This window comes from Paenibacillus sp. lzh-N1 (assembly GCF_002872435.1).
Taxonomy (GTDB): domain Bacteria; phylum Bacillota; class Bacilli; order Paenibacillales; family Paenibacillaceae; genus Paenibacillus; species Paenibacillus polymyxa_C.
Genome location: NZ_CP025696.1, coordinates 4210757 through 4326099 on the forward strand (window position 1 = coordinate 4210757; position 115343 = coordinate 4326099).

Here is a 115343-nt window from a genome sequence, read left to right on the forward strand (position 1 = left end):
TAATCTCGCCACAGCTGGCGAAAGGTGTGATTGGGATGGCGTTTCTGATTGCTTCCCAATACTCACGTTTGCAGCGTAGGCCGCTGGGAGAAGAAGAGGCTCACAGAGCTTTTTATGAAGGGAATCAGGTTGTACTTAGAGAGTATATGGAGCCACTTATTTTAGATATGATTTCATTAGAGATCTTTTCTCAATATGAAGCTTATATAGCGCCACTGCTGGATAGCCTTCGCAAGGGAAAACAATGGGATGAAACACGGGATTTGCGCCCGTACTGGAAGCTTTCGTAAAATCTAGTGTCAACACCCGAGAGGGTTTCATGTTATCGACTGTCATTTTTGATATAATGAAAGGTAATTGTAAGTTTAAACGGAACAAAGTGTGGGGGTTAGGTAACGGTATGTCTAAATATACACCGATGATCGAGCAATATTTATCTATAAAAGAGCAGGCTAAAGACGCATTTTTGTTTTTCCGCCTGGGCGATTTTTACGAGATGTTTTTTGATGATGCGATTCTTGCATCCAAGGAGCTGGAAATTACACTGACTGGTCGTGAGGGTGGCGTCGCGGAGAAAATTCCGATGTGCGGCGTGCCTTATCATTCAGCAGAAAATTACATACAACGCCTTATTGAGAAGGGTTATAAGGTGGCCATCTGTGAACAAATGGAGGAAGCCTCAGCTACCAAGGGAATGGTACGGCGGGATATTGTCCGTGTTGTGACCCCGGGTACAGTTATGGAGGGCAAGGTGTTGGGTGATAAATCCAACAATTACATGGTATGTGTCACAGAGACGGACGGGATGCTGGCGCTGGCGGCATGCGACTTGTCGACAGGTGAACTCTATGTGACTTCCGTACCTGATTCGAAAGAATGGCTATTAGATGAAATTAACATTTATGAGCCGTCCGAAATGTTGGGGGATGGTCATTTGCTTGATTTCGTGACCTCCCGTATGTCCCCTGTTGGAAGGCGGGTTGTGTATACGGCGTGGGACAAATCCAAGGATGATCTGGTACGGGATCAATTTGGTGAAGCCACGTGGGCAAGGCTTACGGAGGAACGCAGACGGTGCGTATCGCGCCTGATTTCCTATTTAAATGAAACGCAAAAAAGATCGTTAGGTCAACTGACCCAAATCTCGGTCTATGAGCCTAATCATTTTATGATTCTGGATCCATTTACCCGCCGGAATCTGGAACTGGTGGAGACGGTGCGTGAGCGCTCCAAGAAAGGCTCGTTGCTGTGGTTGCTGGATCGGACAGAGACATCCATGGGCGCACGTTTGTTACGTCGTTGGATCGACAAGCCGCTGTTGAGTAGCAATATAATTGAGGAACGGTTAGAAGCGGTAGACAAGCTATACCACCAGTTTATTTTCCGCGAGGATGTACGTGCTCAGCTTAAAGAGATTTACGACCTGGAGCGTTTGGTAGGACGGATCGCTTTTGGTAGTGCTAATGCACGAGATTTGATCGCCCTCAAGCTGTCTCTGGCCCAAATTCCGTCTTTACGCGAGCTGTGCGCTGAATCTCCGTCGAATACGCTGAGACGGATTGCACAAACATTGGACAGCTGTGCAGACCTGTGTACGCTGATTGAGGAAGCAGTGGCTGATGAACCCCCGATTTCCGTAAGAGATGGAGGGCTTATAAAGGAAGGCTATCATCAGCGTCTAGACGAACTGCGTGAGGCGAGTGTGAACGGTAAGCGTTGGATTGCTGAGCTGGAGGCCAAAGAACGAGTAGCAACCGGCATTCGGTCACTCAAAATCGGATACAACAAAGTGTTTGGTTATTACATCGAGGTGACCAAATCCAATTTGGCATCATTACCGGAAGGTCGATATGAACGCAAACAGACATTGGCGAATGCAGAACGGTATATCACACCGGAATTGAAGGAAAAGGAATCGCTGATTTTGGAAGCTGAGGATAAGATGGTGGATCTGGAGTACACGCTTTTCTCAGAGCTACGCAGTAAACTGAACGCTGAAATTCCCCGTCTGCAAAAGCTGGCAGAGCAAGTTGCTGAAATTGACGTGTATCAGTCGCTGGCAACGGTTAGCGCGGAACGTGGATTCGTGAAGCCTGAGCTGACAACAGGATATGATTTTGTAGTGGAACAGGGACGGCACCCCGTTGTGGAAGCCGTCATGAAAGATGGCGGCTTTATCGCCAACAACACAGTGTTGGAAGAATCCGATGCGCATATTCTACTCATCACCGGTCCGAATATGGCTGGGAAAAGTACGTATATGCGTCAGGTTGCACTCATTGCGATTATGGCTCAAATTGGCTGCTTTGTCCCGGCTGCACGTGCTAAAGTGCCGATGCTGGATCGCATTTTCACACGGATCGGCGCAGCGGATGATCTCATTGGTGGACAGAGTACGTTTATGGTCGAAATGGCAGATATTCAAGTCATGACGGACAAGGCAACTCCACGAAGTCTGATTATAATTGATGAACTGGGACGAGGAACGTCCACCAGCGAAGGGATGGCAATTGCACAAGCGGTCATCGAATTTGTGCATGATACGATTGGCTGTAAGGCGCTGGTATCTACGCACTTCCATGAGCTGGCCCATTTGGAGCAAGGTCTATCTTCGCTGCGAAATTATTCCATGGCCGTGCAGGAAAGCGGCGATAAGGTGAATTTTCTACGCAAGCTCATACCGGGCGCGGCTAGTAGTAGCTATGGTATTTATTGTGCCCGACTTGCAGGTTTGCCTAATAACATTATTGAGCGAGCAAATGGTCTACTGTATGGTTTTGAACAGGCGGCAGCTCAAATAACGGCAGGCACCGAGACAGCAAGAGTAGCGAAGGAAGGGACTGATCTTCGTACAGTGCCAGGGACAGAAGAGATTTCTCCAATGTCCGCAAAATATGCGGACCAGACATTGCAAGCAAACGGAGAAACTGCACCACCAGTCCAGTCTGGATCACAGCAAGCTACCCTGGTAAAAGAAGATACACTACAGAATGTGGAAGATTCAGGTGAGTTGGAGCATGCAGCTTCTGACGTGGTACAGCTGTCCATTTTCGGAGAGCAGGACCTTGCTCCCTCCAAGCCACACTCAGAGACGGTAGAAGCTAATCCGATCGTGCGCCAAATTTTGCGGAAGGTGAAAAATGCTGATGTCATGAATATGACACCCTTACAGGCGATGCAACTGTTAAATGAATTAAAGAACAAGGCCAATGGTCTGTAATTAAGAATATTAGATATTATTATTTTGCTTATTTTTCATCACACTTTGAAGTCAGGAGGAGGTTAAAAGGATGTCTAAAATTCGAGTGCTAGATGAGCATATTGCGAATCAGATTGCTGCCGGTGAGGTCGTGGAACGTCCAGCCTCCGTCGTGAAGGAGCTGGTGGAAAATGCGATTGATGCGGGCGGTACACGAGTGGACGTATGGGTAGAAGAGGGCGGCCTGCAAAGTATTCGGGTGACGGATAATGGCAGTGGGATAGAGCCTGAGGACGTGGAAACGGCATTTTATCGACATGCGACAAGCAAAATCGGACATGGCCGAGACTTGTTCCAGATCACAAGTCTCGGCTTCCGGGGAGAGGCATTGCCAAGTATAGCGGCTGTCTCAAAAGTAGAGCTACTCACAGCAGCAGGAGATGACGGCCGTGCCCGTAAATTGGTGATTGAGGGCGGTAAACTGATGCTTCACGAGGATGCTGCTGGAAGGCAGGGGACGGATTTTACCGTACGCGATCTGTTTTATAATACACCTGCACGGCTAAAATATATGAAAACGATCCAGACGGAATTGGGACACATTTCGGATGTATTGTACCGAATGGCGCTTTCGCACCCAGAAGTGGCCTTTACATTGCGGCATAATGGTAATACATTGTTGCAAACGCTGGGCAATGGTGATTTGCTCCAAGTGATTGCTGCTATTTACGGAACTTCTGCGGCGAAATCAATGTTGATGGTGGAAGGAGAGAGCCTTGATTACCGAATTAGCGGCTATGTCAGTCGCCCAGAGTGGACCAGATCGAATCGAAATGCAATCTCGACAGTAGTGAATGGACGATTTGTGCGGAGCTATGGGCTCAATCAGGCACTGCTCAAGGCGTATCATACTTTGTTGCCGATTAATCGTTATCCGCTGGCTGTGATCCAACTGGACATGCATCCTTCTTTGGTGGATGTTAATGTCCATCCAGCCAAGCTGGAGGTGAGGTTCAGTAAAGAAGCTGAACTGTTTCAGCTGGTTGAAGATTCGGTAAAAGCTGTTTTAGGGCAGCAAGTGCTGATTCCAAAGGCAGTCAAACGTGAAATTGGCGGCAAGGATAGCAGCTCATTTGTGCAGGAGCAGTTTCATTTCTCGAAAGGAAATAGTGCAAAAGTAGATACTTCTGCAGATAATATAAGCAGTAATGAAAGTAATGAAAGTAATGAAAGTAATGAAAGTAATGAAGAGAGTAAGAAGTTTAGCCATGAACATGAGCAACTTCCGAATAGGGGGAGCCATTCCGTCATTGGACAGGCCAACACTCTCGCTCGTCAAAGTATCAGTGATGATGAGCTGGATGCAGATTTTGTGGAAGAAAACAACGAGGGTGATGTTAGAGGAGGCGTGTCGCTTCCTGATGGGACGACTACTCGGATATCCACAGGAGATCATGCCGAAACAGATGTCTCTTCCTCGTACAGCGAAGGGATACAGGAAACGGCTGCTTCTGCTACTTACCGTCCTGCTGTTTCACCAATTGCAGACAACACTACTAAATTCACGGATCAGAAGCCGCGCCAGGAGCATCTAAATACAGAGCAATTGACAGCGTTGTCGGGGGCAGCCCCTGAGGTGCCTACTTTTCCTGAGCTGAATTTAATCGGTCAGCACCATGGGACCTATCTGATTGCGCAGAATGACCAGGGCTTGTATTTAATTGATCAGCATGCCGCCCATGAGCGGGTCAATTACGAATTTTATTACGAAAAATTTGGCAACCCTGAATCAGTATCACAGGAGTTGTTACTGCCAATTACATTGGAATTTACGCCTTCCGAGACGGAAAAATTGAAAACGAGGTTGCACTGGTTTGAACAGGCGGGGGTGTATTTGGAACATTTTGGCGGGCAAACCTTCCGTGTCAGCTCATATCCGTACTGGCTCCCCAAAGGAGAAGAAGCGGATGTCATTGAGGAAATGGCCGGATGGGTACTGGAGGAAAAAGCCATTGATCTTGCTAAACTGCGGGAAGCTGCCTCAATCATGTGCTCCTGCCGGGCTTCGATTAAAGCAAATCAGAAGCTGACTGACCGACAGGCTTCCGTGCTGCTAGAGCGTTTGGCAGCCTGCAAACAACCCTATACCTGCCCCCATGGGCGCCCCATCGTTGTTTCCTTTTCCACATATGATCTGGAGAAGCTATTTAAAAGAGTAATGTAAGGGAGTATAAATATGTTGCAGGATTGGGAAAACCGTGAAGAAGAAAAGCAGATGATGCTTCGTGAGAAGCAAGCTGAATTACTGGTCACGACAGGAGATTCTCCCTCGGACGAGGTTGTGGAGCGCGCAAAGTTGCTTGCAGCCGAGCTTGGGGTGCTGTACGCTCCACGTCGCGGCATATCAGTAGCTAAGCTAATCGCTGCTCACAGAGTCCGTCAGGCTCTGGTGCTGGTGCAGGGCGGGGTGAGGCTGATTGGCCCGGAACAATCACCGATGATTTTTCATCCAAGCATGGGATTCATTCGAGCTAAAAGGGTATTAAAGGGCGAGGCTGATCCGATGTTGACGGCTGCCCGACTTGCCCCGGGTGATACCGTGCTCGATTGCACGGCAGGGCTCGGTACGGATTCTCTTCTATTCTCGATTGGAACGGGAAGCTCTGGACAAGTTACAGCTGTGGAGAGTTCCTTCCCTGTCTATGCATTAATCAAGGATGGGATGAGGCATTACCGTTCCGGTAACGCTGCAGTGGATAGAGCCTTTTCAGACATTGACGTTCGTTATGGTCATCATCTGGACTATTTGCGTAGCTTGCCGAATCGAAGTGTCGATATTATTTATTTTGACCCCATGTTCCGTGATCCGTTGCTTGATTCCAGTGCAATCGGTCCATTGAGAGGATTGGCTAATCCAGATGCGTTGAATGAAGAAAGTATTGCTCATGCGAAAAGGGTTGCACGAAAAACAATTGTATTGAAAGAAAAAAGGGGTAGCGGAGAGTTTGCCCGCCTCGGCTTCCGTGTGGAGCAACGGGGCACAACGAAAACAGTGTACGGAGTGATTGATATTGACAGTGGCATCTAAGCCTAAACTACTTGTTCTTGTTGGCCCGACTGCGGTTGGCAAGACGAAACTAAGCATCGAAATGGCTCGACAATTTGACGCGGAAATTATTTCCGGGGATTCCATGCAGGTATACCGTCATATGGACATTGGAACTGCCAAAATTTCCGAACAGGAAATGAAAGGAATCAAGCACCATTTAATCGATATTCATGAGCCTGAATACCCATATTCAGTAGCCCGATTTCAGGAAGACTGTCGTCGTCTCATACCTGATATTCAATCTAGGGGAAAGCTACCTTTCATCGTAGGCGGAACGGGTTTGTACGTAGAATCGGTTTGCTATGAATACCAATTTTCTGAGGTAGGGGCTGATGAAGCTTTTCGCCAGGAACAGCTTGACTATGCCGATCAGTTTGGAGCCGAAGCGCTTCATGCGCGACTACAGGCAGTTGATCCCGAAAGTGCACTTCGTTTGCATCCTAATGATCGTCGTCGAGTCGTGAGAGCGCTGGAAATTTACCATGTTAGCGGAACAACACTTAGCTCTCAACTTGCCAGTCAAAAAAAGGAATCTCCCTACCAGCTCTGCATCGTAGGTTTGACAATGGATAGGCAAATGCTATATAAACGTATTGAAGACCGAATTGACGGGATGCTCGATCAAGGGCTTGTTGCTGAGGTAACCTCCTTAATGGAACGGGGAGTGCGAAGCGATGCCATCTCCATGCAAGGTCTAGGCTATAAAGAGATATCCTCCTACCTGCGGGGAGAGGTGTCTTTGGAGGAGGCGGTGACTTGGCTAAAACGGGATACGCGTCATTTTGCGAAGCGACAGCTCTCGTGGTTTCGCCATATGAAGGATATCCAGTGGGTAGATGTCACTGATTTCGAAAATTTTTCTGCTCATGTAGCCCGAATACACGAAATTATAGCAGGAAAGTTCCGGACAGACCTTGAATATACTTCAAAACAATCCAAATGATTATTGGGGGTACGGCTAAAATGAACAAGTCTATTAATATCCAAGATACGTTTCTGAACCAATTGCGCAAGGATTCTATACCTGTAACGGTATACCTCATCAATGGATTCCAGGTGCGAGGAACGATTAAAGCATTTGACAATTTTACAATTGTTATCGATTCGGATGGAAAGCAACAGCTGATCTACAAGCATGCCATCTCCACCTTTACACCGCAACGCAACGTATCGCTTGTACAACAAGATAACGCTAGCGATAACTGATTACGGCTGGGCGGACGCCCGGGTAATGAAACTTTTCAGGCGTCCGTCTCGTCTAACTGTATAGGAATGTGACCGGGAGCAACCTGATCAGGGTTGTTCTTTTCATTCCGTTTACTTTCATGCTGCCGACAGCTAGCTCTAAGCTTAGGCTCGGTGACATAATGATTATTCGCGAAAGGGAGTCAGGGGAATGCCAAACGATTCATTGTCCAGATCCGGCAATCGCAATAGAAACACATCTAAAGAGAAGCCGAAGGGCAAGAAAAAGAAAATAACAGGTAAGCGAGTTGGGTGGACGCTGTTTATTACAGCAGCATTAGCCATATTTTGCGCACTTGGTGGTTATTTATTTGTCATGGTTAATGGCGAAAAAATCTACAAAGCCAACAAGGACAAAATTACAGTGAACGAGACATCAAAGGTTTATGACCGCAACGGTGTGCTCATGGGTGAGCTGTCTGTGCAAAAAAGTGACCCAGTGAAAAGTGAAGAAATTCCACCGTTGCTCAAAAAAGCTTTTATCGCAACTGAGGATAAGCGTTTTATGGAGCATCAAGGAGTTGATATTTGGTCTATCGGTCGGGCGGCAGTGAAGGATATCGTTGCTCGTTCTGCGGTGGAGGGCGGCAGTACGCTGACTCAGCAGTTGGCCAAAAACTTGTTTTTGACACGTGACAAAACCTTTTTCCGTAAAGCGACAGAGGTATCCATCGCAATGGCGCTGGAGCGGAATTTGACTAAAGATGAAATTATTACGTTATATCTGAATCGGATTTGGTTTGGACGCTCATATTCTGGAATTAAGGCAGCGTCGGAAGGCTATTTTGGGCAATCGAACTTAAAAGAACTAAAATTGTGGCAGATTGCTACACTGGCAGCTATTCCAAAAGGGCCTTCCAAGTATAACCCGATCAGTAACCCGGAAAACTCAAAGGCCCGACGTGCTGTGGTTCTCCAGCTGATGTTTGAGCAGGGAATGATTGGCAAGCAGGAAATGGAAGAAGCCAAGGCTATAAATTACGATTACAAACAACCGGAAAAAGTGCAAAAGTATCAAAATTTTATGGAATATGTCATGGATGAGGCAGAGGATGCCTTGCCAGGAGTCAGCGGCAATGATCTGATTATTGGTGGTTATAAAATTCATACGACAATGGATGCTCAGGCTCAAAATGCGCTGGACCAAGCGATGGCAGATGATGATATGTTCGAAAAGAGTCCAGACGATCAGCCTGTTCAAGCCTCTATGGTTATTATTAACAACCAAACAGGTGGTATTGCCGCGATGGCACCCGGACGGGATTACAAAAAGGGAACCTTCAATCGTGCGACACAGAGCCGCAGACAGCCAGGATCGGCCTTTAAGCCGATTGTAGCCTATGCGCCAGCTCTTGAATCCGGTAAATTTACGATAGATACTCCTTTGAGTAACGAACGGCAGAGCTTTAACGGATACAGTCCGAAAAACTTGCATGGTTACTCTTCGACCATCAGCATGATTGATGCCATTACGAAATCTGAAAATATACCACCTGTATGGTTGTTGAACCAAATCGGTGTGGAAAAAGGGGTTCAATTCGCCGAGAGCGTAGGCATACCGATGGACAAAAATGATCACTCGCTTGCTATCGCATTAGGGGGATTAAGCAAAGGAACAAATACCCTCGAAATGGCGCAGGCCTATAGCGCTTTTGCCAATAAGGGACAATTTCAAAAAGCTTACTCTATTAAGCAAATTAACAATAGTGATGATCAAGTAGTTTATACTCATAATGAGGAATCCAAATCTGTTATGAGTGAGAAAACGGCTTATGAAATGACAAAAATGATGCAAAATGTGGTCAATAGCGGTACAGGTCGCAAAGCACGTATTGACTGGCCAGTAGCTGGTAAAACGGGTACGACCCAAAGTGGAATCAGCGGCAACAGTGGTAACCGGGACATTTGGTTTGTCGGTTATACGCCGGAATATACCGGAGCGGTATGGATGGGGTATGACAAGCCGGACAGTAAGCATATGTTGAGAAACTACAGTGGACAGTCGGCTGCCTTTTTCGGTAGGGTCATGGGTGAAGCTCTCAAGGGGCATCCGGTTACGCAATTTAGCGAGCCGAAGGGATATGAACCACCGGTTGAGGAGAAGCCAGAAGAGCCGGTTCAGGCCACTGCTCCAAGCGGACTGAGCGGGTCTTATAGTCAGGATACCCAAATTGTATCGTTGTCTTGGAATGCGGCAGAGGGAGACAATGTACAATACCGTGTTTATCGTAAAGAGTCTTCCGAAGGAAGCTTCCGGACGATTATGGAGGCGATGAGAGGCACGAGTGGTGAAGATACGTCTCCTGTAGCTGGAAAAACGTATCAATACTATGTCGTAGCTTATGGAGCGGATGGTAAAGAATCCGCAGCTTCCAATACGATTAGTGTAGAAATTCCGGCAGAGACTACTCCGATAGATCCGCAGCCAGGAAACGATCCTAATCAGGATGGAACCGTACCGGATAATGGCGAGAATATAGACGGTCAGAATGGTACGGACCAGGGGAATACGATTCCTGGAGGTACTGATAACGGTACTGGTTCTGAGCAAGTTCCAACGTCTCCTGGAGGTAACAATGGAAATGGTACTGGAGGCACAGGCAACAGTAACGACAATTTTGGGAACGGAAACGATACAAATACAGGGAATGGTCAGACGACTACACCGGATTCAGGTATAACTGATGAAAATACTATGACCAATCCAGAAAATACAGATGCATCTACCACAGGTGCTATTATGGATGGAAGTCAGGAAAGCACATCCAACGGTCATTCAAACTCCAATCGTGGACGTCACAACCGGGATTAGCAAATATGTTTTATGTAAGATGATAGTGGCTTCAAATCAAAGGTATTTTCGGACTGTTTTGACAGTCTGAAAATACCTTTTTTGCTGTAATACAGGGGTTATTTTTGAGTGTACAGTTTAAATATGGTAAGCTGGTTTTACCAATGTTGGAGAGGAACATCATTTATGAAGCGCAAATTCGGAGACCGGGCCAACTGGCGCAGAATCACCAATCGCAAGTTTGCTTGCCGGTATGTAGAAAGTGATGCGTTTACAGGATATGTGACCCTGTATACTATTTTGAGTCTCAAGGAGCCATTATGGAAAAGTTATGGTGGTCATACGTTTTGCATAGCCGATAAAGGTTATTCCTGGTTACAATATTATCCCAAAGGTAAGCATTATGTGGTGACTGCTATGTTTGACAATCGAGAGCAAATCGTTGAATGGTACATTGACACCTGCCGAAATCAAGGAGTAACCGATCAAGGAGTTCCTTGGTTTGATGATTTGTATTTGGATGTGGTCGTGCTTAAAAACGGTGAAATCTTTCTGGTGGATGAGGATGAACTGGAGGAGGCGCTACAACGGGGACATATTTCTACGCAAGAAGCAGAATTGGCTAACCGAACGGCGGCTGACTTGTTACATCAGATCGATGCTCATATGTTCCCCTATTTTAAAATGTCGCTGAAACACCGGGCTGAATGGTTTCACAACGGTGATTTTAAGAGAGAACGGTGAAATTTTTGCAGTGGATTAAAAGCACTGGGCCCCAACGCCATGAGCCAAAAAGCAGGCAAAGTCGCAATGGGAAAATATTTATGGTATCGAAGCGTTTCATACTTGGTTTGATGATTTTTATTTTGGTCGGATTCGTATGGACAGGTATCCGAGTATGGAATATGAATACAGCTACCTCTACCACTCCACTCCAGCATGCACAAATTGGTATCGTACTAGGTGCCTCTATGTGGGGAGCTGAGCCCAGTCCTGGTTTAAAAGAAAGGTTAGAAGAAGCCTTGCGATTATATCGCAACGGGACGGTGCAACGGCTAATTGTAAGTGGAGGACTGGATCAACCTGATTTTCCGTATACGGAGGCCGAGGGGATGCAACGCTACTTGGTAGATAGGGGAGTCCCTGTACAGCATATTGTGTTAGAAAACCAGGCGACCAGTACTTACGAAAATCTGCTCTACAGCCAGCGTATCATGAAGGAATATGACTGGAACTCCACCGTAATCATCACACATAGCTATCATGGACCTCGGGCGATGGAGATTGCTCAATTTTTGAATTTTGATCATCCTCAGATGGCTCTGACCGAATCCAAAGTGCTAAATATGCCAATCCATCAATCAAGAGAAGTGTTGGCTTACGCTAAATGGACGCTGCAACGGTGGTGGATCAGTGCTCAAACGTGGATTGCCTGAATTGAGGGAAGGCTTAGTGCACGTTCTCGTTGCTTTTATGCTAATAAGGACATGCTGGACCGAATACATTAATAGGGTAAGCTGTGCCTGAAGAAATGTTGAGGTGATGGATGCATGAACGGACGGGGAATCGCCGCGGGCAAGCGGTCGGAGGAGAGACCTTCCAGACAAATCAATGTCGTGCTGCGTAGCCCGGAGCCGATCGCTTCGGTGACTGTGGACGAGACGGAAGCAGTGGCTTCGACCAAGTCGCAGGCGCTACCGCAGTATCTCAGTCTTTATCAGGAAATTCAGAAAGAACTCGATCATCTCGTCGGCTTGGATAACATCAAAGAGCTGGTATTTGAGGTATATGCCTTTTTACAAATCGCCCACATGCGCACTGATGCAGGTCTGTTGAGCAACGCACACGTATATCACATGATTTTCAAAGGAAATCCAGGTACGGGGAAAACGACAGTAGCCCGCATTATCGCTAAAATGCTGCAAAAAATGGGGGTGCTGAGTAAGGGCCATCTGATTGAGGTGGAAAGGGCTGATTTGGTAGGTGAGTATATCGGCCACACCGCACAAAAAACGCGGGACCTGGTAAAGAAATCTCTTGGCGGCGTGCTGTTCATTGATGAGGCTTACAGTTTAGCACGCGGAGGGGAAAAGGATTTTGGAAAAGAAGCGATTGATACCCTGGTAAAGGCCATGGAAGACCAAAAAAATCAATTTATTTTGATCCTCGCAGGGTATTCGGGAGAAATGGACTTTTTTTTACGGACAAATCCTGGTCTTCCTTCTCGTTTTCCAATCCAGTTGGATTTTCCTGACTACACTGTGGATCAGCTCATTCAAATTTCGGAGATGATGGCTAAGGAAAGGGATTATATTCTCATGCCTCAGTCTATACTCAAAATGAAGGAGCATTTGCTAAATGAGCGAAATGACAGTCTCCATGCATTTAGTAATGCACGTTATGTTCGTAATGTGATTGAAAAAGCGATTCGACACCAAGCTGTCAGGCTGCTTAATCAGTACAGGAGCGGGCAACCCGGTAAGCAGGAGTTGATGACGTTGCGACCAGAGGATTTGAAAATGGACAAAAGATAGGCGATAATAGGAATCTGAATCATATCGAATTGTATGACATCGAACGAGGGCCGGCCTGACATCAGGTCGGTTTCTGTTCGAGAGTTGACATGAAAATAAAGGAGCAAACAATATGGCGAACTCCACTCATGATACACAAACCGAAATGCAGGATAAGGCGGTACTGGTCAGTTTAATTACGGATGAAGTCAAACGATCTGGCATCAATACGGAATATTCGCTGGAAGAACTGGTGAAGCTGGCTGAAACAGCGGGAGTTGAAGTCCTGAGCGTCCTCACACAAAATAGGGAATCCAAAGACTCGAAATGGTTTATTGGCAAAGGAAAAGTAGATGAATTGCGTGCAGTTGCTGAAGAATTGGGAGCGAATACAGCTATTTTTGATCAGGAGCTCTCGGGAGCTCAAGTACGAAATCTGGAAGAGAGCCTGGATCTCAAAATAATTGACCGAACACAGTTAATTCTGGACATATTTGCTCAGCGTGCAAAAACACGGGAAGGTATTATCCAGGTTGAACTGGCGCAGTTGTCATACTTACTGCCTCGACTGTCTGGACACGGTAAAAACCTTTCACGGCTCGGTGGCGGAATCGGAACACGTGGTCCTGGTGAAAGCAAGCTCGAGACGGACCGTCGTCACATTCGTGACCGAATTAGTGATCTGAAACGCCAACTTGAGGAAGTGACGCGTCATCGGTATTTACACAGGGAGCGCAGACAAAAGGCTGGCATCGTTCAGGTGGCACTTGTTGGCTATACGAATGCCGGGAAATCAACACTGTTGAAGCAACTGACAGCTGCCGATGTATATATTGAGAACCAACTGTTTGCAACGCTCGATCCTACCTCCAGAACAATGGAATTACCGAGTGGCAAAGAAGTTATTCTCACAGATACAGTAGGATTTATTCAAAATCTGCCTCATGATTTGGTAGCCTCTTTCCGGGCCACTTTGGAGGAGGCCAATGAGGCCCACCTCATTTTACATGTCGTGGACGCCTCTTCAGACATGCGTGACGAACAAATGAAAGTTGTAGAGTCAATCCTGCAACAGCTTGGGGCTGCGGACAAGCCTCAGATTGTACTGTTTAACAAAAAAGATGCTTGCACTCCTGAGCAATTGGAAATGCTTCCTTCCGGGGAAGGCTATTTGAAAATCAGTGCTTTTGATGAAGCGGATTTGCTACGCATTCGTGAACTGGTTCAGGAGCATCTGAGCGGTGACACACTGAGATTCCGTATTCCTGCGGAACGTGGGGATTTAACATCTGTGCTTTATCGAATTGGAGATGTACTGCTGACAGAGTATGATGGCAATGATGTCATTTATGAGGTAGAAATTCAAAGGGGCGAATACGAAAAGTATGGTCATGCTCTCAGTGAGTTCACAGAAAGTTAACATCTAATGACGTTTTTGGGTTAATAAGATGATAATGCTTATCGTTCAAAATTGAACAACAATATAACATGATTAGCCTAAGGCTGCGGAAGAGAGAGGGTCAAGAAGGTAAATGGTAGTTTTTAGTCCGGAAATTCAGCAAATTCAGGAAACGGTAGAACATAAAATACAAGAACGTATAAAGCACATAGATCATATTGTAGATGCAAATCAGTGGAAGGTCATTCAGGCCTTCCAGCGCAAGCAAGTGAGCGATTTTCATTTTGCAGGTTCAACGGGATATGCTTACAATGACCGGGGGCGTGAAGTGCTGGAAGAAGTCTATGCAGATGTGTTCGGTGCGGAGGCAGCGTTGGTGCGTCCGCATTTTGCCTCGGGAACGCATACCATCGCCACGGCTTTATTTGGTGTGCTGCGACCAGGGGATGAGTTGTTATACATTACAGGGCGACCTTATGATACCTTACACAAAGTGATTGGTAAGCCCGGCGACGGAACAGGATCATTGCAGGACTTTGGTGTTACTTACGGAGAGATAGCCCTGACAGCAGAAGGTAAAGTGGACTGGAAAGCGGTGGAGTCCGCAATCCATGACAATACCAAAGTGATTGGTATCCAGCGCTCACGCGGCTATGATTGGAGAGCTTCCTTTAGTGTGGCAGATATTGAAGAAATGACGGCACGAGTGAAAAAGATAAAGCCTGACGTTATTGTCTTTGTAGACAATTGCTACGGGGAATTTACTGAGAAGCTGGAACCTACTCAGGTCGGTGTTGATTTGATGGCAGGTTCGTTGATTAAAAATCCCGGTGGTGGCATTGCAGAAACGGGTGGATATATCTGCGGCAAACATCAATATGTAGAGCTGGCATCTTACCGATTAACAGCACCCGGTATCGGGGGAGAAGTAGGAGCAATGCTAGGTACTACACGAGGCATATACCAGGGACTATTCCTTGCTCCTACATTGGTGGGGCAAGCGGTTAAAGGAAGCATATTCGCAGCTGCGGTCTTTGAGGAAATGGGTTTTGAGACTAAACCTGCCTGGCATGAAGAGCGTACGGATTTGATTCAGGCCATTTCTTTTAGCGGAGCAGAACATCTAATTGCTTTTGTACAGGGCATTCAGCGCGCAGCCGCCGTGGATAGCCATGTGGTGCCAGAGCCGTGGGATATGCCGGGTTATGAGCATCCGGTTATTATGGCAGCAGGTACGTTCATACAAGGTGGAAGTTTGGAATTATCGGCAGATGCTCCGATTCGGGAGCCTTATATTGGTTACATGCAAGGGGGCTTAACCTACTCTCATGTCAAATATGGAGTACTTATGGCTCTGCAAACGATGAAAGAACGTAAATTATTGTGAGTTTTTCTAACATATCATTGACACTTTGCATCAGCTAAATGTACAATAAGGTGAATAATAGATCACTGGAAGGTTGATGACAAATGGGCGACGAAATTCGCAGAAATATGGCCTTGTTTCCAATAGGTATTGTCATGAAGCTAACGGACTTGTCAGCACGTCAGATTCGTTATTATGAGCAGCATAATTTGATAGTTCCTGCCCGTACATCAGGTAACCAACGACTTTTTTCATTTAATGATGTAGAGCGTCTGCTCGAAATTAAGGCGTTGATCGAGAAGGGTGTAAACATTGCAGGAATTAAACAAGTCATGAATCCGGTTACCAAGGAATCGGAGGAAGCTACAGTTATTACTGCAGATACGGAAGTCAAACGCCGTGAAATGTCCGACACTCAGCTTCATCGTTTGTTGAAGCAACAACTTGTTGCAGGCAAAAGACCAGGACAGGTATCTTTGATCCAAGGCGAATTATCACGGTTTTTCAACAAAAGATAATGCTGTGGCTTACCTTTTGGCATAAGTTTATTCTACTTAAAAACGGTCTCATCATTTAAGTCATTTATGATACAGTCGATTTGCATATAGTCGTTACAGAAAGGGAGAGGTTAGTGTGAGTTATACCAGAGAAGATATCATTAGGATTGCGAAAGAAGAAAATGTTCGTTTTATTCGTTTGCAGTTTACCGATTTGCTGGGCACCATTAAGAACGTTGAAATTCCTGTTAGCCAGCTGGAAAAAGCATTGGATAACAAAATGATGTTTGACGGTTCTTCCATAGAAGGCTATGTACGTATCGAAGAATCTGACATGTACTTATATCCAGATTTGGACACTTGGGTTGTATTCCCATGGGTAACCTCAGATCGTGTAGCTCGTTTGATCTGCGATATTTACAAGCCAGACGGCTCTCCATTTGCAGGTGACCCGCGGGGGATCTTGAAACGTGTACTTAAGGAAGCCGAAGAAATGGGATACACTTCGATGAATGTCGGACCAGAACCTGAATTCTTCTTGTTCAAAACCGATGAAAAAGGCGATCCAACCACAGAACTGAATGACCAAGGCGGATATTTTGACCTGGCTCCAATGGATCTGGGTGAGAACTGCCGTCGTGAAATTGTTCTTAAGCTTGAAGAGATGGGCTTCGAAATTGAAGCATCCCACCATGAGGTCGCACCTGGTCAGCATGAGATTGACTTTAAATATGCAGATGCAGTTAAAGCTGCCGATCAGATTCAAACGTTCAAGCTCGTTGTTAAGACCATTGCTCGTCAGCATGGTTTGCATGCAACCTTTATGCCAAAACCTTTGTTCGGCGTGAATGGTTCCGGTATGCACTGCAACCAATCGTTGTTTAAGGACAATGAAAACGTATTTTATGATGAGACGGATGAACTCGGATTAAGCCAGACAGCTCGCCACTATATGGCAGGTATTCTTAAACATGCACGTGCAATGGCAGCGATCACGAATCCAACAGTAAATTCCTACAAACGTCTCGTACCAGGTTATGAAGCGCCTTGTTATGTTGCTTGGTCTGCAAGCAATCGGAGTCCGATGATTCGGATCCCCGCATCTCGTGGCCTGAGCACTCGCGTCGAAGTTCGGAACCCTGACCCGGCAGCGAATCCTTATCTAGCCTTGGCTGTAATGCTGAGAGCAGGTTTGGATGGTATCAAACGTCAGATGGCTTTGCCAGCCCCAATCGATCGCAACATCTACGTGATGTCCGAGGAAGAGCGAATTGAAGAAGGTATTCCAAGTCTGCCTGCAGACCTGAAAGAAGCTCTGTCTGAGCTTATTCGGAGCGAGGTGATCTCTGACGCACTGGGTGATCATGCTCTGGCTTACTTCTATGAGCTTAAGGAAATTGAATGGGATATGTATCGCACCCAAGTACATCAATGGGAACGTGATCAATATCTGACGCTTTATTAAAATGTGGAATCCCTTGGCGCTCTAAGCGTTGAGGGATTTTTATTTCGGGGGTAGGTAAAGAATTTTATTAAGTTGGTTTATAATTGCCCCCAAAATTTTTTTATCGAAATAAATTTTCAGTAAAAGACTCATATTTCTCCATGTTATTCATCTCTATTTTTTTAGAAATGTGTGCATAGATGTCAGAAGTTATTTGGATGCTACCATGTCCCAAACGTTCCTGCACATATTTCATTTCAGCCCCAGCTTCTAATTGCAATACTGCGTGCGTATGTCGAAGAGAATGGATAGGTAAGGGGGGGAGGCCCGCTCGTTTTATTATCCTAGAAAATGAATTGAACAAAGACGATTTTGGGATCGGAGTCCCATCAACATTGGATTTTGTGATGATCGACTATGGTCGGGGGCGAAACCAAGAAGGAGAAATTGGACTTAGAATGCCAGAAGCAAAGGGCTTAAGCCTTTGCGGTCTTTATTATAGCTGTCAGAAGAAAATAATGTTCTAGACTGAAAAATAAAGTAATATTCTGACGATGCCTCATTAAGCTAACGGGCAGGATAGTTTAATAACAAATCGAATTTTTTAAGAGTGGAAGGGTATACCAGATGAGGCGTTGCTTAACTGAAGCGTGAAGTAGAGATAATCAAAAAAAGGAGATACCCAGATGGAAACAAATCAAAATATTCGTTTAGCAATCGAAGAATCTATACAGTTCCTTGAATCTACTTCGCATTTGGGGATGACGCACGGCGAGTGCAGCCGTCGAAAATGGGATGGAGCTTGGTGGCATATGGCTGCTCTTTATGAAATGGGAGAGGTGAAACTAATTCCCGAGTCTGCTATTACTGGAGCAAAATATTTACTCGAAACTCAGGTTTGGCCGACCTTCATCATATCCACCGATGACCATCCAACAAATGAAAGTGATAAGATGAAGATGGATTGCTGCCATTGTGAACTTGCCGTATACTATATGATTCTAATGGCGTATGGCTGTGATTTGGACAAGGAACTGCCTTGGATTCGTGAATGGCTCTTAAAGCATCAGTTACCTGATGGCGGGCTGAACTGCGACCCTGAAGCTTATATTCATTCAAAAAAGAGCTCTATTGTTTCAACACTTCCTCCGCTTGAAGCTATCTTATGGCATACTGACCGTGAATTTACTGAACAGGAAGCCGTTTTCTTAGATGAAGGCGCACGTTATTTAATTGAGCATCGTCTTGTATGTTCTAAACAAAATAGAAGCGTCATCGATATGGAATGGCTGAAGCCTTGTTTTCCGAGGTTTTTTGAATATGATATATTACGTGGCATGTCCTTCTTGGTAGAATGGTCCCGACGTAGGAACAAAACGCTGCCGGTCAAGCTGCTTATTGAAGGATTGGAACGATTGAACATCTTCAGGGAAACAGAAGGTTTGCGAATCGGTAGACAAGTCTTTGATCCACAAGGCCCGTGGGGTGGGCAATCCTTTCCCTTGTTAGAAGCAGTGTCTGGCATTGGTGACGTTTCGCCTTATCTAACCAGACAGTTAGATCGAGTTATCGAACGATTGGGACCGGAGTATACCTATGCATAAAGACTTCCTTTAGAAGGGAGCTCATAGTGGAAGAGGAAGGGACCAGGATGAGGAAGGTTTAGAGGGGAAAGTTGCAAATTTCAAATATGTAAAATGATTGTCTAAACACTGATTGAAGGCGTAAAACGGGAAGGATAGTTATAAATATGTTAAAATAAGGGCGAATAAATTTAGAGGTGATTTAATGTTCAATCCGAAGATCTTCTTCTATTAGTTGTGTCTAAGGTCATGGCTTCAAATGCCAAAATCTAACCCGGCACAACGGGGATGAAGATGTTTACACAGGAAGAGATTCAATCCTGGGAAGATGAGAAACAGCGTAGTCTGGAGATCAATAATAAGCCCAAAGATCCAAGAAAAGAGAAGCTTAAGGATTTCCGTAAAGGAATCAAGAGTGTTCATTACAACAAAGAATGTAAAGTAGCAAGAAAAGATGATTATCGGCTGTATAGAACAAAAATGAAACGACTGATGCGTAGTGAGGAATACGAGATCCTACACAGTTACAAACGAACGAGCGGTTGGATTACTTGGTAAATGGGGTAGCCCTTGAATGAACTCATCCTATTGTTGAAGTGACTAGCAGTAGGGCAGTTCATGAGGGGCTGCTTTTTTTCATTGAAGTAACGGGCAGGTTAGTTTAACTCCGAAAACAAGAATAGGGAACAAGTGTTCTTTACATATATTATATATGCGTATATAATCAAAACGAAACGGAAAGGAGATCTGGTTTGCTTGATAAAACATGTAGATTCTTCTTTAGTGTAAGAATATTATAATAATAACTCAATTTTGGAGGAGTCTGTATGCCATATTGTAAAGTCAAGAATGCCAATATATATTACGAGGAAATTGGTAAAGGCAAACCAATTATAATGATCCATGGTTTTACACCAGATCATCGGTTAATGAGTGGGTGCATGGAACCGATATTTGAAGATAATTCCAATTGGCGTCGTATCTATCTTGACCTGCCTGGAATGGGACAAACAAAGGATTACGATCAAATATGTAATTCAGATGATATGCTAGAAACAGTTATAAATTTTATTGAAACTCTTGTCCCAAACCAAGATTATCTCATAGCAGGCGAATCATACGGTGGATATATTACAAGAGGAATAATTAATAGACATAAAGATCGTATTGGTGGGGCTGCACTGATTTGTCCATTAATTATTCCTGAACACAAAAGAAGAATACTTCCCGAGCATTTTGTTGTTCATTGTGATGGCGAGTTTATGGACACCTTAAGTGAAGAGCAAATAAGCGATTTTAGCGCAAATCAAGTCGTCCTCAATGAATATAATTGGAAAAGGTATTCAGAAGAGATCGTGTCAGGTTGTAAGATCGCTGACTTTGATTTTCTTAACAAGATTCAAAGAAACTATGGATTTTCCACCAATATAGATGAATTAGTTTTCGATAAACCAACAGTATTTACTCTTGGGCGACAAGATGCAGTTGTTGGTTACATAGATGCTTTTAGAATTTTAGACAATTATCCTAGAGCAACCTTTGCCGTTCTAGATCGAGCAGGCCATAATCTTCAGATTGAACAGACTCTATTATTTGAGTCACTTATGCGTGAGTGGCTTGAAAGAGTAACAGAGTTTGGATTTTAGTTGTATATTAATCCATTGAACTAACGGGATACGTTAGTTCAATGAAATAGCGACAATCAAGGACCCTATTTCCTCGTCTTAGTTGTCGCTGTTTCAATTTCTAAGGTCAGTCTAATACTTTGGCTTCTTCTGACATTAGGAACTATGATTTTTTATCCTGAAATTTGTTACTTTATTCATAGTGTTGAGGCATCCTTTTCAATGGGGGTGTCGTTTTCCACACGGTGAGTTACGGAAATTGCCGGGGCTGTTTCGCGACTGGACCTGCATGGCAAGCGCAACGTTTTTGCGGATTATTCTAAAGTAATCATGAATTGTACAGAGGGGAATGTGCTTAATGAAAATAGGATATGAGCGATGGACGGTGATTTAAAGAAAGCTCTGGATGAGCTTGAAGCCTTACGTGGTACAGTTTCAGGGTCTTGTCTCTTTGAGAGTGATCTGATATAGGCTGCATCAAAACACAAGCGTAATTGCTTGTGTTTTTTTATTGTTTCTTATCTGTTGGGAGGAGGATGAGCAATATTAAGAAAGTGAGCAAAAGCAGCATTAAAGAGAGTTCTGCCCACCTAATACGAATAACGAAATTTTCTTAGCTATTTCTTCTTTGTTTAATTTTACTTTTCCGGAAGCCCATAAATAACCAGCCTCATAGATTACGTTCGAATAAATAGATACGAATAAATCTTTCTCCATATCTGTATATAAGTTTTCTACACTCTTAAGCAAATACAAATTCAACTCACTCAATATTTTTTCTTTCAATTGAGGGATTACCAAACTTATATTACTTTGGCGACATTGTAATCTCGGTTGCTGGTAAAAGTCACAAACAGCTAAAACAAGTTGGCTTATACTTTCTTGATCAAATTTTATTGATCCAATTGTCCGTTTTGCAATAGCATTTGAAGCGGAATTTCCCAAAATGGACAGTGAGAGTAGAGTAGAAGAAGCAAAACCCACTGTAAAATAATATAAGCTTCTTAGTCTTAGTGAGATAACTATTAAACTGTCTTCAATAAAAACATCGGCAGCCATAGACGAAAAAATAAAATCCTAGACTGCCGATGTTCGATTGAACTATCGTGTGCCTTTAGTTCAATCTTTTTCCTTTTCATAAAAGTTGTTGAACAAAGCTTTCTATCGTTGAAATCATGTCTTAATCCAATTCAATTTGTAAAATTCTAATCCCCACCGAGTTCAATCGTTTTCGTGGCGACCCGGTCATGAAATTCCCGATCATGCTCTACGAATACAATGGTGGGCGTGTATTCAAGCAGCAGCTCCTCAATTTGCATCCGGGAAATCACGTCAACAAAGTTGAGCGGTTCGTCCCAAATATGCAGATGAGCCTCCTCACATAGGCTTCTCGCGATCAGAACTTTCTTCTTCTGCCCGCCGCTAAACGCCGATATATCCTTCTCAAACTGGATGCGGGCGAAATCTAGCTTACGCAACACGGCTTTAAATAAGCTTTCGTCAATTCTGTGCTCTGCTGCATAATCGGAAAGCGTACCTCGCAAATCAGAAGTATTCTGGGATACATAGGAAACGCGAAGCTGCGGATCCCGTTGAAACGTACCTGTATAGTATAGCTCCTCAGCGTTGAGCAGGTGAAGCAAGCTAGACTTACCTGAACCATTTGGACCTGAAATTGCAATCCGATCTCCTGGTTCAATCGTCAGACTAACGTTCTTGCATACTGCTCTTTCCCCGTAGTAAATCGTAACATGATCCAGTATCGCCAATTCCGATTTGGGATACACGAGCTGAGAGATCGCAAGGCTTTCTGACTGTTCGATATTTCGGAGCAGTTTCGATTTTTCCTCTAAAGCAGTGTGTTGCCGCTGTTCGATGGATTTTGAGCGTTTCATCATTTTGGCTGCCTTATGTCCGACGTACCCCTTGTCAAGTTTGGAACCGGAATTTCGTGTGCCGTTTTTCGATTTTTCGGTCTCGAAAGACCAGCTACTAGTACGTTTAGCGGAAGCTGATAAACGCTGTATGTCTTTGTACAGCTTTTCGTTTTGTGCCATTTCGAATGTATCCTGGCGAGTTTTGTTCGTCCACCAGCTGGAGAAGTTGCCTTTTTGGATTTCAATATTCGTTTTGTTGATCGACAGAATATGATCCACGCAGCGGTCGAGAAAAGCACGGTCGTGTGAAACAAGAATAAAACCACGCTTCGTATTCAGATAATCGGCGACAAGCTTGCGTGCGTGCAAATCGAGATGATTGGTCGGCTCGTCGATGAGCAGAAATCGATTGTCTTGGATGAATAGCACAGCCAGCAATACCTTCGTCTGTTCTCCTTGGGACAGCGATTCGAATGGTCGGTACAACACGTCTTCTGAAACCTTAAGCAGGTTCAGTTCACGCATCAGCTTCCAGTTCTCATAGCTTGGCACGATCTCTTCGACGACATCTAAAGTCAAATACTCCGGATGTTCGACGGGAAACGGAAAATAATCAAAGGCGACTGGTGTGGAGATCGTACCGCTGTATTCGTACTTCCCCTGCAGCAGGTTTAAGAACGTCGTTTTACCCCGACCGTTTCGTCCTGTAAAGCCCAACTTCCAGTCTGTATCAATTTGAAAATGAACATTTTCGAATATAGGGTCATAGCTGCCTGGATAGGCAAAAGTAAGATTGGTTACCTGAATGGCGGGCATGGCAATCATCCTTTCGTTTGGAAATAAAAAAGAGCCGCAAGAAAGGTGCTTTCTTGCGGCTCTAATCCATACGAGGAAATAAGACCCCATTACAAGGGGGCCATATGACTGTCCGGAGAGGGAGCGCAAACGAAACGCAGACCTTTCTTGCAGAGACGAAATAAAACGACCCTAGCCAATCGCTGAGTCCGTTCTTTTCGTGATCTCGAAGCAAGAAAGTTCTACATGTATCCGTTCAACTCCCATCATCAAATTACATCCAGTTTATCACAATAGTAATTTAACTACAACCTGCGTTAGTTTCATTTAGGATGAAGCCTCGCGTAGGTCGACATGCTCCTTAGATTGATTACTGTTATTCAACTATCTTCTGCTATCATTGCTTCGCAACCAGCACGCCGGAAAGAAATACTTAAGGTTTGGATATAGGATAGGAAATGCATTAGCAGCGATACGGGCCCAAGATGATTATTAGAGCCAGTAAGTTAATTGGTAATGAGATAGAGGGCGGTATTATTACAGGTGCCTTATTCTGTACAGCAAAAGAGGGTAGGCGCATAGAAATAAATTCTAATGGTCTTACTGCTTATAATTCACGTGGCGGAGAAGCTGTTTCATTAGGTCAGTATAATGATGGTGGCGGCTTATTGTTTATGAATGATGGTTCGCCAAGAGGAAGCGTCTACGGAGATAGAGACGGTTTCATTTAGGCAACATGGGACCTGTTATCATCCGATCAGTTGATGATGCTACTTATTTAAAAGGACCTGTGGATTTTTCTGAAGCGTTTGTGAGCGGACTTGCTTTAGAGGTAGGGAGCATTAATGGTCTCGAAAATAAACTTAGAGATTTACGTAACGATATTGACAAAATACATGGAGATTTGTTTAATGGTTTGATCGTTAATGCAACATTCGACCCTGGTTCCAGGAATCTAAAATTGTTCAGCCAAGGCAAAACCGTGGCTACAGTTAATATTCCTGCTGGTGGAAGCTCTAGCAGTTCGACAAAATAATGTTTACTGCACCTCCTACCAATCGAAATATTAGGACATATATACTATGTAGGAGGAACGTTTCATGAAAAAATGGTCTTATTTGCTGGTTTTACTTAGCGGGATGCTAATCGGTACGGTTATTACCACAGCTGGTAGCGCTTTTGCGGATCAAATTAAGTCAATGATTGGGCAGACAGTAGCAGGGGAATATACAGTCAAGGTCAATGGCAACTCATTATCAGAAAACGCAATTGTTGTTGACGGAAAGGCGCATGTTCCGCTTCGCGCTGTCACCGACTCTTTGGGGGCGAATTTAAAAGTGGACGGAAAAACGATTCAAATTGAATCATCGGATAACTTTTCTTCAAAACAAACTGCTGATGTGATACAGTCTGTTTCGAATAAATACCAAGGATGGCCTGTTTCTAAACTGGAAGTTAGAAAGTCGGAGCTTGAGAAATTTGTAATTGATACAGAAAAAGATAAAGAAAACTTGCAAAAAACTCTTGAAAAATACAGCAAATTTAGAGAAGAATACGCAGGAAATAAAAAGGCGATGAACACTCTGGACTCCAAGACAGAAGGCACGGAAGAAGTATTACAAGAAGCTGAAACTAATATAGCTAAATATAAGACTGAACTAGAAGAAATAAATAAAGCTATAGCGGCATTGAAATAAAATCAGTATTACCAAGGTATTAAATAAAATACAACAGACATATATAGAAAGAGCTCTCCGTACTGGAGAGCTCTTTACTCTTATTTATACACATACTTAGATCCCAAGCCCCAATAATCATAATTATAATCCCTTGGATGTTGTATAAGGTGTTTTGAGCGTTCAATCCAGACATTAAGCTCCTCAGTCTTAGCGAAGGTGCTCACCTTTTCTAATAGTACGGATAATTCTTTTATACCTTCCTCTTCTCCAGATTCAACAACATCACCAGTGAAAACATAAAGACTACTTAGAAAAAAAGGAATGTGTTTGCATTTTTCGTCATCGATAAAGTTGCATATCATGGGTATGTTTTCAAAGCTATTCACAGCTAGTTCCCAATCCTGGTCGGGTATTTTCATATCGCTGTATGCCCATACTCTAATTTCCTTTTGGTTTGGGTTCCAAGCATGTTGGGCATCTCTCCACATTCTTATCCACCCTTTTCAATTGAGTTCTCATTCTCCGAAAGTGCAATAATGATTGCCACCTTAAAAGGAATAGGTAAATTCACTGCCTTAAATAAATAAGAATATTGTAGACACTATGTGCAATCGTTGGAGCCCATATCGAAGAAGTCTTTTTATATATAAATCCAAGAATGTATCCTACGAGAAATATGGTCACATAGTTAAGAAGTGAATATCCTGAAATAATACCTATTGGAAAGTGTATTCCCATAAAAAGTATTGCTTGTACAAAGTTATATCCCTTTACCCGATGGTCTCTTAGTTTATTCATAACGAATCCCCGGAACACCACTTCCTCAGAAAACGCCGCTAACGGTGTAATGATCCATCTGATTCCTATGTCAAAATTAAAACCTTTAAAGATGGCTAGCTCAATAACTACCAATACGAATCCAATAATTCCGCCTGTAAATACTCCCTTGATAACATTGTGTTTTAATTTCAAGTAGCTGACGATTTGTTGCAACCTTACTCGATCGATATATACGAAATAAATAACCACCAACCCAATCCAAAAAATCAGCTTTATCAAAACGGATATCAAATAAAGCCTTAAATCAGATATTTTGGGATGGAATGTTAGCTCCTTAATTGTCCAGCCTATGTAAAAAAACAATATAAAGAGAATAAGTTTACTTTTAGTCATTTTGTTGTTTCCTTTAATAAATTTCAGCTGATAGTTTAATATTACCATAAATTGTTCTGTAACTCTAATATCTGTAGTGATTTTAGATTGGCGTTTATTGGGGATAAATAGAACAATGTTTCCCTTTAAAATCCGCAGCGTTATAGTAACAAAACCAATTTAAGATATAAGTATGAAAGCCTCTGATAACTCAGGGGCTTATTTTGCGTTCAAAGAAAGGTGAGAACAGGTATGGATATACATGCAATTCACGGAGTACGAGGTTTTATTGATGGAAACGGAACGGCACAATTGAGTTTAGAGGATGCTTCCCGTGGTCTTGGGCTTGTTCGTTCAGTAGCCAGTGGCAATAAAGTTGTAAGGTGGGAGCGAGTGAGAGGGTACCTGCAAGATTTTGGCGTACCCACAAGTGGGCACAGTGATGAAGTTGGGAAAGTTAGCCTGCCTGAATTTATTACTGAAAACATCTTTTATCGCTTAGCAATGAAAGCAAAAAATGAAGTAGCAGAAGCCTTTCAGATTAAGGTAGCTGATGAAATACTGCCGTCGATCAGGAAGCATGGAATATATGCTACGGATAATGTGATTGATAATATCCTCAATAATCCTGACTTTGGAATTGAACTACTGACTAAGCTCAAGGAAGAACGTGCTGCCAGAGTACAGGCGGAAAGAACAAATGCAATCCTAATGTATGTTAACAAAACCTATACTGCCACAGAGATTGCCAAAGAACTCGGATTTAAGTCAGCAATTGCTCTTAACCATGATTTAGGCAATCGAAAGATTCAATTCAGGCAGAATGACACATGGTTGTTGTATAGCAGATATGCGGATTGCGGCTATGTTGAAATCAAACAAGAAGTTCTTGATAACGGTAAAGTGATCTATCACCGTAGATTTACTCAGTTGGGTCGTGAATGGCTTTTGAAAATTTATAATAAGGAGCAATTAAAGGCATCTGTAAACTAAAGGTGTCTTTTTTTGTGTAAGAGGGAGGTGATGAAACCCATGGCAAAGATAAAATCCACATTGGACATACAACTGGATCTAACCAGACCTGTTGAGGATTTAACTGAGATCATTTCTGCTGTAATTGCTTCACAGCCACATAAACGTAAAGAAATACTTGAGGGGTTGGATATAGCAGTAGGAAATGCATTAGCAGAGATACAGGCCCAGGAAGAAAAGGAACAGAAAGTAGACGATGATAGCTCAGGAAAAGTTTCCTGAACGGAGAGACGGGGGAAGCAAGGTGGACAAGTGGGAGGTTTTTAAGTTCAGTACTGCTTTAGGAAGCAGCGCTGTGACGTATTTTTACGGTGGGTGGTCGGGAGTATTGGGGGTGTTACTTGCTCTGGTCATTATTGATTATGTGACTGGATTATTTGCCGCTGGCGTAGAAGGTAAGAAGGGAACCGGGCCCGGTTTAAAAAGCAAGATTGGTCTTATCGGTATCGCTCGAAAGGTATTTATTTTTGCAATGGTATCAGTATCCCATCTGATTGATGGAGTCTTAGGCGATTCGCACCTATTCCGGGATGCGGTCGCCTATTTTTATATGGCAAATGAGCTGCTTTCGATTCTGGAAAACGGGGGCAGGCTTGGAGCGCCAATACCACCAGTGATCCGACAAGCGGTTGAGGTTTCTAAAAAGTAAAAGCGGAAGTCAGGAAGGGGATAGGGAAGATGCAAGCAAGGAAAAAGGTAATGCCTAAGGAATAGACGTATCCCGTTATCAAGGAAAGATTGATTGGAAGGCGGTCAAGGCAAGCGGCATTTCCTTTGCCTTTCTTAAGGCCAGTCAGGGTAAGTCATACCGCGACAAAACATTCATCGGTAATGCACAGGCTGCACGAGCTGTCGGAGTCCTGGTCGGGGCCTATCACTATTTAGACGATTCTGCGAAAACGCCAGAGGATGCCCGAAAGGAAGCTGCAAACTTTGTGAGCGCCATTAATTCAGCCGAAGGCATCGCGGCTTTCGATCTGCCGCCGGTTATGGATTATGAGTCCAACAAGTCCGGATTAAGCAAAGCGGAGCTTACAGCCGTAGCTAGGACATTTAGGTTTCACGCCAACGATGTACTTTTTTTGTAAAACAGAGGTGTTAGTTTCGTGAATAATCCAGTCACTATGGGCGGCGTACATACCAGCAAGGATGATGATCTTTGATGCTGGTTTAATCTGATTGTCTAATATTTCTTGAAGTTTTTTCTTCCCGACTGTAGTATTAGGGTCGATTGCTGGGTCATGTTCGGGAACAGAATAGTTTTTCCAAGTCAATTGCCCATCAGCTTGGGCCTCGTTGATCCACTGAACTACTTTATTATTAAATAGACTAAACTAATGCCAATATTATATTGATTTCTCAAAGATACCTACTACCATTCGTGAGCAAGTCAAAAAGTATTTTAAGCAACGATTACTTAGTAAAAATAAATTCGCATGGGGTACGGTATTAAATTATATAACGTTTTTACCATCTTTTTTTACATTTGTATTTACACTAGAACCAAAATGGAAAGATTTAAAAGCTTTAAAGCGAAAGCACATAGAAAAATACATCGAATTTCTACATGAATATTCAAATTCAACTGAAACAAAAGAATGCACATCCTGAAGCATATATATCAATAGCATTAGGCACTATACAAAAATTTCTTGAAGTTATTCAACGATATGAGTATGAAATAGCTCCTGAAAAACATGTAAGATTGTTGATTTTTCCTGAAGATAAGCCTAAACCACGAGAGAAATCTGTTGACCAAATATATTACATTCCGGATTTTGTCTTAAAGCAGCTTTTTTCTCCCTAGATGAATTACATAAAGATATTGTTCCGATAGTTTGGGCGGCATTTAAAACAGGGCTTAGAATATCCGATGCATTAGAACTAACCTTTGACTGCTTAGTTCAACTAAACGGGTAATACTCTATAGTAACAGATATAAGAAAAACCTATGTGAAAGAACATCGTATTCCAATTGATGAAGAGTTAGCAGGAATCCTTGCCGTTCTAATCGATAAATCAAAAAAAATAGTAACAAGATAATAATTCAAAGGATTATATTTTTGTGCGATATCGTGGAAAACGAAAAGGACAACCATATGGGCAAAATTAGGTTAATAGCGCACTAAATATATTAGCAAAAAAAGTGAATATCACTGACGAAAACGGCAATCTTTTTCATTTCGCGATGCTTCAGTTTCGACATACTTATGGAGTGAAAATGATAAATAGTGGTGCAGATATTCTAACTGTTCAAGAGCTTTTAGCTCATGCTTCTCCAGAAATGACAATGCGATACGCTAAACTATTAGATGAAACCAAAAGAGAAGCCTTTGAATCCGCTGTGAAGCAAGGAGTATTCAGTTTCGATTTAAATGGTGAAATTCAAGAAATTAAGGAAGGAGAAGATATACCAACAGATATTTTGGATGCTTTATGGCAAGACCATAAACTAAATGCGATGGATAACCCCTATGGAACGTGCCACGCTCGTTTGAATGGTAATTGCACCCATATGGAAGCTCCCCCATGCCTCACTTGTGGTGACAATCAAACCCCATGTAAAGACTTAGCTGTTGGTTTTTCGGAGTTAGATAAGCAAAAATATGAGCTTCATATTAAAACAACCACGAAGGCAATGCTGAATATAACCGTTCTGCCCACTTGAAAGCCATTCATACTAATCGTAAGGCTACTACTTCTCAAAAGGTAGATGAAGCCATTAAAAGGCTCATAAGAGCCAATGAGAAAATAAACTTTAACAGTGTAGCAAGTGAAGCTGATGTTTCAAAAGCAACCTTATATAACAATAAGGACTTCCGTTCGAGAATTGAAACATTACGAAATCAGCAATCACAAGTACCTACACCAAAACAAGTGAAGCGAGAAATGAACGAAAACAATAAAGATGCCCTCATTGTATCTCTAAAAAGAAAAAATCAAAAGTTAGAAGAAGAAAACAAGCAATTAAGGGAACAACTGAAAGTTGCTTACGCAGAAGTTTATAAGAAGTTATGAGGGAGAACTTTATTCTCCCTCATAACTTCTTATTCAACTAACGGGGCAGTTTAGCGGAAGTAGGATTTTTATATTTTATGGAGAATTTACTGAATATAAATAAAAGAATCGTAAGGAAAAAATGGTGTATGAATATAATTACTATGGGAGTGAAAAAATATGCTATAATTCATTTAAATATTAATCAATGATACAAAATTTGTGATAAATCTATATCCCCAGATTTATCCCATATATGATAGGAGTCAAATTTTAATGAATAGTCCAATCTAATATACCCCTATTAAGCCAAATTCGAATGAAATAATAGGGGATATATAATGAAATTGAATAAAAATTTTTCTTTATTACTTTTGGGTCAATCACTCGCTAATATAGGCGATGTATTATATATAGTCGGTGTTATAAGTACAATTTTTGTATTAACAGGTTCTGCAATTGCAGCATCGTTTGTTCCATTTACGATTGCTTCTTCTATGTTTATATCCAGTCTGCTGACTCCTCTTTTGGTTGAGAAATTAAATCTTAAATGGTTACTTGCTGGGTCACAAATTGTAAAGACGATTTTACTCTTTATTCTAGGGTTTATGTTAATTGGTTTAACAGCAGCTAATTATTATTTTATCTTTTTAATAATAGGATTGATTGCTTTTTTTGACGGATGTGCAAATCCAATAAGACAGACATTAACTCCATACTATGTTAAACCTGAACATCTAATTCAAGCTAATGGAATTGCAGAAACAATTACGCAGACCATACAAGCAGGTATGTGGTTCGTAGGAAGTTCATTGCTAATTATTATGAGTTCTCAACAACTTATTTGGTTAGTTGGATGTTTATTTGTAATTGCAAGCATATTACTTTGCCTTTTAGAAAGTGTAAACTATAAAACAACCGAGCAAAAAGGGAAACTAGAAAAAATTAAAGAAGGTTGGAAAACTTTATCTAACACTCCAGTATTAAGAAGGATTGCTTGGATAGAATTTTTGGAAACAATTGCAGCAACGGTTTGGATAGCTGCTATTTTATATGTGTTTGTCAACGAGGCTTTGAACGTTGATGAAAAATGGTGGGGATTTATCAATGGAGCTAACTTTCTAGGTCTGATTTTAGGAAGTGCTTTTTGTATTAAATTTTCTTCTTTTGTTGAAAAGAAAATAGGAACCTTTATTTTTGTCGGTTCATTTGCAAGTTTCTTATTCACAATATTATTTAGCATAAACAGCATTCCAATGATTTCCTTACTTTTATCGCTCTGTGTAGGGCTTTTTGGACAAATTAAAAAATTCCTCAACAAACGGTTATACAAACTAGTGTGTCAAAAGAACAGTTATCAACTGTTTATACCTCATTAGGTGCTATCGGAACTGGGATTTTTGGCGTTGGCTCTCTTGTTATGGGAGTATTAGCAGATTTGTTAGGAATTAGAATTGTATTCGTTATTTCGGGGCTATTACTTGCGATAGTAAGTACAATTGCTCATAAAAACAAGCAATTGTTTGTTAGAAATGTTATGGAACAATAAAATTAAAGTTGAAGGATTTTATTAGCTTTAATGTCTTTGTTTTTTTAATGACTGTGTAATAGTTTGTGAAGTAGGGCCATCATTTTTGATGGTCTTTTTTATTGAACTTATTGTACTAACGGGTGCTTTAGTAAAAGAAGAAAGGGTTCTACATATTAGTCATATCTAATTATGTAGAACCCTTTAAATTTTCTATCTTTTTTAAAATTAGGTCTTGATAATCCTCATAATGTTCAGTATATTTCCAAGCGTGGCTGATGAAAATATTGTATAATGCCATATAAATGAAGCTCCTTTTCCATATGATAATATAATGCAGAGGTGAGATTGTATGAATAAATTCAGAGCAGGCGCTTGCTGCTGATGGCTCTCTTTTTTTTGTTCATTTGCATGCAAATTAGCCCAATTGACATTTTCTTTTGAAATAACACTTTCCACACGCTCTACTAGCAAATTAAATGCCCCGTCTGCGATCTTGTAAATTCCTGTTCTCGTAAGATACATATACTTTTCTTGCCTCAGAGTTTCGCAAATTCCCCTGTATTCAATCCAATTTTCATGGTATTTGTGTAGACTAAGTATGCTTTCGAATAATGCTATACATGCTCCTAGAGCGCCGATAACAATGGCGATCCATCTTAATCCGGAGGAAAAGCTTGTTAAAACAGGAATCAGAGCAGCGGCAACTATCTCCGCTCTTTTCCACCGTTTGTAGTATTTTTGACACTCTATACTCTTTTTATCATACAATTAATCTGATCATCAAGTCTCTCGGCAAGATATTCTCTTTCAGATATATCCATTGATCATCTCCCCCACATAGTAGAAATGTCTTAGGTAATTCGCACTTGATAATTCTACATCATTTGACCTTCTTTGACGATAGTTGGAATAATTATTTACAAAATAATCCAAACGTACTATAATCGTAACAGCACATACGGAAGCACCGTTGTGCAATCCGAAAGCATCGGTGATACCCTGCTAGCATACGCTGGTGGGGTTTTTTTGTTTACCTAGAAGTCCATTCCCTAAACAATGTCTCACATAACCTGTGGAGTAAACAAGGGAGGCGTTATGTGTGAGTGGAGCTGAAAGAGGTGGCGGGAATACTGACAGGAAAGTTTGGATGTCGATAACTGTTATCCTGGCACTGTTTATTTTGTTGGTAGTTATCTTAACATTAACCCTTTTATAAAAGTTTTTAGGCTCTGCCGGTTTATCTGGTGTGAGCCTTTGTTTTGTTTACCTGCATACCCTGTCACTATACGAATTGATACATATATTAAGGTGTACAACAAGTAAAGGAGGTTAAAGCTATGAGTGGATGTGACAACACAACTCCAGCTCCAGTTGGTGGTATGTGGACTTCTACAGGAGCAATATTAGTGCTCTTTATCTTGTTGGTTATCATCACTAAATCACTTTGGATTTAATTTTTGTGAAGAAAAGGCTGTTGGACCACACACACTTTTTTTACTTCACTCAGTACAACTCCAAAAAACGTGCACTGACCCTGCTAGCTGTGCTGGCGGGGTATCTTTTTGTATTAGAGGGAGGCATTCAGTTGGGGGAAATTAAGTCCAAAGGATAATCGTGTAGCTGGGCTTTTGCTAGACACTAAGTATGGCAACATTGTATTCATAAAGTGTCTCGGATATAACTCCAAGATACTCCCCTGCTTGAGGTTGGTTAGTTAATGTCTGAAGGGTACTGACCAGTAGTACCCCAAGCTTCGCCTTCAACTTTGTTACCGCCAGCTCGGAATTGAATTACGTATTCCCCTGATGGCATCCCGTTAGGGTATGAATTAAGACTAGTCCACGTTAATGTATCACCTTTGCCAACAGTTTTATTAAGGCATTCTCTCCCGTTACCCTGCAAGCTCCACGAAATTGTGTTGCTTCCTGTATTCTTCACTTTAATCTTTACATGTCCATAACCTTTTTTGACAGTAAACTCCATCGTCGGACTTGTCCCGCCAAGAACCTCATGTACTTCTTGACCAGTTGACTGGATAACTATACCTCCATGCCCCTTTGGTAATTCAACCCCCATAAATGGTGTGGCGGAAGCAGCCAGTGTAGCTACTGCCGTAAGAGCCAATAGACCTGTAAGAATGATTAATGTGTTTTTAAACTTCATCAAAATCCGTCCTCCCGAATGGTATAATTTGTACTACTGACCAATCATAGCACATAAAAAGGAATAAAATGTACATTTATATTAACAAAATGGTAAAAAAATATTAAATATTCGAAAATGCATATTTCATTTGAATATTGCATGACAAATATTTCAAAACTTATTGACAACTGTTAAATTATGAACAACAATAGAATGCAATAATATATAAAGTTTGGAATTTCTGTATGAAGGGTGGATATGATATGAAGCATACACCTACGATCCGAGCAGAATTAGATAGATACATACAACAAAAAGGGTTGAGCTTAGCGCAATTCGGACAACTTGCAGGCATGAATAGGGGAATAATAAGTGCTATTGTGACAGGGAATAAGTCAATGTCTGTTAACCAGCTTGACCGAATCACTGAGGCTATGTGTTTGCCAGAGGGAGAGTTTTACGATCTGTTTATAGAAAACTTCATCATCGACCATCCCCCGAATATGAGGCGAATCGAGCCGTTTTTGTTTCGCTGTGCGGAGTTGGACAGGTTGGATGCGATCCGTCGAGTAGTGGGAGCCATCATGGACAATCTACTGTATTCACCCAAGCTATTTGAAATTGCAGAAGGATTGTTGGCGCAGGGAAAAAATGCGGCTGCATTGGTGCTCTATGAGGGGGTGGCTGAAACAGAGAGATATCAACATTCTGAACGTTTGGCAGTCTGCCAATACCGTATATTCACCATTCAAATCGGAGACGATCAAAGCCGAAATGTTAGGGTAGCAGCCGTTTTTGAGGCTTTTGTCGAACGCCTAGATGAAATAGATCAGCTTGATGCATTGAAGGATTTAGCTAACGTGTACAGGTCTTTGCGTAAATGGGACAAGGTAGACGAAATGGCAAGGCAAATGAGGGCTAAAGCTGAAATCCAATATTCGTTTGTCCATAACGAGAAACACAAAGTTGGAACGCCAGAAAAGAAAACAAGAGGACCGTTATTTGGATACATTGCTTATGCTGACCTGTTGTGTGCCAGTGTTTGTGAAGCCCGGGGCGATTATCAGCAAGCTTTACAATATACATACACCTATGCGGATTTAGACTGGGTTAAAGAGGACGACGAGGATACTAAGTACTGGATGAACTTGTTCAGTCAGTGGGCAGAAGGTAATACTTACGTATATAAGCTTTTATCTGGAGATATAAATGTGCTGCATGATTATGTTGAATATATTGTAGCGACATCAGAGACTAACGAAAATGAAAAGATATCAAAACTGCTTAATGTTTTAATTGCCGCAAACCAATATAGCATAGATGTAGACGATATACTTAAACGATTTGAAACTCTTATTGGGACTTTTTCGCAACAACCATCATCAGATGATATGTATACCCGACAAGTGATACCGGATTATATCGCGTGGTTTGGTTACGAGTTAGGTTTTTATTATTTACATCGAGGGAAGTACATTGATGGCTTTAAATATTTGATGAATGCAATGGTAAAGTCACATATAATAAATAATGAAACTTACTTTATAAACTGTATGGGGTTATTTGTTCGTTTTCAAGCCCATGCGGTTCCTGAAACTAAAGCTGAGTATTTCAATCTTATTGAAAGGGTGTGGGAAAACAATGTTCAAAAAAATGGTGCTTCTAATCATTGCGGCTAGCTTTTTGTTGATTGTTACTGTGCCGGATCAAGCCTTTAACCACCACCATAGTATTCAGCCTAACGTTACCATTGGAGGATTTTAAAAGCTAAAGCTCTGCCAACCTTATGGTTGGTAGGGCTTTCTTTAGTTCAGGAATTACCACACATACGGCAGAATAACTATCTGAGGTGATCAGCATGAACCATACATATAAAATGTTAAAGTCGGATATAGAACTATTTACAAGCTGCATTAAGACAGTAAGAGTATATGTAGTACAGTCGTTGGGTGGGGATTTGATAGATATTGTGGATTACGGTGGAGTAGTGGAGAAAATTACACCAGAGCCGATCAAAATTAACGGATCTTACTTCTTTCATATGTAGTTTGAATTTAGAGTAGAAGTAAAAGAACCTACCAGATTGTAGACGGTGTCCCTTAAAGGTAGACCATATCAAAAAATAGGAGGGGAAAATGATGAAGAAAAGAATATTTCTGTTCTTGATTTTATCTTTATCTATAGCAACTACGATAGGTGCAGCTTCAGCTTCACCCAGTAAAACTAGTGGAAACAACATAATTTCTCAAAGATCGGGCGGAAGCGCAACTGTAAAAGAAGCCTTTAGTGTCCCTAAAGGATGGGGTCATGTTAAACTTTGTATGAAGAATCACTCTGATCATCCAGTAAGAGTAAGTTTAACTCACAGCGGTTCAAACAAACTATATATTGAAGCATTAGTAATAGCTCCTCATGACACAGTGACTTGGAAATCTACTGACCAAGGTTTTAGCGACGGTTTGCGTTCTGGAGACTACATACTTCAGTGGAGAGGCAGCGATTATAAAGTTGACGGAGAAACATGGGGAGTAGCTGATTCACAGCCTGGAAACCTCTAAATTCCCTAGGAATACAACTTGTCCTTCTGGCCATTTGATGAGAAAGGTTAACTGTTCGAGCCAGCAAGTGAATTAATTCCCTTAATTGGTCGGGAGAGCTTTTTTCGTTGATCAATTTGAATTTAGAGTAGATGTGAAAAAGGACTCCGCTGGTATGTAACCAGTATGGAGTCCTTTATTGTTTATTATTTAGTTGAATACTCTCTTACTTCAAACGTGAGTATTTTGTTGAATATTACGTAGTCATTACGACTGCTGAATGGTCCTTTGTTGTTATTATGTTTATCGATCGCAAAGAATGAAGGGCCTCTACCTGCATCTTTAGCATCATACCAAGCGACGAAGGCATTCAATTCTTTTTTACTTAGATCGAATTCTTTATCAAATCCATTATCCATTGTTACAGTCAGAATAGCGCGGTCACCAGTTGGTTGCGACAATCCATCTGTATCCGATGATCCAGGCGTTGTAGACGGATCAGGCTTTGTTGATGGGTCAGGCGTTGTAGACGGATCAGGTGTCGGTTTAGGATCTGGCGTTGGAGAAGGTTCGGGTGCTGTTACTATGTCTTTACTGTTAAAAAAGTCGATTTCCCTGATGTTAATTGTTTCTTTTGATAACCCCATAAAAGAGACGAATCTAACATTTTGTTGTAACGGAATTTTATTGAGTTGCCCAGTAAAAGCACTATCGTTACTTTCATTTATACCATAAGAACCTAGATAACCAGTATCACGTCCATAGAAAACTATTCTGGATACTTTGGCATCGCTTTTAAGTTTAAAAGAATCGATATTTTTGATTTCTCCTAAATCAATTACAATCATTTTACCAGCAGGCATTGAGTAACTTGTTTCTTCATTATTATCTGTAACAAGAGATGTGTTTTCAGGGCTTGTTGCTCCGTATATATACATTGCTGCTGCTGTAATAGCTGCATTTTTTCCATTAGCATATCCTCCAGTGTAGGCACTCACAGATGACCATGGAATAAAAATGGTAATAAGTAAGGCGAAGCACGAAATTAGATTAAGCTTTCTTTTCATGAATAAATCCCCTTTTTGTTTTATTTGCTTAGTAAGCATACAAATAATAAAGAGGAATGTCTAAACATTTATGTCTATATATTCAAAATAAAGTTTGATAGTAGATTTTAATTCATACTCTCTCAAGTTCACCATAACTGAAAGGTCTTTTTTTTGTTTTGCGACAAGCTATGCGATACTCCGACATGACTCTTCAATTAGTATAGAGAAAGTTTAAATACTATGGAGGTGTCGTATGATAAAGGGATTGCAAGAGGATTAATCGTATTTTTACTAGCTGCTATTTTTTCGTTCAAGGCGTTTATGCTGAACCGACAGCAATCAACCAACAAGCAGCAGCCGGACATTCTGCTGTATGTACGATTGACAGAGATAGAGCCGAAGAAAACAGAAAGGAGTCACTTAAGGGCTATCCGACCAAAAAAGGATATGACCGTGATGAATGGCCAATGGCAATGTGTGCAGAAGGTGGCGCAGGTGCTGATATAAGAATACATAACCCCTAGTGATAACCGGGGAGCAGGTAGTTGGGTAAGTCATCAGTTAGATAAGTATGCTGATGGCACAAAGGTAAGGTATGTGAAATAAAAACAAGGACTCCCCAGGTAAATGGTATGAGTCTTTTTTATACCCAATAAAAAATAAATATGCAAAAATATAGAATATATTTATAGATAAGCAAGTTTATGTTTAGACACATTTCCTCAATTAAATTATTCTTAGTTCTATTAAAAATATTGGAGGATTATTTAATGAAGAAAGCATGTATAACAGTTTTATTTTTAGTTCTTTTATCTCTTCCCTTGTCGAATGTTTTTGCAGCTGAAGCAGAGTATTCAGAAAATCTAGTTCCACATATGACAACTAACATTTTTCCATCTGGAGTAGCGAGTGCTAGTAATGAATATTCATACGCATATGAGGCGTTTAACAAAGAATTTGCTACTATTGCTAGTGCGTGGACATCAAGTACAACTTCTGCTTGGCTAAGATATGACTTTCCTAAAGCCGAAGTTATTGAGCAATATGTGATATATCCACAGACAACGGCAACTGACCGTGCCCCTAAAGATTGGACTTTCGAAGGCTCAAATGATGGGGTTACTTGGAATGTGCTAGACACTCAGTCAAATATCACTGGATGGGTAGATAGCACTCCCAAAAAATTCACTTTCTCTAACCCTAATTCATACAAAGATTATAGAATTAATATTACAGGCAATAATGGAAGTCAGTATCTAGCTCTTAGCGAATTAGAGATGATGTCTAAAGTATCGAGTTCCACTCCTAATCCAGGAACAGAGGACCCGGACCAAACTTCAAACGGGGATCATGCTATTCTAGTAGTCACCATGACAACTGGCTTAGAGAAAGAATTCGATCTGAGCATGAAAGAGGTAAATGACTTTATCGCTTGGTATGAAGGTAAGCAGGCTGGTTCTGGATCGGCTTCATATGCCATTAATAAGCACGATAACAATAAAGGCCCGTTCAGTAGCCGTAAGGACTACATGCTGTATGATCGTATCCTAACATTTGAAGTAAGTGAATATTCTAAATAAATTTAAAAGCTCTGCTAACCTTAATTGGTCGGTAGAGCTTTTAACTGTTCACGCCTCTTATAGTGTATCAAGGTATTCTTTCTGGAAATTGATAAAATCTTGCACACTATCGTGATAGGTAAATCTACCGCCATTTTTATCAATAATCCAGTTGATCTTCTCGTCATTTAACAAGACTCCATACATGCAGTGATGAAGCAGTTCAATTTGCTTTTCATCCCTAATTCGGATCAAGTGTTTTTCTTGTTCGTCAATGAGATACCATTTCGTTTCTGCTTCATCCGCATCCGCATCCACATACAGTATTGATACCGACAAGGGGAAGGGCCAGTCAAACCAATGTTCTCGCTTGTCTTCTCCATAACCTTCAAATGCCATGGTTATTTCCTCCTACTTGGATAATTTCCTGATTAGTTTAAATGTATAAACGTGCTATGATTGTACGCTTTATTGATAACTGTTTTTTGGGAACTCGCAGCTATTCTTAGCCTTTCGCATCTTGGCACCAATGCGGTGAATGACTTGCCGTTTGAGGTTGGCACGAACTGCGATGCGTCTGTTTAGACTGGGGTAATAGGGGGACGAACTTTATTGTAAATCCCTCATTTGCTCAATTTGTAAAGGCAATGCTAGTTCAAGAGAGAATTTTCGGTAGCCCCTTTTGGCAATGGACGACGTAGGCTTTTAGGAATACACACGTTAAAATTACTGCTGTTCTTGATTTATCCTACTGGCTCAGGAATATCGCCCCCATAATCTTTCCATGGCTTCACGTGCGCCATCGTAAACTTCTGCAAAAGTTTAGTGTAACTTTGGCAACGTCTATTCCGTAATTGTTGCATAATAGTTGTGTCCGCTTTCGTCGTTCATTGTTTTGATCTATACAGTATACAGAAACGCCGGGTAACAAAGATGTTGAATGCTTTGTTACCTGATATCGAACGCTACCACCAATCCTCTACATTATTCTGCTGAGCGAAGACGGATACGCTCTATATTGTAATCATAGAGGGCTAGGATGGTGCCAAAAGATCATTACATTTCTCGTTTGGAAATAGCCATTATACGGTATTAAACCTCCAATGATCTGAAGTTTATTTTTCTGTACTAAGAATATAATTTGTCCATAACACATCAGGAGGCTGCATACATGTCATGTCAATAAGACTCGAAGGTAATGGATTAAGGGAAAGCAGCCGCATCATACCGGAATATAAGGAAGCGTATCTAAAACTCATGAACGACAGTTAACGGCGCGGCAAGCCAGAATTGGATGATCAGAAAGTGCAGCTAATCAAGCAAGCGCTAATAAATTCCTACAACTCACGTACGGCTGCCACACGGTGAAGGTGATTTTAGCTGGGTTAAGTTGGAGAATATTATTTCTGCAGTACATAAAAGGCCCTAGGTAACCGGGGCTTTTTTTACGTCCTCTACCACGTTGAAAATATGTTTACTATTTAATATTTTTCGTTTATATTAATATTTGGAAATTAGTTCTTTCACAATTTTTTCCTACAAAGCTAGATTGAATTAACAGAGGAGATTATTTCATTGAGCATTTCATTAAGAATAGAACGCAAATCCGGTGGTGAACCAATCGAGTTTGTAAAAGGTGAGATCATTGGCTTTACTTATAATAATAATAGTTCCATAAAGCTTTCAGCTAAGTCTCCAAACTTGAATCATTCGCTACATATTCGAAGCAAAATTCCGCTTCATTCGCTTCCTTCAGTTGTAGACAATGCGGATAATTCCAACATGCTGTATACATGGGCAACCACAGAATATAAACCTGATAGTGAAGATTACTATCGCAAATGTAATATCCAAATCAATACAATCCGAGATATTACATTTACACACGCTTATGTAGATAAGTATCAAGAACAGATTGATACTAGCAAAGAGATCCTTGAGTTTGAACTTGTTTTAAAACAAAAAGAAGATCAATTGGGAAAAATTCAGTACAGTCCTCAGGTAGAACCTAAGGAAACAAGAGAACAGGATGAGTCTGATGCCTCGAAAAAAGTATTGGAAGGTGCATACAGTAAGAATATGTTAGTGTATGCAGGAAATAATACTTTTCCGTTTGAAAATCCGATGGTAGAACTAGAAAAGACTTGGGTGCGAGGCGTAGAGAAGGTAAAGAATTCAACAGATACTGTAATACATTATCCTGATCGTAAAGCATTTGCATTAGTAGCTGTTCCTATAGCTTGAAAGAAGTACGGGGACATCACAGCCAATTTACTTCGACATTCCCTTGATTACAAACCAGGGAATTTACACTTTAACGAGTGGTCATATGAGGCGCAGCAAGTTAAAAAATCTAAAGAGCACATCGCAATAGTTAATGATGAAGTTAAAAAAGCTAATGCTAAAAAAGTTAAAAGTTTTTCATATAATGGTTCTAAGGGATTAGAAAGTGATAAAGATTTATATAATGCTTTTCACAAAATGAAGTACAAAATAGATGGAACATATGTAAACGGGCAATGGAAAATTACTACAACGTATTCTGATGTCTATAATTTTGAGTATAATTTTAAACAAATGTTTACTGGGAACAACAAACTTGGTTGGGCTGCAGCAAACCTAACAAATTTAATGGAATCATGGGGAACACTAAATGAGTATACGTCTTATGTTACAGTAACTGATACAAGAAAAGCTTGGAAGTGAGGTGTGAATTGCGGATGAAGCGTAGATATATCTTTATTTTGATCTTGCTCTCTCTACTAGTTATAACTACTACTATAATTTTTTTAGTGAATTTGGGGGATAATACGAAGTATAAATACCCATCAGGCAAAGATACCGTAGAATATTTTGGTGACGGGACTTTTCAAATTTATAGAGGGGGGCCGCACGACCCTTTAATTCTTTATAATCATCTTGCTGATCCGCTGGAAAATACTGTTGATAATATTGTGTCATATAAGATAAAAAAAAATATCGTATATGTGGTTGGGGAAAATGGCTTCATTAAATTGGATTCAAGTACCAACACGTACGAGCAAAAGAAACGGATTTCTGACTTTACTTCCAAAGATAGAGAGATATTCAATAAATTAATGGAAAAGTAGAGGATACCATAAGCAAATATGGTAGCAAGGGAGTTCTAGCTTGTTCACAAGTCCTATATGCACACAAGAAGAACTTTATCAAAAGTATATACAAGCCAAAATGTTGACTCTTAATATTAGAGATTTACCTAATATATTTTGTCGACTTCATAATTTTGATCAATTGCGTTTTAAAGATGACACTGAGGTTGGTTTCTGCAATTTCAGTTCTAAACTCTCGTAGAATTTTATTTCAGCGGCAGCCTTGGAAGAGGAAATATAATCCTAGACTGCCGTAGCTTTATTAAAATTAACATTCATCGTTAGCTTGCTCAGGAAACGAACTTTAGAGCTGCATCAATATATATTTTTAACTAGCTAGTTTCAGCCCCACAGCAGAGCTAAGGACCAACCCTATACACAAAATGCGCATTAAACCGCGGGGCTCACTATAAAGGATCATGCCGAGGATAGCGCCTCCAGAAGCGCCAATTCCAGTCCATACAGCGTAAGCTGTCCCCATCGGGAGTGTTTGCATTGCCAACGATAAAAATATAAAACTTAGGCCAAAACCAGTAATCAAAAGAGTCAGCGATTTCCAACTGCGGGTTTGATTGAACCTGTTTATAAGCAGAACCCCGATCATTTCAAAAATGCCCGCTAAGATCAAATACACCCAATTCATAGTCCACTTACCTCCTCTTTCTTCTTACTAAGCATTTTTAGTCCAATCACTCCAATAAGTAGCAGCCCGATTAAAGCTACTTTCGAAACACTTATGTCTGCGCCAAACAATAGAATTTCAGCTACTACAGTTCCAGCTGTCCCTAGCCCGACAAATACAGCGTATACAGTTCCAACCGCTAATGAACGAGACGCCTTGATCATCAAATAAAAGCTGATGTAAATTGCAATTACTGTACCACTCCATTCCCAAAAACTATCCGCATGCTTTAACCCACTGACCCAAGCAACCTCGAATATAGCCGCCACAATGACTGAAAACCACGTTTTGTTCATAACACGCTCCTCCTTAAACTTCTTATTAAAAATTGGGCAAAAAAGAAAAAGATAAAAGCCCGAAAATAAACCGCAATGCGGTTATCTCCCAGGCTTTTATCCCTCCGTGTCACAGCCACTTGGCTGTGCGTTTTCTCTTGGACCAGACCAATCTTGCGATTGCGGAACCCTAGAAAACGTTTTTATTCAGTTATTGGCTAAAATCATACTAACACGCGATGTAACATGAGTCAATTTACAACTCCACCACTAACCTGCCAGTTACTTTAACGCCGATGCTTAGTCTACAACTGCATTTTCACTGGATTCGCCTGGTTGGGTGTATTCTCCATTTAACTGAATGCCCGGTCACGGAGTCGTAGCTATACATATATTAAGGTGAAAACAATTAAAGGAGGGCTAAAGCTATGAGTGGATGTGCAGGTGTGTGGACTTCTACAGCGGCAATTTTGGTGCTTTATATCCTTTTGGTTATCATCCTTAAATCGTGTTGGGTTTAATTTTGTGAAGAAAATTGTATAGTGCCCCATCAACAAGTTCAATACCCTTATTTCTTTGGTAATCTGCCCGAAATCAGATTAGATAACAAGCTCTGCCGACCGATTAAGGTTAGTAGAGCTTGTTTTATTTGAGCATTTTCTTGATTAGCTTTAATAACTCAGAAGCGCTATGATCCACTTTCATGCGTCAATGGTATTTTTATCAATGGTGCCTGCTCTAACGGAGAGGTAGTATCCAATGTTAATGAAAACGGGAATAAGAGTGGATATATTCAAAATAAAGGGGGAAATGTTTCTGTGGTGTTTTTTAATTACCAGCACGCCCTATCACAGAATGTATTCTTACATATATTAAAGTGACGACAGATAAAGGAGGTTAAAAGGCATGGGTGCATATGAAGGTAATGGCGGCGGCGGTGTATGGACTTCTACAGCGGCGATTTTAGTGCTCTTTATTCTCTTAGTTATCATCACTAAATCACTTTGGGTTTAATTTGTGAAAAGAACTGTTGGATAATATCACTTCACTCATGGAGTGTAAAAGAAGGTTGATTCCAATAAGCGCATAAGCTATTTGGCAATAGCCACAGCATTCGCTGTTCTTTTGGTGGGTGCTTGCTGAATTTCTGCCATAATAGTTTTGCGCTTATTGGGTTTCGTCGGAAAGGGGAACGTCTCATTGAAGGGTTTATTAGCCTATACCGAATGCCTTTTCTTCAAGATCTTCTATAATTTCTAACGCAACAAAATATCCAAAAAATAATGTTAAAATATCCTCATATCGTTTTCCTGATCCTCTTGCGCTACTCAATATTATGTTTTGACTTTCTTGTATTTCTCTTTTATGGAGTGATAGAGAAACCACAGATGAATCAGGAGCGATCAGATCCACCATTAGAGTTGACAACTTTTTCTGAAACTCTTCAATTGGAAAGTCATTATTTTCTTTTGAGTACAGTTGCATAGGTTCAAGTGGATCTTTAAATGTAATCGGGTATTGAGTATTGAAGACACCTTCATTAGCTATTTTGTCAGCAATTAATTTCCCGAAAACGATACCCGCTGCAAATGCTTGCCCAGGGATTCTTCCCATACCTAGATCACCATTAAATTGAGCTTCTCCAGTAGCAAAAACACGATTCAAGTTTATAACTTCAGCATTAGCATTGATTTCGATTCCTCCTGAAGAATAGTGCATTGTTGGTGTGATTTTGATTCTTTTATTTTTAACCACCTTAGTGCTAAATCCATATTTTTTAAATCTTTCATTCAATATAGTTTCATCAGCATGGCTCATATCCAAGTACATATCCTTTTTTTGCTTGATGCAATCTAGTTCAAAATGTAAAATCTCGTCAATCATTTCGTGGTAATCATCTCGAGCAATAGCATCACAAATATACTCATCTTTTAATAGTTGAATTCCTTCCTCATCTACTATTTTCCCTTGACTTAAAGATACAACTCCGCCCAATAAAATTTGTCTTCCATTATATATTGACCAAGGATGAGACATTACAGTAGACATTCCCTTTAATCTTGCGCCTATTTTTTTAGCTAGGATAAGCGTTTCTCCAGTCGAACCCGGTGAATTATCATTGTAATTAAATTGTCCCGCATATCCTCCTGTAGCTAATACCAAATAATTAGTATATATCCTGATAAATTGATCTAATTGAATGTCATAAAATAATGCGATAATTCCATCATCAGACTTTTCCAAATCAATCAAAATTTTATTACACAGCGGTTGTTCAATATGTTGTAACAAACAATTAATTAATTTTTTTCCTCCCTGTGATTTAATCAAACATTCAGGCATGATACCAAAGGATGTTTTCTCATAAGAGATTCCTAATTCCTCGAAAAAATTTATAACTATGTTGGAGTTTCTATATAGCGTTTCAATAACCGATCGATCTGCTCCACATTTATTAATCGTAAGATTAATAATATTGTTAATATCATTCTCCGATGGAACACGTGTATTTGCGGCTGCAAGAAAGGAGTTGCTTTGTTTGGGGGCATTCTTTTTTGTTGTGATGGTATACTTGATATTGTTTTTCGATAAATAATAAGCGACAGCAAGTCCCGAGATACCCGTACCGACAATCAAAATTGGAGTGTAGTGTTCTACGAATGTTACATTTCGTTCCATCATTCTATCTCCCTTTTTAAGATGCAGATATGATCATCGGCTAAATCTCACAGTCCGTTTTCCACTTAGATATAGATATACAGTAGTATATGGAGCCGTGATATCTAACAAGTCTCCTTACGTTAATTTGAATACGAGCACATTTGCAAAAGGAGAGGCAAAAAAGAGCCATTATACTCATATCTAAGAAAATATTACTTCTATTTAAAATATGTTTATTACCGATGAAGAATGGAATCTAAGTAAAATATTTTTCCTAATTGTACAAATTTATTACTTATTTTGTCAATATAATCTAAGAAGTAAATAACTCGACTTTGAGGCATGAAATTCAAACCAATCAATCTTTGAGGCACTAGCGAATCTTTTTTTGTTAATTAATTATACGGAGGTGTCTTTTTGATAAGAGGGTCGGCTTTCTAGGAGTGGAAAGCTTCTAGATTTTCAAAAGGGCATATTATATTACCGGGAAGCCGCTTCAAAATATATTTCAGAACATATCTTAGAACATAAGAATATAGAAGGAACAGCTATCAAAAATAGGGGAGCTGCTTTGTGATTTTATTACTGATTCTATTTTTAAAATATGAAATGGAGGGAATATTGTGCCACGAGCTTCGGTCATACTGCCAGTTTACAATAATGCGGCTTTTGTCTTGGAAGCAATACACAGTATTTTAACTCAAACTTATTCGGATTTTGAATTAATTGTTATTGATGATGGTTCGACAGATGGATCTACCTTTCTTATTTCACAAATATCAGACCCTAGAGTGATAAAAATCTTCCATAATACCAATCGAGGGTTGATCGCTTCTTTAAACGAAGGATTAAAAAGGGCCAATGGTGAATATATCGTTCGTATGGATAGCGATGATATTTCTACACCAGATCGACTAGCTGTACAAATCGCATTTATGGATCAAAATCCATTGGTTGATGTATGCGGTGCTGCTTTTACTTCATCTAGTGGAGGATCAATAAAGGTAAATCCGGCCAGTCATGACGAAATTAAAACATGGTTGCTATTTCACTGTTGTATCTGCCATCCTGCTGTAATCATGCGCAATAGCATGATCCGTCGGCTTGGCATTCAATATGATAGTAATTATCCCCATGCCGAAGACTACGAGCTGTGGAACCGACTAGCTTTCCAGGTACAAATGGCAAACCTCCCCATAAACGTATTGTATTATCGTCAACATAATGGACAAGTGTCCAATCAGCACAAAGCTATACAAGATGCTACTGCTCGGAGAATTCGTCAAAGACAGTTTAGTAAGTTGGGCTTGGAATTATCAGATGAAGAGAACCAGATTATGCTGGATATTCTTGAGTTTAAAATTAATCCCTACGATTATGGTAGCTACACCAGAGCTTTAGGTTTTGCCAACTGGGTGCTAGACCAAAACAGTAAGTATTTAGTTTATAACCAGGAAATGTTAAATATAGCGTTTTCAAGGTGTATATCCCATATTCCTTATTGACAGAGAGATAAGCAAGTGATCCTGTTGGACCGATGATACTCTAATGGCACAAGCTTGTAATGTTTTTACAAAAAGGTGATTAGGCTCTGCCGGTTTAGCTGGTTGAGTCTTTGTTTTGTTTAATCTGTATGCCCTGTCACAAAACGTATCTATACATATATTAGAAGTACAACAATTAAAGGAGGTTAAAACCATAGGGGCATGTGAAGGTGGCTACGGTGTGTGGACTTCTACAGCGGCAATTTTGGTGCTTTTTATCCTCTTGGTTATAATTACTAAAGCATTTTGGATTTAATTTTGTGAAAAAATTGTTATCACACTTCACTTTTTTTAAGATGGTAAAAGTTGAACCCAATGGCGCATAGGTTATTTGGCAGTAACCATAGTATTCTCTTCCTGTTAACTAAGTTTTTACAGCCTACTTAGGGAACCCTGCCACATTAGGTTGTTGCGCTTATTGGGTTCTACTGTCAGTGATCAGCATAAACCTTACTTACCGAAGTTTTTTTATTTCATTTTATGTTAAAAATGAAATCTCACATTATTCGCATAATATATTGACATATGGTCAATTTTAGAGAAAAATAGATAACAATAATATAAAAATTTTGGAATTTTTATGTGAAGGGTGGATATGACATGAAGCATACACCTACGATTCGGGCGGAATTAGATAGATACCTAAAACAAGAGGGTCTGAACCTAACGCAATTCGGGCATATCGCAGGCATTAATAGGGGGATAGTAAGTGGCATTGTAACAGGAAATAGTTCTATGTCTGTTAACCAAATTGATAGAATCACTGAGGCTATGGGTTTACCAGAAGGCTATTTTTACGACTTATATGTAGAAAACTATATTATCGACATTCCCCCTAATATGAGGCGAATCGAACCATTTTTGTATCGCTGTGCAGAGTTGGACAAGTTGGATGCGATCCGTCGAGTGGTGGGAGCTATCATGGACAATCTACTCTACTCACCCAAACTATTTGACATTGCAGAAGAATTGTTAGCGCAGGGACGATATGATGCTGCCCTATTGCTCTATGAAAGTGTAGCAGAAGTGGAAAAATATCAACATTCTGAACGCTTGGCCATCTGTCAATATCGGATTTTCACGATTCAGATTGATGACGATCAAAGCCGCAATCTTAGGGCAGCCATACTTTTCGAGCCTTATGTCGAGCGCCTAGATGAAATAGAACAACTTGATGCATTGAAGGACTTAGCTAATGTGTACAGGTCTTTGCGTAAATGGGATAAGGTTGATGAAATAGCGAGAAAATTGAGAGCTAAAGCGGAAATCCAATACACTTTGAAACATCAACAGAAGAAACTAAAGGATGACGAGTCTAAAAATAGTTTAAGTCGCCCCATGTTTGTATATATTACCTATGCTGACCTGTTGTGTGCAAGTGTCTGTGATGCCCAAGGCGATTATCAACAAGCTCTACAATATACATATGCCTATGCAGACTTGGAGTGGGTTAGAGAGACTGATGATGATACCCTATATTGGGTAGAAATGTATCAAGACTGGGCACGATGCAATATTTACGTTAATAAACTCCTATCTGGAGATACAAGTGTGCTTGCAGATTATGTTGAATACATAGCTGAAACAGCACATACTGTGGAGGATGAAAAACTCTCAAAGTTGTTGAACATTATGATAGCGGCTAACCGATATAATTTGAATGTAGATGATGTACTATCACGATTTAAGATAGACATTGATGCCTTTACCCATCTTCCGCTATCTACTGATATGTACACCCAACAAGTGGTACCTGACTATATTGCATGGTTTTGTTACGAAGTGGCCTACTATTATTTAAACAGGGGGAAGTACAATGATGGTTTTAAACAATTATTATGTGCTATGGTAAAAGCACATATACTAAACAATGAAACATACTTTATAAACTGTACGGGTCTCTTTGCACATTTCCAAGCATACGCGTCTCCAGAGGCCAGAGAAGAGTATTTTAAACTATCAGAAAAGGTGTGGTTAGACAATGTTGAAAAAAATGACACTGTTAATCGTTGCAAGTAGCTTTTTGTTTTTTCCCGTCCTGACGCAACATATTCAGATCCTTGTACAGGTTGGAGGTTCTTAAATGCAAAGGCTCTACTAACCTTATGGTTGGTAGAGCTTTTTGGTTAAAGGAATTGTTACACTATGCCCCGAATGAGTCACTGAGTGTTCAGTTTTAAAGCATACATATAAATATTTTGATGGTACAAAGTTATGACAAATTATATCTTCCCATGAAATGAGGTTTTTTAATGATTTTTGATCTAAGAGGGTCTGAATCTATGACACCGCAGGTGGGCATCTTTTATTCAATGGTGGAGGGTAATTACAACCGATTAAAATCCATCGTTCAAGATATGCAGCAAAGCGAGTTAGATTATAAAGGGCCAGATCATAAGTATAACAGCACTTCCCAGTTAATTAGGCATTTGTCATATGTAGACTTGAAATGGGTTTACAGAATAAAAGGAGAAGATATTCCTGAATATCTTGAGGAAAAGTATGGTCCTATGGTTGATAAACATAATAATATTCCGCAAAGCAGGGATATTTCACTTAAGGATCTCTTAGCGAATTATAATTTTGTGATTAATTTATTGGAATCTGGCACATATCTGATCATAGCCGGTATCACCAAGCAAATATAAATCAACTTCGGAAATGGTATAGCCAACAACAATAATTTCTCTATTGAGAGTAACTCCAATCGTTGATTAACGGTCTCTATTTCTTTCGTAAGCAGTTTGAATATAGAGTAGAAGTGGACAATGTAATCTGCCCGAATGTGTATTTTTTATGTCAGACAAAGCTCCCCTTACTTTGACAATCAATAAGCCGTATGTTTATGGATGAAGATAAATAGGAAGGAAAACTACTTCACAATTGCTCTCTTATTTTCAGTTTTGTCCCCGCTATCAGCTTCGGCAGATGCAGCAAGCGTTACTCATGACACCTATACAAACTCTTTAAATCAAGAATTAGTTTCATCTCAATTAGTAATTTTTAAAGATGACACAGCATATACAGATGTATCTATTGTCGGGAAAAGAGTGAAATTTTCGATTAGTGGTTTAGAAAACCCGTTTAACGCTAATTATTATAATCGATTAGTCTGGACTAGTACTGATGAAGAACCAAATATAAAAAATATACTGACAGTAAAAATTGCGCCAAAAACAGGGTCGCTTTACAGTTTCAGCAACTATGAAAACCTTTCACTGATAAAACAAAAAATCAACTCTGACTCACCAGTATATGGATAGATTCAATTAGAATCCAAAGAGTGGGCTAAAGCGGGATCAGCTATAATCAAATACTAGAAAATTCCTAATGTGTAGTGTAAGTGAATACTCTAAATAAGCGAAATCCCCGCCGACCAGCTAAGGTAGTGGGGATTTTTTAAAATAAAAAAAGACTCCGCCTATCCATTACAATTATTGGTTATGGGTCCAGCTGTTAGAGCCTTGTTTATAAAATTTATAAAGAAAAGCGGGCAAGTGGGACCTAAGCTGATACAAGTTTGAAGAAGCTATAACTGGCGGGATTGGTAGTTTGGTGATCATTTAACACAAAAAAAGCAGGAAGAATTCTTCCTGCTTTTTGCTTGAAAATAATTATTAACGTCTGCGTTGTCTATCATTCACGCTAAACAGATTAACAGCCAGTGCGTTACCTCTTGCACGCGCAGTGGCTCTTTGATTGGAACGGATGTTTAATCTTCTTCTTCTCAATTCACGGTTGCTGTGTCTTCTGCTCATAATATCACCTCCCTTCAAAGAAATGAAGGTACGGTTAAATCTTAATGATGTTTATGCTTACGCTTGGAAATTTTGATATTTAATGCGTTAGTTGCGAGTGCATTTCCGCTTCCTGTTTTAGCAGCTGCGGCTTGAAAGACTTTAACGACCAGATATCTGTTTTTCCCGATGCGATGCTTATACGTTTTAACTCTATTTCTGATCATCTGCATAACTCCTTTGCTTTAGGTCTGCTATATACATATGTCAATTGTGCTAGTAATGTATCAGCATAAATCTACTAAAGACAAAAAAGAAGCTAGTACCTATGTTCCTAAATGTTTAACAAAAAAAGCTCATACTAGCCTGCGTTCGCCTTCCCAACTTTACGTTATAGGGGAAGGCTACAGTAGGTTCACATGAGTCAAATTTCCATTTGTTTAGCTAATAAAAGTAAATAGTTCAAGATCAGAGGGGAACTATTTCGGATAATGGGGGGGATATAATAGTAGAGACAATATAGGTTGCTGAAAAGGAAAGAATAGTTGTGAAACACACATAGTAAACATAATAATAATATAAAACCGGCTCGCCTAGGCGGCCGGTTTTATATTCGTGGTAGTATAACGGGGAAGAAAGCACGATAAATCAGTGGAAGTCCCGGAAGAGTCCAACAACCTTGCCCAATATGCTGACGTGTGTCAGGCGAAGCGGTTCAAAGGCTGGATTTTCAGGTTGAAGCCGGATATGATCTTTTTCTTTGTAAAAGGTTTTAACTGTAGCCTCGTCTTCATCTGTCATAGCTACTACAATGTCTCCGTTATCAGCGGTCTGCTGCTGACGTACGATTACATAGTCTCCGTTAGCAATACCAGCTTCAATCATGCTTTCGCCTACAACAGATAACATGAATATTTTATCCTCACCAACAAAGTGTTGGGGAAGAGGAAAGTAATCTTCAATATTTTCTGTCGCCGTAATAGGAAGACCAGCGGTTACTTTGCCGACGACGGGAACACGACTAATGGAGTAATTAATCAAGTTGCTGTTATCCGATTCGTCTTGACCAAGTAATTCAATAGCCCGTGGTTTCGTAGGATCGCGGCGAATGAGTCCTTTTTTCTCCAAACGATCCAAATGACCGTGAACCGTAGAACTGGAGGCCAATCCGACTGCCTCGCCTATTTCGCGTACAGAAGGGGGGTATCCCTTTAGACGCACTTCATTGCGGATAAATTCAAGAATGGCCTGCTGGCGGCTCGAAATCTTAGACATACCGTATCAACCCCATTTAGTAACGTTTGGGAAAATTATAGCATAGAACCTCCGTTCGTACAAACGTAAGTTCTAAATAATCCTTAAAAATATTTACGAACTTTTGTTCTGTTTTCTATTGAACAAAACAAACGTTCGTGTTATATTGTGAAAAACATAAGAACAAACGTTTGGAGGACGCGGCCAATTATGAAATATAGCACTTATCAAAGTATTTTCCCGATGAACTTAGAGAATTTACAGGAGACTCGAAAAGAGGGTAAGGTGCGTTTGTTACAGGTTATTACCAATACTCTTTTACTCAAGCTTCTTATTCTAGTAATTATCGTTTGGGTTGCAGGGGCAGGTGTACTTACGGTTTTCGCAGCACCTTCAGTTTCTAATAAAGAGGTGATTAAGCTGACCGTACAACCTGGAGATACGTTATGGAAGATTGCCGTGAATCATAAACCGGAACGAATGGATACACGGGTATATATTGAAGGAATTATGCGTATTAACGCTTTGGAGGATCGGGGAGTGCAGGCAGGTCAGGTGCTTAAGCTTCCACACTTCTGATCTATAAGACTATAGAGCTTGTCAAGGAGCGCAATGCGGGAGCCTTGACAAGCTCTTTTCTACATGTCAAAGTGTATTATATCTTTGCTTTTATGGAGGGGACACAATTTGGATATAGACAGCTTGGTACAGCGCATTAATGAATTAGCACGCAAAGCAAAAGCCGAAGGATTGACAGAAGAGGAAACCACAGAGCGCGCCAACCTTCGGGAAATTTATTTAGGCAACATTCGCCGTAATTTTCGGCAGCAGCTTGAAACCATTGAATTTGTGGACGATGATACGTCGAAGGGAAATGGCGGGCTGAAGCATTAATGTCGCTAAAGCCTGCATCATTTGCCTTTGTTTTAGGTATCTTTCCTGGTATCTATATAGATCAGCTTTAAGGCAGTTGTTTTAATGTAATATTTATTGGGAAGGGAATTGAGAGATGGCCCGATCATTTGAAAGAAAAGTACGTAAAAACACAGCGCATTTAAATAAAACGCGCAAGAAACAAGGCATTCAAACCATTAACGGCGTAGGTTCAGCAATGGACATTTTCCGTGGCCGTAATATTACTGTGCCAATCATGCTGGCTGGTCTTGCTGTATTGTACATGCTTATGAGTTACTTTTTGACTAAGACCGGCATGCGGGGAATGGATTGGCTGGTATTTGGCTTGTACTTGATGCTGGCTGTTATCTTCTTCATTCGCCGTCCTTATTTAAAAGTGGGAAAAGATACCCTTTATATGTTAAAAGGTGGCAGAGAACGGCCGATGACGGCAGGGGACATGAAAGCCATCAAAATTGAAAAGGGTTACGTTACCGTTGAAAGAAAAGGGAAGGGCGGTAATTTTATTTTTACAAAATCACTGGGACGCTATGATACGGATGCCATCGCAGAGCGCCTTGAAAAGTTTGCACTATCCAATCAGATACAGGTAGATAAGAAATAACCGATTTAGCCTGTAGCTCTGTAAGTAAGGCCGTATGATGTTATTTTTTCATATAACATGGTGCGGCCACTTGCTTAATATGGGCACACATAACGATCTGATTCGTGACCAAACAGACAATCTTACATATACAGTGGAAAGAGAGTGGATAATTCATATGACGATTCAGGCGATAATGTTTGATCTTGATGATACCCTTCTGTGGGATGAACGTAGTGTAGAAGAGGCATTTGATGCAGCGTGTCAAACAGGCTCCCGAGAAACAGGCGCTGATCCGAAAACGCTGGAAGAAGCCGTACGCAAGGAAGCGCGCGCTTTGTATGAGTCCTATGAAACCTTTAGTTTTACTCAAATGATTGGCATTAATCCGTTTGAAGGACTGTGGGCGAATTTTACAGCAGGTGAGCAACCTGAATTCCGCCAATTGGAACAGTTGGCTCCTGCTTATCGTAAGGAATCATGGCGCAGAGGGCTTCAGCAACTGGGGATAGATAATGAGGAGTTGGCGGAAAAGCTAGCTGCCCAATTTGCTTCGGAAAGACGTGCACGTCCACATGTATATGAAGAAACGTTTGAGATTCTGGAACAATTGAAGGGGCAATACAAGCTGTTATTGCTGACAAATGGTTCCCCTGATCTACAACAGGAGAAGCTGGATGGAGTTCCTCAATTGGCTCCTTTTTTTGATCATGTTGTCATTTCAGGTTCTTTTGGTCGGGGCAAGCCTGACCCTTCTATATTCCAGCATGCTTTGGGACTTCTAGGAATTGAACCTGGACAAGCTTTAATGGTAGGAGATAAGCTGACGACTGATATTCAAGGGGCTTTGGCAGCTGGTGTCCATTCGGTGTGGGTGAATCGGAACGCTAAAACCAATACTACAGAAATCAAGCCGAAGTTCCAAATCAAGCATTTGTCTGAGTTGCATGGAATTATTCAATCTTTAAAGTGAGAAATCTACAGTTTTCTAAAACAAGTATCAAGAAAACTCCCTTCGCTCGATATGCTACAGAGCGGAGGGAGTTTTCTTATTGACACCATAGATCTTAATTATGCTGTAGTGAATGTTGGATCTTCGAACGGTTCGGCAATCCAGCCATTTTCTTCGATGAACAAGCGGACTGCGACGATCTTTTGATTTTCCATTAAAGTGAAGAAGTGAGGTGTATTTTCAGGTACGGAAATAACGTCACCTGGTGAAAGCTCTACATTAAAATAGCCGATCTCTTCAGAGCCTTTAATGATGAAAATGCCTTTACCAGCAACAATGGCACGGATCTCATCCTCGGTATGGGTGTGAATTTGCTCGAACTTGGCCAGCAGCTCGTCCAGTTTCGGCGTTGCTTCAGATAAGGTGATAACGTCCCATATTTTATATCCGCGACGTGCGGCTAAATCCTTGATTTCAGGTTCAAATGTTTTAAGCACAGCGGCTTTTTGATCATCTGTCAGAGTAAAGTTTTCTTGCAGCTCCCTTGGCAGCTTGGAAGCATCCCAGTGTTCATACAATACTTGGTGGCTCTCCAAAAATTCACGTACTTGTTCTTCACCACTAATTCGCTCATTCGTATTGCGTATAAAAATTTCTGCCATATATAAATCCCTCTTTTCCACTTGGATTAATGTTGTATAAAGAATACCATGTCTTATCCAGTTGCACAATACAGGCTGAAACATTTATATGGGAACGACTATAGCTAAACGATACAGTTTAAAGACGTTCGTCTATAACGATGCATACTACAAAAATAGATCAGCTAAGTCGTTTATGAAGAAGAATAGCCTGCATAAAACGTATGTTTTTACTTCAATCTATCTAAATGATACGGTTTCTGCTAAACTAGGATTTAACGTTTTGCGGGGGTGAAGAAATTTTGGATAAAGTTAGCTTGCAGGATGCGTTACAACGAAGAATACTCCTTCTTGATGGGGCTATGGGTACTATGATTCAGCAGGAAGACCTTTCTCCCGCTGATTTTGGTGGAGAAGAGTTGGAAGGCTGCAACGAGATGTTGGTCTTAACGAGACCGGATGTCATTCAAGGGATTCATGAAGCATACTTGGAGGCCGGGGCAGACCTGATTGAAACGAATACATTTGGAGCAACATCCGTCGTTTTGGCGGATTACGATATACCAGAACGTGCCCGTGAAATTAATCTGGTGGCGGCCAAACTGGCACGTAACGCGGTGGATAAATACAGCACTGCGGACAAGCCTCGTTTTGTTGTAGGAGCTATGGGTCCAACCACGAAAACCTTGTCTGTCACAGGCGGTGTTACATTTGTAGAGCTGATTGAAAGCTATCAGGAGCAGGCTTTGGCGCTTATTGAAGGCGGGGTGGATGTTCTTCTGTTGGAGACCTCACAGGATACGCTTAACGTTAAGGCAGGCAGCATTGGAATTCGTCAGGCTTTTGAGCAGACAGGGATTGAGCTTCCGTTAATGATTTCTGGCACGATTGAACCGATGGGAACAACGTTGGCCGGACAAAATATCGAATCCTTCTGCATATCACTCGAACATTTAAACCCAATCTCGATTGGACTGAATTGTGCTACAGGTCCAGAGTTTATGCGTGATCATATTCGTTCTTTGTCTGAAATGTCCTCTGCAGCTATTAGTTGTTATCCAAATGCGGGCTTGCCCGATGAAAATGGTCAATACCATGAATCGCCGGATTCATTAGCTCGTAAAATGGCTGCTTTCGCTGAAAAAGGCTGGTTGAATATTGCAGGAGGCTGTTGCGGTACTACACCAGAGCATATAAGAGTAATGAGTGAAAGTATGGCGCAGTTTGAGCCTCGCCAGCTCGTAGGTCATCATCCTCCTGCCGTATCAGGCATTGAACCAGTATATATTGAACAGGATAATCGTCCGTATATGGTTGGTGAGCGAACAAATGTTCTGGGCTCCCGGAAATTCAAGCGTTTGATCGTAGAAGGCAAATATGAAGAGGCGTCTGAAATTGCCCGCGCTCAGGTAAAAAGCGGAGCACATGTCATTGATATTTGTGTGCAAGATCCGGACCGGGATGAAATGATTGATATGGAAGCGTTCTTGAAACTGGTTGTAAACAAGGTGAAAGTACCATTGGTGATTGATACCACGGATATTAAAGTTATCGATAAAGCACTTCAATATTCGCAAGGTAAGGCAATTATTAACTCCATTAATTTGGAGGATGGTGAAGAGAAATTTGAGAAAATGGCTCCTATTATTCATAAATACGGCGCTGCTGTTGTTGTCGGAACGATTGATGAACGTGGACAGGCAATTGCGCGTGAGGATAAGCTTGAGGTAGCTAAACGTTCTTATGATCTGTTGGTGAACCGTTACGGTCTGGCAGCGGAGGATATCATTTTTGATACGCTCGTATTCCCAGTAGGAACAGGGGATGAGCAATATATCGGTTCGGCTAAGGAAACGATTGAGGGCATACGTATCATTAAAGAAGCCCTTCCTGGGGTTCATACCATATTGGGCATCAGTAACGTATCCTTTGGTTTACCGGAAGCGGGTCGTGAAGTGCTCAATTCTGTCTATTTGTATGAATGCACCAAAGCTGGACTGGATTATGCGATTGTAAATACGGAGAAGCTTGAACGCTATGCATCTATCCCCGAGCATGAACGGAAATTGGCGGAAGATCTGATCTATAATACAAATGACGATACTTTATCTGCATTTGTAGCAGCTTTTCGTAACAAGAAAGTGGAGAAAAAAGAGAAGATATCAAACCTTTCGCTCGAAGAACGGCTGGCTTCCTATGTAGTGGAGGGAAGTAAAGAGGGACTGATCCCGGATCTGGAGCAAGCTCTCGCCAAATATTCTTCTCTGGAGATTATTAACGGACCGCTAATGAAAGGGATGGAAGAAGTAGGACGTCTGTTTAACAACAACGAGCTGATTGTTGCGGAGGTTCTGCAAAGCGCTGAAGTAATGAAAGCATCCGTGGCTTATTTAGAGCCGTTCATGGAGAAAAATGAATCCTCGGTAAAAGGTAAGATTTTGTTGGCTACGGTCAAAGGTGATGTGCATGATATAGGTAAAAATCTGGTGGAGATTATTCTATCCAACAATGGTTACCATATTGTAAATCTGGGTATAAAAGTACCACCAGAACGCATCATTGAGGCTTATCGTGAAGAAAAGGCTGACATGATCGGCCTGTCCGGTCTGCTTGTTAAATCGGCACAACAAATGGTGCTAACCGCGCAGGATTTGAAAAATGCGAACATTGATATTCCAATAATGGTTGGTGGAGCTGCCTTAACGCGTAAGTTTACTAAAAATCGTATTCGCCCTGAATATGATGGACTGGTAGCCTACGCGAAAGATGCTATGGATGGTCTGGATATTGCCAATAAGCTTATGGACCCTGAGTCCCGTAAAAAAATGGCCGAGGACATGAAGGCTGAGCAGGAGGCAGAAGCGGCAACGGTCGTGGAGGCCAAGCCGCTCCCTAAGTTAACTCGGGCTGTACGCTCTAACATTGCTCAGGATTTGCCCGTCTATATCCCACCGGATACGGATCGCCATGTACTGCGTAACTATCCACTGAACTATATTCTGCCTTATGTGAATATGCAGATGCTGATGGGACATCATCTTGGCTTAAAAGGGAATGTAGAGCAACTGCTAGCTTCGAGGGACTCGAAAGCGATTCAGTTGAAGGAAACCGTGGACAGCATTATGTTTGAAGCTGTTACAGACGGAATTATTCAGGCGAGTGCTATGTATCGGTTCTTCCCGGCTCAGTCCCAAGGAAACCAAATTCTAATCTATGATCCGTCGGATGTAAGCAAGGTACTGCACACATTTACGTTTCCACGTCAGCAGGTAGAGCCTTATCTATGTCTGGCTGATTTTTTGAAATCTGTGGAATCAGGGGTTATGGACTATGTAGGTTTCATGGTTGTTACCGCTGGTCATGGTATACAAAAGCTATCTACCCAGTGGAAAGAAAAAGGAGATTATCTGCGCTCACACGCACTTCAAGCGGTAGCGCTCGAAGTGGCAGAAGGGCTAGCAGAACGGCTTCACCATATTATCAGGGATAGCTGGGGCTTCCCGGACCCAGCCGATATGACGATGAAACAGCGGCACGGCGCTAGATATCAAGGTATACGGGTATCCTTTGGTTATCCGGCATGTCCGGATCTGGAGGATCAGGGACCGTTGTTCCAATTGTTAAAACCTGAGGACATTGGCGTTGAGCTAACAGAAGGGTTTATGATGGAACCGGAGGCTTCAGTATCAGCCATGGTGTTCAGCCACCCTCAGGCGCAGTATTTTAACGTCGAAAAGGTTTAACACCTTTATCAGATGGGATAGCAAATACCCTCCGAGCTTCGGAGGGTATTTGCTGGTCAGCAGGAAGAAGGTAAATGTCATGGAATTATATTTTCTCGGTACAAATGCAGGGGTACCTACAATTCAGCGAAATGTAACATCCATTGCTCTTCGTTTACTGGAGGAACGAAGAAGCATGTGGTTGTTTGACTGCGGTGAAGGCACTCAACAGGAAGTATTGCGTTCGCCGCTCAAGCTGAGCAGACTTGAAAAAATATTTATCACTCATTTGCATGGGGATCATCTTTTTGGTCTGCCGGGCCTTTTGTCGAGTAGGGCATATCAGGGGGGTACGGCACCTCTGACTGTATATGGACCGCCTGGGCTTCAACAATATATTGAGCTATCTTTAGGGATCAGCCAATCTCGTATCAATTACCAACTACATATTGTGGAGCATACGGGCGGGGTCCTGTTCGATGATGGTCAATTTCGGGTGGAATCCGCTTTGCTGGATCATCGGATCGACAGTTATGGCTACCGAATTGTAGAGATGGATAAGCCCGGTAAGCTCAACCAAGAACTGTTGGAGCGATACGGGATCAAGCCTGGCCCAGTGTACGGTAAATTAAAGCGTGGAGAAAGTGTGGAAGTAGAGGGTGGAGTTATTCTGAATCCTCAGGATGTATTGGGTTCACCTAAAAAAGGGCGGATCGTCACTATTTTAGGTGACACGAGACCCTGTCCGAATACAGTAGTGCTGGCACGAGATGCAACTGTCGTCGTTCATGAAGCCACATTTCTGCATGATCTGGCGGATACGGCGTACGAGTATCATCATAGTACGGCGCTTCAGGCAGCGGAAGCTGCCAAAGCCGCAGGCGCGGGGCAGTTAATTATGACGCATTTTAGTTCTAGGTATAAAGATCAAGAGCAGCTTCAGCCTTTGCTGGAGGAAGCGCGAAGCCTATTCCCCAATTCATTGCTTGCGGAGCAGCATGTGTTGTTACCGGTACCTGATATCGGTCAATAAACGATTGGAGAGAAAGGTATGTGCTTAGGTGCCGGGGCTTGCTCCGGTGCTTTTCTTTTTCACTAGAAATTATTTTCCGGGAAAGCGCAGGATGCGACAAGAGGTGAGACGTATCAGTATGAGGATGAATGAAATTGTTCTACCACATATGGAGGCATGTCATATTTGAGTTTCTATATATCGAATTTAAAGAATTTAGTTGCTTGAGTATGCCCAGGAAATACAGGAAATTTTCTTTGAAGACGTAGCATCTTCGATGGAATTCGACGAAGAAATGATCTTATGCTATGGGGAAGCGACGGCTTTTAGCGAGGGTTGACGCTATTTTGGATGGTTTACCAGCAATTCATGGACTTCATGAGCATTTTTGACTTAAGATAGATGAGATGAGTGGAAATGCCCGATTATTTAATGACCTGAATCATTCAGGTGGTTAAATAAAAAGGAGAACACCATTCATGGGGTGAATTATTATTTTCAATGTTATGATGTATGAAATTGAAGTGGGGGAGGGGATTACGATAAAATCGTTACTAATTGATCTGGATGGAACCCTTTATCATGGTAATCGGATGATCAAGGGTGCGGATCTGTTCATTTCCCGATTACGCTCAGAGCAGATCCCTTATGCATATGTCACAAACAATGCTTCACGCACACCCGAATCGGTGGCTGAGCATTTGATTGGTATGGGAATTGAAGCAGCTAGTCATGAAGTATATACTTCAGCGTTAGCAGCTGCACAATATGTTGCACAGCAAAGCCCTGGAGCTCATGTATATTGTATTGGTGAAACGGGATTACGCGAGGCACTCACGGGGGCTGGCTTGCAGCTTGTTCAGAACCATCCTGATTATGTGGTACAGGGGATAGATCGTCAATTTACATATGAAACGCTGGCAGCTGCCATGCGTTGGATTCGTGAGGGAGCCACATTTATTTTGACAAATCCGGATCTACAATTGCCTTCGCATGACGGACTTACACCAGGTGCAGGTACAATTGGAGCTGCCATTGAAGCTGCTTCACAGGTCAAACCGATCGTCATCGGCAAGCCTTCAAGCGTGCTAATGAATTATGCACTGAATCGCTTGAACATTAGAGCGGATGAAGCTCTGGTTGTGGGCGATAATATGCTTACAGATATTGCGGCAGGTGCAGCAGCAGGTTGTAAGACAGCTTTGATTCTGTCAGGCGTGACGACTCGCGCTAATATGGATGAACATATTCGTGCCGTTGGAGTGAAACCTGACCTGATGTTTGAAAATTTGGACGAACTGCAGGAATGGATGAAAGAAGAGCTGAAGTCATAAAAAAATATATGTTTTAGAAATTTGCGAGAATTAAAAGCTATGTAGCTACGAAAGGAAAGATGTTGATATGCCGGAACTTCCTGAAATGGAAAACTACAGAATCTTATTGTCAAAACAAATTTTGGACATTCCGATTACTGGAGTGACGGTTAGCCGCGAAAAGTCCATTAATACTGAAGTGGAAACCTTTAAAAAGCAATTGCTGGGTGCAACCGTTGTATATTTAGAGCGTCGGGGTAAGCATTTGATTTTTCATTTAAACACGGGTAAACGACTTGTGCTTCATCTAATGTTGGGAGGACTGTTGTATCTGGGAACGGAGGAGCAACGTCCAGACCGTACGATTCAGATCGAATTGGATTTTAGCGGAGTGAAGCTTTATTTTATCGGACTGCGCTTAGGTTATCTGCACTTGCTGACGGCTAAAGAAACAGATGAAGCTTTGTCAGACCTGGGACCAGATCCGTTAGACCGTCGTATGACGTTGGAGAATTTTACAGCACGTCTAAAAGGACGACGGGGAATTTTGAAAACAACACTGGTAAATCAGCAGGTTTTTTCGGGGATTGGAAACTGCTATTCGGACGAAATTGCTTATATCGCCGGATTTACACCGGGTTCCAAGGTACAAAATATTGTACAGTCTCCAGAAAAAGTGGAAAAGCTATATCATGCTACTCAATCCGTACTTCGTGAAGCTACTGCGGAGGGCGGTTATATGGAAATGCCTCTAATGGAGGGAGACACGCTAACAGGTGGCTTTGATCATCAGTGTCGAGTATATGACCGTGAAGGAGAAGAATCTCCAAGCGGTGGGAAAATTGTAAGAGTCGAGCTGGCGGGAAAAAAAGCATTTTATTGCCCGGTGCAGCAGCATGATGCCTAAATTGCTTATCGGCTCTCACGTGAGTACGCGTGGTGGCTTTTCCAAAGCTGCTATACGTGCACGAGAGCAGGGAGGACGTTCATTTCAATATTTTCCGAAAAATCCTCGTAGTCTCAAGCTGAAGGAATGGAGTTCCATAGATGCTGCTGCTTGTAAAACCTACTGCTCAGAGCACCAACTTCAATCTATTGCTCATTCGCCATATCCCGTGAATCCAGCTCATGGTCGCGAACGCGGTCAGGAACTTTATGAACTGATGGTTGCTTCATTACGCAATGATCTGGATATTGCTGAAGCCTGTGGATCGAAGGGGATAGTTGTCCATTTTGGGCATATGCATTCGTCTGACCCGCTGGAGGGCTATCGTAATATTATTAACTGTCTGAATGATGTGCTGGAAGGCTGGCAGGGAAATGCTAAAATATTAATTGAGAATCAGGCTGGGGATCACGGTCCCATGGGAACCACGCTGGAGGAAATGGTTCAAATTCGCCAGTTGTGTCGAGATCCTGGCAGCATCGGATTTTGCCTGGATACTTGTCATGCGTATGCAGCAGGATTGTGGAACGGTGGAATGGACGAGGCTTTGCTTGAAAAAGGGGACCGACTCGGCTATTGGCCAGCACTGTGCGGAGTTCATTTGAATGATTCCAAATACCCGTACGGCTCTAAAAAAGACAGACATGCGCGCGTGGGGCAAGGTTACATTGGTACTGAGGGCATGCGCTGGATAACAGAACAAGAAGCTGTAAGAGGTATTCCCGTCGTATTGGAGAGTGAGGCGGGACCTGATGGGACACATCAGGAGGACATTCAAATGATTCAAAGCTGGGAGTGAATTATTTTAAATAGATAATAGTGATCTTAGAGAATGGTGTAAGCTTACTTTTTTGGGAAGAAGGAGGAGAAGTTGGTGTATTTGTTTATGGACGATTATCGACCTTGTCCTCCAGGTTTTAAGCTGGCAAGGGATGCGGATGAGTGTCTGCTTCTACTTCATGAATACCCTATTTCGATACTATCGTTAGATTATGATTTGGGTCCAGGGCAACCGACGGGAAAGGATGTAGCTGCTGCTATTGCAAGTAAACAGTTATATCCGCGTGAAATTTACTTGCATTCCTCCAGTCCGCAGGGGCGGCGAGCCATGTATGATCTGCTTTATGCGAGTAAGCCGGAGGGAGTCACTGTGCATAACGGGCCAATTCCTGAGGTGCGTATGCAAGAGATCCTAAACGAGTCTAAGCGATGAAAGAGATCGGACAAAAAGAGGCGCGCCGTGCCATATGGGAAGGATGTAAGCTGGCTTTGTTTGTATACACTCCCATGTGCGGAACATGCGCGGCTGCCCGTAGAATGTTAGAGGTAGCAGAGCATTTGCTCCCCGAAGGAGCAGTGGTGCAGAGCAACATTAACTATATTCCTGAACTGGTTCAGGAGTATCGGATTTCCAGCGTCCCCGCGCTTCTTATATATAATGGTGAAAACAAAAATCCTGAAATCATCTACAAAATGGAATCTGTAGGACACTTGCTGAGCAGGATAAGGAGCGTGATGGAATGATATCCATAAAGAACATTACATTACAGCGGGAAGAAAAACGTATCCTGGACGATGTAAGCCTAGAAATACGAGAAGGTGAACACTGGGCTATTCTGGGTCGCAATGGTTCCGGCAAAACAACATTGTTGGAAATGATGACAGGGTATATGTTTCCAAGTCGTGGTACGGTTGAAGTGCTTGGGCAAACGTATGGTCAATGTGATGTGCGAGAAGTTCGCAAGCAGATCGGATACATTAGCCAGACATTACTGGAAAAGCTGGCGCTAAAAGATCCCGTTTGGGAAGTGGTGGCTACAGGTGCGTATGCTTTTTTGCGTTTTTATCAGGAGATTCCGACGGAGGCAAAAGAAAAAGCCGTATCTCTTCTGGAGGGTATGAATTTAGGCGATCTGATTCATCACCCGTTGGGCACATTATCGCAAGGAGAACGTAAAAAGGTAATGCTGGCCCGCTCGCTGATGGCTGAACCTCGTCTGCTGATTATGGATGAGCCTTGTGCCGGATTGGACTTATTTGAACGGGAAAAGATGTTGGTCGAGATTGATCGGCTTCGCAAGCGAGACTTATCAGTGGTCTATGTAACTCATCACATTGAGGAGATTGTCCCTCTTTTTACGCATGTTGCGTTGATTCGAGATGGCAAAGTCGCAGCTGCTGGATCGAAAAAAGAAGTTTTAACGAAAGAATTGATTATGCACACTTATGAAGTTCCAGTTGAGCTGGAATGGGATGGTGAACGTCCCTGGATTCGGGTGTGCACTGGAGGGTAACGTTATTTTGGAAGAACTATACATGAATACAGATGAACAGAGTGAATGCGCTTTGTCATCATCAAGATTTGTTTGTACGGCCAACCATGGTTTTGCACCCTATGCTCAAGAGGAGCTTAGAAGATTATTTGGGTCTGTAAAAAGTACAATGCTTCTACCTGGTGAAATTTTTTTAGCAACACTACCCGCGGGAGAAATTGAAACAGTGAGGACGATTACAGGCCAGCCACCAATGTTTCTTCGCCACTTGTTTCCTGTTCATTTTCAGGAGGAAGGAACGGATCTGGTTCAAGTGCAAGAGCGTCTGGTTGCATTTATCCGTAACCGCAGGGAACTGATAGATCAACGAGTTTCTTTGCAAGTACGCAAAGGAACTAATAGCAGTTGGACTGAAAGCGCAGGTGCACTCAGGCTGGCTTTGAGTGAACAATTAAGTGAACTACCTATGGAGTTGGTGGTACAAGGCGCCGATGTTATTGTGTCCGTTTTTGCAGATACGGATACGTGGTACGCAGGTGTATCACATCCTCAGGACAACCTATCGGATTGGAGTGGAGGTGCAGTTCGTTTTCAGAAGGAAGACGGACAGATCTCTCGTGCCAAATTCAAGCTACTGGAAGCAGAAGCAACGTTCGGTATTGATTTTAGCGCTTTCCATCAGGGACTAGATATTGGGGCAGCACCGGGTGGATGGACTTCCTTTTTGCTGGAGCGTGGACTGAAAGTTACAGCGGTTGATCCGGCCAAGATGGAGCCATCACTGATGAAGTACGCCAACCTGACGTTTTTGCGTAAAAATGCAAGTGAAGTCAAATTTAAAGAGAATTCGTTCGATCTGCTGGTTTGTGATATGAGCTGGAGTCCAAAACAGATGGCAAGGCTCGTTACTGATTTACTATATAGTTTGCGGAGTGGTGGTACGGCTATCGTAACAGTCAAGCTAATGCATAAAAAGCCCTTAGCGCTCATTCATGATGTGATTGCTTCATTTGAGGAGTCCGGCATGCAGATTCAGCGAGCTAAGCAGCTTTTCCATAACCGAGACGAGATTACCCTGTATATGATCAAGTATGGAAAATAATTCTTTACAATAGATACAGGTGTGCTATATAATAAAGCCAAATTGTTCCTTTAAAAAAATAATTGTGTTAAATCAAGGGAAAGCATCCCGCGAAAATTGTTTTCATGTCAGCATGAAGACTTCATTTTGCGGTGGCTTTCCCTTTTTTGCGTTGTCTGCTTTTAGAAGGGAGGTAAGAGAATGATGAATCAACCATCACGATTAGAGTTCGGGTCAATTGTCGGTGAGCGTTACCGAATAATTCGCACGTTAGGTTCGGGAGGCATGAGCCGCGTGTTCATGGCCGAAGATTTAAAGCTGCCGGGCAAGCATTGGGCGGTGAAGGAGTCGATTGCCGATCCAAAAATAATGAAGATTGTACGGACGGAAGCCGAAATGTTGATTTCGCTAAGCCATCCACGCTTACCGAGAATTGTTGATTTTTTTGAGTATCCTCCATCTGGTGCGGTATATCTGGTTATGGACTACATCGAAGGAATTACGCTGGAAGCATACATGAGGGGATACCAAGGCTATATACCACAGGAACAAATCATTCCACTCGCTCTGCAGGTATTGGATGTACTTGATTATTTGCATACCCGTCAATTACCAGTCATTTATCGGGACCTCAAGCCGGCGAATATTATGCTGACACCAGAAATGGAATTTAAGCTGATCGATTTTGGGATAGCGAGGAGTTATAAGTCCGAGCTGGATCAGGATACGATAAAGCTGGGCACAGTAGGCTTCGCTGCCCCAGAGCAATATGGAACAGGACAGACGGATGCTCGTTCGGACTTGTACAGTCTGGGGGCGTTACTATTGTATCTATGTACAGGTGGTAAATATAGCGAGTGGACTGCAGGAGTTGAAGGGTATATTCGTGGGGAATTGCCTCGACATTTGATTCCGATAATTCGAAAGCTGCTGCGGCATCATCCTGAGGAACGATTTCAGTCTGCTGAGGAGGTCATTGGAGAACTGAGGCGCAGTGCTGATTTTCAGTCTGCTCAACCAGGAAAATCTATGAGTAATGCTTCAATGGATTATGCTGGAACAAGGGTAGTGGCTGTGCTGGGCGTGTCTTCCGGCTCCGGTGCTACGCACACAGCAATTGCGGTGAGCCACTACTTGGCTCGAAGAGCCCACTCTGTAGCCTTGGTTGAGCTACATAGTACAGCTAAGGCATTCGCCCGACTGCAAGAAGTCGTGGAAGGCATACCTGTTGGACAAGCGAGTTCAAGTCGGCGTTTTGAAGTCGATGGAGTCCATTATTGGCGGCAAACATCTCGTGCGGATGTCATTTCTTTGCTGGGCGGCTCCTACAGATTTATCGTACTGGACTTGGGGAATGGGCAGGACAATGAACGACTGGAAGAATTTCTGAGAGCTGATTACCCGCTAGTTGTTGGCTCAGGAGCCGAATGGAGAGTTCAGGATATAACGGGCTTAGCCCGATCTCTTCAGCGTCATCCGCAACATAAATGGAATTACTGCTTGCCATTGGCATCCTCGGAGGCTGTCCGCAGGTTACGAAAGGAGCTAGAACACGATAAAGTATTTGCGCTGCCGTTCCACTCAGACCCCTTCGAACAGGATGATGAAATGGATCAGGTATTGGATGAGCTTTTTCGTGGAGTCATTACAGACACCCGGAAAAAACGTTTCGGATTCCTTAAACGGCAGCACTAAATAAATAGACATGTATATATCAAAAAGAGGTAGGGGAGAAGCTGTGTGTCTAAGCTAAGAAAAAGCAGCAAACAAAAACTATCCGCAGGTTGTATTGGCGCGGGAATTGTAGGCATGATCTTTGTGAGCTACCTTATACTGAATACCCATCAAATGAGTGAGATCAGGAAACAGGCAGAGGTGGAGGCAGAGCAGAAATGGAAACTGTATGAACAAGAGCAACGGACCGCGAAAACAGGCTGGGCGGTTGTTCGTGACATTTCACCAGGCGAGCAGATTACATCTAATGATTTGAAGGGAATTAAGGTTCCTGGTTCTCAAGCCCCGTCTAATTTATTGGCAAATAAAAATGAAGTTTCCGGCACTACAGCCAAGATAGAACTAAAAAAAGGATCTGTGCTTACATCGGCTATGATTACTGCTAAAGAACCGACACCTAAGGATTTACGCAACCGTGAGTTAAAAGTGGTGGTACTGCCCAGCAGCCTGAAGTCAGGGGACGAAGTAGATATCCGCATTCAATTTCCAACAGGTCAGGATTACATTCTATTATCCAAAAAGAAGATTTCCCGGCTGGAAGGCCCAATCGTATGGGTTACTATGAATGAGCAGGAAATACTATCGCTTTCGAGTGCTATTGTAGATGCCTATCTGCATAAAGCATCCATCTATGCTCTGACATATGTAGATCCCCAATTTCAGCCCAAGGCAATCCCGACCTATCCGCCTAATGCGCAGGTGTTAGCGTTAATGAATAGTGATCCGAATTTAGTCCGTGTTGCTGAACAAAAACTGTCCAAGCAGCTACGAGATTCTCTAGAAAATGCGATTGGTTCATCAAACAATGTGATTTCAACACCTGCGGAAAGAGTCCTAAGTGAGGAGGTTGCAGCTCAGCATGCGGGCACAGCTATTGAAGATGCAGCAAGCGGAATTGATGATACAGGGAGTGAGGAACAGGATCACAAAGAACAAACGAAGATTCTAACGCAGGGCGGCAGCTCTGATCCGTATGCCAAATAAATGAGAGAAAAGGAACGGAAGTATGAAAACATGGATATTTGCCGGTCTTTGTGACAAAAGCGATACCTTATTATACATCAGCAGCGTATTGGCAGCTTCCGGTCAACAGGTACTGCTTGTGGATGCTACACTGCGGGGACGGTATCGGTATAGCATAGGAATGCTTGATAAACCACTACCCATTACGCAGTTTTGTGGATTCGATGTGGCAATTGGATTTACAGCATGGGAAGATCTGCATATCGATATGCTGGCTGATCAAAATGAAGAACAGACTTATGACATTGTTATTTTGGATGTAGAGCTGCCTGATTTTTGTCCAATTTCGGTTTGGAAAACGGCAGAACTGCGAGTTTGGGTCAGTGATTATAGCCACATGTTAATGCACAACGGACAGAATTGGCTTGAGCATTTGTTTGACCAACCTGGTTTCCCCAAAAATCTTGTATTTCACAAGCTATTTATACAAGCAGTGGATTGTGGTGTGGAGGAAGCGTATTTGTGGGAATACATGAACCGCTTCCCTGCGTTATGGCAGCAAGAGCCGTATGTACTGCCATGGGATGAGGGGCAGCTTGCTCTAAAGCTGGAAAATGAGCATAAAAAACAGCTTCTGCTAAAACCTCTATCCAGAATATATAAGAGAGAATTGTGCCGTTGCATTGGGGAATGGATGAGTTGGGAGATAAAAGAGAGTCATCGTGCGCTAAAGCGTGCGGAAAGGAGGAGAGCATGAGCACCATTTTATTTTGGAGTCCAATTAAGGGAGCGAGTGGGAGTAGCTCTTTAGCGGCAGCAATAGCAATTACCATAGGTAATTTATATAGAGGAAGAATTTTATTGACTCATTTAGGCCGTAGGCATACCGGTATTGAATCAGGATTTCCTATACAGGAGTACGGCATGGACGATCCGAGTCTACAGATTCAGGAAGGGGGCTGGGAGGCTGTTTCACGTTTAGTTCTGAGAGGGACGCTGTCTAGAGAAAATATTCGTAACTATACAATACCTGTGTTAGAACACACTCTAGATGTACTTGAGGGAACCTCCGGCTTTGGAGCTGCACCGCCGCTACTTTCCCCTGATCTTGTAAGGGTGGTAATTGATACAGCGAATCAATATTATGATTTAACGCTGATTGATGCAGGGAGTGGGGGAGGCTGGGGGGCTGTACAGCATGAAGCATGTGCACGAGCCAAACTGGCTGTTCTTTCGCTCACTCAGAATATGCGTGAGTTGGACGCTTATTTTGAATCTGTGTCTCCGTTATCCACATATTCGTCATTACCCTTATTAATTGTCCTTGGAAAATATGATGTGCATTCACAAGCGAATGAAGCGAATATACGCAGGAGATATGGCTACAAGGGTACTTTGTATACAGTTCCTTATAGCACCGAATTTATGGACGCATGGAACCGCAGGGATGTGATTGGCCATGTGCAGCGCGAGGTGCGAAGTGGAAAAGATCAGCAACGCAAGCTTTTTATGTCTGTAGGATGGGCGCAGAGCGTACGGCAGATTAGCAAAGCTATTCTGGAGGCGGTAGAGTCCGATCTTCGGCTCAAGGCTTTGGAGAGGGGCGCTTAATGCTGTCCGCTCATATGATCAACGGGTTAATTGTTACCTGCATTGTGTTGTTGTGCATCGTACTGATTATTGTTAAATATCGAGGGAATCTTTACTCGCAACATTCAGCTCTTCGGGTAGAACCAAAGAACGAAGATGCCACATTCGAAACATTGATAGAATATATCAAAAATGCGCTTCATGAACTAAGTCACAGCCAGATGGCAGATGCCGGATTACATGAAGAGGAATATAGGCGGCGTATCCATCAAAGGGCGGAACTACGAAGGGCGTTAAAGGACTGTGCCAATGGCAGCAGTGGAGATAAACGTTTTGTTAAAAATCTGATGAGTGAGCTTCTGATAAACGGTTACGGTTTGAACGAGAAAATCGCCGATACTGTTATGCCATTCTCCAGACCTGAGTTGTTTGACACACAGGATCAATTCGAAATTATTTTTTACCAATATCAGCAGAAGTTTGGGGCGGATGCACTATCACGTTTACTGGATACTTATGACTTAGCCGAAATGAGGTATTCACAGCAAGGTGAAGAGGATGGAAGCTATTTCGTAACGACAGAGGATATCCGCTATATCTATGACTGTGAATACCGTCCCCTTTCCTTTATGGAGAAAGTGGATATTATTGTGCAGCGGATTTATCAAAATTATAAAGGCTTTTCTGTCATTGATGATATTCGTGACCAAAAGATCGATGGTGTAAGCGGGGGTGTCAGTGGTGTACCGGAAGGTGGGATTCCTTCATCACCACATTGGTCTTCAGATAGATTTGTATTTGAACAAACCTCTGCGCCTACTACAAATGGATATGAGAGTGTGTGGATTTTCTATAAAGGTAAAACTATCCATCTTTCATTCCTTTCCTTCGGATCGGAACGTGAGCTTAAAAGGGTATGTCAAAATATTTACAAATACAATTATCCAGGACAGCTTTCTGAAGCGAATGGTTATAAGGTCAACGAAATGAAGGATGGATCACGGGTAGTAGTAGTGCGCCCGCCTTTCTCTGAATCATGGGCTTTCTTTGTTCGTAAGTTTGATATTCAAAGCGCTTCGCTGGAACAGTTAATTAGGGGGCAAAACGCTGATGTTCCAATCCAGCTATTATCTTATCTAATGAAAGGCAGTCGGATTACTGCAATTACAGGTGCGCAGGGTTCAGGAAAAACAACATTGTTAATGGCGATGGTCAAGCATATTTACGCTTCGTATACGCTTCGCGTTCAGGAAATGGCCTTTGAGCTGCATCTACGCAACATCTACAGTCGCCGTAATATTCTTACCTTTCGAGAAACAGATCATATTTCAGGACAACAAGGTCTTGACTTGCAGAAAAAAACAGATGGAACCGTCAATATTCTAGGCGAAGTAGCGAGTGATGAAGTAGCTGCTTGGATGATTCAAATGTCGCAGGTTGCTAGTCTGTTCACTATTTTTACTCACCATGCTAAAACATTTCGTGATCTTGTATTTTCGCTTCGTAATTCACTGCTCAAAACTGGAGTATTTCAGCATGAAGGCATTGCTGAAGAACAGGTAGTGCATGTCATTAATTTTGATGTGCATCTCAAGCGTGATGCGCAAGGGCGGCGTTATATCGAACGGATCACAGAATGTGTACCGCGTAATCTAGAGCATACGGATGTAGGTCCCAATGCTTCATCGAGCTATAGCTATCGCCATGTTATGGAATATCGAAATGGAAGTTATATACCAATGAAGCCCTTAACAGCTAAAAGCGTAGAAGAAATGTGTGAGCAAATGAATGCTAAGGATGCTACAGATTTCCGCAGTTTTTTGACCCGTTATTGGGAGGAAGACTATGAGTCTTAAAGAAATTTTATTGTGGGTTTTGCTTATATCAGGTGGGGGATTTGCAGTTCTATATACAGTTTTGTATGGGTTGCATAAGCATAAGAGCTATGCAGTTCGCAGAGGTAGAATTCATTCTGTACAGGAAGCACGAAAGGGAAAAGCGGTACTTCAACGGGAACTTCAAACTTTAATGCATAAATTGTATACGCTGTGTATGAGGGTCCCTATCACATCTGGATACATCACAAGTGTACGTAAGCGACTAGCTGGTCAGCATGCATACGATGAGTATAAGCTTCGTCTGCAGACCATGAAGATGATACTGTTCATCTGGGGTATTTTTGTTTGCAGCGGCGTTGTGCTGTTGATGATGAAACCAGGAATAGAGTTTGCTATATTGGCCGTTTTATGTGGAGTGGTAATCAACAGTCTTGTTATAGATGTGGCCACTAGCCAAATGGAAAAAAGGCTACTTTCTCAAATGATCGAATTGTTCGCCAATGTACGTCATCACTATCATCAGCACGGTATGGTAGAAGAATCCATATCTGAAGCGGCCGATTTAGCAGAAGCAGAGGCTGGAAGACATGCACGGCTCATCCATGAGGCGCTGACAGATGCTGATCCGCACGAAGCACTCGAAAGATATTATGAATCAGCTCCAAATCGGTTTTTAAAAGCCTTTGCTGGTATTTCGTATATGGTAATGGAGTTTGGTGATCGGGTTGAGGATGGTGGTTCCATTTATTTAAAGGGGCTAAGCAGTCTTGCACGTGAAATCCAGTTGGAGTTACTGCGGAGAAATAAACTGGACTACCTACTAAAAAGTTTAAACGTGATCGCACTGGCTCCCGTTTTCTTTACTACCCCAATCGAGAGATGGGCGAGATCCAGCTTTCCATCCATGGATGAGTTTTATCAGGGGAAATTGGGTTATATCACAAAATTGACCGTTTACATTGTTATCATCCTATCCTACTTTCTGTTACAGAAACTGCAACAGTCGGACGAGACAGGATATCGTGCGGGTAAAGGGCGGAGGGTGTGGGAGCAGAAGTTATATCGTCTGCCCATCATTCGTAATATGGTGGATTCTTTAATTCCCCGGCAGCATATGACATCTTATTCCCAGATAACCCGACTATTAAAGGAAAGTGGTGCGGAGGTAAAGCTTGAGTGGCTCTACATACGTAGAATTGCTCTTTTTATCTTAGGATTAGTGCTTAGTATCAGCACCATATTTATTTTACATGAAGCTGAAAAAACGCATATCCTTCACGCACCAGTACAATCGGGTCAAATGTTTGGACGTTTAAGTCCGATAGAGGAAAAGGAAGCTTTGAAGCAGAGTGAGATTGACCGCAAAATCATACAAACGTTGAACATGAAAGCGGATAGCACATACGAGCGAGCGTACGCTGCTTTAGAACACTATGCTAATGGCACAGCTACTCCAGAGCAGCTATCCAGAAATACTCAACGAATTCTCCAAAAGCTGAAAGATTGGAATGAAGAATATATCAAATGGTGGGAAGTACTGATTAGTATAGTTGCTGGGTATGTAGCCTACCAAATGCCCATGCTTTTATTATATTTGCAACGGAAAATGCGTTATTTGGACATGAAGCATGAGGTGTATCAGTTTCAAACGGTTATTTCCATTTTACGGGTTATGGAACGAATGTCTGTCGAGGAAATATTGGAGTGGCTGAACAGATTTTCAGTTATCTTCAAAAGACCTCTGCAAAAATGTCTGCTTCATTATGAACATGGACCAGAGGCAGCTCTCGATTTGTTGAAAGAAGAAGCACCTTTGCCGGAATTTCAACGTCTGGTGGACAAGCTTTATTTATCTTTGGGGAAAATTACCATTAGAGAGGCGTTTGATGATTTGGAATCCCAGATGACCTACTATTTTGAACAAAGAAAACAGGAGTATGAAAAAATAATAGACAGCAAGGCAATCTGGGGGAGGATGATTGGTTTTGCCCCGATGTATGGTCTTATCTTTTTATATTTGGTGATTCCGCTGATCGGTATGAGCTTTGTTCAAATGGATAGCTATTATGAGCAAATACAAAAAATTTAGTAAGTAAATTCAATGATGATTAACCAATATTACAAGTTGAGGAGAGAAAGAAATGAACAATGCATCAACAGCATTAAAGGTAGCTGCTGGGATATTTTTGACCATCGCACTAATTACAATTGTAGTCATACTGTTTATCTCAGCTCAGGAAGCTACTAAAACAGCACAAAACAATTTCGCCGATATCCAGACCGAATTGTCTCAAGCCTCCTTTACAGTATACGACGGCACAACAATTAGCGGCTCCCAGGTAACCAATGCGCTGCGGAAGTTTCAGGGAAAGGACCAGTTTGGTATTCAGATTAAAACCGGCAAAAATATGGCAGGACAGTGGTATGGAAATGCTCTGAACATTAGTCCAGACAGCGAGCAGTATGGTGCTGTGAATGGCGGCAGTGATAAGACGGGAAAAATTGCGAATACACTTAATGAAAAGGAGAATGAATACGTAAATCCAAGTGGTAAATTCAAGGCTGAAATCGTTAAAGACAAATCAAACGTGGTACGTGGGTTGTTGTTTACCCAGTCTTAAGAAGTACAGCAAAGATGATAGTCATAAGGGAGATGTGAGCATGTCTGATCACGCTTCAAGTATGCTGTGGCTTGGTGTGTCAGTTATTCTATTTATAACCGCATGTGCAGCAGCAGCAAACTTGTCCAGTCAATTGGGTAGTGCACTGGAATTAAGGTCGCAGCGGGAGGAGCAATCAGAGGGGCGGATATCCAGAACTATAGAGGTGGAGACGCCACAACGGATTAAGGGGACTCAAGTTATCCAGACCATTCGGATGAACTTGCAGGAGGGGATTTCGGTTCAAGTTGACGGTTTAGAGTACGATGTATACTCTGAACCGTTTGAGCCTGATGTATCTACCTTGGATGCTTCCTCTATATATGCCATATACCCACAGCGTAATGGGAACGGAGACATAACATCTGTACGTTTTGAGAAATTGGGGGAGGACTGAAGTGGTTCAAACAATATCCAAGCTGTTGGGGGCGTTGCTCGCTGTATTGCTTTTGTACATCGTACCCGCAGCTCAAGCTGCTGAACGGCAGGATGATATATCCGGGTTAAATACATATCATTCGACTGTACATTTTGTTGATATGGTAAGAACCAAAGGTTACATTACACCGACGATGTATAACGATTTTATGCGTGATCTGGAGCTGACAGGCAATACGTACGAAGTTGATTTGGAGCATATGCACAAAAAATATGTACCGAACTATGCAGATGCGGCAAAGCCAGACAGTTTTCTGGGTAATTATGAAGCTGTATACGATGGCTACTATAACCCGCAAATCTTACCTGTACTGTTTCCTGATAATTCGCAGCCCAAGTCGGAACAGACACGTCGGTATACCTTGATGGCCGGAGATTATTTTACAGTACGATTACATAATACGAATCGAACTCCTGCGGATTTATACAAATCCTGGATTTTGGGTGGAATAGATAACGATAAGCCGGCAGTTTCAGCTTCTTACGGGGGCATGGTTTTGAATGAAGATTACTGATTTTGCAGTTATATTTGTCCTACTCTTTTTGCCCTTTGGTGTGGTTAGTGATTTACGAGTGCAGAATCAGCGTGAAGTACAGCAGCTAGAAATGAAATATACGTCTGCTCTCCGTACCGCAGTTCAGGATGCAGGTGTTGTGCTCTCACAGAATGAACGTCAGGAACGCGAGGCCGGATATGGATCAGATAAGTTTTTTCGTGTAGATAAAGAAGAAGCACTGACCACGTTCCTGCACACTTTCTTCCTTAATATGGGCATTGATGGGGATACAGCAGCACAACGTGCGTTATTGGATTACATACCAGTCATTGTGATTCTGGACTATGATGGTTATTATACGTTCGCTTCAGCAACCTATAAAGATGCGTATGGACAAGCGGTCATAGGCCACAAGTGGAGCGAAAAAAAGCCTTATGCCTATGTTGATGCAGCAGGCAATAGTGTGGGATTCACCCTGGACAATTATCTGCACGCATATGATGCGCGGAATCAGAGATGGGTGGAGGGTTTTCAAAAGGAGCTTGAGAGTCAGACCCCCATTTCGTTACTGAACAATTCATTAACCTTTGAGCAAATGCGCCGTTCTACCATCGTTCGCACCGTTCAGGAAGATCTGGCTCGAATGATTAACGTCCATAACGAAAAAGCAGCACGGAATGGCATTTCCTATACGTTCACTCTTCCACTCATTCCACAAGAGGAATGGTATAACACGATAGATGATGTGGGTATGATCGCGTTTATCCAAGGCATTCCAGTTGGAGACAGATATTACAATAACTATGGGTTTGGTGGTGGAAGAGTCGTCCGAAAGCAATCTATTATTGGAGGCATAGAACCGGGTACTGGAATGAAATATTTTTATAGAGATTCATATCCAGCTCCTTTTCAAGCGGTTGAGCGTTTTACGGATGAAAAATCTGCGGCAGCTGCTGGGTATTTCGAATACAAATATCATAACAGCTTAAATTAATCACTCTCCGGGGTGGGTTTCGTATTATTAGGTCAACTAAAAGGTTGGCCTGCAGTGACAGCCTAGTCTTTCGATTTTATGGTCACTGCTATTTTAAAGAGTGAGTCAAATAAATGGAATTTGATACTCGACATATCGGGGGAGTTCCAACGAAGCTGACACCACTCGCAAAGTATATGCAGTTATATGTAAATTTAAGTGCTAATATCTGTTGAAGTAAAAGACGAAACCGCTTGTGAATATTTTTGTCTTGGCATCATTTAGGCACTTGCCTAATGTTGAAGGTTTTTAGTCCTTTATATAGGCAACCGCATATGATAAGTAAACACTGAATCAAAAAAAGGAGAATGAGTATGTACCCTAAATCATGCCATCACTTCCCATGGCATATTCCTATGTATAACAGCTGTAATTACAACTATCGGAGTTATAATCCTCAATACTACAATTGGTACAACAACGACAGTAATCTCAATGAAAAGATAATATTAAGAGATTATGGACAAAGTCCATTTGTAGTGAATATTGACCAGGCTGCAAATCAAAACAAAAATTATCGTACTGCTATATGGACAGGGAAACATTTTCAAGTGACTCTGATGAGTATTAATGTTGGCGATGATATCGGTTTAGAAGCTCATCCAACAACTGATCAATTCATACGTATTGAAGAAGGTCAGGCACTTGTTCAAATGGGGGATAGGAAAGACAAATTAGATTATCAAGTGATGGCCTATGATGACTATGCAATTATGATACCTGCTGGAAAATGGCACAATGTAATTAATACAGGAAATACGCCCCTTAAGATATACGTTATCTATGCACCGCCTGAGCATCCATTTGGTACAGTTCATGAAACAAAAGAAATTGCCATGTCTGCTGAAAGATAGCCAATTATAAATTAATTTTATTTCATCCCGGTCAAGAACCCAGACCGGGATGATTACATTTTCTCCATTTTATTATTCCTCCGATACTCATGAGGACTGTCTACATAGAGTTCCTTTTTATTAATTGTTATTAGAACTTATCAATTATTTAGGCATTCATTGCTAGGGAATTGTAAGCTTCTGTATACTAGAAGCTTAGATTACCAAAGCAGCAAGAAACTCCTTACGTACCTACCGAAGAGGAGCTTAAGTGCTACTACGATTAACTGTTTTTCTTTTTTTAGGCCAATCCATCTGAAAACCTTAAAATTCGCTGTTTTCAATATTCCGATAAGGGTGCCGGATGTGCTACAATAAAGCTTTGAAAGAAACGATAGCTATATGAAATAAGAACACTCGGCAATGCCGATGAGACAATAAGGAGCCAAAAACAGCTTATGAGTTTATTGACTGTAGAAAATGTATCCCACAACTTTGGGGACCGTGCGTTATTTAAAAATGTTTCCTTTCGATTACTTGCGGGGGAACGTGTAGGATTGGTAGGAGCAAATGGTGTTGGTAAATCGACACTCATGAACATTCTGACTGGAAAATTGCTTAAAGATGAAGGCAAAGTGGAATGGACTCCACGTGTACGTTATGGCTATCTGGATCAGCACACCAAGCTAACGCCAGGTAAAACAGTACGTGATGTATTAAAAGACGCGTTTCTTCCTTTGTTGGAACTGGAAAAGGAAATGATGCAGATTACGGACAAAATGGGAGAGGCTTCTCCCGAAGAGTTGGAAGTCCTGCTGGAACAGATGGGAGAAATTCAAGAGCAACTGGATATGGGGGATTTTTACCTCATTGATGTGAAGGTTGAAGAAATGGCGAATGGATTAGGTCTCTCCGCCATCGGACTGGATCGGGATGTAGCAGCCCTTAGTGGTGGGCAACGGACAAAGGTGCTGCTTGCGAAGTTGCTGTTGGAAAAGCCAAATGTATTGCTGCTGGATGAGCCTACCAACTATTTGGATGTGGAGCATATTGAGTGGCTTACGCGATATTTGAAGGATTATCCCTATGCTTTTATCCTAATTTCACATGATACTGAATTTATGAACCAAGTCGTTAATGTAATCTACCATCTTGAATTTGCTAAGATGACCCGTTATTCAGCTAACTATGAAAAGTTTCTTGAAATGGCGGATCTGAACAAAGCCCAGCATATTGATGCATACGAGAAGCAGCAGGAATATATTAAGAAACAGGAAGACTTTATTCAGCGCAATAAAGCGCGCGCATCTACATCAGGTCGTGCAAAAAGCCGTGAAAAGCAGCTTGATCGAATCGAACGTATTGATAAGCCTGAAGAAGCCGCAAAGCCAACCTTTCAGTTCAAAGAAGCCCGTGCAAGCGGGAAAACAGTTTTTGAAGGTATTGACTTTGAAATTGGCTATACTCATGCCCTTTTGCCTAAAATGTCCATGACGATCGAACGTGGCGAAAAGATCGCAATTGTTGGCTGCAATGGTGTTGGTAAGTCTACGTTACTCAAAACCATTCTGGGGAAAATACCTCCGATCAGCGGAAAAACCTATCAAGGAGATTTCTTGCAGCCCGCTTATTTTGAGCAGGAAGTAAAGGCAGAGAAAATTACACCAATTGACGATGTATGGAATGAATTCCCACATTTGAATCAGCATGAAGTACGAGCGCATTTGGCGCGTTGTGGTTTGAAGAATGAGCATATCACGCGGCCTTTGTCTGCGCTTAGTGGTGGAGAACAGGCTAAAGTCCGCCTTTGTAAACTGCTAATGCGTGAGAGCAACTGGGTACTGTTTGATGAGCCTACCAACCACTTGGATGTCAAAGCAAAGGATGAACTCAAACGCGCTTTGAAGGAATACAAAGGGACCGTATTGCTTGTATCCCACGAACCGGACTTTTACGAGGATTGGGTAACCAAAACGTGGAATGTAGAAGAGTGGTCTAGTAAAGTTAACTAAAATCCAGTTCTGACAGATTTCACACAAGGTGGGGTTTGCAGAATTAGGAAAATATGCTAAGCTATCTTTAGCTGATACAATAAAATAGTCACACTAGGGGAGCCGCCCATGCGGCTGAGACGAAATAAATGGATTTCGGACCCTTTGTACCTGATCTGGGTTATGCCAGCGTAGGGAAGTGAGTACTGTACAAACAAGGTAGTAGCTCTTTACTTTTGTTTGCGCAGGAACGATATACGTTTACGGATATAATAGTCCGTTTGATTTTGAACGTTTGTCAAGCCACTTCCTTTGGGAAGTGGCTTTTTGCGTTTCGTTCATCTTCATTTGTTCGATTTTCCGTAGACGGATTTACATATGATCTCCTTTCATTATTGCTGGTACAAGTGGCTGGCTCCGTATGATATTACCCAATATGGAGCTACAACAGTATAGATTCAGCTAATACGATTTTTTGATAACACAAGTTCATATTCTTTAGTCCAAGTGAGGTGAAAATGAGATCGAATTACACGTAATTACGATGGAAAGTGTCTCCTGTGTGAATGTACCCCAAGTGGCTGCCGCTATTTGTCCTTATATTCATTATGTACACGCACGTTCGAAACAGAAGGGTGCCTCTGCTTTGCTTTCTTTGACTCGTAGCATGATCAAGCAGGAAGTTCCTTTGCGGCAAATTGTAGTAAATGACCGCGTGGACGTAGCTTTACTTACCTCGGCAGGAGCTGTCCAGCTTCCAGCTAATGGGTTATCTGTGGTGGATGCGAAAAGTCTACTTTCAGAGGGTACACGCTGTGGAGTGTCTGTACATTCGTTGGAGGAGGTGCAGACCGCCGAGCAGGCTGGAGCAGACTATGTACTATTTGGTCATGTATATGAGACCCATTGTAAAGCTGGTCTTGTACCGCGGGGTATAGCACAGCTTGAAAGCATTTGCAGATTGTCGGACATTCCGGTGATAGCGCTGGGAGGCATACAACCCCATCATGTTCCAGAGCTTTATCATGCTGGAGCAAGCGGAATTGCGGTGATGTCTGGTATATGGGAAGCAAAGTCACCCGTTGCAGCAGCGATGGAATATAGGCGAATGGTAGATCTTGTAGTTCACGACCTGTAGCAAGAAAACAAGACGAAGGGAAAGCAGAATGCTTACTGGAGAGGAGACACGGAACATATGTCAAAGACACATACAGAGAAAAAAGCGATAGGACACGCTGAATGCTTGGTCATAGGCGGAGGTGTGATCGGCAGTTCCATTGCTTATCATGTGGCTAAGGAGGGACGTAGTACGATCATGCTGGAACGATGGATCCCTGGTGAGGGAGCATCAGGAGCAGCGGTGGGAATGCTGGCAGCGGAAAGTGAAGAGTTTGCAGACCTTGAGCTGGCACGATTTGCCCGTACAAGTCGAGATGCATTCCCTGACCTTGTCTGTGATTTGGAACGTTTATCGGGTATTTCAGTGGACTTTCGTACAGGAGGATTTGTGACCCCATTTCGTTCGGAAGCAGAGGGCCAAAAACGCTGGAATGCTGCGAATATGCGAGAGGATGATCGTCCCATTTGGTGGGATGCCAAGGAGTTGGCCCGACGGATTCCGGGCTTGGCAGATCAAGTAATTGGGGCTATCTACCGATCAAAGGAGACACAAGTGTCTCCTGTCCAGCTTTGCCGTGCTTATGCAGGGGCAGCTGCGGTGCTGGGAGCAACAATATGGTCTGGAACTCAAGCTGAGGAACTGGTCATACAGGATGGTCGAGTTTGTGGTGTGCGAACGGATAGTGGATTTTTTTCCTGCGATCAGGTCGTGATTGCCGCAGGCTTGGACAGCTTGAAATTGCTAGAACAAATTGGGTTTGATTATCCACTATACCCGGTCAAGGGCGAAGCGGTAGCAGTCTCCTCGAAGGATCATCCGTTGGATTATACCATTTATGCTGACGATATTTACCTCGTGCCTAAACAGAATAACGAGCTTTGGATTGGTGCCACAAGTCTTCCGCATCAATATGACAAAGAGGTGACCGTAGGAGGCTTAAAGGGGTTGTTAGCACGTGCATCTGCCTGGTTACCGCGTGTACAGGAAGCTTCTTTTGTACGTGCATGGGCAGGCTTGCGTCCGCAGGCGGCTGCGGAGCGTCCTTTCATTGGGCCTGTTCCTGGAGTAGAGGGCGTCTATGCTGCAGTCGGGCATTATCGCAACGGTGTCCTGCTTAGTGATGCGACTGGGCGAGCGATGGCAGCTATGCTTAAAGGGGCTGGTGCAGCTGGACTTGGAATAAGTAAATTTTCTTCTGAACTTTTCAAGGAGGAAAGCTTATGAAGCTGACCATTAACGGACAGAGCATGACCATTTCCAATCGAATCACTCGTGTGGATCAATTGCTGCATGAACTTGATTTAAAGGTGAAAACCGTAGTGGTAGAGCTGAATCGGCATATATTGACCCGTGAAGATCATCATGAAACGGTACTTAAGGATGGAGATTGCCTAGAAATCGTACATTTTGTAGGAGGCGGTTGATCATGTTAACCATTGGAAAAGCATCTTTTACCTCAAGGCTGTTGCTAGGAACAGGGAAATTTTCGGATCTGGATATCCAATCCCAAGCCGTAGAGGCTGCTGAGACGGAAATATTAACGTTCGCTGTGCGCAGACTGAATTTGGAGGAACGGGATAAGCAGCATTTTCTCGATACACTGGATTTGAGCCGGTATACACTTCTTCCCAACACAGCGGGGGCAACAACAGCAGAGGAGGCAATCCGTATTGCCAAGTTGGCAAAAGCCTCCGGCTTGTGCGATATGATTAAGGTAGAAGTCATTGGGGATAGCAAGACGCTGTTGCCTGATCCTTTTGAAACATTGAAAGCTAGTGAAAAGTTGCTAGAGGAAGGCTTTGTCGTGCTACCCTACATATCGGATGATGTGATACTAGCGAAGAGGTTGCAAGAGCTTGGAGTACATGCCGTAATGCCTGGAGCGTCGCCGATTGGTACAGGACATGGTTTGCTCAATCCGTTTTCGTTAGAGTTGATTATCGAGCAAGCGGAAGTTCCGGTCATTGTCGATGCTGGTATTCGCTCACCTGGTGACGCAGCAATGGCAATGCAGTTGGGAGCAGATGGTGTTCTGCTGAATACAGCTGTCTCAGGAGCGAAGAATCCTGTGAAAATGGCTGAGGCCATGAAGCTGGCTGTACGTGCAGGCAGATATGGATTTGAGGCGGGGATGATTCCTGTAAAACGTTATGCTTCAGCAAGCAGTCCGATAGAAGGCATGGTTCAGGGATGAGGATTACTAAAAAATCTGCTGCTGAACCACCACAAAGTGACCGTTATTCCAGACAGGAAAGGTTTGCACCCTTTGGGCCTGCAGGCCAACGCCGGCTTGCTTCCTCTCATGTACTAATCATAGGTGTTGGAGCGCTGGGCACTGGTATTGCAGAAACGTTAGTTCGTGGAGGCGTAGGTACGGTAAGCCTGGTAGACCGGGATTATGTGGAATGGAGCAATTTGCAGCGCCAGCAGCTTTTTCAGGAAAGTGATGCTGTGCAAAGGTGTCCCAAAGCAGTAGCTGCCCAGCGAAGATTAAAGGATATTAATTCGGAAACAATTGTACATGCACATGTCTTGGATGTTGGGATAGAAGAGCTGGAAGAGTTGATCCAGGGGGTAGATCTCATGATGGATGCAACCGATAATTTCGATACCCGGCTTCTTATGAACGACATGGCACTCAAGCATCGCATTCCTTGGATTTATGGAGGATGTGTGGGTAGCTATGGTGTAACTTACACTATTTTACCGGGTCAGACACCTTGTCTACACTGTCTGATGGGAACTGTACCGCTTGGAGGGGAGACCTGTGATACGGCCGGGATTATTCCGCAGGCAGTACAAATGGTCACCGCTAACCAGACTACGGAAGCTTTCAAGCTTCTTGGTGGATATCCTGAGAACTTGAGAGGAAAGTTGCTTTCGTTTGATTTGTGGAAAAATGAGTATGTAGCAATAGCAGTGGATCGTCTAAAAAAAGCGAATTGTCCTTCTTGCGGTAGCCAACCGACGTATCCCTATTTATCAGCCTCTTATCGGCAGAAAACAGATGTTTTGTGCGGTAGGGATACCGTTCAAATAAGACCTGCCAACCGGACACATCTGAATCTCGCAGAGGTAGCAAATAGATTTACAGCATTGGGTGAGGGGAACGTAGAGTGGAATTCGTATCTGGTTTCCTTTAGTGTGGGCGAGCATCGCTTGGTTGTTTTTGCAGATGGCAGAGCGCTGATCCATGGGACAAAGGACTTGGCAAAAGCAAGAAGTCTATATCATCGCTATTTGGGCTGAAAACCATAAAGCAGAAAACCATTCTTTGAGAATGATTTTCTGCTTTTTTGTTACACTAACACAAATATGTTTAAATGGCTTATAACAAACTTGTTCGTATCCAATATGTAATGCGATGTCCAAACCAGGTGGGTGAAAAGATGAGCCCGTTAATTGTACTTGTGGATGAAAATGAAGCGCCCGCTGTATTCGTTCATCCATTGGAGCAGGCAGGTTATCAGGTGGTTCATGTTCGTAATACATCGGATGTAAGCCCTTATATAGCTCAAAATCCTGTGAGTTTGCTACTCCTGAACATTAAAGATGAACAGGCGGACACTCAAGGCTTGATTCGCATTTTGCAGCAGAACTATCCTCATGTTCCACTGCTTGTAATGATTTCATCAGATGAGGAAGCACTTATGGTTTACTGCTTTGAACAAGGAGCACATGATGTAATGGTAGTGCCCTTTTATCCTAGAGTTCTTCAGGCTAGAGTAGCTAATTTATTACGAATTTTTGGTGTTGAACGTGATGTGAAAAGAGCAATCGAGGCAGGAGATTTACATATAGACACTGCAAGCAGAATGGTGAGCAGAGGGGAGCGAAAGCTGGAATTAACTCCGAAAGAATTCGATCTTTTGCTACATCTGGCGATACATCTTAACCAAGTTTGTAGCAGGCAGCAAATTTTAAAGGATGTTTGGAAACATGATTATATCGCTGATACGAACGTAGTAGATGTGTACATCAGGCATTTAAGGGTTAAAGTAGATAGAGGGCAAAAGTTTAAAATGATTCGAACGGAACGAGGCATTGGCTATTCACTCAGAACGCCAACTGAAGCAAAATAGCATAAAGTATAAATAAAAAAAGCCGAGACCTTTCGTCCCGGCTTACCAATTTAAATGAGTTCTACATTACAGCACGCGACGTGCTTTAATGTACGTTCTTTTCCAGTTGCCGGAGTTCAAATCAGAGATGGTCACCCCAGGTCCACCGTAAGTGTGTAGGATTTTACCCCCGCCCATATATACTGCTACGTGAGTAATATTGCGTCCTGTGGCACGGCTACCGCTTGAAAAGAACACTAAGTCACCTTTTTTCAAATTAGCCTTGGATACGGCATGTCCGACTTTAGACTGTTGAACAGAAGTACGCGGCAAATCGACTCCGTATTTCTTGAATATGTGCTTCATGAAAGAAGAACAGTCAAAATTGCGTGTAGTGCTTGTGGAAGCTCCAAACTTATAAGGAGTACCCATATATTTTTTGCCGTAGTTAATTACTTTTTGACCTACAGTAGTAGTAGCAGTAGCAGCTTGTGCTGTATTTGTTCCCTCAATGGCAAAAGTACCAAAGCCGATAGTGGCAGCGACTCCTGCGATAATTACCTTTTTTATGATTTTATGCATATTCATGTTGTAAGTACCTCCAAAAATTGATTTGTGCAATATTTTGCTGAGTTGCTAACTAACTGACAGCGTTGAGTATAACAGTTTTGAAGCCGCCTAATAGTTGGAAAACTACTCTCGAATGCTTGTGGGGCAAGGCTTACGTCGCAATTATTAAAAAACGATTAAAAATTACAATTTGTAAAAAATAAATTAATTCTAGTACCTTCAAAAAACCGAAAAACCCTTGTTAGTCAAGGGTTTTGAGTGTGTGAACAACTTTTTAAATAGTTACAACAATGTCATAATTAATCCTTGCTTTGAATAACGAGTAGTAGACCGCTTTTGATAGAAATAGTACCTTTTGCAGCCGTTAGCTTATTGCTGACACCCCGTGATTGTCCCATTTTGAGGGTGGCATTATGAAGGGGATACATAAATCCTTCCAGTTGTATACCTGTTACTTCGGCGGTCATAGGAATCAGGGATGTATATGTATAGCCCATGGGCTGGATCTCGAGCGTTGATCCGGTCAGCTCAATATAATTATGTGCGTCCATGATAGCGCAACTAATGTGATGCTGCATGGCCCGTACTAATATTTGAACATTGGCTAAGGTGTGGTCCATTCGAGTGCCAGTAACACCGAGCAAGAGTACATGATCTACTTGTTCTTCCATAGCAATTTCTAAAGCAAGCTCTGTATCAGTTAGGTCCTTATGTACTGGATCGCACGCAATCATACGTTGGCTTGCTGATTTTACCTGTTCTTGTTCCTCTGAAGTAATCGAATCAAAATCTCCTACAGAGACATGTGGTGTAATACCGTGTTCTATCAGGAAAAGGGCACCTTTATCTGCGCCTATAATAAAATCATCGGGTTGTATTTGTTGTAAATCTTCTTCATTAAGACGACCGCCTGAAAATACAATGGCTCGCTTTTTCGTCATAACCAACATCCTTTCTTTCTGCATACGGTTCCAGATATACGATCATTTTAAGTATACCGCGTTAAATATGGCTTGCACAATTTTGGAGGACCTGGCTACAATGGAACAGAAAAAAAGTGCGACGTGAATAGGAAGGGGAACGAAATGATTAACGTTTTGTTTGTGTGTTTGGGCAATATTTGCCGCTCTCCCATGGGGGAGGCAATACTGAGACATAAAGCAAAGGAACGGGGATTAGACGCAGAAATTCGGGTGGACTCGGCTGGAACAGGCGACTGGCATATTGGAAATCCTCCGCATGAGGGAACGCTAAAGCAGCTTAAACTGCACGGAATCAGCGAACAAGGCATACAGGCACGGCAAATAACGGATCGTGATTTTGACGCATTTGATTATATTGTGTGCATGGATGACTCTAATGAACGAAACGTGCGTAAACTTGCAGGTGGAGCAGATGCTGATATTCTAAAATTCATGGATTTGCTTCCTCGAGAAAAGTTAAGAGAAGTACCCGACCCATATTTTACCGGGAACTTTGAAGAGACCTATCGATTATTGGACGCAGGATGCGAGGCCTTGCTGGACAAGATCATAGAAGAAAAGCTATAATGTGAACGACAGATGACGGCAATCATTGCCGTTTTTCGTTATATATTTTTGAAAGCGTAATCAAAATATAAAAAAAGAGGAAGGAGCCTTATGACCTCCTAGGTCAATGCTCATTCCTCATCATTGTCTGGGATGTTTTTTACTCAGGCACGATCCAGAAAATACATTAGCGCGTCAGGTAACTCGTTTTGCCAAAAGCCCCATAAATGTTTACCATCCTTTTCACGGTAAGAAACTTCGGCGTTCCGCTCGCGCAGTAAATCTGCGCATTGACGGTTTAGCTCTACAAAGTTGTAAATGCCGGTATCACTCTCAAAAGCATCTTCCTGAAGGCCAACTGTCATCCATACATTTAGATGCGACAGTTCTTTCTCACGGGCAATAATTTCTTGCGAAGCTTCATAGTAGGCACCTGAGAGGCTAATAATGCGATTAAACAGCTCAGGATACAATAGCGCCAAATGCAAAGACACACTGCCTCCCAGTGAATCCCCAGCAAGAATGCGGGAAGCTGCATCTTTTCTTATAGGATACTTTTGTTCCACATAGGGAATAATCTCTTCTGCAAAACAGGCAGTGTATGCCTCAAAACGATTGCCGAAGGGAGCGTACTCCTGAGTTCTGATTTTGGTGTTCACTTCCACGCCTACAATAATGAAGGGTTCCACGCCTTCATCCAGTATGAGACGGTTGGCGTGTGTTGCAATGCGTCCAAAGTTGAAGAATTCCTCTCCATCCTGACAGTAGACGACCGGGTAGCTCAATATTTCATTATAGCCGGGCGGCAAATAAATCCGAAGAATTCGGGTTTCGCCAAGTAAGCGGCTATCTACTTCGTCTTTAAGGATGGTTCGTTTTAAATACCGAGAATCCGTCATTTTTCGTCACCTTTCTTGGGTATTATTTTGCATTAAGGATCACAATAAGTTAAGATTACCCTGATTGCAATAGATGTTTAAAATTTCAATCATGTACTAAGCTGTTATAGTAAAAAACGCACCCTGTTACATACACAAAATTGTGCCAAACTCAAAAAAAATAACTAAATCTTTGACGCGAGCGATATAACAGGTGTATAATAATCCTATAACAGCGGAACTTGATATTCAAATTTTTTTGTTGAGGTGAAGAAAATGAGCAAGGTTCCTTATGAAGTTTACACAGAGGAAGTTGAGGCTCTGTCCGTGCTTTCTCCGGATGGTGAAATTATCAATAAAGATAAATTGCCTAAACTTACAGATGATCAATTGAAAGAAATTATGTATCGTATGGTATTTACACGTACTTGGGATGACCGTGCTGTTAACTTGGGCCGTCAAGGACGTCTCGGTTTCTACGCTCCGGTATCCGGACAAGAAGCAACAATGGTTGGTAGTGAATTTGCGCTCCAAAAAGAAGACTTTATTGCACCAGGCTACCGAGATATTCCGCAACTCGTTTGGCATGGCCTGCCATTATATCAAGCTTTCTTGTATTCCCGTGGTCATCAACATGGTGGTCAAATTCCGGACGGCGTTAACGTATTGATGCCGCAAATCATCATTGGCGCGCAAATTCTGCACGCTATGGGAATTGCAATGGGCTACAAACTGAAAAAACAAAAACAAGTCGTCATTACATATACAGGTGACGGTGGTTCTTCCGAAGGTGACTTCTACGAAGGTCTGAACTATGCTGGTGTGTACAAATTGCCAGTTATTTTCTTTGTGCAAAACAATGGTTACGCGATCACAACTCCATTCTCGAAACAAACCGCTGCCCTTTCGATCGCTCATAAAGCAGTAGCTGCTGGTATTAAAGGCGTGAAAATTGACGGTATGGACGTGCTTGCAGTTATTAAAGCTGTTCAAGAAGCTGCAGAGCGTGGACGTAATGGCGAAGGTGCAACATTGATTGAAGCCGTTACTTACCGTTTCCGTCCGCATTCCCTTTCTGATGATGCGACGAAATATCGTTCTAAAGAAGAAGAAGGCGAATGGAATGCAAAAGATCCAATTGCCCGCTTTGCGAAATACCTTGAGAAAAAAGGTCTTTGGACTGAAGAAGATACAGCTCGCGTAAAAGAAGAAGCTAAGGCAAAAGTGAACGAAGAGATCAAAAAGGCTGAGAAAACAGAAAAAATGACAATTCCTGGCCTGATCGATAGCATGTTCGAAACTACGCCTAAGCACTTGGAAGAACAAAAAGCTGATTTTAAATAATTGAACTTGAAAGAGACCGGGCGGCAACCCGATCCGGTCTGCTTTTCGATTGACCTGAACTGAAACTGATCTGTCAATGTTTAAGGAGGAAATGAAGCAAATGGCACAAATGAACATGAAAGAAGCGATTCGTGACGCACTGCGCGTAGAGTTGAAACGCGACCCTAACGTCCTGCTTTTCGGTGAAGACGTAGGTCATGTAGGTGGCGTATTCCGCGCTACAGAAGGTCTGCAAAAAGAATTTGGCGAAGAACGTGTATTCGATACTCCGCTGGCGGAATCCGCAATCGGGGGTCTTGCTGTCGGTCTGGGTATCCAAGGTTTCCGCCCTGTAGCTGAAATCCAGTTCGTAGGCTTTATCTTTGAAGCACTCGATCAAATGGCAATTCAAGCATCCCGTATGCGTTACCGTTCCGGCGGACGTTACAATTCTCCAATCGTATTCCGTACACCTTTTGGTGGCGGTGTTAAGGCAGCCGAGCTGCATACAGATTCCTTGGAGGGTCTTTTGACTCAAACACCAGGTATTAAGGTTGTTGTTCCTTCCAACCCTTACGATGCAAAAGGTCTTATGATCGCGTCTATTCGCGATAACGATCCAGTATTTTTCATGGAGCATTTGAACCTGTACCATGCATTCCGTGCTGAAGTTCCTGAGAATGATTACACAGTTGAACTGGGCAAGGCAAATGTAGTTCGTGAAGGTTCCGATGTGACGATCATTACTTACGGTATGATGGTACACACTTCGGTTAAGGCTGCTGAAGAGCTGGAAAAAACAAAGGGTATTAAAGTGGAAATCATTGATTTGCGTACAATCAGCCCGATTGACATTGATACCATTGTTGCCTCTGTTCAAAAAACCAATCGTGCTATCGTTGTTCAAGAAGCGCAAAAGAGTGCCGGTGTTGCTGCTGAAGTTATTGCACAAATTAACGAAAAAGCAATCCTGCATCTGGAAGCACCAGTTCTGCGTGTAGCAGGTCCGGATACCGTTTATCCATTTGCTCAAATTGAAGATACTTGGTTGCCAACGCCAACACGTATCATTGATGCGGTTAATAAAGTATTGGAATTTTAATTAAAGCACACCGTAAATTTGGGAGGTTTTAAACGTGGCAAAATTTGAATATAAATTCCCGGAGCTGGGTGAAGGTCTTCACGAAGGCGAAATCATCAAGATGCACATCAAGCCCGGCGACAAAGTAACTGATGATGATATCATCATGGAAGTACAAAACGACAAGGCTGTAGTTGAAGTTCCATGTCCGGTTAATGGTACGGTTCAAGAAGTATTTGCCAAAGACGGAGACGTCTTCAACGTAGGTCAAGTTGTGGCTGTCATCGACGCAGAAGGTGAACTTCCTGAACAAGAAGATGCACCAGAAGCGCCAGCTGCTAGCCCTGAGCCAAGTGCTGCTGCACAAGGCGGAGCTGCAGGTGCAGCTAGATTTGAATATAAATTCCCAGAGCTGGGTGAAGGTCTTCACGAAGGCGAAATCATCAAGATGCACATCAAGCCCGGCGACAAAGTAACTGATGATGATATTATCATGGAAGTACAAAACGACAAGGCTGTAGTTGAAGTTCCATGTCCGGTTAATGGTACGGTTCAAGAAGTATTTGCCAAAGACGGAGACATCTTTAACGTAGGTCAAGTTGTGGCTGTCATCGCTGCTGAAGGTGAACTTCCTGAGCAAGAAGAAGCACCAGCTGCTGTTAAACAAGAAGAGGATGCTGCCAAAGGTGGAGCGAACACGCAACCAAGTGCAACACCTGCTGCTTCGAACAAAGACGTACTGGCTACACCTAGCGTTCGCAAATTTGCACGTGAGCAAGGTGTTAACATCGCTCAAGTGAGTGGCTCCGGCAAAAACGGTAAAATCACTAAAGAAGATGTAGAAGCTTTCAAAAATGGTGGAGGCCAAGCGGCTGCACCAGTAGCGAAAGAAGCTGCAAAAGCGCAAGAGCCAGCTAAAAAAGAAGCGAAAGCTGCAGCACCATCCGCACCAGCTGCAGACCCGCGTGCTGAGGAAGAACGCGTACCATTTAAAGGTATCCGTAAAGCAATTTCCAATGCTATGGTTAAGTCGGCTTACACGGCTCCACACGTTACAATTATGGACGAAGTGGATGTAACTGAGCTGGTTGCTTTCCGTACTCGTATCAAACCAATTGCAGAGAAGAAAGGCACAAAAGTAACTTACCTGCCATTCATCGTAAAAGCTTTGGTTGCTGCTTCCCGTCAATTCCCGGCTCTGAATGCCTCGATCGACGAAGAAGCTAACGAAATTGTCTACAAAAAATACTACAATATCGGTATCGCTACAGATACAGACAACGGCTTGATCGTTCCTGTTATCAAAGATGCTGATCGTAAGAGTATCTGGATGATTGCTGATTCCATTCGTGACCTGGCTGTACGCGGTCGTGATGGTAAATTGGCTGCCAATGAAATGAGAGGAAGCACGATTTCCATCACGAACATTGGTTCCGCAGGCGGTATGTTCTTTACTCCAATCATCAACTTTCCTGAGGTTGCAATTTTGGGTACTGGCCGCATCAGTGAAAAAGCAGTCGTGAAAAACGGTGAAATTGTTGCCGCTCCAGTAATGGCTCTTTCCCTGAGCTTTGACCACCGTATTATTGACGGTGCAACTGCTCAAAACTTCATGAACTATATTAAACAGCTGCTCGCTAACCCTGAGCTGCTTGTAATGGAGGTGTAATCAATGGTAGTAGGAGACGCTTCTCTGGATATTGACACATTGGTTATCGGTGCGGGTCCTGGCGGCTATGTAGCTGCCATCCGTGCCGCACAGTTGGGACAAAGCGTATTGATCGTTGACAAATCTGAGCTGGGCGGTGTCTGCTTGAACCGTGGATGTATTCCATCCAAAGCTTTGATCTCTGCAGCTCATCAATACGAAGCAGCTAAACATGGCGAAACTTTCGGTATTACGGCTGAAAATGTAAAAGTAGATTTTGCAAAAACACAAGAATTCAAAAACGGTGTTGTTAAGAAAATGACTGGCGGCGTAAGCGGCTTGCTCAAAGGCAACAAAGTCGAAGTTTTCAACGGTGAGTGCATGTTCATCAACGAAAACGAAGCGCGTGTATTCAACGAACATGAATCACCACGTTACCGTTTTAAAAATGCAATTATCGCAACAGGCTCCCGTCCTATCGAATTGAAGCCATTCCCGTTTGGCGGACGCATTCTGTCTTCTACTGAAGCATTGAACCTGCCTGAAATTCCGAAAAGCCTGATCGTTATCGGTGGTGGATATATTGGTGCAGAGCTTGGACAAATGTATTCCAAATTCGGTTCCAAAGTAACGATCATTGAAGGTATGGATACTGTTCTTCCTGGCTTCGATAAAGATATGACTTCCATCGTTTCGAAAAGCATGAAGAAAACAGGTATCGAAATCTTCACTGGCGCTAAAGCGGAAACTGCGGAGCAAACTGATAAAGATGTAACAGTGAAATTCTCTGTTAACGGTGAAAGCAAAGAAGTAACTGCTGAGTACCTGCTTGTAACTGTTGGACGTCGTCCAAATACAGACGGTGAACTGGGTCTGGATTTGATCGGTGTAGAACTGGATGAACGCGGAATGGTGAAAGTTGACCACCAAGGACGCACAAGCATCCCTCACATCTTCGCAATCGGCGATATTGTTCCTGGTCTTGCTCTGGCTCACAAAGCTTCTTACGAAGGTAAAGTAGCTGCTGAAGTAATTGCTGGCCAACCATCTGTTGTAGACTATAAATGTATTCCGGCTGTTGTGTTCACAGATCCAGAATGCTCTAGCGTAGGCTACACAGAGACACAAGCTAAAGAAAAAGGCTATAATGTCAAAGTTGGCAAGTTCTCTTATGGAGCAAACGGTCGTGCCGTTTCCCTGAACGCTGCTGAAGGCTTTGTAAAAATCGTAGCTGACGCAGATACAGGTCTGGTACTGGGTACGCAAATCGTAGGTCTGGAAGCTTCCAACCTGATTGCTGAGCTGGGTCTGGCGATTGAAATGGGTGCTACACTCGAAGATATCTCCTTGACTATCCATGCTCACCCTACACTGGGCGAACTTGTGATGGAAGCTGCAGAAGTCGTAATGGGTCATCCGATCCACGCATTGGCGCCACGTCGCTAATTCCATTTCATTATCTTGTTTTTGGTTTTCATACATGAAAAAAGAGGCAAGGAGCGCTATATCTGCGCTCTTTGTCTCTTTTTTTCAAACTTTAAGATTATTGGACTATCATGAAAATTCACACAGCACATGGTCAAAAAAGTACCCTACATGATAAACTAAATATAGATTAATGGGGTAGATCGAGAATTTTAAAAATTAAAAACTGACGATGCTGTTTTTTATTCATGCTCAAAGGAGAGAAACAACGTGCGCAACTACTTGGAATTGTTGGAGGATATTTTAGAGAACGGAGTGAAAAAAGAGGATCGGACAGGGACGGGAACATTATCTGTGTTCGGAAGGCAACTTCGTTTTGATCTGGCCAAGGGCTTCCCGTTGGTGACCACTAAAAGAGTACATTTGAAATCCGTTATACATGAACTGTTATGGTTTTTGCGAGGGGATACCAATATTGCTTATCTCAAGGAGAACGGAGTTAGCATTTGGGATGAATGGGCAGACGAGCAGGGGAATCTGGGACCTGTGTATGGATCGCAATGGCGCGCATGGGAAACACCGGACGGACAACATATTGACCAAATTGCGAATGTCATTGAGGCTATCAAAAACAATCCGGATTCACGTCGACATATCGTCAGTGCTTGGAATGTGGCTGAAATTGAATCGATGAAGTTGCCGCCATGTCATTTTGTATTCCAGTTCTACGTAGCTGGAGGAAAGTTATCCTGTATGCTGACGATGCGTTCAGTGGATACTTTCCTTGGACTGCCATTCAACATCGCTAGTTATGCATTGCTGACGCATATGGTTGCACAGCAGTGCGGTTTGGAGCCCGGAGAGTTTATTTGGTCAGGCGGCGATGTGCATATTTATTCAAACCATATACAACAAGTGCATACGCAGTTGGAGCGTGATCCTTATCCCTTGCCACAGTTAAAAATCCTGCGCAAGCCGGAATCCATTTTTGATTACACTTACGAGGATTTTGTTTTTGAGAATTACGAGCATCACCCAGGGATCAAGGCGCCTGTCGCCATCTGATTAGAGGAGGTGGAAAGATGAGCATTTCGATGATATGGGCTATGGCACAAAATGGTGTGATTGGCCGGGATAACAGTCTTCCTTGGCGCCTTCCCAGAGACATGGCCTTCTTCAAAGAGCAGACGATTAATAAAACGGTACTCATGGGACGCAAAACGTGGGAATCCTTTGGCGGGAAAAGCCTACCAAACCGCCGCAACGTCGTTTTGACTCGAGATGAGCGCTATCAGGCGGAAGGTGCGGAAGTAATCCATACGCTGGAAGAAGGGCTCCAACTTGCCCAGAAAGAAGAGCTAATGGTCATTGGCGGAGCGGAGATTTATTCACTGTTTTGGCCACATGCTGATCGGCTGATTGTGACTCGAATTGAGGAGACCTTTGAAGGTGATACGACGTTTCCTGAGCTGGATTGGAGCGGCTGGACTATAGTCAGTGAGACGCCAGGTATCAAGGACGACAAAAACCTGTATGACTACCGTTTTGTTGTTTACGAGAGAACAGGATAACAATAGATGAACTCGACCTAGCTCATTTGAAAAATTAATAAACCATATAAAAAATCCTTTTGGCTGTAGATGCAGAAAGTTGCATAAGTTTTCATTACTTTTACGCTGTATTGTGATACAATAAATCAAATTCAACGAGAACAGACCCTTTCATAACACAAACAGACAAGTTCGAATTTGATTAGAATTCTGAATGGATGATCGGGGTTCATAAGCGAAGAGATGGGGGAACGTAACATGTCTACACCAACTGGATTTATGGAATACACACGACAACTTCCTACAGACCGGGACCCGGCAGAGCGTATAAAGGATTGGGAAGAATTCCATAAGCATATGTCTGAAGAAGAGCTGCGTACCCAAGGGGCGCGTTGTATGGACTGCGGAACTCCTTATTGTCATACGGGGATGGATCTCATGGGAGCAACTTTAGGCTGCCCGGTTCATAATCTTATTCCGGAATGGAACAATCTCGTATATCGTGGTTTGTGGAAGGAAGCGTTAGACCGGCTGCACAAAACGAATAACTTCCCCGAATTTACGGGCCGTGTTTGTCCTGCGCCATGTGAAGGCTCATGTACTGTTGGCCTTATCGGGCAGTCTGTTACCATTAAGACAATTGAGGAAGCGATTATCGAAAAAGGTTTTGAGGAAGGCTGGGTTGTTCCTAACCCGCCGGAAAAACGTACAGGCAAACGAGTGGCGATTGTTGGCTCGGGTCCTGCGGGATTGGCTGCGGCAGCACAGCTTAACAAAGCAGGGCACAGCGTGACTGTATATGAGCGTGCAGATCGTGTAGGTGGGTTGCTGATGTACGGAATCCCATCCATGAAGCTGGATAAGAAGGTTGTACAGCGTCGTGTAGACTTGCTGGAGGCTGAAGGTATTCAATTCATCACGAATACGGAAATTGGCAAGGATATCCCTACTGAACAGTTGGTTGCCGACTATGATGCGGTTGTGCTATGCGGTGGATCTACAAAGCCGAGAGAATTCGATATTGAAGGCAGTGATTTGAATGGCGTCCATTATGCTATGGATTATTTGAATGGCACCATCAAAAGTTATCTGGATTCTAACCTTGAAGATGGCAACTATTTGTCTTCCAAAGGTAAGGACGTTATTGTTATCGGTGGTGGTGATACAGGTTCGGACTGTGTAGCTACTTCTTTGCGGCATGGTTGCCGGAGTGTCACTCAATTTGGCACACACACCAAAGCTCCACTGGAACGTGATCCGATTGCCAATCCTTGGCCGCAGTTTCCGAATGTGTACTCTCTCGATTATGCACAGGAAGAAGCGAAAGCGTTGTTCGGGGAAGACCCGCGTGAGTTCTCCATCATGACAACCAAATTTGTAGGTGATGAGAATGGCAATCTGAAAGAACTGCACACCATTCAAATCCAACGTATTGTTGATGAAACTGGACGTAAAATCTATCAACCGATTCCAGGTACGGAACGTGTATTCCCAGCACAAATTGCGCTGATTGCAATTGGGTTTGATGGGCCTGAGCAAACGATTGTGAAGGAAATCGGTTTGGAAACGGACCGTCGCTCCAACGTTAAGGCACGTTATGGGAAATATGTGACGAATGTGGATAAGGTGTTTGCTGCGGGTGACATGCGCCGCGGACAAAGTCTGGTTGTGTGGGCTATTAATGAAGGTCGAGAAGCAGCACGTGAAGTTGATAAATACCTCATGGGTACTACTGTTTTGGTGTAATTATAAATTTAATTTACGAATCAAGTAAAGGCTCCATCTTAGGATGGGGCTTTATTTGTGTTTCAAGCATTGTCGCTAGTTGTTGAATCCAATTTTCTAGGGAGGTGTACAAAAGGGTGTAAATTTAATGTCATATAAAATGACTTTGAATTGAGTCTTTAATCATGCAACTGTTATTTATAGTGATCATAACATAAATAAGGAGGGTGTGTGTAGCCTTTTTAAAGAAAAATACTTTTATTTTACAAAATAATTAGCTGAAAACTTAAATATATGTAATATAAATTAACATAAATGTGAGTCGCCGAAACAGACCACATCATTACTAAAAAGCAATGGGGAGCTTTTTACGGAACGGAGCTCGACCTGCAGTTGCGTCGCCGGGGAATCGACACCATCGTCTTATGCGGCATCGCTACCGGGCTTGGCGTGGATACGACCGCGCGGGAAGCGTTTATGAATGGGTATCAGCTGATTTTGGCGATCGATGCCATGACCGGGTTTTCTCAAGCCGAGCACGATCACGTGAAAAATTTTATTTTTCCACGCATCGGGCGTGTTCGGACAACACAGGAAATCATTTCTGCCTTTGCTGAAGTTTGAACCCAAAGGAGATGTGCCCTTGGATTTATCAGGTTCCAGGGGTCGTTTTTTTATTTCAGGAGGTTGGTCTCTATGACCCAAAAGAGAAGTCCCAAGTCCGATAGGATGTACCCCTGGTATGTCTTATCTGTAACCAGTCTCGGAGCGTTCCTGGTTCTGGTCAATATCGGAACGCTTAATGTCGCATTGCCGGAATTAAGCCAGCAATTTCATGCGAATGCGGCAGCTTCCAGCTGGATTTTACTTTCCTATATGCTGGTAAACACTATCCTGATTTTAATCTTCGAACAAATTTCGGATATTTTCGGAAGAAGCCGAATGTATTTAATAGGAATGGCCATCTTTACCGTATCCAGTTTACTACTCGGTTATGCTTTTAATGTAGAGGTACTAATCCTTCTTCGGATCGTACAGGCTGCCGGAGGAGCGCTTGTAGTGACGAACACAACACCGCTGATTACCGATGCGTTTCCCCAATCGCAGCTGGGCACCGGTCTCGGTCTGAATTTATTGTCCGCTTCCGTCGCGCAGGTGCTTGGCCCGGTCGTCGGCGGCGTGGTCACGACCGCCTGAGGCTGGAGGTGGGTGTTCTGGTCTAATGTTCCCTTCGGGATCATTGCTCTCATCTGGGGGCTCTGGATTCTAAGGGTGAAGCCCCTAGCGCAGCTCCATAAAAAAGTGGACGGATATGGAGGCATCATGATCTTTGTCGCTTTAGCGGGTCTAATCATTGCTTTATCCAAGGGGGGAGAACTGGGCTGGGGAGACAAGCAGGTGATCGGAGGTTTTGCGATATTCGCCATATTTACTACTATATTTTTATGGCATGAGCATCGTTCAGCATCACCTCTACTAGATTTAAGCCTTTTTGAAAGCTGGACGTTCAGTATGGGGAACATCGCTACATTCTTTAATTCTTTTGCCCGTACGGCGGTTGCTCTGCTCTTCGCTCTCTATTACCAATTTGCCTTCCACCAAAACGCGCTTAATGCCGGTCTAAGGATCCTTCCAATTACGATAGGGATGTTGGTCATTTCTCCGATTGCTGGCATGTTGACTAAGAAGGCGGCCATTCGAGTTCTGGCCTCACTTGGAATTCTTATTTCTATAGCAGGACTACTACTACTCCTATTCGTGGTCGGTGGAAATTTCTCTTACGGGGTCACCGCTTGCGGCATGTTGTTAATCGGGGTCGGGACCGGTTTATTCCTTACCCCCAATACGACGGAGATCATGTCAAGCGTTCCGGAGCAAAGCCGCGGGGTGGCGAATGGACTGCGGTCCATGCTATATAACTTGGGTCAAGTGCTGAGTACGGCTCTTTCTTTAACCATCGTCGGCGCAGCGCTGCCAGCCCACCTGAAGAACGTGCTGTATTCCGGAAAGAACAATGTGATTTCTGCCGTTGATTTTGCTTTCGTCATTCACGGTTACCGCTGGGTCATCATCGCACTAATAGGGACTTCTCTACTCGCTCTTGCTGCCTCGTGGTTCCGTCCGCAACAGAAAAAAGCTTACGAAAGCTCTTCAGCGGCCTCTTGACTTTGACGCATTGATGCCGCGTCAATCCGTCCGATCCTCATCGATCGGTCCTGCGGCTGCCGCCATAACCCCAGCGCGTCCGGTAAGCCCAAACTTCTGGAGCTAGCGATATATATCCGGCGGGTAGTGGAGCGTTGCGATATACTTTCACACGACACCAAGATATCCTCTTCTCCTAAATTCCGCCTTTTGGAGGCGCGAAAAAGATGAGAGTTCTAAAGTTAGAACATGTAGGTGTTCTAACACATAACGAACATTGTTCTTTACGAACAATGTTCGTTATGGTATAAATATTGTGTGAACGTCCAAATACTGCCTATGCGGTAAATGATACAGTAACATATAGTGGAAGTACTTATACCTGTCTTCAGGCACATACTTCCCTTGTAGGCTGGGAACCATCCAATGTTCCTGCTTTATGGAAGAAAGGCGGCAGCGGAACTACGCCACCTACAACACCGCCAACAACGCCACCAACAGGTCCTTCAGTAACAAAGCCTTCCGAAGTTCCAAGCCACATATGGACATACACAATGAATGCGGGCGATAAATTCGGTAAAGGCGGAGATTTTGCTTTATTGCTGAGTGCTGTGATCAAAAAGGAAAGCAGCTTTGGAGCAGGCTTACCAGGCAGTCCATCAGCCGGCGACGGATTGATGCAGGTAGAACCAAACACACGTAATGCTTATTTATCTCAATTCAGCTCAAAATTTGGCCGTGCTTATAATCACGGCAGTGAACAAGATCAGGTATGCTTGGGCGGACTGATTTTAAATGAAAAGATTACTAGATTCGGCAACATATATAATGGTTTATTACACTATAACGGAGGAGATAACTGGTATCCGGGAGCTACAGACTCTTATGGCCGTCCTATTCTGGCCAATCAATATGCAGATGCAGTTTACGCTACTTATAAGGGCTATGGCGGTAAGAACTAAGATGTTATTTATTTTCCACCCTTGCAGGTTTTACAATCCTACCGTACATGTACACCCAGTTTTGTAAGTAATACCGGGAGTGGGCGGGGGAGGACAAAGGCAACGATGCACATCCACCACAAGCCGGGAGAGAACATGGATGTGGATTGGGCCGGAAAAATAAACTGAAGTTAGTGTTTAAACACTAACTTCAGTTTAAGGGAGGAATTATGAGTATGGAAATTTTTGAGCAGTATGAATCCAACGTAAGAGCATATTGTAGAAACTTCTACGATGTGTTTGACCGGGCTAAAGGTGCACTGATTTATTCAGAATCCGGAAAGAAATTTGTTGATTTTTTTGCAGGAGCAGGAGCTTTAAATTATGGACATAACAACGAATACATCAAACAAAAGATACTCGCTTATCTTGAATCGGACAGTATTACTCATGGGCTTGATATGTACACAAAAGCGAAACGTGAATTTATCGAAAAATTCTCGCAGATCATATTGGAACCCCGAAAGTTAAACTATAAAATTCAATTTTGCGGGCCTACAGGTACAAACGCTGTAGAAGCATCGCTGAAGCTTGCCCGAAAGATCACTAAACGGACTGGTATATTTGCGTTTATGGGAGGATTTCACGGAATGTCGCTGGGGAGTCTGGCTGTTACCAGCAACATTCAGAAAAGATCTTCCTCCGGCATAGCATTATCCGATGTTACCTTTTTCCCATACTCCGAGAGTCCAATTGACTCATTCGATACTATTGAATACATGGAAGCCGTTCTAAACGACGGTCACTCGGGAATCGAAAAACCGGCGGCTATTATATTTGAAACCATTCAGGCGGAAGGCGGCGTAAATATAGCTTCACCCGAATGGATGCTCAGGCTGAGGGAACTTAGCGACAGACACGGTATTCTACTGATTTGCGATGACATTCAGGTTGGCTGCGGACGCACCGGACCGTTCTTTTCATTTGAACGTGCCGGGATGATCCCTGATATTGTACTGCTTTCCAAGTCAATCAGCGGGTATGGCCTTCCCATGTCTATTCTGCTGATGAAACCGGAACTTGATGTCTGGAAGCCTGGTGAGCATAACGGTACGTTCCGGGGAAACCAGCTTGCTTTCATTGGAGCTACAGCTGCGTTGGAATATTGGGAAATGAATAATTTGGAACAGTCTGTGAAATATAAGGAAGCATTTGTAAGAGAATGTTTAACCAAGCAGATTTTGTCATTACATAAGGGCCTGACCATTCGGGGTGCAGGTTTGATTTGGGGTATTGATTTTTCCAATGTGGAGGATGAGCGAATCACGCAAAAAGTAGTAGAGGAATGTTACCAAAACGGTTTAATCATCGAAAGCGCAGGAAGAAAAGACAGTGTTATAAAACTTATGCCTCCGTTAACCATCGAGCTTGAACTTTTGCAGCAGGGTTGTTCAATTATCAGACAAGCTATTCAAGAGAATATAAATAAAGTATTGGAGGTCGAAAGTTATGGATAAAATCGCCATTATAGGAATAGGATGCCGTTTGCCAGGAGGAATAAGGGGGCCTGAGGAGTTCTGGGAAGCATTGACTGCGGGAAAAGATATGACTTCCGATTTACCCGAAGGCCGCTGGGATTTAGAAAAGTTTTATGATCCTGACAAATCAAAGCCAGGCAAGCATTACACCTGTCATGGTGGATTTTTAGATAAAATAGATGAGTTTGACCCTTTGTTTTTTGGTATTTCTCCAAGGGAAGCGGCCTTTCTTGATCCACAGCAAAGACTGATGCTGGAGACATCATGGGAAGCAATGGAAGATGGAGGCTTGGATCCGGCCAAGCTAGCAGGAACCAATACCGGTGTCTTTGTAGCGGGCTTCACCCTTGACTATCAAGCAATACAATTTAAAAACGAATCGGTTGAAAGTTTAGATACACATTCGGCAACGGGTATGATGATGACAATGTTGTCCAACAGGATTTCATATATATATGATTTCAGAGGTCCAAGTTTGTCTGTAGATACAGCGTGTTCGGGCTCTTTGGTTGCAACACACCTTGCATGCGGGAGTTTATTGAATAATGAATGTAATCTCGCAATAGCAGGCGGAGTAAGTGTTATAGCTACACCTGAGTATACCATAGCGGAAAGTAAGGGTGGTTTTTTATCTCCCGATGGACGGTGCAAAACTTTCGATTCCAGTGCAAACGGTTATGCAAGAGGAGAAGGAGCCGGCGTTGTGGTTTTAAAACGCCTGTCAGATGCTATCGAAGACGGAGATAGGATTTATGCCGTAATAAGTGGATCGGGTGTAAACCAGGACGGCCACACAGACGGGATTACTGTTCCAAACGGGCAGGCTCAGGAAAACTTAATGAAGGAGGTATACAAAAAGGCAGGAATATCACCTTCAGATATAACATATATTGAAGCTCACGGCACCGGCACTCCGGTTGGAGACCCTATTGAGGCTAATGCAATAGCACGAGTGGTTTCAACAGACAGGCCAAAAGATAAAAAGTGTATTGTCGGATCTGTTAAGACAAACATTGCCCACCTTGAGGCCGCTGCAGGAGTTGCCGCACTGATAAAAGCTTCACTAATCATAAAGCATAAGCAAATACCTCCACATCTGCACTTTAAGAATCCAACCCCTAAAATTCCCTTTGACGATTTATGTATACGAATTCCTCAGACCCTGGAGCCTTTGCCGCAACCCGCATTGGTTGGCATAAATTCATTCGGTTTTGGAGGAACAAATGCCCATATCCTCTTGGAGGAAGCTACAGATCTCCAAAAAGAGGGTACTCCTGAAGTTAATGTAAATACCGGATGGCCATATATGATTCCCATATCTGCGCGCTCAGAAAAGGCGCTAAAAAACTATGCGCAAAAGTATGTTGATTTTATTAATGGAAGTGGAGAAAGTATTTCTTTATATGATATTGGAAGCATGATGAGCAAAAAGCGCACCCATCATGACTATAGACTAGCGGTTTCGGCATCTTCAAAGGAAGAACTTGCAGGAAACCTGGAAGCGTATATTAAAGGACAAGCACGCCAGGGGATGTCTGCGGGAAATGTTGAGGCAGGAAAGTACAATAAAGCTGTTTTTGTATATACAGGTATGGGGCCCATATGGTGGGCTATGGGCAGAGAGCTCCTTGAAAAAGACCCTGTGTTTAGAAATATGATAGAAAAATGCGATAAACTTACACGTCAGTATGCTGGATGGTCTCTACTGGAGGAACTTCTCGCCGATGAGGAGAATTCACGTCTGGACCAGCCCCAGTTTGCTCAACCTGCCAATTTTGCTGTTCAGGTGGGTTTGACTGAAGTATGGAAATCCTTGGGTATTATACCCCATGCGGTGGTAGGACACAGTGTTGGAGAAGTGGCTTCTACATATGTTGCAGGAATTTACAGCCTTGAAGATGCCATGTTGGTAAGTATTCACAGAAGCCGTGCACAGCAAAAAGCAGTAAACAAGGGCACAATGCTGGCGGTAGGTTTACCAGAAAAAGAAGTTGTGGCCCTGCTGGATGAGAACATAAAAGGTGTTTCAATGGCAGCAATCAATAGCCCAAATTCGGTAACTTTGTCAGGTGATCCTGATGCCCTTGAGCAGATCCAAAAACAGTTGCAGGATAAGGGGGTTTTTGCGCGGCTTTTAAAGGTCAATGTAGCGTATCACAGTTACCAAATGGAACCATATGAGCAGGAGCTATTGGAGGCATTAAAAGGAATAAAGTCCCAGCCTGCCGGGATACCGATATATTCCACGGTTACAGGGAAAATGCTGACGGGTACAGAGTGTGATGGACATTACTGGTATAAAAATGTAAGAGAGCCGGTACGTTTTGAAGCAGCAATGTATGAAATGATTTCGTTGAATTATAACTTATTTATTGAGGTGGGCCCTCACCCTGTTTTAGCAGCTTCTATTTCTGATTGTCTGTCAGCTAAAAACGTTGAAGGTAAGAAGTTGTTCTCTATAAAAAGAAATGAAAACGAACAGGTTTCAATACTGGAGAACTTAGGGAATCTATATGCACTGGGATACCCTATAGATTGGAACAAGATTTACCGGTACCAAGGTGAGTTTGTAAGTCTCCCTCTTTATCCATGGCAATGGGATAAATACTGGATGGAAACGCAGGAATCAAGTGAATTTAGGCAGGGAAAAAATAAGCACAAGTTTTTAGGACGCCGTTTGAAAACTTCCAGCCCTATATGGGAGATTGAACTTAATACTACCTATATGACGTATCTTTCTGATCATAAAATACAAGGTATAGAAGTTTTCCCCGGAGCAGGGTATGTAGAGCTGGGAATGGCTTGTGCCAGAAGCTATTTTGGAGAGGGTTTTTATACAGTTGAAGATATAAAGTTTGAAAATGCTTTATTTTTAAATCAAGGAGTATCACCTGTGGTGCAGGTGGTTTTGGATCCAAAAACCGCAAAATTCGAGATTTCAAGCAGGATACCGGGACAAGATAAGACTTGGACATGCAATGCATCCGGCACAATAAGAAAACGGCAAAACATAAAGATCACTGCTAAAGATGAGTTGATTCAAATACTTGGCAATTGTACCAAAGAATACGGAAAAGAAGTATGTTATAAAACCTTCTATCAAATGGGTTTCCATTATGGTCCTTATTTCCAAGGTATAGACAAGATATGGAAAGGTGATAACGAAGCTCTTGGCAGGATCGAGATCCCTAAAATACTGGAGATTGATAGCTCTATCTACGGTCTTCACCCGGCGGTATTGGACGCCTGTTTCCAGGTTACCATTGCGGCAGTTGCACCACTTAATGAAGATGAAAATAACGAAGGCCAATCATTCCTACCTGTAGGAATAGACAGGGTGCAGCTTTATGGAAGGCCGGAGCCTGTCATGCTTTGTCATACGCAGATGGTAGATAGGAAAGATAATAATTTGAACGCCAACATCCGTCTATATAGTGAGGACGGAAATCTAATCGCCGAAATACTGGGCATAAGAACTAAGGAACTTGGAAATAGTGGAGGGTCTGATGCTGGAAGAGTTAAGGATTATCTTTATGAGATAAACTGGGAGCTTCTAAAAAGTGAAGAAGTTGATACCCGCACAGCTGCTGCTAACTCTGGAGCATGGCTTATTTTTGTGGATCATAAAGCAGCAGGAAAAGAACTGGCAAATCTCCTTGAAAAAAGGGGAGAAGAATGCTTTATGGTATATCCTGGTGAGAATTTTGGTTGGCAGTATGAAGAACGTGAGATATATATAAACCCTCGAAGCATTGAGGATCTTAGAGCGTTGTTTGATGAATTCTCAAAAATTAAAACGAAGCTAACAGGTATTGTATATATGTGGAGCCTCAATATCCTTGAGATCCAGGAAGTTAGCAATACAGCTATAGAAAAAGCTTGTTTTGAAAACCTGTTTGTATTAAAACACCTGGTACAAGCAACCACAAATCTGGGATTAAATTTTAAGCTGTGGGTTATTACAAGAGGAGCCCAAATGATCAACAGGGCTACTCCAAATTCTGCATTCTTACAGTCGTTGGTATGGGGCCTTGGCACCGTCATAGGTTACCATGAGTTGCCTTCAAATTGGGGAGGCCTTGTAGACCTTGACATAGAGGCCAATGCGGGTGAAATGGAAATGCTGTTAAAAGAAGTCTTAGGTAATGGAGAGAACCAAATTGCTTTCCGTAATGGGAATAGACTTGCAGCAAGAATCGATAAACTGCGGATTGATATGCAGCATCAAGTACCCGTACATCTTCGCCCCGATGGAAGTTATGTTATTACAGGTGCTTTTGGTGGCATAGGTATGATTACAGCCCAGTGGATGGTTGCCAAGGGAGCAAGACATCTGGTACTGCTTGGACGCGGAGAATTTCCAAAACGTTCTGAATGGAACAATGTAGAGCCAGGCAGCAGCCTTGCAGAGAGGATTGAGTTTGTTCGTAAGCTGGAGTCCCAGGGGGCAACAGTATATATTGGATCAGTGGATGTAACTGATGAGGAAAAGCTTGCTGGATTTTTTAAAGATTTTGATAAGGAAGAAAGGCCTCCTATTCGAGGTGTTGTACATTCTGCTGGTATTACGGATGATCAATTTCTTGAGGTTAGTAAAGATGAGACTTTTTATAGGGTCCTTTCGCCTAAGGTAAATGGTGCATGGAACCTTCACCGTATGACAGAGGGACGGCCTATTGACTTCTTTATTTTATTTTCTTCAGTTGCTTCTGTATTTGGTTCACCAGGCCAGGGAGCATATGCAACTGGGAATGCCTTTTTGGACTCACTTGCACATTACCGTTTATCGAGAGGACTTCCTGCACTGAGTATCAATTGGGGACCATGGTCAGAGGTTGGAATGGCTGCAAGGTTTATGAAACGTGATCCGGAGTATTATATACAAAAATCCATAGAATCTGTAACGGTAGAAAAGGGAATTAGGGCTATGGAGCACCTTGTTGGAGAAGCTGTTGCACAGTCTGTGGTTCTACCTATACTCTCGTGGCAAACGTTTGGGGAAAAATGGTTCTCACCCATGAGTTCTCCACATGTGCTTAAAACTCTTTTGCAAGATGAGTCAGGACAACAAGAGAATATAAATAAATCAAAGGTGGATGTTGATATCCTGGAGGATATTATTTCATCTCCAATACAGAGCAGGCAGAATATCGTTGAAATGCATATTAAAACAATAGTAGCGAAGGTTTTGCGTTATAATCCTGAGGATCTAAGTACCAAACAACCACTAACTGTTTTTGGGATGGATTCATTAATGGCCACCGAAATAAAAAACAGGATGGAGGTTGCCTTTAAAACACCTGTTTCCATAGTAGAACTTCTTAAGGGTTCCAGCATATACGATCTTTCCGAGCAAATGATATCAAAGCTATACGAATCGGGAAAGATTTCAGAACAGGATTCCCTAAATATGGGTAAGGCTGAGCTTGAAAGAATACCTAAAGTTTCTGAAAAAGAGTACTATGAAACCTCATCTGCACAAAAGATGATGTATATCATTAATAATCTTGAGGGTAACAACATTGGGTATAACATACCTGTGGGAATTTTATTTGAAGGTGGGATTGAAAGGGTTGCCCTTGGGGAAGCATTAAAAACATTGATACAAAGGCATGAAGCATTTAGGACATCCTTTGAGATGATTGATGGGGAGCTTGTGCAAAGGATACAAGATGAAGTTGATTTTACTATAGAATATTTTGAGTCTGAGGAAGACGGAGTAGAGAAAATAATCGATGAATTTGTAAGACCGTTCGATTTAAGCAAAGCACCCTTAATAAGAGTAGGTCTTATAGAAATCCATGCTAGCAGGCAAATACTTTTGCTTGATGTACATCATATAGTCTCGGATGGAACTTCAATAATCAGGACTTTTGATGAAATAGTTTCTATATTAAGTGGTGAAAGCCTTCCGGCAATGGAGGTGCAATATAAGGATTTTGCCCAGTGGCAGAATGGCTTGTTTAGCACTGAGGTTTACAAAAAGCAGGAAGAATACTGGCTTAATAGGTTCAAGGGTGAAATTCCTATCCTTGATATGCCTACAGATTATCCTAGGCCTGTCCTTCAAAGCTTTGAAGGAAATAGGTTGCTATTTGATTTAGACAGTCATTTGATGGATAAATTAAATGTACTTTCCTCCCAAACAGGAGCCACCGTGTATATGATACTTCTTGCGGCATTAAATACACTAATGTATAAATACTCAGGACAGGAAGACATAATTATTGGTACTCCTATAGCGGCAAGAACTCATTTTGATACTGAAAGAATACTGGGGATGTTTATAAATACCCTGGCATTAAGGAATTTCCCAGAGGGAAATAAGGCCTTTACTGAGTTCTTGGAAGAAGTAAAAGAAAGCTCCTTAGAAGCATATGAAAATCAGGAATACAGGTTTGATCAGTTTGTGACAAAACTTAACGTAAAGAGAGATTCAAGCAGAAATCCTTTATTTACTGTTATGTTTAATATTGTTCCTTCTGATGAGCATATTATGGAACATCGTGGTGAATTAAAGTATTCCAAATATCCGGTTGAAAGTAAAACATCAAAATTTGACCTAACATTCCAGTTGATACCAGATGGTCATAAAATAATATTATGGATGGAATATGCTACACGTCTGTTTAAGAAGGAGACGGTAGAAAGGCTTGTTCAGCATTACTTTAATATCCTTGAAGAGATAACCTCAAACCCTGAAAAAAAACTATCAGAAATCAATATGTTATCCCAAGAAGAAAAGGAGCGAATAATATACGGCTTTAACGATACGAAGGTTGAATTTGAACATCACCTGACGGTACACCACCTGTTTGAGCAGCAGACGAAAGTACGTCCAGACAATATAGCAGTAGCGTATGAAGGCCGTAGATTTACATATGGCCAGATCAACCAAAGGGCAAACAGGATAGCAAGGTACATGCTAAAGGCTGGCACTGGTAGAGAAGAAGCCGTAGTTGTCATGCTGGAGAGGGGACCCTTATTTGTAGAATCGGTACTTGGTATATGGAAAGCAGGGGGGGCTTACATACCTGTAAATCCAAAATACCCTACACAAAGGGTGCTTGATATATTTAAGGAATCTAAAGCTGCCTATGTGTTGACCTTATCAGATTATGTGACCCAGCAGCTTAGTGAGAACTATAAAGGCCGAATTATATACCTTGACCAGTGTGAAAAAGAGATTGAGGCTGAAAGTGGCGAAAACCTAGATCTAGATATAGACATAAATAGTTTGGCCTATGTTATATATACATCTGGTTCAACTGGTGTACCAAAGGGAGCTATGATAGAGCATCTTGGCATGATAAACCACATCCATGCGGAAATAAAGGAACTTTGTATAACTAACAACAGCATAATATCCCAGAACTCGCCTCAATACTTTGATGTATCTGTATGGCAGTTCTTTGCAGCCCTAACCATAGGAGCTCAAATTATCATCTATCCAGATGAAATAGTAAAGGATGTTGCAAGGTTTACGAATCGGATCATAGAAGATGGCATAACGGTCCTTGAGGTGGTACCTTCATACCTTGCTTTAATGCTTGAGTATGTGGAAAATACAGGGAATAAACCGGAAAAACTTCATTACTTGCTGATAACGGGAGAAACCGTAAAATCCGGCATAGTAAGGAAATGGTTTGACCTATGTCCAAATACTAAAGTAGTTAATGCCTACGGACCTGCAGAGGCAGCGGACGATATTACTCTATATACTATGGAAGCTGCTCATGAAGGAGAGAACATTCCTGTAGGCAAGCCTATACAAAATATGAATCTATATATAACAGATAAAAACATGAACCTGTGCCCTATCGGAGTAAAAGGAGAGATCTGCGTCTCTGGAACAGGTGTAGGAAGGGGTTATTTAAATGACCCTGAAAAAACAGCCCATGTATTCCTTGAAGATCCTTTCAGAAAAGAAAAGGGGATAAGGCTGTACAAAACAGGAGACCTGGGAAGATGGCTGCCTGACGGGAATATCGAATTCCTGGGCAGAATAGACCATCAGGTTAAGATCCGCGGATACCGAATAGAGCTTGGAGAAATAGAAGCTCAGCTTCTAAAACATTCTTCAATAAAAGAAGTTGTGGCAGCAACAAGGGAAGACCCCCAAGGGAACAAGTACATCTGTGCATATATAGTTGGAGAAAGTGAATTGACAATACCGGAATTAAGGGAGTATCTCTCCAAAGATCTGCCAGACTACATGATCCCTTCATATTTTGTACAGTTGGAAAAACTGCCTTTATCAGCGAATGGCAAGGTAGATAGAAATGCCCTGCCTGCCCCTGATGGAAATATTAATACAGGGGTAGACTATGCTGCACCATTCGGTGAAATTGAGGAGAAGCTTGTACTGATATGGAGCCAAATCCTTGGAGTCCAGAAGATTGGAGTAAATGATAACTTCTTTGAATTAGGAGGAGACTCATTAAAGGCAACCAATCTTGTATCAAGGGTTCATAAAGAATTTGACATAGAATTTGCATTAAAAGAAGTGTTTATGGGTCCTACAATTTCGGCAATAGCAAAAAGTATTAAAAATAGACTTAACGATACAGTGGAAATCGAAGAAATTTTAAGCATGATTGAAAATCTATAAATAGGAATTAAAAGAGATGAAATAGAGAAGAGGGACGAAGTTATGGATAATTTGATGAAAAGAATAGAATCTCTTTCTCCAGAAAAAAGAAAGCTATTTGAGACGATGCTAAAAGAAAAAGGAAAAGATGTTTCAAAATATACGCCAAATGCCTTTTCTGGAATACCTTCTGCCAGAGAGCAGGAATTTTACCCTATGTCATCTGCCCAGAAAAGGCTGTATATACTAAACGAGCTTGAAGGAGCAGGTACTGCATATAACATGCCAGGCGTCGTACTGCTGGAAGGAAACATTGATGCAGTACGCTTCGAACAGGCATTCAAGGAGCTAGTAAAAAGACATGAGGCTCTGCGCACATCATTTCATATGGTTGAGGGTGAACCAGTACAAAAGGTTCATGATTACGTGGATTTCAGTATTACGTACCTGGAACTGGATGAAGAAAAAGCAGCAGAAATAGTCAAAGAATTCATAACGCCCTTTGATCTTAGCCAAGTTCCATTACTGAGAGTAGGACTTGTAAAAACGAACGAAGACAGGCGTGTTATGATGTTTGACATGCACCACATAGTATCAGATGGTATATCAGTCAATATACTTATGAGTGAGTTTTTGGATTTGTACCAAGGGAAGCCCCTTTTGCCACTACGGATACAGTACAAGGATTTTTCTGTATGGCAGAAGGAGATGTTTGCCGGAGACTCAATAAAGAAGCAGGAAGAATACTGGCTCCAGACATTTAAGGGTGATATACCGGTACTGGATATGCCTACTGACTATCCAAGATCGGCGGTACAAAGTTTTGAAGGAGATGCTGTAAGCTTTGAAATAAACCCTGAACTTTCAGTCAAACTAAATAAGCTTGCAACAGATAATGGAGCTACCTTATACATGGTACTGATGGCTGCATATAACGTACTCCTGTCCAGATACACTGGACAGGAAGACATCATAGTTGGAAGTCCTGTAGCCGGAAGGCCCCATGCTGACCTGCAGGGTATCATTGGTATGTTTATAAATACCTTGGCCATAAGGAACTATCCTGAGGGAGAAAAGACCTTCGTCCAATTCTTGCAGGAAGTAAGGGAAAATGCGTTTTTGGCTTTTGAAAATCAGAACTACCAGTTTGAAGAACTTGTAGAATCACTTAATCTCATGAGGGACATGAGCAGGAATCCTCTTTTTGACACTATGTTTGCACTGCGCACTTCAAACAAGACAGAATTTGCAGCATCGGGTATAAACTTCAAACAATACAACAACTGGCTGGAAGGCAGAAAGGCAAAATTTGACCTTATGCTTGAAGTGGTAGAGGGTCAAGAAGGTATAACATTTAACCTTGAATATTGTACCAGGCTGTTTAAGAAGGAGACAATAAAAAGGTTTGGAACCCATTATATAACCGTTCTTGAAGAGATAACGGCATACCCTGAAAAAAGGTTGTGGGAAATTGATGTACTGTTACAGGAAGAAAAACAGCAAATCCTATATACCTTTAACGCTACAGAGGCACAGTATCCTAAAAACAAGACTATCCATCAGCTTTTTGAAGAGCAGGCAGAGAAGAACCCTGATCATGTAGCTGTGGTATTTGAGGGTAAAAAGCTTACATATAGTGAACTCAATAAAAAATCAAATGGGTTGGCCCATGTATTAAGGGCTAAAGGAGTCAAACCGGACAGTATCGTAGGTATTCTGGCAGAACGCTCACTTGAGATGATAGTAGCAATCCTAGGGGTATTAAAAGCAGGAGGGGCATATCTTCCCATAGATCCAGATTATCCTGAGGAAAGAATAAGTCATATGCTGGAAGACAGCCGGGCAGTGATCCTGTTGACCCAATCACATTTTATAGACAAATATACATCAATAGGTACAGTAATAAATTTAGAAGATGAGCAGGAATATTCAGATGAACAATATAACTTATCGGAGGTAAATAAACCTTCCGATCTAGCTTACTTAATATATACCTCAGGCTCTACAGGTAAACCCAAAGGGGCAATGATAGAGCATAGAAACATAGTAAGGCTGTTATTTAACAGTAAAATGCAGTTTGATTTTAACGAAAATGATGTATGGACTATGTTTCATTCTATGAGTTTCGATTTTTCCGTATGGGAGATGTACGGGGCGTTGTTATATGGGGGCAGATTGGTGGTAGTTCCTAAAATGACAGCACGCAGCAATGTAGAGTATCTGAGACTTCTAAGGAATGAGAAGGTGACCGTATTAAATCAGACACCTTCAGCCTTCTATAATATAGCCAATGAAGAAGTATCATATGAAGAAAAAGAACTTAAGATAAGATATGTCATATTCGGAGGGGAAGCATTAAAGCCTGCATTGTTGAAGGAATGGAGAAAGAAGTACCCGCAGACTAGACTCATCAATATGTATGGAATAACCGAGACAACAGTGCATGTCACATATAAAGAGATAGAAGAGGAAGAAATTAGATCTAATGTGAGCAGCATAGGAAGGCCTATACCAACCCTTACAACATATGTAATGGATAAGAACATGAAAGTTGTTCCCATTGGAGTAGCCGGAGAGCTTTGTGTAGGAGGAGATGGAGTTTGCAGAGGATATCTTGGAAGACCGGAGCTTACAAAGGAAAAGTTCGTTCAAAATCCGTACAAGCCGGAAGAGAGGTTATATAGATCTGGAGACCTGGTCCGGTTATTATCTGATGGAGAAATGGAATACCTGGGTAGAATAGACCACCAGGTAAAGATAAGAGGCTTTAGGATAGAGCTTGGTGAAATAGAAGCACAACTGCTAAAGCATCCTTCAATTGAGGAATCTTTGGTGATTGCAAAGGAAGACCATCAGGGCAGTAAATACCTGTGTGCATATATAGCGGGAGAAAATGAGCTGACAATATCAGAACTAAGGGAGCATCTCTTAAAAGAACTGCCCGAATACATGGTACCATCATACTTTGTGCAGCTTGAAAAAATGCCATTGACAGCTAATGGCAAGATAGACAGGAAGGCATTGCCTGAACCCGAAGGTAATATAAATACGGGAATAGAGTATGAAGCGCCTATAGGCGAATTTGAAGAGAAGCTTGCACTGATTTGGCAAGACATCCTTGGAATTAAGAAGATAGGAAGAAATGACAACTTCTTTATGTTAGGTGGACACTCTTTAAAGGCTACAAGCCTTGTAGCGAGAATTCACAAAGAGTTCAATATAGACATGCCTCTTAAGGAAATATTTAAGGCTCCAATTATAGCGGAAATAGCAAGGTATATGAAGGAAGCAAAGGAGAGTATATATCAATCCATCCAAACTGCTAAAGAGATGGAATACTACCCTATGTCATCAGCCCAAAGAAGGCTGTATATATTAAATCAGTTTGAAGGAGCAGGGACAGCATACAATATGCCAGGCAGCTTGCTGGTTGAAGGCAGTATTGATCTGGAGCTTTTTCAGAAGACCTTCCAACAGCTTATAAATAGGCATGAGACCCTTCGAACATCTTTCCATTTCATAGAGGGTGAACCCGTCCAGAAGATCAATGATCCTGTGGGTTTTAGTGTAGTGTATCTAGAATCTGACGAAGAAAAAGTGGGGGAAATCGTAAAAGAATTTATAAAGCCGTTTGATCTTGGAATTGCTCCGCTGCTAAGAGTAGGCCTTGTGAAAACGGGAAAAGACAAGCATGTCATGATGTTTGACATGCACCATATCATATCTGACGGTACGTCCATGGATATACTGGTACATGAGTTCATGGATATGTATGGAGGAAATAACCCTTCTTCCCTCCGTATACAGTACAAGGACTATTCTGTTTGGCAGAAGGAACTATTTGCTGGGGACAAAATAAAGAAGCAGGAGGAATACTGGCTCCAGGAATTTAATGGAGAAATTCCTGTGCTGAATATGCCAGTAGATTACCAAAGGCCTGCGGTTCAAAGCTTTGACGGAGGTTTTATCCGTTTTGAAGCAGGCAGTGAGCTTACGGGAAAACTTATTAAGCTTGCAAGGGATAATGGGGCTACTCTTTACATGACATTGCTTGCTTCATACAACATACTGCTGTCTAAGTATACTGGGCAGGAAGATATTATAGTGGGAAGCCCTATAGCTGGAAGACCTCATACAGATTTACAAGACATAATAGGTATGTTTGTAAATACTTTAGCCATGAGGAACTATCCCCAGGGAGAAAAGACCTTTGCTGAGTTTCTAAAGGAAGTAAGGGAAAACTCTATAAGGGCTTATGAAAATCAGGACTACCAGTTTGAAGAACTGGTGGAAAAGCTTAATGTAAAGAGGGATATGAGCAGGAATCCTCTTTTTGATACTATGTTTGTATTGCAAAATACCGGCTCATCAGAATTGAAGATAGATAGGCTTAAGTTTATACCCTATACAAATGAATTTAGAATATCCAAATTTGACTTGACATTAAATGCTCGGGAAATCCAGGAAGGTATTGCATTTGATTTGGAATATGCCACAAGGCTGTTCAAGAAAGAGACTGTAGAAAGGTTTGCAGCCCATTACCTTAATGTTCTGGAAGAGATAACGGTTTATCCTGGAAAAAGGTTGTCAGAAATTGATATGCTTTCACAGGAAGAAAAGCAGAAAATACTATATGACTTTAACGATACAAAGGTCCGGTATCCTAAGGATAAGACTATACATCAACTGTTTGAAGAGCAGGTAGAAAAGACACCCAATAATATTGCTGTAGTGTTTGAAGATAAACAGCTGACTTATAAGGAAGTAAACGAAAAGGCAAACCAACTGGCCAGAAAATTAAGAGAAAAGGGAATAAAACCTGATAGTGTAGTGGGAATTATGGTAGAACGTTCCCCGGAAATGATCATAGGGATCATGGCTGTCCTAAAAGCTGGGGGGGCTTATTTACCCATAGCTCCTGAATACCCTGAAGACAGGATCCAGTTTATGCTTGATGACAGTGGCAGCCAAATTATTCTGATACAGGATAAATTTATAAATGCTAAAGGTAGTTACAGAAATGCTGAATTTATTAGCATAGAAAATCAGGAACTATTTACTGGGGATGTATCAAATCCAAAGTTAATTAGTAAACCTGAAAACTTGGCTTATGTAATATATACATCCGGTTCTACCGGCAAACCCAAAGGGGTAATGATAGAGAACTACTCCGTAATCAACCGGATCAACTGGATGCAGAAGCAATACCCGATAGCTGAAGGTGATGTGATCCTGCAGAAAACTCCCTATACCTTTGACGTATCGGTATGGGAATTATTGTGGTGGAGCTTTACTGGGGCCAAAGTCTGCCTGCTGATACCGGGAGGAGAAAAAAATCCGGAAGAAATCGTGAAGGCAATCGAAAAAAATAAAGTTACCACAATGCACTTTGTACCATCCATGTTGAGTGTATTTTTAGAGTATGTAGAGGAAAAGGGGATAATAGAGGAAATAGCAAGCTTAAAGCAGGTATTTGCCAGTGGAGAAGCACTGAACCTGAAGCAAGTAGAAAAGTTCAACAAGCTGCTGTACAAAGAAAAAGGAACAAGCCTGCATAACCTGTACGGACCAACAGAAGCAACAGTAGATGTATCCTACTTTGGCTGCTCCACGGAAGAAGAATTGGAGCTTGTACCTATAGGAAAGCCCATAGATAACATTAAGTTGTATGTTGTCAGTAAGGAAAAGGGCCTGCAGCCGATAGGAGTAGCGGGAGAACTATGCATAGCAGGGGATGGACTGGCAAGAGGGTACTTGAACAGACCGGAACTTACAGAAGAAAAATTCGCAGCAAAC

Annotated in this window: 101 protein-coding genes, 8 pseudogenes and 2 riboswitches (2 of these 111 running past the window's edge); of the genes and pseudogenes, 89 read left to right on the plus strand and 20 right to left on the minus strand. The window is 42.2% G+C overall.

Going from position 1 to position 115343, the window contains the following annotated elements:
* The 14 genes from C0638_RS19060 to glnA form a co-directional block, all read left to right on the plus strand.
* Positions 1 to 290, plus strand: partial view of a putative amidoligase domain-containing protein gene (locus C0638_RS19060; protein WP_058711879.1) — the 3' end only. The gene continues 946 nt to the left of window position 1, outside the view; only the last 290 of its 1236 coding nucleotides appear in the window; its start codon lies off the left edge, out of view; its stop codon occupies positions 288 to 290.
* A gap of 110 nt (positions 291 to 400) precedes the next feature.
* Entirely contained in the window at positions 401 to 3220 is a 2820-nt protein-coding gene (gene mutS, locus C0638_RS19065; RefSeq protein WP_058711878.1) for a DNA mismatch repair protein MutS, read from the plus strand.
* A 70-nt stretch (positions 3221 to 3290) separates the two neighbouring features.
* Positions 3291 to 5423: a DNA mismatch repair endonuclease MutL gene (gene mutL, locus C0638_RS19070; protein ID WP_102163696.1), complete on the plus strand. Its 2133-nt coding sequence runs from the start codon at positions 3291 to 3293 to the stop codon at positions 5421 to 5423.
* A gap of 12 nt (positions 5424 to 5435) precedes the next feature.
* A complete protein-coding gene (locus C0638_RS19075; RefSeq protein WP_040103540.1) occupies positions 5436 to 6287 on the plus strand; it encodes a class I SAM-dependent methyltransferase in 852 nt (283 codons plus the stop codon).
* Positions 6271 to 7251 carry a tRNA (adenosine(37)-N6)-dimethylallyltransferase MiaA gene (miaA, locus tag C0638_RS19080; RefSeq protein ID WP_058711876.1) on the plus strand — a complete coding sequence of 327 codons (981 nt, stop codon included), beginning with the start codon at positions 6271 to 6273 and terminating at the stop codon, positions 7249 to 7251. The genes C0638_RS19075 and miaA overlap by 17 nt, the downstream gene beginning before the upstream one ends.
* A 20-nt stretch (positions 7252 to 7271) precedes the next feature.
* Entirely contained in the window at positions 7272 to 7514 is a 243-nt protein-coding gene (hfq, locus tag C0638_RS19085) for an RNA chaperone Hfq (protein ID WP_013371546.1), read from the plus strand.
* Between the two features lie 190 nt (positions 7515 to 7704).
* Entirely contained in the window at positions 7705 to 10365 is a 2661-nt protein-coding gene (locus C0638_RS19090; protein WP_058711875.1) for a PBP1A family penicillin-binding protein, read from the plus strand.
* Between the two features lie 165 nt (positions 10366 to 10530).
* On the plus strand, positions 10531 to 11088 hold the full coding sequence (locus tag C0638_RS19095; protein ID WP_013371544.1) for a ribonuclease FAU-1 family protein: 558 nt from the start codon (positions 10531 to 10533) through the stop codon (positions 11086 to 11088).
* Positions 11085 to 11780 carry a YdcF family protein gene (locus tag C0638_RS19100; protein ID WP_058711874.1) on the plus strand — a complete coding sequence of 232 codons (696 nt, stop codon included), beginning with the start codon at positions 11085 to 11087 and terminating at the stop codon, positions 11778 to 11780. Before C0638_RS19095 ends, C0638_RS19100 begins: the two co-directional genes overlap by 4 nt.
* A gap of 114 nt (positions 11781 to 11894) precedes the next feature.
* Positions 11895 to 12878 (plus strand): AAA family ATPase, encoded by a 984-nt coding sequence (locus C0638_RS19105; RefSeq protein ID WP_016822094.1) that lies wholly within the window; start codon positions 11895 to 11897, stop codon positions 12876 to 12878.
* 112 nt (positions 12879 to 12990) lie between these two features.
* The gene (gene hflX, locus C0638_RS19110; protein WP_013371541.1) at positions 12991 to 14277 is read left to right on the plus strand and encodes a GTPase HflX; all 1287 of its coding nucleotides are present in this window, start codon (positions 12991 to 12993) and stop codon (positions 14275 to 14277) included.
* A 112-nt stretch (positions 14278 to 14389) separates the two neighbouring features.
* Complete coding sequence (locus C0638_RS19115) at positions 14390 to 15643, plus strand: methionine gamma-lyase family protein (protein ID WP_058711872.1); 1254 nt, start codon at positions 14390 to 14392, stop codon at positions 15641 to 15643.
* Positions 15644 to 15726: 83 nt separating this feature from the next.
* Positions 15727 to 16140 carry a MerR family transcriptional regulator gene (locus C0638_RS19120; RefSeq protein WP_007430683.1) on the plus strand — a complete coding sequence of 138 codons (414 nt, stop codon included), beginning with the start codon at positions 15727 to 15729 and terminating at the stop codon, positions 16138 to 16140.
* A gap of 115 nt (positions 16141 to 16255) precedes the next feature.
* Entirely contained in the window at positions 16256 to 17584 is a 1329-nt protein-coding gene (glnA, locus tag C0638_RS19125; RefSeq protein ID WP_013371539.1) for a type I glutamate--ammonia ligase, read from the plus strand.
* A gap of 100 nt (positions 17585 to 17684) precedes the next feature.
* Here the strand turns inward: glnA and C0638_RS19130 are convergent.
* Positions 17685 to 17954 (minus strand): annotated as a pseudogene (locus tag C0638_RS19130) (tyrosine-type recombinase/integrase); the annotation flags it as partial.
* Between the two features lie 295 nt (positions 17955 to 18249).
* Here C0638_RS19130 and C0638_RS19135 point away from each other — a divergent pair.
* The 3 genes from C0638_RS19135 (at position 18250) to C0638_RS19145 (ending at position 20792) form a co-directional block, all read left to right on the plus strand.
* Entirely contained in the window at positions 18250 to 19167 is a 918-nt protein-coding gene (locus C0638_RS19135) for a prenyltransferase/squalene oxidase repeat-containing protein (protein WP_058711871.1), read from the plus strand.
* A 273-nt stretch (positions 19168 to 19440) separates the two neighbouring features.
* Complete coding sequence (locus tag C0638_RS19140) at positions 19441 to 19704, plus strand: hypothetical protein (protein WP_233902224.1); 264 nt, start codon at positions 19441 to 19443, stop codon at positions 19702 to 19704.
* Positions 19705 to 19973: 269 nt separating this feature from the next.
* Positions 19974 to 20792: an alpha/beta fold hydrolase gene (locus tag C0638_RS19145; RefSeq protein ID WP_058711870.1), complete on the plus strand. Its 819-nt coding sequence runs from the start codon at positions 19974 to 19976 to the stop codon at positions 20790 to 20792.
* A 549-nt stretch (positions 20793 to 21341) separates the two neighbouring features.
* On the opposite strand, the gene C0638_RS19150 is transcribed toward C0638_RS19145, so the two are convergent.
* Together C0638_RS19150 and abc-f are read right to left on the minus strand one after the other, a co-directional pair.
* On the minus strand, positions 21342 to 21830 hold the full coding sequence (locus C0638_RS19150; RefSeq protein WP_233902225.1) for a hypothetical protein: 489 nt from the start codon (positions 21828 to 21830) through the stop codon (positions 21342 to 21344).
* Positions 21831 to 21976: 146 nt separating this feature from the next.
* Entirely contained in the window at positions 21977 to 23464 is a 1488-nt protein-coding gene (gene abc-f / locus C0638_RS19155) for a ribosomal protection-like ABC-F family protein (protein WP_058711869.1), read from the minus strand.
* Positions 23465 to 23928: 464 nt separating this feature from the next.
* On the opposite strand from abc-f, the gene C0638_RS25785 reads away from it, so the two are divergent.
* From C0638_RS25785 to C0638_RS19170, 3 genes are all read left to right on the plus strand, one after another.
* Entirely contained in the window at positions 23929 to 24174 is a 246-nt protein-coding gene (locus tag C0638_RS25785) for a hypothetical protein (protein ID WP_058711868.1), read from the plus strand.
* A 5-nt stretch (positions 24175 to 24179) separates the two neighbouring features.
* Positions 24180 to 24479, plus strand: coding sequence for a hypothetical protein (locus C0638_RS25790; RefSeq protein WP_058711867.1), 300 nt, complete (start codon positions 24180 to 24182; stop codon positions 24477 to 24479).
* A 64-nt stretch (positions 24480 to 24543) separates the two neighbouring features.
* Positions 24544 to 25140: a stalk domain-containing protein gene (locus tag C0638_RS19170; protein ID WP_058711866.1), complete on the plus strand. Its 597-nt coding sequence runs from the start codon at positions 24544 to 24546 to the stop codon at positions 25138 to 25140.
* Between the two features lie 80 nt (positions 25141 to 25220).
* Here the strand turns inward: C0638_RS19170 and C0638_RS19175 are convergent, their stop codons facing one another.
* Both C0638_RS19175 and C0638_RS19180 read right to left on the minus strand, forming a co-directional pair.
* On the minus strand, positions 25221 to 25610 hold the full coding sequence (locus C0638_RS19175) for a hypothetical protein (RefSeq protein WP_058711865.1): 390 nt from the start codon (positions 25608 to 25610) through the stop codon (positions 25221 to 25223).
* A gap of 79 nt (positions 25611 to 25689) precedes the next feature.
* Positions 25690 to 26295 carry a CPBP family intramembrane glutamic endopeptidase gene (locus C0638_RS19180; protein WP_058711864.1) on the minus strand — a complete coding sequence of 202 codons (606 nt, stop codon included), beginning with the start codon at positions 26293 to 26295 and terminating at the stop codon, positions 25690 to 25692.
* Between the two features lie 231 nt (positions 26296 to 26526).
* On the opposite strand from C0638_RS19180, the gene C0638_RS25795 reads away from it, so the two are divergent.
* From C0638_RS25795 to C0638_RS19200, 4 genes and pseudogenes are all read left to right on the plus strand, one after another.
* On the plus strand, positions 26527 to 27267 hold the full coding sequence (locus tag C0638_RS25795) for a phage antirepressor KilAC domain-containing protein (RefSeq protein ID WP_233902226.1): 741 nt from the start codon (positions 26527 to 26529) through the stop codon (positions 27265 to 27267).
* A 39-nt stretch (positions 27268 to 27306) separates the two neighbouring features.
* Complete coding sequence (locus C0638_RS19190; RefSeq protein WP_013371526.1) at positions 27307 to 27528, plus strand: hypothetical protein; 222 nt, start codon at positions 27307 to 27309, stop codon at positions 27526 to 27528.
* Positions 27503 to 28013 (plus strand): annotated as a pseudogene (locus tag C0638_RS19195) (phage holin family protein). The gene C0638_RS19190 and the pseudogene C0638_RS19195 overlap by 26 nt, the downstream one beginning before the upstream one ends.
* Before the next feature lie 60 nt (positions 28014 to 28073).
* Positions 28074 to 28394, plus strand: a complete 321-nt coding sequence (locus tag C0638_RS19200) for a GH25 family lysozyme (RefSeq protein WP_233902335.1) — start codon at positions 28074 to 28076, stop codon at positions 28392 to 28394.
* Here the strand turns inward: C0638_RS19200 and C0638_RS26200 are convergent.
* Positions 28323 to 28580, minus strand: a complete 258-nt coding sequence (locus tag C0638_RS26200) for a TIR domain-containing protein (protein ID WP_244491582.1) — start codon at positions 28578 to 28580, stop codon at positions 28323 to 28325. The two genes, C0638_RS19200 and C0638_RS26200, sit on opposite strands and share 72 nt — an antisense overlap.
* A 70-nt stretch (positions 28581 to 28650) precedes the next feature.
* On the opposite strand from C0638_RS26200, the pseudogene C0638_RS19210 reads away from it, so the two are divergent.
* The 3 genes and pseudogenes from C0638_RS19210 to C0638_RS19220 all read left to right on the plus strand — a co-directional run.
* Positions 28651 to 29947 (plus strand): annotated as a pseudogene (locus tag C0638_RS19210) (tyrosine-type recombinase/integrase); the annotation flags it as partial.
* 23 nt (positions 29948 to 29970) lie between these two features.
* Positions 29971 to 30324, plus strand: coding sequence for a DUF6262 family protein (locus C0638_RS19215; RefSeq protein WP_058711863.1), 354 nt, complete (start codon positions 29971 to 29973; stop codon positions 30322 to 30324).
* Between the two features lie 320 nt (positions 30325 to 30644).
* Positions 30645 to 31852, plus strand: a pseudogene (locus tag C0638_RS19220) (MFS transporter).
* Positions 31853 to 32059: 207 nt separating this feature from the next.
* On the opposite strand, the gene C0638_RS19225 reads toward C0638_RS19220, so the two are convergent.
* Entirely contained in the window at positions 32060 to 32602 is a 543-nt protein-coding gene (locus C0638_RS19225) for a DUF4231 domain-containing protein (RefSeq protein ID WP_058712255.1), read from the minus strand.
* A 611-nt stretch (positions 32603 to 33213) separates the two neighbouring features.
* On the opposite strand from C0638_RS19225, the gene C0638_RS25800 reads away from it, so the two are divergent.
* Together C0638_RS25800 and C0638_RS25215 are read left to right on the plus strand one after the other, a co-directional pair.
* Positions 33214 to 33288 carry a YjcZ family sporulation protein gene (locus C0638_RS25800; protein ID WP_233902336.1) on the plus strand — a complete coding sequence of 25 codons (75 nt, stop codon included), beginning with the start codon at positions 33214 to 33216 and terminating at the stop codon, positions 33286 to 33288.
* 5 nt (positions 33289 to 33293) lie between these two features.
* On the plus strand, positions 33294 to 33446 hold the full coding sequence (locus tag C0638_RS25215) for a hypothetical protein (protein WP_158657703.1): 153 nt from the start codon (positions 33294 to 33296) through the stop codon (positions 33444 to 33446).
* Between the two features lie 98 nt (positions 33447 to 33544).
* On the opposite strand, the gene C0638_RS19235 is transcribed toward C0638_RS25215, so the two are convergent.
* Positions 33545 to 33997, minus strand: coding sequence for a hypothetical protein (locus C0638_RS19235; protein ID WP_058712254.1), 453 nt, complete (start codon positions 33995 to 33997; stop codon positions 33545 to 33547).
* 245 nt (positions 33998 to 34242) lie between these two features.
* On the opposite strand from C0638_RS19235, the gene C0638_RS19240 reads away from it, so the two are divergent.
* The 3 genes from C0638_RS19240 to C0638_RS19250 all read left to right on the plus strand — a co-directional run bounded on the left by C0638_RS19240 (position 34243) and on the right by C0638_RS19250 (position 36537).
* Positions 34243 to 35658 (plus strand): helix-turn-helix domain-containing protein, encoded by a 1416-nt coding sequence (locus C0638_RS19240; RefSeq protein WP_058712253.1) that lies wholly within the window; start codon positions 34243 to 34245, stop codon positions 35656 to 35658.
* Between the two features lie 179 nt (positions 35659 to 35837).
* Positions 35838 to 36026, plus strand: a complete 189-nt coding sequence (locus C0638_RS19245; protein WP_058712252.1) for a hypothetical protein — start codon at positions 35838 to 35840, stop codon at positions 36024 to 36026.
* Between the two features lie 88 nt (positions 36027 to 36114).
* Positions 36115 to 36537, plus strand: coding sequence for a hypothetical protein (locus C0638_RS19250; protein ID WP_043885989.1), 423 nt, complete (start codon positions 36115 to 36117; stop codon positions 36535 to 36537).
* 185 nt (positions 36538 to 36722) lie between these two features.
* On the opposite strand, the gene C0638_RS25805 is transcribed toward C0638_RS19250, so the two are convergent.
* Positions 36723 to 37583, minus strand: coding sequence for a hypothetical protein (locus C0638_RS25805; RefSeq protein ID WP_233902228.1), 861 nt, complete (start codon positions 37581 to 37583; stop codon positions 36723 to 36725).
* A gap of 320 nt (positions 37584 to 37903) precedes the next feature.
* On the opposite strand from C0638_RS25805, the pseudogene C0638_RS19260 reads away from it, so the two are divergent.
* Both C0638_RS19260 and C0638_RS19265 read left to right on the plus strand, forming a co-directional pair.
* A pseudogene (locus C0638_RS19260) lies at positions 37904 to 38171 on the plus strand (NucA/NucB deoxyribonuclease domain-containing protein); the annotation flags it as partial.
* 164 nt (positions 38172 to 38335) lie between these two features.
* The gene (locus C0638_RS19265) at positions 38336 to 39145 is read left to right on the plus strand and encodes a discoidin domain-containing protein (protein ID WP_058712250.1); all 810 of its coding nucleotides are present in this window, start codon (positions 38336 to 38338) and stop codon (positions 39143 to 39145) included.
* Positions 39146 to 39202: 57 nt separating this feature from the next.
* On the opposite strand, the gene C0638_RS19270 is transcribed toward C0638_RS19265, so the two are convergent.
* Positions 39203 to 39523 carry a hypothetical protein gene (locus C0638_RS19270; protein WP_058712249.1) on the minus strand — a complete coding sequence of 107 codons (321 nt, stop codon included), beginning with the start codon at positions 39521 to 39523 and terminating at the stop codon, positions 39203 to 39205.
* 777 nt (positions 39524 to 40300) lie between these two features.
* Here C0638_RS19270 and C0638_RS26070 point away from each other — a divergent pair.
* The 3 genes and pseudogenes from C0638_RS26070 (at position 40301) to C0638_RS25430 (ending at position 42234) form a co-directional block, all read left to right on the plus strand.
* Positions 40301 to 40553, plus strand: a pseudogene (locus C0638_RS26070) (YolD-like family protein).
* A gap of 146 nt (positions 40554 to 40699) precedes the next feature.
* A complete protein-coding gene (locus C0638_RS25810) occupies positions 40700 to 41368 on the plus strand; it encodes a hypothetical protein (protein WP_233902229.1) in 669 nt (222 codons plus the stop codon).
* Between the two features lie 476 nt (positions 41369 to 41844).
* Positions 41845 to 42234: a hypothetical protein gene (locus tag C0638_RS25430; protein WP_199771159.1), complete on the plus strand. Its 390-nt coding sequence runs from the start codon at positions 41845 to 41847 to the stop codon at positions 42232 to 42234.
* 349 nt (positions 42235 to 42583) lie between these two features.
* On the opposite strand, the gene C0638_RS19295 is transcribed toward C0638_RS25430, so the two are convergent.
* Positions 42584 to 42898 (minus strand): DMT family transporter, encoded by a 315-nt coding sequence (locus C0638_RS19295; RefSeq protein WP_040103566.1) that lies wholly within the window; start codon positions 42896 to 42898, stop codon positions 42584 to 42586.
* Positions 42895 to 43233: a DMT family transporter gene (locus C0638_RS19300; protein ID WP_058712463.1), complete on the minus strand. Its 339-nt coding sequence runs from the start codon at positions 43231 to 43233 to the stop codon at positions 42895 to 42897. Before C0638_RS19300 ends, C0638_RS19295 begins: the two co-directional genes overlap by 4 nt.
* An 83-nt stretch (positions 43234 to 43316) precedes the next feature.
* Positions 43317 to 43417: riboswitch (guanidine-I (ykkC/yxkD leader) on the minus strand.
* Positions 43418 to 43640: 223 nt separating this feature from the next.
* Between C0638_RS19300 and C0638_RS25815 the strand changes: the two genes are divergently transcribed.
* Both C0638_RS25815 and C0638_RS19305 read left to right on the plus strand, forming a co-directional pair.
* Entirely contained in the window at positions 43641 to 43733 is a 93-nt protein-coding gene (locus C0638_RS25815) for a YjcZ family sporulation protein (protein ID WP_225683653.1), read from the plus strand.
* A 385-nt stretch (positions 43734 to 44118) separates the two neighbouring features.
* Positions 44119 to 44226 (plus strand): hypothetical protein, encoded by a 108-nt coding sequence (locus C0638_RS19305; protein WP_016821960.1) that lies wholly within the window; start codon positions 44119 to 44121, stop codon positions 44224 to 44226.
* Between the two features lie 198 nt (positions 44227 to 44424).
* Here C0638_RS19305 and C0638_RS19310 read toward each other — a convergent pair whose 3' ends face one another.
* Positions 44425 to 45894 (minus strand): FAD-binding protein, encoded by a 1470-nt coding sequence (locus C0638_RS19310; protein ID WP_233902230.1) that lies wholly within the window; start codon positions 45892 to 45894, stop codon positions 44425 to 44427.
* Positions 45895 to 46496: 602 nt separating this feature from the next.
* Between C0638_RS19310 and C0638_RS19315 the strand changes: the two genes are divergently transcribed.
* The 5 genes from C0638_RS19315 (at position 46497) to C0638_RS19335 (ending at position 50680) form a co-directional block, all read left to right on the plus strand.
* Positions 46497 to 47378: a glycosyltransferase family 2 protein gene (locus C0638_RS19315; RefSeq protein WP_058712598.1), complete on the plus strand. Its 882-nt coding sequence runs from the start codon at positions 46497 to 46499 to the stop codon at positions 47376 to 47378.
* Positions 47379 to 47571: 193 nt separating this feature from the next.
* The gene (locus tag C0638_RS25820; protein WP_080683377.1) at positions 47572 to 47673 is read left to right on the plus strand and encodes a sporulation protein YjcZ; all 102 of its coding nucleotides are present in this window, start codon (positions 47572 to 47574) and stop codon (positions 47671 to 47673) included.
* A 344-nt stretch (positions 47674 to 48017) separates the two neighbouring features.
* Positions 48018 to 49436: a helix-turn-helix transcriptional regulator gene (locus C0638_RS19325; RefSeq protein WP_102163706.1), complete on the plus strand. Its 1419-nt coding sequence runs from the start codon at positions 48018 to 48020 to the stop codon at positions 49434 to 49436.
* Between the two features lie 263 nt (positions 49437 to 49699).
* A complete protein-coding gene (locus C0638_RS19330; protein WP_324910927.1) occupies positions 49700 to 50065 on the plus strand; it encodes a DinB family protein in 366 nt (121 codons plus the stop codon).
* Positions 50066 to 50266: 201 nt separating this feature from the next.
* On the plus strand, positions 50267 to 50680 hold the full coding sequence (locus tag C0638_RS19335) for a hypothetical protein (RefSeq protein ID WP_081275986.1): 414 nt from the start codon (positions 50267 to 50269) through the stop codon (positions 50678 to 50680).
* Positions 50681 to 51034: 354 nt separating this feature from the next.
* On the opposite strand, the gene C0638_RS25435 is transcribed toward C0638_RS19335, so the two are convergent.
* The 3 genes from C0638_RS25435 to lexA form a co-directional block, all read right to left on the minus strand.
* A complete protein-coding gene (locus C0638_RS25435) occupies positions 51035 to 51175 on the minus strand; it encodes a hypothetical protein (RefSeq protein WP_167347010.1) in 141 nt (46 codons plus the stop codon).
* Between the two features lie 41 nt (positions 51176 to 51216).
* Positions 51217 to 51381 carry a hypothetical protein gene (locus C0638_RS25440; protein WP_016821950.1) on the minus strand — a complete coding sequence of 55 codons (165 nt, stop codon included), beginning with the start codon at positions 51379 to 51381 and terminating at the stop codon, positions 51217 to 51219.
* 421 nt (positions 51382 to 51802) lie between these two features.
* A complete protein-coding gene (gene lexA, locus C0638_RS19340) occupies positions 51803 to 52429 on the minus strand; it encodes a transcriptional repressor LexA (RefSeq protein ID WP_013310545.1) in 627 nt (208 codons plus the stop codon).
* Positions 52430 to 52618: 189 nt separating this feature from the next.
* Between lexA and C0638_RS19345 the strand changes: the two genes are divergently transcribed.
* The 4 genes from C0638_RS19345 to C0638_RS19360 all read left to right on the plus strand — a co-directional run bounded on the left by C0638_RS19345 (position 52619) and on the right by C0638_RS19360 (position 54879).
* Positions 52619 to 52987, plus strand: coding sequence for a LysM peptidoglycan-binding domain-containing protein (locus C0638_RS19345; RefSeq protein ID WP_013371494.1), 369 nt, complete (start codon positions 52619 to 52621; stop codon positions 52985 to 52987).
* A 108-nt stretch (positions 52988 to 53095) separates the two neighbouring features.
* Positions 53096 to 53302 (plus strand): DUF896 domain-containing protein, encoded by a 207-nt coding sequence (locus C0638_RS19350; protein ID WP_016821948.1) that lies wholly within the window; start codon positions 53096 to 53098, stop codon positions 53300 to 53302.
* A 115-nt stretch (positions 53303 to 53417) separates the two neighbouring features.
* Positions 53418 to 53927 (plus strand): hypothetical protein, encoded by a 510-nt coding sequence (locus C0638_RS19355; RefSeq protein WP_058712055.1) that lies wholly within the window; start codon positions 53418 to 53420, stop codon positions 53925 to 53927.
* Between the two features lie 157 nt (positions 53928 to 54084).
* Positions 54085 to 54879 (plus strand): HAD family hydrolase, encoded by a 795-nt coding sequence (locus tag C0638_RS19360; protein WP_173364600.1) that lies wholly within the window; start codon positions 54085 to 54087, stop codon positions 54877 to 54879.
* A 98-nt stretch (positions 54880 to 54977) separates the two neighbouring features.
* Here C0638_RS19360 and C0638_RS19365 read toward each other — a convergent pair whose 3' ends face one another.
* On the minus strand, positions 54978 to 55520 hold the full coding sequence (locus C0638_RS19365) for a 1,2-dihydroxy-3-keto-5-methylthiopentene dioxygenase (RefSeq protein WP_013371490.1): 543 nt from the start codon (positions 55518 to 55520) through the stop codon (positions 54978 to 54980).
* Between the two features lie 281 nt (positions 55521 to 55801).
* On the opposite strand from C0638_RS19365, the gene metH reads away from it, so the two are divergent.
* From metH to C0638_RS19505, 27 genes are all read left to right on the plus strand, one after another.
* Entirely contained in the window at positions 55802 to 59242 is a 3441-nt protein-coding gene (gene metH / locus C0638_RS19370) for a methionine synthase (protein WP_040103577.1), read from the plus strand.
* A gap of 79 nt (positions 59243 to 59321) precedes the next feature.
* Positions 59322 to 60254: a ribonuclease Z gene (rnz, locus tag C0638_RS19375; protein ID WP_040103578.1), complete on the plus strand. Its 933-nt coding sequence runs from the start codon at positions 59322 to 59324 to the stop codon at positions 60252 to 60254.
* Positions 60255 to 60739: 485 nt separating this feature from the next.
* Positions 60740 to 61567 (plus strand): TIGR01457 family HAD-type hydrolase, encoded by an 828-nt coding sequence (locus tag C0638_RS19380; RefSeq protein ID WP_058712056.1) that lies wholly within the window; start codon positions 60740 to 60742, stop codon positions 61565 to 61567.
* Positions 61568 to 61634: 67 nt separating this feature from the next.
* Positions 61635 to 62453, plus strand: coding sequence for an Fpg/Nei family DNA glycosylase (locus C0638_RS19385; protein WP_013371485.1), 819 nt, complete (start codon positions 61635 to 61637; stop codon positions 62451 to 62453).
* Positions 62443 to 63291: a deoxyribonuclease IV gene (locus tag C0638_RS19390; protein WP_014599877.1), complete on the plus strand. Its 849-nt coding sequence runs from the start codon at positions 62443 to 62445 to the stop codon at positions 63289 to 63291. Before C0638_RS19385 ends, C0638_RS19390 begins: the two co-directional genes overlap by 11 nt.
* Positions 63292 to 63366: 75 nt before the next feature.
* On the plus strand, positions 63367 to 63705 hold the full coding sequence (locus tag C0638_RS19395) for a cyclic-phosphate processing receiver domain-containing protein (protein ID WP_013371483.1): 339 nt from the start codon (positions 63367 to 63369) through the stop codon (positions 63703 to 63705).
* The gene (locus tag C0638_RS19400; RefSeq protein WP_058712057.1) at positions 63702 to 64016 is read left to right on the plus strand and encodes a thioredoxin family protein; all 315 of its coding nucleotides are present in this window, start codon (positions 63702 to 63704) and stop codon (positions 64014 to 64016) included. The genes C0638_RS19395 and C0638_RS19400 overlap by 4 nt, the downstream gene beginning before the upstream one ends.
* Complete coding sequence (locus tag C0638_RS19405; protein WP_013371481.1) at positions 64013 to 64786, plus strand: ABC transporter ATP-binding protein; 774 nt, start codon at positions 64013 to 64015, stop codon at positions 64784 to 64786. The genes C0638_RS19400 and C0638_RS19405 overlap by 4 nt, the downstream gene beginning before the upstream one ends.
* Before the next feature lie 22 nt (positions 64787 to 64808).
* Complete coding sequence (locus tag C0638_RS19410; protein ID WP_102163874.1) at positions 64809 to 65867, plus strand: 23S rRNA (cytidine(2498)-2'-O)-methyltransferase RlmM; 1059 nt, start codon at positions 64809 to 64811, stop codon at positions 65865 to 65867.
* A gap of 180 nt (positions 65868 to 66047) precedes the next feature.
* Positions 66048 to 67541, plus strand: a complete 1494-nt coding sequence (locus C0638_RS19415) for a serine/threonine protein kinase (RefSeq protein ID WP_058711862.1) — start codon at positions 66048 to 66050, stop codon at positions 67539 to 67541.
* Positions 67542 to 67586: 45 nt separating this feature from the next.
* Entirely contained in the window at positions 67587 to 68564 is a 978-nt protein-coding gene (locus C0638_RS19420) for an SAF domain-containing protein (protein WP_058711861.1), read from the plus strand.
* Between the two features lie 22 nt (positions 68565 to 68586).
* Positions 68587 to 69300: a hypothetical protein gene (locus C0638_RS19425; RefSeq protein WP_013371477.1), complete on the plus strand. Its 714-nt coding sequence runs from the start codon at positions 68587 to 68589 to the stop codon at positions 69298 to 69300.
* Positions 69297 to 70154 (plus strand): hypothetical protein, encoded by an 858-nt coding sequence (locus tag C0638_RS19430; protein ID WP_058711860.1) that lies wholly within the window; start codon positions 69297 to 69299, stop codon positions 70152 to 70154. Before C0638_RS19425 ends, C0638_RS19430 begins: the two co-directional genes overlap by 4 nt.
* Positions 70154 to 71989, plus strand: coding sequence for an ATPase, T2SS/T4P/T4SS family (locus tag C0638_RS19435; protein ID WP_058711859.1), 1836 nt, complete (start codon positions 70154 to 70156; stop codon positions 71987 to 71989). The genes C0638_RS19430 and C0638_RS19435 overlap by 1 nt, the downstream gene beginning before the upstream one ends.
* On the plus strand, positions 71979 to 74060 hold the full coding sequence (locus tag C0638_RS19440; protein ID WP_058711858.1) for a hypothetical protein: 2082 nt from the start codon (positions 71979 to 71981) through the stop codon (positions 74058 to 74060). The genes C0638_RS19435 and C0638_RS19440 overlap by 11 nt, the downstream gene beginning before the upstream one ends.
* 52 nt (positions 74061 to 74112) lie before the next feature.
* Complete coding sequence (locus C0638_RS19445) at positions 74113 to 74592, plus strand: hypothetical protein (RefSeq protein WP_007430644.1); 480 nt, start codon at positions 74113 to 74115, stop codon at positions 74590 to 74592.
* Positions 74593 to 74632: 40 nt separating this feature from the next.
* A complete protein-coding gene (locus C0638_RS19450; protein ID WP_013371472.1) occupies positions 74633 to 75028 on the plus strand; it encodes a hypothetical protein in 396 nt (131 codons plus the stop codon).
* A 1-nt stretch (position 75029) separates the two neighbouring features.
* A complete protein-coding gene (locus C0638_RS19455) occupies positions 75030 to 75584 on the plus strand; it encodes a hypothetical protein (RefSeq protein ID WP_013371471.1) in 555 nt (184 codons plus the stop codon).
* Positions 75571 to 76560: a hypothetical protein gene (locus tag C0638_RS19460; RefSeq protein WP_013371470.1), complete on the plus strand. Its 990-nt coding sequence runs from the start codon at positions 75571 to 75573 to the stop codon at positions 76558 to 76560. The genes C0638_RS19455 and C0638_RS19460 overlap by 14 nt, the downstream gene beginning before the upstream one ends.
* Positions 76561 to 76913: 353 nt before the next feature.
* Complete coding sequence (locus tag C0638_RS19465; protein ID WP_013371469.1) at positions 76914 to 77453, plus strand: cupin domain-containing protein; 540 nt, start codon at positions 76914 to 76916, stop codon at positions 77451 to 77453.
* A 437-nt stretch (positions 77454 to 77890) separates the two neighbouring features.
* A complete protein-coding gene (locus C0638_RS19475; protein WP_013371468.1) occupies positions 77891 to 79444 on the plus strand; it encodes an ABC-F family ATP-binding cassette domain-containing protein in 1554 nt (517 codons plus the stop codon).
* Between the two features lie 85 nt (positions 79445 to 79529).
* Positions 79530 to 79638: riboswitch (TPP riboswitch) on the plus strand.
* Between the two features lie 329 nt (positions 79639 to 79967).
* Complete coding sequence (locus C0638_RS19480) at positions 79968 to 80561, plus strand: thiamine phosphate synthase (RefSeq protein WP_058711857.1); 594 nt, start codon at positions 79968 to 79970, stop codon at positions 80559 to 80561.
* A gap of 57 nt (positions 80562 to 80618) precedes the next feature.
* Positions 80619 to 81767: a glycine oxidase ThiO gene (gene thiO, locus C0638_RS19485; protein ID WP_040103593.1), complete on the plus strand. Its 1149-nt coding sequence runs from the start codon at positions 80619 to 80621 to the stop codon at positions 81765 to 81767.
* Positions 81764 to 81967 carry a sulfur carrier protein ThiS gene (gene thiS, locus C0638_RS19490; RefSeq protein ID WP_013371465.1) on the plus strand — a complete coding sequence of 68 codons (204 nt, stop codon included), beginning with the start codon at positions 81764 to 81766 and terminating at the stop codon, positions 81965 to 81967. Before thiO ends, thiS begins: the two co-directional genes overlap by 4 nt.
* A gap of 2 nt (positions 81968 to 81969) precedes the next feature.
* The gene (locus C0638_RS19495; protein ID WP_040103594.1) at positions 81970 to 82737 is read left to right on the plus strand and encodes a thiazole synthase; all 768 of its coding nucleotides are present in this window, start codon (positions 81970 to 81972) and stop codon (positions 82735 to 82737) included.
* Complete coding sequence (locus C0638_RS19500) at positions 82734 to 83792, plus strand: ThiF family adenylyltransferase (protein WP_013371463.1); 1059 nt, start codon at positions 82734 to 82736, stop codon at positions 83790 to 83792. The genes C0638_RS19495 and C0638_RS19500 overlap by 4 nt, the downstream gene beginning before the upstream one ends.
* Positions 83793 to 83932: 140 nt before the next feature.
* Positions 83933 to 84625 (plus strand): response regulator transcription factor, encoded by a 693-nt coding sequence (locus C0638_RS19505; protein WP_013371462.1) that lies wholly within the window; start codon positions 83933 to 83935, stop codon positions 84623 to 84625.
* A gap of 66 nt (positions 84626 to 84691) precedes the next feature.
* Here C0638_RS19505 and C0638_RS19510 read toward each other — a convergent pair whose 3' ends face one another.
* Positions 84692 to 85192: a C40 family peptidase gene (locus C0638_RS19510; protein ID WP_013371461.1), complete on the minus strand. Its 501-nt coding sequence runs from the start codon at positions 85190 to 85192 to the stop codon at positions 84692 to 84694.
* Between the two features lie 281 nt (positions 85193 to 85473).
* Positions 85474 to 86115, minus strand: a complete 642-nt coding sequence (locus C0638_RS19515; protein WP_044788149.1) for a thiamine diphosphokinase — start codon at positions 86113 to 86115, stop codon at positions 85474 to 85476.
* Positions 86116 to 86259: 144 nt separating this feature from the next.
* Here C0638_RS19515 and C0638_RS19520 point away from each other — a divergent pair, with 144 nt between their 5' ends.
* On the plus strand, positions 86260 to 86724 hold the full coding sequence (locus tag C0638_RS19520) for a low molecular weight protein-tyrosine-phosphatase (RefSeq protein WP_044788148.1): 465 nt from the start codon (positions 86260 to 86262) through the stop codon (positions 86722 to 86724).
* A gap of 143 nt (positions 86725 to 86867) precedes the next feature.
* Here C0638_RS19520 and C0638_RS19525 read toward each other — a convergent pair whose 3' ends face one another.
* Positions 86868 to 87602, minus strand: coding sequence for an alpha/beta hydrolase (locus tag C0638_RS19525; protein WP_016821912.1), 735 nt, complete (start codon positions 87600 to 87602; stop codon positions 86868 to 86870).
* A gap of 255 nt (positions 87603 to 87857) precedes the next feature.
* On the opposite strand from C0638_RS19525, the gene pdhA reads away from it, so the two are divergent.
* From pdhA to C0638_RS19595, 13 genes and pseudogenes are all read left to right on the plus strand, one after another.
* Entirely contained in the window at positions 87858 to 88925 is a 1068-nt protein-coding gene (gene pdhA / locus C0638_RS19530) for a pyruvate dehydrogenase (acetyl-transferring) E1 component subunit alpha (protein ID WP_013371457.1), read from the plus strand.
* Between the two features lie 100 nt (positions 88926 to 89025).
* Complete coding sequence (locus C0638_RS19535) at positions 89026 to 90006, plus strand: alpha-ketoacid dehydrogenase subunit beta (protein WP_013371456.1); 981 nt, start codon at positions 89026 to 89028, stop codon at positions 90004 to 90006.
* A gap of 34 nt (positions 90007 to 90040) precedes the next feature.
* On the plus strand, positions 90041 to 91654 hold the full coding sequence (locus C0638_RS19540) for a 2-oxo acid dehydrogenase subunit E2 (RefSeq protein ID WP_102163707.1): 1614 nt from the start codon (positions 90041 to 90043) through the stop codon (positions 91652 to 91654).
* Positions 91655 to 91657: 3 nt separating this feature from the next.
* Positions 91658 to 93079 (plus strand): dihydrolipoyl dehydrogenase, encoded by a 1422-nt coding sequence (gene lpdA, locus C0638_RS19545; RefSeq protein WP_044786074.1) that lies wholly within the window; start codon positions 91658 to 91660, stop codon positions 93077 to 93079.
* Between the two features lie 249 nt (positions 93080 to 93328).
* Complete coding sequence (thyA, locus tag C0638_RS19550) at positions 93329 to 94123, plus strand: thymidylate synthase (RefSeq protein ID WP_013371453.1); 795 nt, start codon at positions 93329 to 93331, stop codon at positions 94121 to 94123.
* A 17-nt stretch (positions 94124 to 94140) separates the two neighbouring features.
* On the plus strand, positions 94141 to 94629 hold the full coding sequence (locus C0638_RS19555) for a dihydrofolate reductase (protein WP_013371452.1): 489 nt from the start codon (positions 94141 to 94143) through the stop codon (positions 94627 to 94629).
* A gap of 237 nt (positions 94630 to 94866) precedes the next feature.
* Entirely contained in the window at positions 94867 to 96354 is a 1488-nt protein-coding gene (locus tag C0638_RS19560; protein WP_025674604.1) for a glutamate synthase subunit beta, read from the plus strand.
* Positions 96355 to 96654: 300 nt separating this feature from the next.
* A pseudogene (locus C0638_RS19565) lies at positions 96655 to 96957 on the plus strand (isochorismatase family protein); the annotation flags it as partial.
* A 105-nt stretch (positions 96958 to 97062) separates the two neighbouring features.
* Positions 97063 to 98499, plus strand: a pseudogene (locus tag C0638_RS19575) (MFS transporter).
* Positions 98500 to 98792: 293 nt separating this feature from the next.
* Positions 98793 to 99440 (plus strand): carbohydrate-binding protein, encoded by a 648-nt coding sequence (locus tag C0638_RS26205; protein ID WP_233902231.1) that lies wholly within the window; start codon positions 98793 to 98795, stop codon positions 99438 to 99440.
* Between the two features lie 215 nt (positions 99441 to 99655).
* A complete protein-coding gene (ectB, locus tag C0638_RS19585) occupies positions 99656 to 100936 on the plus strand; it encodes a diaminobutyrate--2-oxoglutarate transaminase (RefSeq protein ID WP_058712087.1) in 1281 nt (426 codons plus the stop codon).
* Positions 100929 to 109568 carry a hybrid non-ribosomal peptide synthetase/type I polyketide synthase gene (locus tag C0638_RS19590; protein ID WP_102163711.1) on the plus strand — a complete coding sequence of 2880 codons (8640 nt, stop codon included), beginning with the start codon at positions 100929 to 100931 and terminating at the stop codon, positions 109566 to 109568. Before ectB ends, C0638_RS19590 begins: the two co-directional genes overlap by 8 nt.
* A gap of 42 nt (positions 109569 to 109610) precedes the next feature.
* Positions 109611 to 115343, plus strand: partial view of a non-ribosomal peptide synthetase gene (locus tag C0638_RS19595; RefSeq protein ID WP_102163712.1) — the start only. It continues 11586 nt past the right edge of the window; only the first 5733 of its 17319 coding nucleotides appear in the window; its start codon is at positions 109611 to 109613; its stop codon lies beyond the right edge, outside the window.

What these genes read in the sequence shown, in the direction of transcription:
- mutS (WP_058711878.1), top strand. Translation starts at nt 401, where the DNA reads ATGTCTAAATATACACCGATGATCGAGCAATATTTATCTATAAAAGAG.
- mutL (WP_102163696.1), top strand. Translation starts at nt 3,291, where the DNA reads ATGTCTAAAATTCGAGTGCTAGATGAGCATATTGCGAATCAGATTGCT.
- C0638_RS19075 (WP_040103540.1), top strand. Translation starts at nt 5,436, where the DNA reads ATGTTGCAGGATTGGGAAAACCGTGAAGAAGAAAAGCAGATGATGCTT.
- hfq (WP_013371546.1), top strand. Translation starts at nt 7,272, where the DNA reads ATGAACAAGTCTATTAATATCCAAGATACGTTTCTGAACCAATTGCGC.
- C0638_RS19090 (WP_058711875.1), top strand. Translation starts at nt 7,705, where the DNA reads ATGCCAAACGATTCATTGTCCAGATCCGGCAATCGCAATAGAAACACA.
- C0638_RS19095 (WP_013371544.1), top strand. Translation starts at nt 10,531, where the DNA reads ATGAAGCGCAAATTCGGAGACCGGGCCAACTGGCGCAGAATCACCAAT.
- C0638_RS19105 (WP_016822094.1), top strand. Translation starts at nt 11,895, where the DNA reads ATGAACGGACGGGGAATCGCCGCGGGCAAGCGGTCGGAGGAGAGACCT.
- hflX (WP_013371541.1), top strand. Translation starts at nt 12,991, where the DNA reads ATGGCGAACTCCACTCATGATACACAAACCGAAATGCAGGATAAGGCG.
- C0638_RS19115 (WP_058711872.1), top strand. Translation starts at nt 14,390, where the DNA reads ATGGTAGTTTTTAGTCCGGAAATTCAGCAAATTCAGGAAACGGTAGAA.
- C0638_RS19120 (WP_007430683.1), top strand. Translation starts at nt 15,727, where the DNA reads ATGGGCGACGAAATTCGCAGAAATATGGCCTTGTTTCCAATAGGTATT.
- C0638_RS19135 (WP_058711871.1), top strand. Translation starts at nt 18,250, where the DNA reads ATGGAAACAAATCAAAATATTCGTTTAGCAATCGAAGAATCTATACAG.
- C0638_RS19140 (WP_233902224.1), top strand. Translation starts at nt 19,441, where the DNA reads ATGTTTACACAGGAAGAGATTCAATCCTGGGAAGATGAGAAACAGCGT.
- C0638_RS19145 (WP_058711870.1), top strand. Translation starts at nt 19,974, where the DNA reads ATGCCATATTGTAAAGTCAAGAATGCCAATATATATTACGAGGAAATT.
- C0638_RS19150 (WP_233902225.1), bottom strand. Translation starts at nt 21,830, where the DNA reads ATGGCTGCCGATGTTTTTATTGAAGACAGTTTAATAGTTATCTCACTA.
- abc-f (WP_058711869.1), bottom strand. Translation starts at nt 23,464, where the DNA reads ATGCCCGCCATTCAGGTAACCAATCTTACTTTTGCCTATCCAGGCAGC.
- C0638_RS25785 (WP_058711868.1), top strand. Translation starts at nt 23,929, where the DNA reads ATGATTATTAGAGCCAGTAAGTTAATTGGTAATGAGATAGAGGGCGGT.
- C0638_RS25790 (WP_058711867.1), top strand. Translation starts at nt 24,180, where the DNA reads ATGGGACCTGTTATCATCCGATCAGTTGATGATGCTACTTATTTAAAA.
- C0638_RS19170 (WP_058711866.1), top strand. Translation starts at nt 24,544, where the DNA reads ATGAAAAAATGGTCTTATTTGCTGGTTTTACTTAGCGGGATGCTAATC.
- C0638_RS19175 (WP_058711865.1), bottom strand. Translation starts at nt 25,610, where the DNA reads ATGTGGAGAGATGCCCAACATGCTTGGAACCCAAACCAAAAGGAAATT.
- C0638_RS19180 (WP_058711864.1), bottom strand. Translation starts at nt 26,295, where the DNA reads ATGACTAAAAGTAAACTTATTCTCTTTATATTGTTTTTTTACATAGGC.
- C0638_RS25795 (WP_233902226.1), top strand. Translation starts at nt 26,527, where the DNA reads ATGGATATACATGCAATTCACGGAGTACGAGGTTTTATTGATGGAAAC.
- C0638_RS19190 (WP_013371526.1), top strand. Translation starts at nt 27,307, where the DNA reads ATGGCAAAGATAAAATCCACATTGGACATACAACTGGATCTAACCAGA.
- C0638_RS19235 (WP_058712254.1), bottom strand. Translation starts at nt 33,997, where the DNA reads ATGAAGTTTAAAAACACATTAATCATTCTTACAGGTCTATTGGCTCTT.
- C0638_RS19240 (WP_058712253.1), top strand. Translation starts at nt 34,243, where the DNA reads ATGAAGCATACACCTACGATCCGAGCAGAATTAGATAGATACATACAA.
- C0638_RS19245 (WP_058712252.1), top strand. Translation starts at nt 35,838, where the DNA reads ATGAACCATACATATAAAATGTTAAAGTCGGATATAGAACTATTTACA.
- C0638_RS19250 (WP_043885989.1), top strand. Translation starts at nt 36,115, where the DNA reads ATGATGAAGAAAAGAATATTTCTGTTCTTGATTTTATCTTTATCTATA.
- C0638_RS25805 (WP_233902228.1), bottom strand. Translation starts at nt 37,583, where the DNA reads ATGAAAAGAAAGCTTAATCTAATTTCGTGCTTCGCCTTACTTATTACC.
- C0638_RS19265 (WP_058712250.1), top strand. Translation starts at nt 38,336, where the DNA reads ATGAAGAAAGCATGTATAACAGTTTTATTTTTAGTTCTTTTATCTCTT.
- C0638_RS19270 (WP_058712249.1), bottom strand. Translation starts at nt 39,523, where the DNA reads ATGGCATTTGAAGGTTATGGAGAAGACAAGCGAGAACATTGGTTTGAC.
- C0638_RS25430 (WP_199771159.1), top strand. Translation starts at nt 41,845, where the DNA reads ATGAAGCGTAGATATATCTTTATTTTGATCTTGCTCTCTCTACTAGTT.
- C0638_RS19295 (WP_040103566.1), bottom strand. Translation starts at nt 42,898, where the DNA reads ATGAATTGGGTGTATTTGATCTTAGCGGGCATTTTTGAAATGATCGGG.
- C0638_RS19300 (WP_058712463.1), bottom strand. Translation starts at nt 43,233, where the DNA reads ATGAACAAAACGTGGTTTTCAGTCATTGTGGCGGCTATATTCGAGGTT.
- C0638_RS25815 (WP_225683653.1), top strand. Translation starts at nt 43,641, where the DNA reads ATGAGTGGATGTGCAGGTGTGTGGACTTCTACAGCGGCAATTTTGGTG.
- C0638_RS19305 (WP_016821960.1), top strand. Translation starts at nt 44,119, where the DNA reads ATGGGTGCATATGAAGGTAATGGCGGCGGCGGTGTATGGACTTCTACA.
- C0638_RS19310 (WP_233902230.1), bottom strand. Translation starts at nt 45,894, where the DNA reads ATGATGGAACGAAATGTAACATTCGTAGAACACTACACTCCAATTTTG.
- C0638_RS19325 (WP_102163706.1), top strand. Translation starts at nt 48,018, where the DNA reads ATGAAGCATACACCTACGATTCGGGCGGAATTAGATAGATACCTAAAA.
- C0638_RS19330 (WP_324910927.1), top strand. Translation starts at nt 49,700, where the DNA reads ATGACACCGCAGGTGGGCATCTTTTATTCAATGGTGGAGGGTAATTAC.
- C0638_RS19335 (WP_081275986.1), top strand. Translation starts at nt 50,267, where the DNA reads ATGAAGATAAATAGGAAGGAAAACTACTTCACAATTGCTCTCTTATTT.
- C0638_RS25435 (WP_167347010.1), bottom strand. Translation starts at nt 51,175, where the DNA reads ATGAGCAGAAGACACAGCAACCGTGAATTGAGAAGAAGAAGATTAAAC.
- C0638_RS25440 (WP_016821950.1), bottom strand. Translation starts at nt 51,381, where the DNA reads ATGATCAGAAATAGAGTTAAAACGTATAAGCATCGCATCGGGAAAAAC.
- lexA (WP_013310545.1), bottom strand. Translation starts at nt 52,429, where the DNA reads ATGTCTAAGATTTCGAGCCGCCAGCAGGCCATTCTTGAATTTATCCGC.
- C0638_RS19345 (WP_013371494.1), top strand. Translation starts at nt 52,619, where the DNA reads ATGAAATATAGCACTTATCAAAGTATTTTCCCGATGAACTTAGAGAAT.
- C0638_RS19355 (WP_058712055.1), top strand. Translation starts at nt 53,418, where the DNA reads ATGGCCCGATCATTTGAAAGAAAAGTACGTAAAAACACAGCGCATTTA.
- C0638_RS19360 (WP_173364600.1), top strand. Translation starts at nt 54,085, where the DNA reads ATGACGATTCAGGCGATAATGTTTGATCTTGATGATACCCTTCTGTGG.
- C0638_RS19365 (WP_013371490.1), bottom strand. Translation starts at nt 55,520, where the DNA reads ATGGCAGAAATTTTTATACGCAATACGAATGAGCGAATTAGTGGTGAA.
- rnz (WP_040103578.1), top strand. Translation starts at nt 59,322, where the DNA reads ATGGAATTATATTTTCTCGGTACAAATGCAGGGGTACCTACAATTCAG.
- C0638_RS19380 (WP_058712056.1), top strand. Translation starts at nt 60,740, where the DNA reads ATGATGTATGAAATTGAAGTGGGGGAGGGGATTACGATAAAATCGTTA.
- C0638_RS19385 (WP_013371485.1), top strand. Translation starts at nt 61,635, where the DNA reads ATGCCGGAACTTCCTGAAATGGAAAACTACAGAATCTTATTGTCAAAA.
- C0638_RS19390 (WP_014599877.1), top strand. Translation starts at nt 62,443, where the DNA reads ATGATGCCTAAATTGCTTATCGGCTCTCACGTGAGTACGCGTGGTGGC.
- C0638_RS19400 (WP_058712057.1), top strand. Translation starts at nt 63,702, where the DNA reads ATGAAAGAGATCGGACAAAAAGAGGCGCGCCGTGCCATATGGGAAGGA.
- C0638_RS19405 (WP_013371481.1), top strand. Translation starts at nt 64,013, where the DNA reads ATGATATCCATAAAGAACATTACATTACAGCGGGAAGAAAAACGTATC.
- C0638_RS19410 (WP_102163874.1), top strand. Translation starts at nt 64,809, where the DNA reads ATGAATACAGATGAACAGAGTGAATGCGCTTTGTCATCATCAAGATTT.
- C0638_RS19415 (WP_058711862.1), top strand. Translation starts at nt 66,048, where the DNA reads ATGATGAATCAACCATCACGATTAGAGTTCGGGTCAATTGTCGGTGAG.
- C0638_RS19425 (WP_013371477.1), top strand. Translation starts at nt 68,587, where the DNA reads ATGAAAACATGGATATTTGCCGGTCTTTGTGACAAAAGCGATACCTTA.
- C0638_RS19430 (WP_058711860.1), top strand. Translation starts at nt 69,297, where the DNA reads ATGAGCACCATTTTATTTTGGAGTCCAATTAAGGGAGCGAGTGGGAGT.
- C0638_RS19435 (WP_058711859.1), top strand. Translation starts at nt 70,154, where the DNA reads ATGCTGTCCGCTCATATGATCAACGGGTTAATTGTTACCTGCATTGTG.
- C0638_RS19440 (WP_058711858.1), top strand. Translation starts at nt 71,979, where the DNA reads ATGAGTCTTAAAGAAATTTTATTGTGGGTTTTGCTTATATCAGGTGGG.
- C0638_RS19445 (WP_007430644.1), top strand. Translation starts at nt 74,113, where the DNA reads ATGAACAATGCATCAACAGCATTAAAGGTAGCTGCTGGGATATTTTTG.
- C0638_RS19450 (WP_013371472.1), top strand. Translation starts at nt 74,633, where the DNA reads ATGTCTGATCACGCTTCAAGTATGCTGTGGCTTGGTGTGTCAGTTATT.
- C0638_RS19460 (WP_013371470.1), top strand. Translation starts at nt 75,571, where the DNA reads ATGAAGATTACTGATTTTGCAGTTATATTTGTCCTACTCTTTTTGCCC.
- C0638_RS19465 (WP_013371469.1), top strand. Translation starts at nt 76,914, where the DNA reads ATGTACCCTAAATCATGCCATCACTTCCCATGGCATATTCCTATGTAT.
- C0638_RS19475 (WP_013371468.1), top strand. Translation starts at nt 77,891, where the DNA reads ATGAGTTTATTGACTGTAGAAAATGTATCCCACAACTTTGGGGACCGT.
- C0638_RS19480 (WP_058711857.1), top strand. Translation starts at nt 79,968, where the DNA reads ATGGAAAGTGTCTCCTGTGTGAATGTACCCCAAGTGGCTGCCGCTATT.
- thiO (WP_040103593.1), top strand. Translation starts at nt 80,619, where the DNA reads ATGTCAAAGACACATACAGAGAAAAAAGCGATAGGACACGCTGAATGC.
- thiS (WP_013371465.1), top strand. Translation starts at nt 81,764, where the DNA reads ATGAAGCTGACCATTAACGGACAGAGCATGACCATTTCCAATCGAATC.
- C0638_RS19495 (WP_040103594.1), top strand. Translation starts at nt 81,970, where the DNA reads ATGTTAACCATTGGAAAAGCATCTTTTACCTCAAGGCTGTTGCTAGGA.
- C0638_RS19500 (WP_013371463.1), top strand. Translation starts at nt 82,734, where the DNA reads ATGAGGATTACTAAAAAATCTGCTGCTGAACCACCACAAAGTGACCGT.
- C0638_RS19505 (WP_013371462.1), top strand. Translation starts at nt 83,933, where the DNA reads ATGAGCCCGTTAATTGTACTTGTGGATGAAAATGAAGCGCCCGCTGTA.
- C0638_RS19510 (WP_013371461.1), bottom strand. Translation starts at nt 85,192, where the DNA reads ATGAATATGCATAAAATCATAAAAAAGGTAATTATCGCAGGAGTCGCT.
- C0638_RS19515 (WP_044788149.1), bottom strand. Translation starts at nt 86,115, where the DNA reads ATGACGAAAAAGCGAGCCATTGTATTTTCAGGCGGTCGTCTTAATGAA.
- C0638_RS19520 (WP_044788148.1), top strand. Translation starts at nt 86,260, where the DNA reads ATGATTAACGTTTTGTTTGTGTGTTTGGGCAATATTTGCCGCTCTCCC.
- C0638_RS19525 (WP_016821912.1), bottom strand. Translation starts at nt 87,602, where the DNA reads ATGACGGATTCTCGGTATTTAAAACGAACCATCCTTAAAGACGAAGTA.
- pdhA (WP_013371457.1), top strand. Translation starts at nt 87,858, where the DNA reads ATGAGCAAGGTTCCTTATGAAGTTTACACAGAGGAAGTTGAGGCTCTG.
- C0638_RS19535 (WP_013371456.1), top strand. Translation starts at nt 89,026, where the DNA reads ATGGCACAAATGAACATGAAAGAAGCGATTCGTGACGCACTGCGCGTA.
- lpdA (WP_044786074.1), top strand. Translation starts at nt 91,658, where the DNA reads ATGGTAGTAGGAGACGCTTCTCTGGATATTGACACATTGGTTATCGGT.
- C0638_RS19555 (WP_013371452.1), top strand. Translation starts at nt 94,141, where the DNA reads ATGAGCATTTCGATGATATGGGCTATGGCACAAAATGGTGTGATTGGC.
- C0638_RS19560 (WP_025674604.1), top strand. Translation starts at nt 94,867, where the DNA reads ATGTCTACACCAACTGGATTTATGGAATACACACGACAACTTCCTACA.
- ectB (WP_058712087.1), top strand. Translation starts at nt 99,656, where the DNA reads ATGGAAATTTTTGAGCAGTATGAATCCAACGTAAGAGCATATTGTAGA.
- C0638_RS19590 (WP_102163711.1), top strand. Translation starts at nt 100,929, where the DNA reads ATGGATAAAATCGCCATTATAGGAATAGGATGCCGTTTGCCAGGAGGA.